This is a genomic window from Bradyrhizobium sp. CCGB12 (genome assembly GCF_024199845.1).
Lineage (GTDB): Bacteria > Pseudomonadota > Alphaproteobacteria > Rhizobiales > Xanthobacteraceae > Bradyrhizobium.
The window spans coordinates 8676612-8791954 of record NZ_JANADO010000001.1 but is presented as its reverse complement, the minus strand read 5'-3'; the positions used below and the strand labels follow the sequence as shown (position 1 = coordinate 8791954).

The 115343-nt window shown below is 60.9% G+C and carries 94 protein-coding genes and 6 pseudogenes (1 of these 100 only partly in view); 32 read left to right on the top strand and 68 right to left on the bottom strand.

Going from position 1 to position 115343, the window contains the following annotated elements:
• A protein-coding gene (locus tag NLM27_RS40390; protein ID WP_254148556.1) for an aspartate aminotransferase family protein crosses the window boundary here: on the top strand, positions 1–1243 show its 3' portion. 110 nt of this gene lie to the left of the window's left edge; only the last 1243 of its 1353 coding nucleotides appear in the window; its start codon lies beyond the left edge, outside the window; it ends in the stop codon at positions 1241–1243.
• Here NLM27_RS40390 and NLM27_RS40385 read toward each other — a convergent pair.
• The 15 genes from NLM27_RS40385 to NLM27_RS40315 form a co-directional block, all read right to left on the bottom strand.
• Complete coding sequence (locus NLM27_RS40385) at positions 1229–1492, bottom strand: hypothetical protein (protein ID WP_254148555.1); 264 nt, start codon at positions 1490–1492, stop codon at positions 1229–1231. The two genes, NLM27_RS40390 and NLM27_RS40385, sit on opposite strands and share 15 nt — an antisense overlap.
• A gap of 23 nt (positions 1493–1515) precedes the next feature.
• On the bottom strand, positions 1516–3423 hold the full coding sequence (locus NLM27_RS40380; protein WP_254148554.1) for a tyramine oxidase: 1908 nt from the start codon (positions 3421–3423) through the stop codon (positions 1516–1518).
• A 130-nt stretch (positions 3424–3553) separates the two neighbouring features.
• Positions 3554–5020, bottom strand: a complete 1467-nt coding sequence (locus NLM27_RS40375; protein WP_254148553.1) for an amidase — start codon at positions 5018–5020, stop codon at positions 3554–3556.
• Positions 5020–6036: a branched-chain amino acid ABC transporter permease gene (locus NLM27_RS40370; protein ID WP_254148552.1), complete on the bottom strand. Its 1017-nt coding sequence runs from the start codon at positions 6034–6036 to the stop codon at positions 5020–5022. Before NLM27_RS40370 ends, NLM27_RS40375 begins: the two co-directional genes overlap by 1 nt.
• A gap of 5 nt (positions 6037–6041) precedes the next feature.
• Positions 6042–6908, bottom strand: a complete 867-nt coding sequence (locus NLM27_RS40365) for a branched-chain amino acid ABC transporter permease (RefSeq protein ID WP_254148551.1) — start codon at positions 6906–6908, stop codon at positions 6042–6044.
• 19 nt (positions 6909–6927) lie between these two features.
• Positions 6928–7626, bottom strand: coding sequence for an ABC transporter ATP-binding protein (locus NLM27_RS40360; RefSeq protein ID WP_254148550.1), 699 nt, complete (start codon positions 7624–7626; stop codon positions 6928–6930).
• A complete protein-coding gene (locus tag NLM27_RS40355) occupies positions 7613–8344 on the bottom strand; it encodes an ABC transporter ATP-binding protein (protein ID WP_254148549.1) in 732 nt (243 codons plus the stop codon). The genes NLM27_RS40360 and NLM27_RS40355 overlap by 14 nt, the downstream gene beginning before the upstream one ends.
• Before the next feature lies 1 nt (position 8345).
• Positions 8346–9665 (bottom strand): ABC transporter substrate-binding protein, encoded by a 1320-nt coding sequence (locus tag NLM27_RS40350; RefSeq protein ID WP_254148548.1) that lies wholly within the window; start codon positions 9663–9665, stop codon positions 8346–8348.
• Positions 9666–9701: 36 nt separating this feature from the next.
• A complete protein-coding gene (locus tag NLM27_RS40345; protein WP_254148547.1) occupies positions 9702–10790 on the bottom strand; it encodes a GTP-binding protein in 1089 nt (362 codons plus the stop codon).
• Positions 10791–10794: 4 nt separating this feature from the next.
• The gene (locus tag NLM27_RS40340) at positions 10795–12459 is read right to left on the bottom strand and encodes an amidohydrolase (protein WP_254148546.1); all 1665 of its coding nucleotides are present in this window, start codon (positions 12457–12459) and stop codon (positions 10795–10797) included.
• A 509-nt stretch (positions 12460–12968) separates the two neighbouring features.
• Entirely contained in the window at positions 12969–13703 is a 735-nt protein-coding gene (locus NLM27_RS40335) for an ABC transporter ATP-binding protein (protein WP_309144783.1), read from the bottom strand.
• A 177-nt stretch (positions 13704–13880) separates the two neighbouring features.
• Positions 13881–14555, bottom strand: a complete 675-nt coding sequence (locus NLM27_RS40330) for a response regulator transcription factor (protein WP_254148545.1) — start codon at positions 14553–14555, stop codon at positions 13881–13883.
• 135 nt (positions 14556–14690) lie between these two features.
• Positions 14691–15377 carry a TetR/AcrR family transcriptional regulator gene (locus NLM27_RS40325; RefSeq protein ID WP_254148544.1) on the bottom strand — a complete coding sequence of 229 codons (687 nt, stop codon included), beginning with the start codon at positions 15375–15377 and terminating at the stop codon, positions 14691–14693.
• Positions 15378–15392: 15 nt separating this feature from the next.
• The gene (locus tag NLM27_RS40320; protein WP_254148543.1) at positions 15393–18503 is read right to left on the bottom strand and encodes an efflux RND transporter permease subunit; all 3111 of its coding nucleotides are present in this window, start codon (positions 18501–18503) and stop codon (positions 15393–15395) included.
• Positions 18503–19606 (bottom strand): efflux RND transporter periplasmic adaptor subunit, encoded by a 1104-nt coding sequence (locus NLM27_RS40315; protein WP_254148542.1) that lies wholly within the window; start codon positions 19604–19606, stop codon positions 18503–18505. The genes NLM27_RS40320 and NLM27_RS40315 overlap by 1 nt, the downstream gene beginning before the upstream one ends.
• Before the next feature lie 213 nt (positions 19607–19819).
• Between NLM27_RS40315 and NLM27_RS40310 the strand changes: the two genes are divergently transcribed.
• A complete protein-coding gene (locus NLM27_RS40310; protein ID WP_254148541.1) occupies positions 19820–20398 on the top strand; it encodes a TetR/AcrR family transcriptional regulator in 579 nt (192 codons plus the stop codon).
• Positions 20399–20430: 32 nt separating this feature from the next.
• Positions 20431–21282: an alpha/beta fold hydrolase gene (locus tag NLM27_RS40305; protein ID WP_254148540.1), complete on the top strand. Its 852-nt coding sequence runs from the start codon at positions 20431–20433 to the stop codon at positions 21280–21282.
• 935 nt (positions 21283–22217) lie between these two features.
• Here NLM27_RS40305 and NLM27_RS40300 read toward each other — a convergent pair.
• The 3 genes from NLM27_RS40300 to NLM27_RS40290 all read right to left on the bottom strand — a co-directional run bounded on the left by NLM27_RS40300 (position 22218) and on the right by NLM27_RS40290 (position 25655).
• The gene (locus NLM27_RS40300) at positions 22218–22751 is read right to left on the bottom strand and encodes a 2'-5' RNA ligase family protein (RefSeq protein ID WP_254148539.1); all 534 of its coding nucleotides are present in this window, start codon (positions 22749–22751) and stop codon (positions 22218–22220) included.
• A 655-nt stretch (positions 22752–23406) separates the two neighbouring features.
• On the bottom strand, positions 23407–24012 hold the full coding sequence (locus NLM27_RS40295; RefSeq protein ID WP_254148538.1) for a hypothetical protein: 606 nt from the start codon (positions 24010–24012) through the stop codon (positions 23407–23409).
• A 1139-nt stretch (positions 24013–25151) separates the two neighbouring features.
• Complete coding sequence (locus NLM27_RS40290) at positions 25152–25655, bottom strand: GNAT family N-acetyltransferase (protein WP_254148537.1); 504 nt, start codon at positions 25653–25655, stop codon at positions 25152–25154.
• A gap of 584 nt (positions 25656–26239) precedes the next feature.
• On the opposite strand from NLM27_RS40290, the gene NLM27_RS40285 reads away from it, so the two are divergent.
• The gene (locus NLM27_RS40285) at positions 26240–27355 is read left to right on the top strand and encodes an AraC family transcriptional regulator (protein ID WP_254148536.1); all 1116 of its coding nucleotides are present in this window, start codon (positions 26240–26242) and stop codon (positions 27353–27355) included.
• Between the two features lie 103 nt (positions 27356–27458).
• Positions 27459–29402 carry a serine hydrolase gene (locus tag NLM27_RS40280; protein WP_254148535.1) on the top strand — a complete coding sequence of 648 codons (1944 nt, stop codon included), beginning with the start codon at positions 27459–27461 and terminating at the stop codon, positions 29400–29402.
• A gap of 172 nt (positions 29403–29574) precedes the next feature.
• On the opposite strand, the gene NLM27_RS40275 is transcribed toward NLM27_RS40280, so the two are convergent.
• Positions 29575–29916, bottom strand: a complete 342-nt coding sequence (locus NLM27_RS40275; protein WP_254148534.1) for a hypothetical protein — start codon at positions 29914–29916, stop codon at positions 29575–29577.
• Positions 29917–30916: 1000 nt separating this feature from the next.
• Between NLM27_RS40275 and NLM27_RS40270 the strand changes: the two genes are divergently transcribed.
• Positions 30917–31183 carry a hypothetical protein gene (locus NLM27_RS40270; protein WP_254148533.1) on the top strand — a complete coding sequence of 89 codons (267 nt, stop codon included), beginning with the start codon at positions 30917–30919 and terminating at the stop codon, positions 31181–31183.
• Between the two features lie 923 nt (positions 31184–32106).
• Here the strand turns inward: NLM27_RS40270 and NLM27_RS40265 are convergent.
• The 3 genes from NLM27_RS40265 to NLM27_RS40255 all read right to left on the bottom strand — a co-directional run bounded on the left by NLM27_RS40265 (position 32107) and on the right by NLM27_RS40255 (position 35243).
• Positions 32107–33204 (bottom strand): C45 family peptidase, encoded by a 1098-nt coding sequence (locus tag NLM27_RS40265; protein WP_254142950.1) that lies wholly within the window; start codon positions 33202–33204, stop codon positions 32107–32109.
• A 229-nt stretch (positions 33205–33433) separates the two neighbouring features.
• Positions 33434–34438, bottom strand: a complete 1005-nt coding sequence (locus NLM27_RS40260) for an ABC transporter substrate-binding protein (RefSeq protein WP_254148532.1) — start codon at positions 34436–34438, stop codon at positions 33434–33436.
• Between the two features lie 289 nt (positions 34439–34727).
• On the bottom strand, positions 34728–35243 hold the full coding sequence (locus NLM27_RS40255; protein WP_309144782.1) for a GNAT family N-acetyltransferase: 516 nt from the start codon (positions 35241–35243) through the stop codon (positions 34728–34730).
• Between the two features lie 373 nt (positions 35244–35616).
• On the opposite strand from NLM27_RS40255, the gene NLM27_RS40250 reads away from it, so the two are divergent.
• Positions 35617–36969 carry a transposase gene (locus NLM27_RS40250; protein ID WP_254144035.1) on the top strand — a complete coding sequence of 451 codons (1353 nt, stop codon included), beginning with the start codon at positions 35617–35619 and terminating at the stop codon, positions 36967–36969.
• A gap of 195 nt (positions 36970–37164) precedes the next feature.
• On the opposite strand, the gene NLM27_RS40245 is transcribed toward NLM27_RS40250, so the two are convergent.
• The 3 genes and pseudogenes from NLM27_RS40245 to NLM27_RS40240 form a co-directional block, all read right to left on the bottom strand.
• Positions 37165–38733 (bottom strand): hypothetical protein, encoded by a 1569-nt coding sequence (locus NLM27_RS40245; protein ID WP_254148531.1) that lies wholly within the window; start codon positions 38731–38733, stop codon positions 37165–37167.
• A gap of 21 nt (positions 38734–38754) precedes the next feature.
• A pseudogene (locus tag NLM27_RS44220) lies at positions 38755–38898 on the bottom strand (DUF6538 domain-containing protein); the annotation flags it as partial.
• Between the two features lie 574 nt (positions 38899–39472).
• On the bottom strand, positions 39473–40162 hold the full coding sequence (locus NLM27_RS40240; protein WP_254148530.1) for an IclR family transcriptional regulator: 690 nt from the start codon (positions 40160–40162) through the stop codon (positions 39473–39475).
• A 160-nt stretch (positions 40163–40322) separates the two neighbouring features.
• Between NLM27_RS40240 and NLM27_RS40235 the strand changes: the two genes are divergently transcribed.
• Genes NLM27_RS40235 through NLM27_RS40210 form a run of 6 tightly spaced genes read left to right on the top strand, consistent with a single transcriptional unit; the run spans position 40323 to position 45928 of the window.
• Complete coding sequence (locus NLM27_RS40235) at positions 40323–41111, top strand: ABC transporter ATP-binding protein (RefSeq protein ID WP_254148529.1); 789 nt, start codon at positions 40323–40325, stop codon at positions 41109–41111.
• Positions 41095–41868: an ABC transporter permease gene (locus tag NLM27_RS40230; protein WP_254148528.1), complete on the top strand. Its 774-nt coding sequence runs from the start codon at positions 41095–41097 to the stop codon at positions 41866–41868. The genes NLM27_RS40235 and NLM27_RS40230 overlap by 17 nt, the downstream gene beginning before the upstream one ends.
• A 31-nt stretch (positions 41869–41899) precedes the next feature.
• Complete coding sequence (locus NLM27_RS40225; RefSeq protein WP_254148527.1) at positions 41900–42922, top strand: ABC transporter substrate-binding protein; 1023 nt, start codon at positions 41900–41902, stop codon at positions 42920–42922.
• 39 nt (positions 42923–42961) lie between these two features.
• A complete protein-coding gene (locus NLM27_RS40220) occupies positions 42962–44191 on the top strand; it encodes a CaiB/BaiF CoA-transferase family protein (protein ID WP_254148526.1) in 1230 nt (409 codons plus the stop codon).
• A gap of 13 nt (positions 44192–44204) precedes the next feature.
• Positions 44205–45035, top strand: a complete 831-nt coding sequence (locus NLM27_RS40215) for a citryl-CoA lyase (RefSeq protein ID WP_254148525.1) — start codon at positions 44205–44207, stop codon at positions 45033–45035.
• Positions 45035–45928, top strand: coding sequence for an SMP-30/gluconolactonase/LRE family protein (locus NLM27_RS40210; protein ID WP_254149048.1), 894 nt, complete (start codon positions 45035–45037; stop codon positions 45926–45928). The genes NLM27_RS40215 and NLM27_RS40210 overlap by 1 nt, the downstream gene beginning before the upstream one ends.
• 70 nt (positions 45929–45998) lie before the next feature.
• Here the strand turns inward: NLM27_RS40210 and NLM27_RS40205 are convergent, their stop codons facing one another.
• Positions 45999–47354 carry a M20 family metallopeptidase gene (locus NLM27_RS40205; RefSeq protein WP_254148524.1) on the bottom strand — a complete coding sequence of 452 codons (1356 nt, stop codon included), beginning with the start codon at positions 47352–47354 and terminating at the stop codon, positions 45999–46001.
• 144 nt (positions 47355–47498) lie between these two features.
• Between NLM27_RS40205 and NLM27_RS40200 the strand changes: the two genes are divergently transcribed.
• On the top strand, positions 47499–48386 hold the full coding sequence (locus NLM27_RS40200; protein ID WP_254149047.1) for a LysR substrate-binding domain-containing protein: 888 nt from the start codon (positions 47499–47501) through the stop codon (positions 48384–48386).
• Between the two features lie 50 nt (positions 48387–48436).
• Here the strand turns inward: NLM27_RS40200 and NLM27_RS40195 are convergent, their stop codons facing one another.
• The 4 genes from NLM27_RS40195 to NLM27_RS40180 form a co-directional block, all read right to left on the bottom strand.
• A complete protein-coding gene (locus NLM27_RS40195) occupies positions 48437–48676 on the bottom strand; it encodes a hypothetical protein (protein ID WP_254148523.1) in 240 nt (79 codons plus the stop codon).
• Between the two features lie 11 nt (positions 48677–48687).
• A complete protein-coding gene (locus NLM27_RS40190) occupies positions 48688–49263 on the bottom strand; it encodes a peroxidase-related enzyme (RefSeq protein WP_254148522.1) in 576 nt (191 codons plus the stop codon).
• A 194-nt stretch (positions 49264–49457) separates the two neighbouring features.
• Positions 49458–51044, bottom strand: a complete 1587-nt coding sequence (gene ggt, locus NLM27_RS40185) for a gamma-glutamyltransferase (protein WP_254148521.1) — start codon at positions 51042–51044, stop codon at positions 49458–49460.
• 336 nt (positions 51045–51380) lie between these two features.
• Positions 51381–52556: an alanine--glyoxylate aminotransferase family protein gene (locus NLM27_RS40180; RefSeq protein WP_254148520.1), complete on the bottom strand. Its 1176-nt coding sequence runs from the start codon at positions 52554–52556 to the stop codon at positions 51381–51383.
• Between the two features lie 151 nt (positions 52557–52707).
• On the opposite strand from NLM27_RS40180, the gene NLM27_RS40175 reads away from it, so the two are divergent.
• Positions 52708–53412 carry a GntR family transcriptional regulator gene (locus NLM27_RS40175; protein WP_254148519.1) on the top strand — a complete coding sequence of 235 codons (705 nt, stop codon included), beginning with the start codon at positions 52708–52710 and terminating at the stop codon, positions 53410–53412.
• A 325-nt stretch (positions 53413–53737) separates the two neighbouring features.
• Complete coding sequence (locus NLM27_RS40170) at positions 53738–56587, top strand: FAD-binding and (Fe-S)-binding domain-containing protein (protein ID WP_375142336.1); 2850 nt, start codon at positions 53738–53740, stop codon at positions 56585–56587.
• Between the two features lie 15 nt (positions 56588–56602).
• Here the strand turns inward: NLM27_RS40170 and NLM27_RS40165 are convergent, their stop codons facing one another.
• On the bottom strand, positions 56603–57103 hold the full coding sequence (locus NLM27_RS40165) for an Lrp/AsnC family transcriptional regulator (RefSeq protein ID WP_254148517.1): 501 nt from the start codon (positions 57101–57103) through the stop codon (positions 56603–56605).
• Positions 57104–57466: 363 nt separating this feature from the next.
• Here NLM27_RS40165 and NLM27_RS40160 point away from each other — a divergent pair, with 363 nt between their 5' ends.
• From NLM27_RS40160 to NLM27_RS40135, 6 genes are all read left to right on the top strand, one after another.
• A complete protein-coding gene (locus tag NLM27_RS40160) occupies positions 57467–58897 on the top strand; it encodes a M20 family metallopeptidase (RefSeq protein ID WP_254148516.1) in 1431 nt (476 codons plus the stop codon).
• 41 nt (positions 58898–58938) lie between these two features.
• A complete protein-coding gene (locus NLM27_RS40155) occupies positions 58939–60102 on the top strand; it encodes an amino acid ABC transporter substrate-binding protein (protein ID WP_254148515.1) in 1164 nt (387 codons plus the stop codon).
• Between the two features lie 94 nt (positions 60103–60196).
• Complete coding sequence (locus tag NLM27_RS40150) at positions 60197–61396, top strand: amino acid ABC transporter permease (RefSeq protein ID WP_254148514.1); 1200 nt, start codon at positions 60197–60199, stop codon at positions 61394–61396.
• 1 nt (position 61397) lies between these two features.
• Positions 61398–62537, top strand: a complete 1140-nt coding sequence (locus tag NLM27_RS40145) for an amino acid ABC transporter permease (RefSeq protein ID WP_254148513.1) — start codon at positions 61398–61400, stop codon at positions 62535–62537.
• A gap of 132 nt (positions 62538–62669) precedes the next feature.
• Positions 62670–63392 (top strand): amino acid ABC transporter ATP-binding protein, encoded by a 723-nt coding sequence (locus NLM27_RS40140; protein WP_254149046.1) that lies wholly within the window; start codon positions 62670–62672, stop codon positions 63390–63392.
• 56 nt (positions 63393–63448) lie between these two features.
• Positions 63449–63868: a hypothetical protein gene (locus tag NLM27_RS40135; RefSeq protein WP_254148512.1), complete on the top strand. Its 420-nt coding sequence runs from the start codon at positions 63449–63451 to the stop codon at positions 63866–63868.
• Positions 63869–64479: 611 nt separating this feature from the next.
• Here the strand turns inward: NLM27_RS40135 and NLM27_RS40130 are convergent.
• Positions 64480–64803, bottom strand: a pseudogene (locus NLM27_RS40130) (diaminopimelate epimerase); the annotation flags it as partial.
• A 240-nt stretch (positions 64804–65043) separates the two neighbouring features.
• On the opposite strand from NLM27_RS40130, the gene NLM27_RS40125 reads away from it, so the two are divergent.
• Together NLM27_RS40125 and NLM27_RS40120 are read left to right on the top strand one after the other, a co-directional pair.
• A complete protein-coding gene (locus NLM27_RS40125; RefSeq protein ID WP_254148511.1) occupies positions 65044–66249 on the top strand; it encodes a diaminopropionate ammonia-lyase in 1206 nt (401 codons plus the stop codon).
• Positions 66250–66803: 554 nt separating this feature from the next.
• Positions 66804–67493, top strand: a complete 690-nt coding sequence (locus NLM27_RS40120) for a LysR family substrate-binding domain-containing protein (RefSeq protein WP_254148510.1) — start codon at positions 66804–66806, stop codon at positions 67491–67493.
• Here the strand turns inward: NLM27_RS40120 and NLM27_RS40115 are convergent.
• The 18 genes from NLM27_RS40115 to NLM27_RS40030 form a co-directional block, all read right to left on the bottom strand.
• The gene (locus tag NLM27_RS40115) at positions 67481–67723 is read right to left on the bottom strand and encodes a DUF2274 domain-containing protein (protein ID WP_254148509.1); all 243 of its coding nucleotides are present in this window, start codon (positions 67721–67723) and stop codon (positions 67481–67483) included. The two genes, NLM27_RS40120 and NLM27_RS40115, sit on opposite strands and share 13 nt — an antisense overlap.
• 4 nt (positions 67724–67727) lie before the next feature.
• Positions 67728–68924, bottom strand: a complete 1197-nt coding sequence (locus NLM27_RS40110; RefSeq protein WP_254148508.1) for a TrbI/VirB10 family protein — start codon at positions 68922–68924, stop codon at positions 67728–67730.
• Entirely contained in the window at positions 68921–69955 is a 1035-nt protein-coding gene (trbG, locus tag NLM27_RS40105) for a P-type conjugative transfer protein TrbG (protein WP_254148507.1), read from the bottom strand. The genes NLM27_RS40110 and trbG overlap by 4 nt, the downstream gene beginning before the upstream one ends.
• Positions 69952–70635: a conjugal transfer protein TrbF gene (gene trbF / locus NLM27_RS40100; protein WP_254148506.1), complete on the bottom strand. Its 684-nt coding sequence runs from the start codon at positions 70633–70635 to the stop codon at positions 69952–69954. Before trbF ends, trbG begins: the two co-directional genes overlap by 4 nt.
• Positions 70636–70735: 100 nt before the next feature.
• Complete coding sequence (gene trbL / locus NLM27_RS40095) at positions 70736–71965, bottom strand: P-type conjugative transfer protein TrbL (RefSeq protein WP_254148505.1); 1230 nt, start codon at positions 71963–71965, stop codon at positions 70736–70738.
• Complete coding sequence (gene trbK-alt / locus NLM27_RS40090) at positions 71962–72333, bottom strand: putative entry exclusion protein TrbK-alt (protein WP_254148504.1); 372 nt, start codon at positions 72331–72333, stop codon at positions 71962–71964. Before trbK-alt ends, trbL begins: the two co-directional genes overlap by 4 nt.
• A complete protein-coding gene (gene trbJ, locus NLM27_RS40085; RefSeq protein ID WP_254148503.1) occupies positions 72333–73064 on the bottom strand; it encodes a P-type conjugative transfer protein TrbJ in 732 nt (243 codons plus the stop codon). The genes trbK-alt and trbJ overlap by 1 nt, the downstream gene beginning before the upstream one ends.
• The gene (gene trbE / locus NLM27_RS40080) at positions 73061–75502 is read right to left on the bottom strand and encodes a conjugal transfer protein TrbE (RefSeq protein WP_254148502.1); all 2442 of its coding nucleotides are present in this window, start codon (positions 75500–75502) and stop codon (positions 73061–73063) included. The genes trbJ and trbE overlap by 4 nt, the downstream gene beginning before the upstream one ends.
• 10 nt (positions 75503–75512) lie before the next feature.
• Positions 75513–75776 (bottom strand): VirB3 family type IV secretion system protein, encoded by a 264-nt coding sequence (locus NLM27_RS40075; protein WP_254148501.1) that lies wholly within the window; start codon positions 75774–75776, stop codon positions 75513–75515.
• Complete coding sequence (locus NLM27_RS40070) at positions 75776–76102, bottom strand: TrbC/VirB2 family protein (RefSeq protein WP_254148500.1); 327 nt, start codon at positions 76100–76102, stop codon at positions 75776–75778. Before NLM27_RS40070 ends, NLM27_RS40075 begins: the two co-directional genes overlap by 1 nt.
• Position 76103: 1 nt before the next feature.
• On the bottom strand, positions 76104–77018 hold the full coding sequence (gene trbB, locus NLM27_RS40065) for a P-type conjugative transfer ATPase TrbB (RefSeq protein WP_254149045.1): 915 nt from the start codon (positions 77016–77018) through the stop codon (positions 76104–76106).
• A 230-nt stretch (positions 77019–77248) separates the two neighbouring features.
• Entirely contained in the window at positions 77249–78559 is a 1311-nt protein-coding gene (locus tag NLM27_RS40060) for a nitrate/nitrite transporter (RefSeq protein ID WP_254148499.1), read from the bottom strand.
• 134 nt (positions 78560–78693) lie between these two features.
• Positions 78694–79119 (bottom strand): CopG family transcriptional regulator, encoded by a 426-nt coding sequence (locus NLM27_RS40055; protein ID WP_254148498.1) that lies wholly within the window; start codon positions 79117–79119, stop codon positions 78694–78696.
• 6 nt (positions 79120–79125) lie between these two features.
• Positions 79126–81111: a conjugal transfer protein TraG gene (locus tag NLM27_RS40050; RefSeq protein ID WP_254148497.1), complete on the bottom strand. Its 1986-nt coding sequence runs from the start codon at positions 81109–81111 to the stop codon at positions 79126–79128.
• A 36-nt stretch (positions 81112–81147) separates the two neighbouring features.
• Positions 81148–82911 (bottom strand): DUF3363 domain-containing protein, encoded by a 1764-nt coding sequence (locus NLM27_RS40045; protein WP_254149044.1) that lies wholly within the window; start codon positions 82909–82911, stop codon positions 81148–81150.
• Between the two features lie 385 nt (positions 82912–83296).
• On the bottom strand, positions 83297–83977 hold the full coding sequence (locus NLM27_RS40040) for a lytic transglycosylase domain-containing protein (protein ID WP_254148496.1): 681 nt from the start codon (positions 83975–83977) through the stop codon (positions 83297–83299).
• A 215-nt stretch (positions 83978–84192) separates the two neighbouring features.
• Positions 84193–84705: a S26 family signal peptidase gene (locus NLM27_RS40035; RefSeq protein WP_254148495.1), complete on the bottom strand. Its 513-nt coding sequence runs from the start codon at positions 84703–84705 to the stop codon at positions 84193–84195.
• Positions 84702–85166 carry a DUF2840 domain-containing protein gene (locus tag NLM27_RS40030; protein WP_254148494.1) on the bottom strand — a complete coding sequence of 155 codons (465 nt, stop codon included), beginning with the start codon at positions 85164–85166 and terminating at the stop codon, positions 84702–84704. The genes NLM27_RS40035 and NLM27_RS40030 overlap by 4 nt, the downstream gene beginning before the upstream one ends.
• A 278-nt stretch (positions 85167–85444) precedes the next feature.
• Here NLM27_RS40030 and NLM27_RS40025 point away from each other — a divergent pair.
• A pseudogene (locus NLM27_RS40025) lies at positions 85445–86494 on the top strand (IS110 family transposase).
• A gap of 587 nt (positions 86495–87081) precedes the next feature.
• Here NLM27_RS40025 and NLM27_RS40020 read toward each other — a convergent pair.
• The 5 genes from NLM27_RS40020 to NLM27_RS40000 all read right to left on the bottom strand — a co-directional run bounded on the left by NLM27_RS40020 (position 87082) and on the right by NLM27_RS40000 (position 89607).
• Complete coding sequence (locus tag NLM27_RS40020; protein ID WP_254148493.1) at positions 87082–87963, bottom strand: replication initiator protein A; 882 nt, start codon at positions 87961–87963, stop codon at positions 87082–87084.
• Between the two features lie 22 nt (positions 87964–87985).
• Entirely contained in the window at positions 87986–88267 is a 282-nt protein-coding gene (locus NLM27_RS40015) for an AlpA family transcriptional regulator (RefSeq protein WP_247392240.1), read from the bottom strand.
• Between the two features lie 132 nt (positions 88268–88399).
• The gene (locus NLM27_RS40010; protein WP_254148492.1) at positions 88400–88909 is read right to left on the bottom strand and encodes a DUF2285 domain-containing protein; all 510 of its coding nucleotides are present in this window, start codon (positions 88907–88909) and stop codon (positions 88400–88402) included.
• 67 nt (positions 88910–88976) lie between these two features.
• Positions 88977–89051 carry a hypothetical protein gene (locus NLM27_RS40005; protein WP_254149043.1) on the bottom strand — a complete coding sequence of 25 codons (75 nt, stop codon included), beginning with the start codon at positions 89049–89051 and terminating at the stop codon, positions 88977–88979.
• Positions 89052–89334: 283 nt separating this feature from the next.
• Positions 89335–89607 carry a DUF2285 domain-containing protein gene (locus tag NLM27_RS40000; protein ID WP_254148491.1) on the bottom strand — a complete coding sequence of 91 codons (273 nt, stop codon included), beginning with the start codon at positions 89605–89607 and terminating at the stop codon, positions 89335–89337.
• A gap of 141 nt (positions 89608–89748) precedes the next feature.
• Between NLM27_RS40000 and NLM27_RS39995 the strand changes: the two are divergent.
• Positions 89749–89959: pseudogene (locus NLM27_RS39995) on the top strand (helix-turn-helix domain-containing protein); the annotation flags it as partial.
• A gap of 140 nt (positions 89960–90099) precedes the next feature.
• Here the strand turns inward: NLM27_RS39995 and NLM27_RS39990 are convergent.
• Positions 90100–90420 carry a DUF736 domain-containing protein gene (locus tag NLM27_RS39990; RefSeq protein WP_254148490.1) on the bottom strand — a complete coding sequence of 107 codons (321 nt, stop codon included), beginning with the start codon at positions 90418–90420 and terminating at the stop codon, positions 90100–90102.
• Between the two features lie 397 nt (positions 90421–90817).
• Between NLM27_RS39990 and NLM27_RS39985 the strand changes: the two are divergent.
• Positions 90818–90962, top strand: a pseudogene (locus NLM27_RS39985) (DUF736 family protein); the annotation flags it as partial.
• Between the two features lie 13 nt (positions 90963–90975).
• Here the strand turns inward: NLM27_RS39985 and NLM27_RS39980 are convergent.
• The 8 genes from NLM27_RS39980 to NLM27_RS39945 all read right to left on the bottom strand — a co-directional run bounded on the left by NLM27_RS39980 (position 90976) and on the right by NLM27_RS39945 (position 102978).
• Positions 90976–91458, bottom strand: coding sequence for a hypothetical protein (locus NLM27_RS39980; protein ID WP_254148489.1), 483 nt, complete (start codon positions 91456–91458; stop codon positions 90976–90978).
• Between the two features lie 131 nt (positions 91459–91589).
• On the bottom strand, positions 91590–92513 hold the full coding sequence (locus tag NLM27_RS39975; protein WP_254148488.1) for a DUF2493 domain-containing protein: 924 nt from the start codon (positions 92511–92513) through the stop codon (positions 91590–91592).
• Between the two features lie 333 nt (positions 92514–92846).
• Positions 92847–93908 (bottom strand): toprim domain-containing protein, encoded by a 1062-nt coding sequence (locus tag NLM27_RS39970; protein WP_254148487.1) that lies wholly within the window; start codon positions 93906–93908, stop codon positions 92847–92849.
• Positions 93908–98230, bottom strand: a complete 4323-nt coding sequence (locus NLM27_RS39965; RefSeq protein WP_254148486.1) for a strawberry notch-like NTP hydrolase domain-containing protein — start codon at positions 98228–98230, stop codon at positions 93908–93910. Before NLM27_RS39965 ends, NLM27_RS39970 begins: the two co-directional genes overlap by 1 nt.
• A 178-nt stretch (positions 98231–98408) precedes the next feature.
• The gene (locus NLM27_RS39960; protein ID WP_254148485.1) at positions 98409–100526 is read right to left on the bottom strand and encodes a ParB/RepB/Spo0J family partition protein; all 2118 of its coding nucleotides are present in this window, start codon (positions 100524–100526) and stop codon (positions 98409–98411) included.
• A 108-nt stretch (positions 100527–100634) separates the two neighbouring features.
• A complete protein-coding gene (locus NLM27_RS39955) occupies positions 100635–101588 on the bottom strand; it encodes an ArdC family protein (protein WP_254148484.1) in 954 nt (317 codons plus the stop codon).
• Positions 101589–102127: 539 nt separating this feature from the next.
• Entirely contained in the window at positions 102128–102310 is a 183-nt protein-coding gene (locus NLM27_RS39950) for a hypothetical protein (RefSeq protein WP_247438947.1), read from the bottom strand.
• A 140-nt stretch (positions 102311–102450) separates the two neighbouring features.
• Positions 102451–102978 (bottom strand): thermonuclease family protein, encoded by a 528-nt coding sequence (locus NLM27_RS39945; protein ID WP_375142335.1) that lies wholly within the window; start codon positions 102976–102978, stop codon positions 102451–102453.
• Between the two features lie 116 nt (positions 102979–103094).
• On the opposite strand from NLM27_RS39945, the gene NLM27_RS39940 reads away from it, so the two are divergent.
• Positions 103095–104051 carry a hypothetical protein gene (locus NLM27_RS39940; RefSeq protein WP_254148483.1) on the top strand — a complete coding sequence of 319 codons (957 nt, stop codon included), beginning with the start codon at positions 103095–103097 and terminating at the stop codon, positions 104049–104051.
• Between the two features lie 42 nt (positions 104052–104093).
• On the opposite strand, the gene NLM27_RS39935 is transcribed toward NLM27_RS39940, so the two are convergent.
• From NLM27_RS39935 to NLM27_RS39925, 3 genes are all read right to left on the bottom strand, one after another.
• A complete protein-coding gene (locus tag NLM27_RS39935; protein ID WP_254148482.1) occupies positions 104094–105203 on the bottom strand; it encodes a hypothetical protein in 1110 nt (369 codons plus the stop codon).
• A 79-nt stretch (positions 105204–105282) separates the two neighbouring features.
• Entirely contained in the window at positions 105283–107061 is a 1779-nt protein-coding gene (locus NLM27_RS39930) for a 5'-methylthioadenosine/S-adenosylhomocysteine nucleosidase (RefSeq protein WP_254148481.1), read from the bottom strand.
• 8 nt (positions 107062–107069) lie between these two features.
• A complete protein-coding gene (locus NLM27_RS39925) occupies positions 107070–108173 on the bottom strand; it encodes a pyridoxal phosphate-dependent aminotransferase (protein ID WP_254148480.1) in 1104 nt (367 codons plus the stop codon).
• Positions 108174–108392: 219 nt separating this feature from the next.
• Between NLM27_RS39925 and NLM27_RS39920 the strand changes: the two are divergent.
• Positions 108393–109055 (top strand): annotated as a pseudogene (locus NLM27_RS39920) (SOS response-associated peptidase).
• Positions 109056–109364: 309 nt separating this feature from the next.
• A complete protein-coding gene (locus NLM27_RS39915) occupies positions 109365–110258 on the top strand; it encodes a 3'-5' exonuclease (protein WP_375142334.1) in 894 nt (297 codons plus the stop codon).
• Positions 110259–110391: 133 nt separating this feature from the next.
• Here NLM27_RS39915 and NLM27_RS39910 read toward each other — a convergent pair whose 3' ends face one another.
• Positions 110392–111771: a DUF5623 domain-containing protein gene (locus tag NLM27_RS39910; RefSeq protein WP_254148478.1), complete on the bottom strand. Its 1380-nt coding sequence runs from the start codon at positions 111769–111771 to the stop codon at positions 110392–110394.
• Positions 111772–112065: 294 nt separating this feature from the next.
• On the opposite strand from NLM27_RS39910, the gene NLM27_RS39905 reads away from it, so the two are divergent.
• Positions 112066–113796 carry an ATP-dependent endonuclease gene (locus tag NLM27_RS39905; RefSeq protein WP_254148477.1) on the top strand — a complete coding sequence of 577 codons (1731 nt, stop codon included), beginning with the start codon at positions 112066–112068 and terminating at the stop codon, positions 113794–113796.
• On the top strand, positions 113786–115258 hold the full coding sequence (locus NLM27_RS39900; protein WP_254148476.1) for a UvrD-helicase domain-containing protein: 1473 nt from the start codon (positions 113786–113788) through the stop codon (positions 115256–115258). The genes NLM27_RS39905 and NLM27_RS39900 overlap by 11 nt, the downstream gene beginning before the upstream one ends.
• Positions 115259–115343: the final 85 nt, after the last annotated feature.

The window sequence follows — 115343 nt, the reverse complement described above, 5'->3', positions numbered from 1 at the left end:
AGGCGTTCACGTCACCGACATCGAGGGCAAGACGGTGCTGGACGCGGTTGGCGGACTCTGGAACGTCAACCTCGGCTACAGTTGCGATCCCATCAAGAAGGCGATCGCGGACCAGCTTTCCGCGCTGCCCTACTATTCGGGCTTTCGCGGCACCTCGACCGGACCGTCGATCGAACTGGCCTACGAACTCACCGAATGGTTCAAGCCGGAAGGCATGGTCCGCACCTTCTTCACTTCCGGCGGCTCGGATTCGGTCGAAAGCGCGCTGCGGCTCGCACGGCAATACTGGAAGATCAAGGGCCAGGCCGACCGCACCAAATTCCTGGCGCTGCGCAAAGGCTATCACGGCACCCATTTCGGCGGCGCGTCCGTCAACGGCAACGCCAATTTCCGTCGCAACTACGAGCCGCTGCTGCCCGGCGTCTTCCATATCCCCGCGCCATGGACCTATCGCAATCCCTTCAACGAGACCGATCCGGCAAAGCTCGCGCAACTCTGTGCGGCGGCCATGGAGGATGAGATCGCGTTCCAGGGTGCCGACACGTTCGCCGCCTTCATCATGGAGCCGGTGCTCGGCGCCGGCGGCGTGATCGTGCCGCCCGACGATTTCATGAAGCTGGCGCGCGAGATCTGCGACCGCCACGGGATCCTGATGATCGCAGACGAGGTCGTCACCGGCTTCGGCCGTACCGGCGCCTGGTCCGGCTCGCGGTTGTGGGGCGTGAAGCCGGACATGATGACGATCGCGAAAGCGATCACGTCGGGTTATTTTCCACTCGGCGCGACAATGATCGGCGAAAGGGTTGCGGAAGCCTTCGAGGCCGACACCACCTCGTTCGGCTCGATCGGGCATGGCTACACCTATTCCGGCCATCCGGTCGGCTGCTCGGCCGGCCTGGCGGCGCTGGCCGAGACCCGGCGCCTGAAGCTCGACGAGAACGCCGCCGCGCGCGGCAAGGATCTCGCGAGCGCCCTCGCCCAACTCAAGGCCCGGCATGCGATCGTCGGCGACGTCAGGAGCAAAGGCCTGATGGCTGCCATCGAGCTGGTGGCCGATCGCGACAGCAAGAAGCCGGTGGACAAGAAGACGATGGGCAAGGTGGCAGACGCAGCCTACGAGGCCGGCGTGATGCTGCGCGTCTCCGGCAACAACATCATCCTGTCGCCGCCGCTGATCCTCACAAGCAACGACGTGACTGATATGGCTGAAGGGATCGGCGCAGGCCTGTCAGCGGCCGCTTGAGATCGCGCCCACGCAGGCGATGGCGCGCTCGAACATCGCGCCGTCGGCTCTGTCCTTGTCGAGGCAACCGGCCAGCGCGATCGGCGACATGGTCTGGTCGGTGCAGAAGATCCGCATGAAATCGGCTGCGAGCGCGATCTTGCTCGCGGCCGGTTGCCGCTCCCAATCTCCTTGACTCAGGTAGAGCAACTCACCGGGAGACGCCGCCATCGCCATCTGTCCCGCCAGCAACGGGACGCCGATGACCATGCCGAGAGCGACCGAGCGACGGATCATTTGGTGACCTCGGCCACCGGCGGCACGTCGAGCGCGGGATTGCGGTCGAAGAAGTTGAAGGGACGCAGTCGGAAGCCGTGCCACAGGCCGGGCATGACCGGCCAATCCTCGGCGCGCGGCACGTGGCGGAAGCCGACCGTGTACCACAGCACCAGATCTCGGTTCTCGATTTGACGGTTCGCCGCCGTCCATTTCGGCAGACCGTCGACTTCCTGATTCTGGTTCGGATAAAGACCCGCAGCGTATCTCTCATCCTTGGCGTAGGCCGAGGCCCACAACGTATAGGCACTGAATGCTGCGCGAAGCTGGACGGGATCGTCCTTGGCCAGCAGCGACACGTCCGAATGGCCCGGCATGAGCTGGTAGCTCGTGCGATAGCCATGTTTGTTGGTCCTGACGGCGCTCTCGATCCTGAACTGGGCGGCATTGAGCGGCGTGGTGATGGGTCCTTCGGTCGCGACCGGCCTGGTATCGACCTGCCAGAGGCTCTTCCGCGTGCCCTCACCGTTCAGCTTGCGGACGCCGAAGCGATCCTCGACCAGGCGGTTGCCGGTGCCGTCGACATCCATATCGATCCGGAAGGTCATGTAGTGATCGTGATTGACGGCAAGGAGCCGCCCGTCGACCAGCGTACCGTAGGCGGTATCCACCGCCGCGCTCGGATCGCTCAAGGTCCGGCTTGCCACGCCCTTGGTGGCGTCGATGCCGTAGGCGCCGAGCCGCACGTCGATGTCGCCGGCGCGATCGAAGACGTAGTCGACGATGTAGTCGTAATTACCGACCACCGGCGCCATCCGCACCACGAGCTCGTTGTTCGGCCGTCCCTCCGCGGTATTGTTGATCAGCTCGCTGTGTCGCCAGATCGGATCGCCGGTCGGGCGCTCGAAGATGCAGACCGCGCCTCGGGAGACCACCGGCGCGCCCTTGGTGTCCGAGATGGTCAGGTCGAGGAAGTGCGCGTTGCCGGGACAGTCCTCGCCGGGTCGCAGTTCGCTCGACAGCACGCCGAAGCCGTATTCGCCGATGTCCATATAGGCGCGAAACGACCAGGTCTGCGCCGGGTCCATGTAGGGTACGAACATCTCGCTCGCCGAAAGCTGATAGGCCACGTCGCGCCTGATACCGTGATCGTCGTAGCGGATCAGCGACAAAACTGCGCCGACACGCGGCTCGAGGCGAACGTGAAAGGACCAATTGTCCCAGCGGACCTTGCCGCCCTCCACCGTGACGTTGGAGCCTTTCGGAGCGGCGATCTCGATCGGCTTCGGCACCGCGCGGTATTTGCCGGAATCGGCATAGGCGTGAGACGGCGTCGGCGCGGGCGGCGGGACGATGCCGAGATCGTCCACCGACAACACCGTCCGCGACTTGAGATCAACCTGTGCGATCAGATTCTCGATCGGCTTGCCCCAGAGATTGTTGCCCGCGCCCGTCGTGTCGACGCAGGGAACGTTGAGCAGCCGGCGCCCCCTCATGTCGGGATCGGCCACCGGACCGACGGTCAAGGGCAGGCAGATGATGTTGCGAAAATCGGTGATGCCGCGCTTGGCCATCGCCGCGATCCAGCGTTGATCCTGCTTCGGCAGTTCGCCCGCCGACATCAGTTCGTCGATCGTCAGCGCGGCCTGCCGATCCCCGATCTCGTCGAAGCCGGCCAGACTACGGGTCGCAAGATCGATCCGTGCCTCATAAAGGCGGCCATCGGCAAGCAGCGTCGCTATTGCGCGGCGCGCGAAAGTCTGTCCCAGCTGCCACGCGCGCACCTCATCCTTGGCGTTCTCGTCGAGCGTGATCGAGACGATCCGCGCGGCGGCATCGAACTTTCCGGCACTGCGCAGCAAATCGACAGCGGCGCGAATCTCATCCGCGGTCAGCCCATCCATCGGGTGCGTGGCTGCCGCCAACGGCAAAACTCTCGTCTCCGCGAACGAAGAAGTTGCCGACGTGACCGCTCCCGCAAGCGCGAGCCCAACGATTCGGCCCCATGACTTCGAACTCATGCCGCTCTCCCTTTTACTTCGAGCGCAAGCATACTCACAAAGGCGGCAGCATGAAGCCCCCGAATTCGCGTTCGAGGAGCTGGGCGAACTTCAGCGTCGTGCGATCTTCGAGATATGGTCCGACGATCTGCAGGCCAGCCGGCAGGCCGTCGACCAGCCGACGCGTCGGGATCGCGGTGGCGGGCAGGTTCGCCACCGTCACCAGGCCGGGCCACATCAGATTGTCCATGTAGGGCGTCGCCTTGCCGTTCACGACGATGCGGCGGTCGAACTGCGCCGCCATGTCGAGCCGGGCCACGTCATGCGGGAATGCGACCGTCGGCGTGATCGGACACAGCAGCACGTCATAGCGCGTGAAGAAGTCACGCCAGACGCGGAAGAGATGCTCGCGCTGCTCGGCTGCCGCGGCGAACTCCGCGAGGCTCTGGCCGACCGCGTCGGCCACCATGCGCGGATAGCTGCCCTCGGGCGCCGTCCTGCCGCCCGCAACGATCGCCTCCCGCACCGGCGGCGGAAAGCCGGCACCGATGATGCCGAACAGGGTTTGCATATAGATGCGGAAACTCTGCGCCGGATCGATCGCCGGCCGCGCCGCAGTAACGACCCTGACGCCGAACCGTCTGAGATCCTCGACCAACGCATCGATCGTGGCCGCATAGGCGCTGTCGACCGGATAGGCCGACGCGTCGTTCCAGACCGCGACACGGAAGTCGCTGAGATTGCTGCGGCGGGCGGGCGGCAGATCGATGCGAAACGCGGTCCGCTTCAGCTCCGGCGCGGCGGTGATGATGTCGAGCATCAGTTCCAGGTCGAATGCGCTGCGCGCCAGCGGTCCGGCGACGCCGAGCTCGGGCTGCGACAGGTGACCGGGCGGCGGTGGAATGTGGCCTTCCAGCGGCACCATCCCATGGCTCGGCTTGTGGCCGTACACGCCGCAGAAGTGGGCAGGAACCCGGATCGAACCGCCGATATCGCTGCCGAGCTCGAGCGGCGTGAAGCCTGCCGCGAGCGCGGCCGCCGAGCCTCCGGACGAACCGCCGACCGTCCGCTCGACGTTCCAGGGATTGCGCGTCAGGCCGAACACGGGATTGCAGGATTGATGATCGGCGGCCGCCGGCGGCAGATTGGTCTTGCCGAAGACGATCGCGCCTGCCGCGCGCAGCCTGGCGACAGCCTCGGCATCCGCAGCCGGGCGATAATCGCGCAACTCCTCAAGGCCGCAGGTCGCGGTCATCCCGGTGACCTCGAACGTGTCCTTGATGGTCATGGACAACCCATGCAGCGGACCCAGCGCCGCATCGCGTGCGCGGGCCTCGTCGGCTGCCCGAGCCGCCTTGCGGGCGCCCTCCTCGTCGAGCGCGACCACGGCGTTGACGGCCGGATTGAACTTGCGCACCCGCGCGAGATGCTCGTCCAGCAGCTCGGATGCGCTGATCTGGCCGGCTGCCAGCATTTTCGCAAGCTCGGTTGCCGCGCGATAGGTGACGTCGGTAGCACTCATCAAGTCGTCCTTTCCGAGACGTTCTGCAGCACCACGTCGGGAGCCGGACGCGGCGACGAACGGTGGACGTCGAGCAATCGCACCCCGATCCGATCGCGTAGCACCGGCCAGATGCCACGTGGCGCCACCATCATGACGATGACGGCAATGACCCCGAGCCCGACGAGATACCAGCCCCCGGAGAGCCCGAGCGGGCCGGTCATCAGTTCACGCAGGCCGAAGAAGATCACGACGCCGAGGATCGGGCCCTCGAGCGTACCGATGCCGCCGATGATGACGATGAACATCATGTAGACGGACCAGTTGGGGTCGAACGCCGCCAGCGGCGCGATGTAGAGATTGCCCATGAAGCTGAGCGCTCCCGCAAGACCACATCCCGCCGCCGACAGCACGAAAGCGACGAAGCGGTTGTGCCGGACGTCGACTCCGACGCTCATCGCTGCCAAATCATTGTCGCGCACACTCATCAGACCGAGGCCGAAGCTCGACGTCATCAGCCGGTATAGCGCCGCGATGGTGCCGAGCGTCAGTCCGCCCGCCAGCCAGAACATGATCGGCTCGAACCAATCGAAATCGATCAGCCTGCTGGTGGCCAAGGGAAGACCCGAGGTGCCGCCGGCGAGCGGCGATTTCATCACCAGCGCGCCGATGATCTCCGCGAACACCCAGATCGCGATCGAGAAGTAGGCGTCGCGCAGTCGGAACAGCGGAAAGGCGATCACGGCGGCCACGGCCGCCGCGATCAGCGGCGCCACCGGCAACACCCAGATCGGCGTCACTTCGAGCCAGCCCGAAGTCAGGAACAGCGCATAGGCGCCGAAAGCCACAAACACCTGGTGGCCGAGCGAGACGAGACCCGCATAGCCCGCCAGCAAATTCCACATCTGCGCCATCGTGAGCAGCAGCAAGCATTCGGTCGCGAGCCGCAGAAATCCTTCGTTGAGGACAAAGGGCGCGCCGGCACCGATTGTGACGAAAACGACGGTACAGGCGGCAAGGATGGTCCGTGTCGACATCGGCATCAAGCCTTGCTCGAGACCAGACCCGACGGCCTGATCAGCAGCATGCAGAGAAAAAGCAGGTGCGCGTAGAGCAGTCCCGCATTGGGATCGATCTTCAGTCCGATCAGCTGCGCCATGCCGAGCGCAATGCCACCGAGCAGCGCGCCCCAGAACGAGCCGAGCCCGCCGAGCACGACGACCTCGAACGCGATCAATAGCCGCTCGGCGCCCGAGAACGGCGTAAAGCTCGAGCGTACCGCGAGCAGCACGCCGGCGATCGCGCCGAGCGCAAGCGACAGGCCCATGACATAGTTGTAGACGCGGTCCGGCTTGACCCCGGCCAGCCGGACAATGTCGCGGCGGTCCGCCGTGGCACGCACGATCCGCCCGAATTCCGTACGCTGCAGGATGAACTGCAGCGCCATGAACAGGATCACGGCGAGCACCAGCGTGAGCAGCGGCATGATGCCGATGTTCAGCCCGGCCACCTCCAGGCTCGCGCGCGACAGATCGCCGACCTGCAGGCTGCGCACATCGGCGCCGAACACCTCGACCATCACATTGCGCAGGATCACCGAGACGCCGAAGGTCAGCAGCAGCGGCGCCAGCGGATCGGGCGATTTGGCGACCCGATTGACGATCGCCGCCTGGTAGATCCAGCCGACCACGAATGATACGGCGATCACCGGGATCAGCATCAACAGCGGCGGCACCGACGGAAACAGCGCGGCCAGCAGCACCGCGAAGAACGCGCTCAGCACCATGAACTCGCCATGGGCGATGTTGACCACCCGCATCACGCCGAACACCAGCGCAAGCCCGATGCCGAGCAGGCCATAAAGGCCGCCGAGCATGGCCCCGTTGATCAATGTCTCAACCCAGATCATGTCCCCACCGAATCGCTTGCTAATTGCCGAAATAGGCGTGCGTCAGTTGCTCGGGCTGCATCTCGCGCGCCGGCCCCGTGAGCGACACCCGCCCCTTCAGCAGGCAGTAGACACGCTCGGACGCGGCAAGTGCGCGCTTGACGTCCTGCTCCACCAGCACGACGGCGGTTCCTTCGCCGCGGATGTCGGCGAAGGAACGATAGATCTGCTCGACCATGACAGGCGCCAGCCCGAGCGAGATCTCGTCGCACAGCAGTAGCCGTGGATTGGACATCAGCGCGCGGCCGATCGCGGCCATCTGTTGTTGGCCGCCGGAGAGCTGGCCCGGATAACTCCGCCGCCGCTCTTGCAGGATCGGAAACAGGTCGAACACCCGTCGCAGCGTCCAGTTCCCGGTGCGGCGATTGACGGTGCCCATCAGAAGATTTTCCTCGATCGAGAGCGAATCGAACAACAGCCGCCCCTCCGGCACCATGATCAGGCCGAGCCGCGACACCTGCTCGGCTGGCATACGGGAGATGTCGACGCCGTCGAAATAGATCGATCCCGTGCGTGCCTCGTTCAATCCGACCAGGGCCTTGAGAAACGTGGATTTGCCGGCGCCGTTGGCCCCGACGAGCGCAACGGCTTCACTGTCGCCGACCACGAAGTTCATATCGAACACGGCCTGGAGATCGCCGTAGAAGATCTGCAGGCCGTTCACCTCAAGCAACGCCATCGGCCTTCAGTCCCATGTAGATTTCGCGCACCACGGCGCTGTCCATGACATCCGCCGGCGGTCCCTCCAGAACCTTGCGGCCGAAATTGAGCACCAGGATACGATCCGAAACCGCGCGCAAGGCGTGCGGAATGTGCTCGATCCAGATGATCGCGTGATCAGCCTTGACCGACTGAATGATGGCAACCAGGCGCTCGACCTCGGGCTCGGTCAGGCCGGCCGCGATCTCGTCGAGCAGGATCAATGTCGGCCTGGATGCCAGCGCCTTGGCGAACTCCAGCCGCTTGCGGTCGATCAACGGCAGGGCGCCGGCGAGCTTGTCGGCCTTGGCCGCGAGCCCAGTCCGCTGCAGCACCTCCATCGTCCAGGTCGACGCAGCCTCGCCGGCGAGGCCGGCGCCGTAACAGGCGGCAACCAGCGCATTCTCATAGACCGACAGATGCGGAAACGGCTGCGGAATCTGGAACGCGCGCCCGAGGCCCTTGCGCGCGCGGCGATGCGGCGGCAAGGCGGTGATGTCCTCACCGTCGAGCACGATCGACCCACCGTCGGCCCCGACGAGGCCGACGATCAGGTTCAACAGCGAGCTCTTGCCGGCGCCGTTCGGGCCGATCACGCCGAGACACTCGCCGCGCGCCAGCTCGAAGCCGACATCGTCGGCGACGACGATCTCGCCAAAGCGCTTGCACAGTCCGCTGACGCGCAGGAGCGGTGCCATCTCAGGCGAGCTTGGAGAGCAGCGCGAGGTCGGCCTGCTTCGGGATGAACGGCGCGGTGCCGTTGTGCACGATCAGCAGCTCGTATTTCGACTTGCCACCCTTGGTCTTGCGCCATTGCCCGCCCGACAGCGAGGTCACCGCGACGTTCTTGATTGGAGTGCCCTTGAACTTGACGGGCCCGACCACGGTCTCCATGTCGAGACCCGCAATCGCATCGCGCAGCGAGTTCTTGTCCTTCGGGTCGCTCTTCTGCAGGGCGGCGAGCGCAACCTCCCACAGGGCATGGGCGTATCCGATCGGCTGGGTCCATTGCTTGCCCGTCGTGGTTTCCCATTCCGCGGCAAGCTCGCCGGCGCTCTGTCCGGTCAATGACGATTTGAAGGGATAGGCCGGCGTCCACCATACTTCCGTGGACATGCCGTCGCCGCGATCGCCGAGTGCGTTCACCGCGCTCGGGAACAGGAAGGCTGCTGCCACCGTGCATATCTGCGGCCGGAAGCCTGCCTGCGCGGCCTGATTCCACAGCGTCACCCAGTGATTGCCATAGGTAAAGCCTGAGACGATATCGATGCCGTTGTTCTTGAAGGCCGAGACCTGATTGGTGAAGTCGTCGGTCGCGATCTGGAACTTGCCGGCCGCGAATTCCTGATAGCCGCCCTGCGCGATGCCGGCCGGCAATCCGAGCTTCGGATCGGAGAAGGCCGTACCCGCCGGATTATCGATATAGAGCGTGCCGACCTTCTTGTTGGTGTCGACCGACTGCCACATGCCCATGAAATTCTTCACGACATCGTCGGCGCCCCAGAAGAAATGGAAGCTGTAGGGAAAGCCCTTGTCCGGCGTCGATTTGCGCGGAAACATCCAGCCCTGCCAGGGCACCATGGTCGAGATCGAGGGGATGCCGCGGGCGTCGGACAGTTCCTGCACCGGCGCCTGCGCGTCACCGTCCTCGACCAGGATCAGGTCGCATTTTTCGCGCAGCACCAATTCGCTGGCGACCACCGATGAGCGGTTCGGGTCCGACTGGTTGTCCTTGAAGACGAACTCGACCTGCCAGGTCTTGCCGCCAATCTTCAGGCCATCCTTGACATGCTTCTTGATCCGCTCGTGGATCCAGGTGTCGGGCTCGGCAAACGGCGCACGGACGCCGGAGAGACAGCCGACCCAACCGATCTTGATGGTGTTGCCGGCAGCGTGCGCGATGTTGGGCATCGGCATATTGAACGCCGTGGCAAGCCCGCTGGCGCCGGCGGCCTTCAGCAGACTGCGCCGATTGAACCCGCCTGCCGACGGTAGCTTCGAATTCTTGTTCTCAGTCATGTCCCTCTCCCTCAATAACCGATGAATAAATGCCGCTTACGCCGCCGAGCGTTGGATCGCGTCACGGCTGATCGACGCAAATTTGCACAGCGTGTTTTCGATGATCTCGCGCGGGATGCCGCGCACGATGAAGACGAGGCGCGAGCGGCGATCGTCCGACGGCCAGGCCGCGAGGGTGATCGGCGGATGGAAGACATGCTGCACGCCATGCACCACGACCGGCGTATTGGGCTGCTCGGCGACATGGACAATCGCCTTGAAGCGCAGCAGGTCCTCGCCCTTCAGCGCGGCGACATAATCGAGCCAGCGCGCAAAGGGATCGCGGCGGATCGGCTCGTCGATGATCAGGCTGTAGGACGACACGCCGACGTCGTACGTGTGGTGGCTATGATGCCCGCACGCTTCGCCCTCGCAGTGGTGATGCGCGTGATGATGCGGCTCGTTCGCGGCGATCGACGCCGCCTCGAACCAACCCGCCACATCGGCGGAGCGCGCCGCCGGATCGAACAGTCCGGCATCCAGTACCTTCGCAGGATCGACGATCCCGTTCCGGACCTGGCTCTTCGCCGCGACCGGATTGATCGCCACGAGCCGCGCACCGAGCCGGACCAGCGCATCATCCGGGGCAAGGTCGGTCTTGGTCAGGAGCAGCCGATCGGCGACCGCGATCTGACGCACGGCTTCCGGATGGGTATCCAGCGTGTTCAGGCCATTGACGGCATCGACGGTCGCCACGATCCCATCGATCCGGTAGCGCTCGATGATGTCGGGCACCGTCATCAGCGTGTGCAGCACCGGTACGGGGTCGGCGAGACCCGTGGTCTCGACCAGCACGCGGTGGAACGGCGGAATCGTGCCCGCGGCGCGACGCGATGCGAGGTCCGCGAGCGTCTCGACCAGGTCCTCGCGCACCGAGCAGCAGATGCAGCCATTGTCCAGCAGCGCCAGGCGATCCTCGCTGGCCTCGACCAGGAGATGGTCGAGGGCCACCTCGCCGAACTCGTTGATGATGGCGACGACGCCGTTCAGCGCGGGCTGGCGCAAGAGATGATTGAGCACCGTGGTCTTGCCGCTGCCGAGGAAGCCGGTGAGAACCGTGACCGGGATGTGATCCGCCGCGACCATCGCACTACCCCCGCTCGTACACTTTGCGGCCTTCGAAGAAAGTCATCTCGACCCGCGTATCGGCAAGCCGGTCCGGCGGAATGTCGAAGATCATCTGGTCGAGCACGATCAGGTCGGCCGACTTGCCGACCTCGATCGAACCGATGGTCTGACTGAGCCCCGCCGCGCGCGCGGCATCGATGGTGTAGATGTCGATCACGGTGGCGAGATCGAGCGCCTGCTCGGCCCAGAGCGATTTGCCGGGGAAATCGCCGGTCGGATTTTGCCGTGTCACCATGCCTTCGATGCCCTGCCAGGGATCGGGGATCGGGATCACCGGCCAGTCTGAGCCGCCGGCCATCAGCGCACCAGCGTCCTTGAGATCCTTGTTCGGCCAGAAGCGCTCGGCGCGTTCGGCTCCCATCGCGGCCTTGTGCGCCTCGAGGAAGACGGTCGGGTACCAGATGATGGGCGACAGGTCGGCGGCGACACCCAGTTCGGCGAAGCGCGGGATGTCGTCGGGAGCGATGTAGCTCGCATGCGCGATGTGATGCACCAGTTGGGTCGGACCGTTGAAGCTCCGTACCACATCGACCGCGTCGAGGGCCTGGGTCACGGAAGCGTCGCCCGCGCAGTGGATCTTGGCAGCGAGACCGAGCTTCTCGCAACGACCGATCCACGAGATGAGTTCGGGCACGTTCATCATGGTGGCACCGCGAAAGCAGCAGCCGCGTACGGGATCCGCGACGTAGGGCTCGTGAAAGGCTGCGGTCTTGGCGCCGGGTACGCCGTCGAGGAACATCTTTGCGTAGTCCGGCTTCACATGCACGCTTCGGAACTGCTCGCGCACCTCGAACAGATCCGTGCCGGCCTTGCCGAACATGAAGCCCGGCTCGACCACGGGCATTGCACAGACCGCCCAAGCGGTCAGCTCCCCGCGATCGTCGAGCCCCTTCAACGCGGCCATGATGGGCTCCATGCTGGCCGCGTCTACGAAGGCCGTCACACCATGAGCGTTCAAGACCGAGATCGAACGCGCCACCGCGGCGCGGTCCATCTCCGCGGTGTAGTGTCCGGATGCGGCGAGCGCGCGCTCCACGAGGCCGGACGCAGCCTCGATCATCAGGCCGGTGAGCCTGCCGGACTTGAGGTCGCGCCCGATCTCGCCGTCGGTCGGGTTCGGCGTGTCGTGCCCCACGCCGGCGAGCCGCAGCGCCGCTGAGCTGGCCCAGCGATTGTGATAGCTGTCGTCGCGCAAGACGACGGGGTGACCGAGGCTCGCCGCATCCAGCAGTGCGAAGGATTCCGCGGTGTTGAGATCGGCCAGCAGATTGTTGCCGAACTGGCCACCGACGATCCAGGCGCCCGGCTTCGCGGCGGAGGCGGCCTTGTGGACGGCGTTGGCGATCTTGGCAATGCTGTGGCTCGACGAGAACCTCAGCTCGTAGAGATCGGCCTGGCCGCCCATCATGATGTGATTATGAATGTCGATGATCCCGGCCATCGCCATCCGGCCGCTGAGGTCGATGATCGCCGTGCGCTCTCCAATGAAGGGCGCAATGTCATGCTCCTCGCCGACAGCAACGAAGCGGCCGGCCCTGACGGCAGCGCTCGTCGCCCAGGGCTGCCGCCGGTTCGACGTATATATCCGGCCGTTGCGAAACACCGCGTCGGCAAATGTCTTCTGCATGTCCGTCGAATTCCCGGTTGAAACAGATCGTCCGCGTGCCACGCAGGGCGCATCGCAAAACCGGACGACCTTGCCAGCACGGCGCCGAAGGGTTCGGCATGTCGCGCTCCGGAACAATCAACCATCCGGTGGATGTCCGAAGCGAGCGCCCCATTTTGGCAGGGGAACCGCGATTTCGACCAGCGCAGCTCCCGCACCGCTCGGGTGGTCATCGACGCGATCGCGCCGAGCAAGCCGCTCTGCTTGGTGAACATCGGCCGCTTCGGCGGTGCCGCCGGCGCGTCGGGACCCCAGAGCCGGAACCTCAGGTCCGCGAAGACCGAGTAGCCCTTGGTGATCGAGGCCGTATCGACGCCGGGCGGGCCTGCGGTGCCACCGGACGCGTTCGACCAAAACTCATGCGTTACCCAGGCCGATCGCGGCCGCTCTGCCGGGGCGCGGCTCCTACGCAGGTGCTCAAGGCACAGGTGGACAAGGCTGATCCCGGCGGATCGGCCCGTACTGCCCGTCTACACCTCAAGGCCGGCTACGAACGCCAGAAGGGTACAGGGTGGACGATCCGTGTCTACGGTGACGTCGAGCGCGGTGGTCGGCTCGTCCGCGATCAGGAGCGCGGGCTTGCGGACTAACGCCATCGCGATCATGACGCGCTGGCGCATACCGCCGGAGAGCTGGTGCGGATAGTCGTCGAACCGCCGCTCGGCCGCCGGCAGCTTCACCTTCCGAAGGAGTTCCACCGCGTGTTTGCGGGCCTCGCCTCGGCTCATCCTGCGATGGCGCACGAGGCTCTCCGCGATCTGGTAGCCGACGGTGAGCGCGGGATTGAGGCTCGTCATCGGATCCTGAAAAACCATCGCAAGACGGTCGCCGCGAAGCTCGCGAAGCCTGGATGCCGGAAGCGTCAGAAGATCGGAGCCCTCGAACCTCACCTTTCCCGCGGCCGTGAGCCCGCTCGGGAGTAGACCCATGAGCGCCAAGGACGTCAGCGATTTTCCGCAACCGGACTCGCCGACGACACCCAGCGTCTCGCCGGCGCGGAGACTGAAGGAGATGCCGTCGACGAGGCGATAACCCTCCTCCCCGATCCCGACCGTGAGTCCATGAACATCGAGCAGCGGAGGCGCGAGATCGGAAATTCGTCCTGGAGGACCTTCCATCCCGCCGGACGTCAGCGTCGGCTGAGCGGAATCGGCGCAAGCAAGATCCATGCGCTGCGCGTAGAGCGGTAGACCAAGACTGTACATGACATTCGCTGACAATCACCGGAAGAGGCGCCGATCTCCTTAGAGCGGCCTCAATGTCGGTGGCTTCAGCGTCTGCCAGCAATCAACCGAACGGTGGATGCCGGAGCAAAGACAAGGATTTACGCGGCAAAGCGCCGCGGCTAGGCGGTCGTTTTCGAAGCGAGTCCGTCCGCCGGGCTAATGCGGCCGTGACATCATCGCCACGACGGCCGAGCGGGTCTCGACGCCAAGCTTCTCGAAGATGTGGATCAGATGCGTCTTCACGGTCGCAAGGCCGATGTTGAGACACTCGCTGATTTCGCGGTTGGTTCGTCCGCAGCAAAGAAGTTCGATGACTTCCAGTTCTCGCGAAGTCAGGCCGTACCGTGCAGCCTCTTCCGACGGGGACGACAAACGATTGATCAGGTTGAACTCAAGATAATCGTGAATCTTTTCGGCGATATTCATCGTGCCTTCGGGAATCTTGCAACCCAGGCCCCAAAGCACGCTCATGCCGGCCACGACGCGATCGTTGCGACGGAAGAAGAATTCGATCATGTCGGAGATGCCGCATTGGCCGGCGAAATTGCGGTAGGTCGCAGCCTCTTGCGTACCGCATCGGTCGATGGCGACACTGAGCCGGGCAAAAGACTGATTGCTCGCCGCCCGCGGATGCAGCGGATCGAGCCGATTCATGCCCGCGATATACTGCTCATGGAAGCCGGACGGCACACCGCTGCTCAGCACGAAACGGTTCAGGTTCAGGTTGCCGTCGACCTCGTAGAACGCGGTCGCGGAGCCCTCGAGAATTCCCCGAGCAAACTGAATGGCCTGCGTGGTTGCCGGATCTGATCGGCCCAAAAGCGCAATCATGATCACCTCTCCCGATGTTTCCCGCCAGCGGACATCTCGCGCGTCTCGCAGCCAACGACGCTGGGACAGGCACGCGATTTAGTCAAGCAAAATGCAGGCCACGCGCCGCAGCCGTGGCTTTCCTAGCCAATTCACCTATATGACCTGCCGTCCTCCTCCACCATCCGGTTGATTGCGTGGCTTCCGGTGCGAGATAAAGTCGCGCGCCCACGGCAACAGCTTCCGGGCGGGGGACGCTGCTCGGACGATGGAAGCGTTATTTGGGAGCAAGGGACTTGGACCGGGAATGTCAGCCTGCCCGATGACAAGACCATGGATATCAGCGGAAACTTCTTGCTTATCGCAGAGAAGGACGCCTCCGATTTGCGGATCAAGGCGCACACGTGGAACGTCAACGCGCGCGAACTGAGCGCCTCCAAGATCATCAGCATCCGCTTGATGTGTGCCTGAATGATCGACCAGTTCTCCTGCGTGGCGGCGACGATCAGATCGTGCATGGGCTTTGACCAGCATCATCTTCGTGTGGTGGTGAACAGTAGGCAGCAGTTGCTCAAGCTTCTCCGTGGCGGGCGCGTCGGTGCGTGCGATCGCAAAGGCGATGTCGGCAACCTCGTTAATCAGACGCCCGCATATTGACTCGTCGATGGCAATCCTGGACGGAAAGAAGCGGTAGATATTCGCCGGGCTCATGCCGAGTTCAGCGGCGATTTCGGCCACCGACGTCCTGTGGTGGCCGACGCGGCGAAAGCGCTCTTCGGCCGCTCCAAGAATCCGCGCGCGGGCCTCGTCGGACTCTCTTCCTGTTCGGACCGGACGATTCATTGGAGCAACAGAGCCTTACTCGGCTGCCAATGCTGGTTGCAATTCCGGCTTCTCGCGCGAAGCCTCGTCCTTATTGTCTGCGGTCGGCTTGATCCGAAACCACGCGGCATAGAACGCGGGAAGGAACAGCAGAATCAGGACCGTGCCGACTGCGGTGCCGCCGATCAACGTATAGGCCATCGATCCCCAAAACACGGAATGCGTGAGCGGGATGAAGGCCAGCACGGCGGCCAATGCGGTGAGGATCACGGGCCTCGTGCGTTGCACCGTCGCCTCGATGACGGCGTGATAGTCATCAAGTCCGGCGGCAAGGTTCTCCTTGATTTGTTCGGTCAGGATCAGAGTGTTGCGCATCAGGATGCCCGCCAGTCCGATCAGGCCCAGAATCGCGTTGAATCCGAACGGCTGGTGAAAGATCAGCAACATCGGCACGACGCCGACGAGGCCAAGTGGTCCCGTCAGCACGACCATGGCCATCGTCGAGAAGGATCGCACCTGCAGCATGACGACGATCAGCATGGCGGCAATCATGGCCGGGAAGATCGTCGCCAACGCGTCATTGGCCTTGGTTGCCTCCTCGATCGATCCGCCCAGCTCGATACGATAGCCGGCCGGAAGAGATGCGATCAGGGGCTGCAGGGCCGTCTTGATCTCCTTGGAGACCTCCGGAGGTTGGGTCGCCTCATTGATATCCGAGCGTATCGTGACGACGGGGGTGCGATCGCGGCGCTTCATAATCGGCTCTTCAAGTCGGATTTCCGAATGGCCGACCTGGTCGAGCGGAATCGAACGGCCGTCCCGGCTCATCAACGAGAAATCCGCCAGACGCGCCGGATCGAGCCGCTCGCCACCGGCGCTACGTGCCACGATCGGGACATTGCGGATGTCCTCGCGAACCTGCGTCACGGCGATGCCCGTGAGGAGGAACTGGAGCTGGCGGCCCACCTCGGCCGGCGACAGGCCGATCAGGTTCAGTCGGTCCTGATCCGGGATGAAGCGAAGCACGGGCGTGCGATCGCCCCAATCCCGATTTGCCTGCCGCGCGTCATGAACGCCACGCATAACTTCGAGAGCCTTCTGGGAGATCGCGTACAATTGAGTGGGATCTCGTCCCATGACCCTGAACTCCACCGGGAACGGCGTATAGGGTCCGAACACGAGCTGGGTGACGCGCACATTGCCCTCGGGAGCAAGGCCCTGTGACACGGCCTGCCGGAGCCGGTGCTTCAAAACTTCGCGCGCTTCCGCGTCAGGTGTCAGCACGACGATCTTGGCGAAGGCCGGATCCGGCAGCTCCGGCGCCATCGCGAAGAAGAACCGCGGCGCACCCTGACCGACATAGCTCGTGATGATCTTGGCCTCGGATTGATCGTGCAGCCAGCCCTCGAGCTTCTCGACGGTGGCCGTCGTCGTCTCGATGCTGGTGCCTTCCGGCAAGCGAACCTCCACTAGCACTTCGGGGCGGTCGGAGGTCGGGAAGAACTGCTGCTTGACGCCGCCCATGCCGACGACGGAAAGCGCGAAGGCGACGGCGACGATGCTGCAGGTCAGGAACTTGTGGCGGACGGCGAAGGTGATGAGGCCTCGCAGGCGCTGATAGTTGGGCGTTCCGTAGATCGCGTGATGACCGCCTTCGACCGGCTTGATCGCGGGCAGCATCTTGACGCCAAGATAGGGCGTGAAGATCACCGCGACGATCCAGGAGACGATAAGGGCGAAGCCCACGACCCAGAAGATGTTGCCGGCATATTCGCCGGCGGTCGAGCGGGCGAAGCCCACTGGCAGGAAACCGGCGATCGTCACGAGTGTTCCGGACAGCATCGGCGCCGCAGTGTGGCTCCACGCATAGGCTGCCGCCGAGATGCGGTCCATGCCTTCTTCCATCTTCACCACCATCACCTCGATCGCGATGATGGCGTCGTCGACGAGGAGACCGAGCGCCAGGATAAGGGCGCCGAGGGTGATACGGTCGAAGAACCGGCCGGTCTCCAACATGATGAGGAACACGACGGCCAGCGTCAAAGGAACGGCAGCCGCGACAACGATGCCGACGCGCCAGCCGAGGCTGAGCAGGCTCACCAGCAGCACCACGCCGAGCGCCATCGCGAACTTCATCATGAACTCGTCGACCGCCGAGGTGATGTTGACGGCCTGATCGCTGACCTTGGCCAGGGTCATCCCGAGCGGCAGTGTCCCAGCGATGGCTGCGGACCTGTCCTCCAGCGCCTTGCCGAGCGCCAGACCGTTCCAGCCCTCCTGCATCACCGCCGCGAGCATGATGGTGGGCTCACCCTGGTGTCGGATGATATAGGTGGGTGGATCCTCGTAGCCGCGGCGGACCTCGGCAATGTCGGAAAGCTTCAGCGTTCGCCCGGCAGCGACGATGGGCGTGTCGGCAATCGCCTGGACGCTGTCATAAGCGCCATCGACCCGGATGAAGACCTGCGGCCCCTTGGTGTCGATCGAGCCTGCCGGTGTCACCGTGTTCTGCCGCTGCAAGGCGGCAACGATATCCGTTGCCGACACACCGAGGGTTGTCAGCTTGGCATAGGAAAACTCGACGAAGATTTGCTCGGGACGTTCGCCGAGGATGTTGATCTTCTTGACGCCGGGCACGTGCAGGAGGTCCTGACGGATGACCTCGGCTTGCCTGGCGAGCTCGCGCATCGGCATGCCCTTGGCCTTGAGGGCATAAAGGGCGAAGCTCACATCCGAATATTCGTCGTTGACGAAGGGGCCGAGCACGCCAGAGGGCAGCTTGCGCGCTTCATCTCCCAGCTTCTTGCGGGCCTGATAGAATTCCTCCTGCACGCTCGATGGCGGCGTGCTGTCCTTCAGCGTCACCGTCATGTAGGCATAACCGGGCCGCGTTGTCGTCTCCACCCGGTCGTACCAGGTCAGTTCCTGAATCCGCTTCTCCAGGGGTTCGGCGACCTGGTCCTGCATCTCGCGTGCCGTCGCGCCCGGCCACACGGTGGTGACCGTCAGGGTCTTGATGGTGAAGGACGGGTCCTCGGCACGCCCGAGCATGATGAAGGCGTAGGCGCCTGCGGCCGCCAGCAGGAGGATGAAGAACAGGGTGACGGCCCGCTCGCGGACGGCGAGCGCGGAAAGATTGAAGCTCATCAGTTGCTCCTGGTTTCCGACGCAGTCCGGACGCGAGCGCCCTCGTGCAGGAGATGAGCGCCGAGTGAAACAATCTGGTCACCGGAGTTCGATCCGGAGATAACGGCCGTTTCGCTGGTCACACGCAGAAGCGTGACGGGCTGCAGGCGTACGGTCGAGGTGGCGCCGTCGAAGACCCAAACGCCCGTCGTCCTGCCGTCATCGAGCACGGCTCCCAGCGGCACCTGGAGTTCGGGCTGACTATCCTGGTTTGCAAGCCGAATGGTGACCGTCGCGCCAAGTGGTGCCGCCGCGGCGTCACCATCGAGCACGTAGCGGGCCTCATAGGTGCGGGTCTGCGGATCGGCGGAATCCGACAACTGCCGAAGATGTGCGCTATGGCGGCGCCCTTCGCTCCCATAGAGGCTTGCATCGGCGAGCGAACCGATCGCCGGCCGCATCGTTTCGGGAAGCGCCACCACAGCTTCGCGAGGACCGGACTGTGCCAGCCGAACGACCGTTTGGCCGGCGGAGACCACTTGTCCCGGCTCGCCAAGTGTTTGAGCGACCGTTCCGTCCGCATCAGCCACCAGGATGGAATAGGTTGCCTGGTTCTCGGCGACCCCTGCTTCGGCTTCCGCCGCGGCAAGCTGCGCTTTGGCGGTGTCCGATGCGGCCTTCGCCTGCTCGTAGCGCTGTTTAGACGTCCATCCCTCGTTCACAAGGTTGGCGTAGCGCCGCTCGTCGGCGTCGGTCTGAACGACAACTGCACGCGCAGCGGCGACGGCGTTGCGCTTCGCTGCCACCGCCAAACGTAGGTCGGTTTCGTCGATCCGCATCAGCGCCTGGCCGGATTTGACCTGCTCACCGACATTCACGAGTCGTTCGACGATCTTCCCGGCAACGCGAAAACCGAGATTGCTTTCCACTCTCGCGCCGATGGTCCCGGTGAAACGGCGTTCGGATCCGCTGACGCGCGCGGCCGTCGCCAGACGGACCATCGGGGGCTCCTGCCTCGGGTCGATGACGGCGGAGGCCTCATGCGCGGGAATCGCAAGAGCAACGAAGGTCGCCACCCCCGCCGGCACCAAAACACCAGCGAGCACCGCAATACCCCTCTTCATGTCCGTCTCCTTTGTATTTTAGATTTCGTACGACATCTATATGCGATATAGATGTTGACCACAATCTAATTTTGCAAAATAACGGAAAGGTGATCCCGAAAAGGCGAGATCTTTCGTCGTGCGGCGGCCAAATCCAGCCGCCTCGATTGATAGATTGCATTCGAACTCTATATTGGGTATAGAAGTCGAACGAAATCCAAATGGAGATCCACGATGCGAGTCAGTCGCACTCAGGCGGCCGAGAACCGCCAAACCGTGATCAATGTGGCTAGTCGCCTCTTCAGGGAGCGCGGCTTTGATGGCATCGGGCTCAAGGATCTGATGAACGGTGCCGGGCTGACCCAAGGCGCCTTCTACAAGCAGTTCGCATCAAAAGAGGATCTGGCGGTTGAGGCGTCCAAGCGCGCATTGGAGAGCGCTTCCGGCCGATGGTCGGACGCGGCAGCGGCACATCCTGACGATCCACTCGGCGCAGTGATCTCGTTTTACCTCAGCGGCGACCATCGCGGTGAAAAGATGGACGGCTGCCCGATCGTGGCGCTCGGCTCGGATGCCGCCCGGCAAGGCCCCGAGGTGAAGGCGGAATTCGAAGCGGGAATCAAAGCGCATCTCGATGTGCTCGACCGCTTCATCGCCGGGACCGGCGACGAGGCCTCCCGCGGCAAGGCCATGGCCATTCTCGCGACGATGGTCGGCGCGGTGACGCTATCGCGCGTCGTCAACGACCCCGATCTGGCTCAGGCGCTTTTGGATGCCGCGGCCGAACAGGTTCGCGACGCAGCTGCCGCCTGAAGGCGCGCCCCCTCAAAGCACGGAGAGATCGAATGCTCAGCGTGATCGAAGCCAAACCAAGTTTGCTGAAGATATCGGATAAGCTAAGCGTACGTTTTCAGAAGACCGGCAGTGGGCCTCCGCTGCTCCTCATCCATACGATCCGGACGCAGCTCGAGTATTTCCGCGCGCTTGCGCCCCTCCTCGCCAGATCGCACACGGTCTACGCCATCGATCTCCCGGGCCACGGCCACTCCCCGATCGATTCGGGCGCGAGTTTCGACGAACCCTACTTCAGGCAAGCCGTCATTCGCTTCATCGAGAAACTCAATCTTTCGGACGTCACGATCGTCGGCGAGTCGATCGGCGGCGCATTGGCCCTCACGGTGGCGGCGTCGCTTCCACAGAGCGTGAAGCAAGTCTATGCGATCAATCCCTACGATTACGAGACCCGCTATGGAGACGGTATTCGACGCGGCAACTGGTTTTCGAATTTCATCATCGGAAGCTTGCAAATCCCGGTGCTCGGCGCGATCAATGCATCGCTCGAAAACAAGATCGTGCTCGGCAAGATCATGGGCGGCGGATATCACGATCCGCGCAAACTGCCGGCGGATCTGCTTGCCGAGTTCGGTGAAGTCGCCCGTCGCCCCGGATACAAGCGGGGCGCACGCAAGGTGCTGGCAGGCTGGCGATCCTGGAGCAAAGCACGGGATTATTATCGGCAGATCTCGGCGCCTGTGACGCTCATTTATGGCGACAGCGATTGGTCACGGCCAGATGAACGCGAACGTACGCGCTCGCTGATTCCTGCTTCGAAGATGGTGACACTCAGGAACACTGGCCACTTCTCAGCTGTCGAGAATCCGTCGGAGCTGGCTCGCGTGATTTTGGCGACGGAATGACCTCAATGGTCAACCACAGCAGTGCGCAGTGATGTTCAAGCGCTTTTGGCAGGTCATGAATGAGTGGGCCGAGGACCTCAGTTCTTCGCCACTTTTAGTTCCTCGATTCGAGAGTGGCGTACTAGGCCGCGTACTCATAAACCGTCGGCGATGTCCGCTGTCCTCCGATCCCGACCGCCCTTGTGCAACTGCAGAAAATGTCGCGATGGGCCAAGAGGCGACACTGTATGAAAGAGGTCGCCAACAGTCCATTGAGCGACTGCCCGTTCAGGGTCAAAATGACCGTTCACTGGCCTAGGTAACACTTGGCTGCCAGGATCAAACTCGTGTCACCTCGTCGCGAAGCGACCTCACCTGACGACGATACTCGTCCGAGGTTGCGTTGAGCGACAGGCCTCTCCGACGCAACCGTACGGTCGAAAAAAGTAACGAAAAAAACAAAGCGAGTAGACCTATATAGAGAATGTCCCCGGCGCCTTTCCCCATCAAGAACCCAGCTAGACTGACGCCAAGCAGAACTTGCAGAGCAGTGGTTAGAATGTACGGCAAGCGATTCACGGCGCCTTCGGCGCCTCCCATCAAAAACCCAGCTAGATTGGCGCCAAGCAGAACTTGCAGAGCAGTGGTTAGAATGTACAGCAAGCGATTCATTGAGCGGCCTGATTTTTGTGGTTGCGCAACAAATATGACACAACCTTGAGCCAAGTGTCCATCCGCGAGCTTGCGCAGCTTGTCCTCAGTTCGCAGTCCGCTATGGGTCATAAGCGGCGGGTGACGCCAGTGCGGCCTGGCGTCTGGTCTACCTCCCATAGCCGACATCTCGATGGCTTGAGTATTTATTCGGCTTAGGGCCAAGAAGCGACATCCGGATCGGCATTTGGCACCGGAAGAAGGCCTAGTACCAAGAAGCTGGGTTCGGCGCGAAGTTTTCTGGGTTATGTAGCGCTCCGAGCGCACGCCAAACTCTGCAGCACTTCGACAGGACGGAAGCTCACTAAGTCCACCCGGTCGAGAAAGCCTGTGATTGGCTCCCAATTTGGTAGGAGAGCCATGAGGGCCAGCCCCGGGTCAGGCAAGGCACCCGATAGCGTCACGTGAGGCACCCAAGCTCCCGGTCGATAATGCGCATGAGCATTAAGGTCGGGAAGTGCGGTTTGTATGGCCTGATGCCGGGCAAGCAACTCGGCCGTAACAACGGGCACCGCCCATAGAACGACGCCGCCCGCCGGAAAAGCACCTAATCCACTCAAGCGAACAGGAAGGGCCTCCCAATTTCGGCATGTATCTTTAAGCGCGGTGCGTAGCCTGTTGAGGGGTGTTTCGTCGGGGTAGATCGCCAGGGTGATATGCGGAGCGTAGCCAAGTTGGTAGCGATCGGCGTCAATTCCGTCGGCTGCCAGCTTGCGCCACATCGCTTCGATAGGGACAGCGCTGATGGGATCAAAGCGGAGTGTAATCGCGAACGGCATGGCGCGATACTAACAGTGCCTAGCCGCGCACAGCAACTCGCTCATTGCTCGTCCGACGTCTGAATCCGCCGCTCTGGGCAGCGAAGCGAGCGCAGCCTCGCGTCCGATTTTCTACAGCAGTATCGGTCGGCCTTTGATCGATCCCGAGCTGATGATCCGAATGCTCTTAGGAAGCTGCCAGAGTGCGTTGGACTTAGGGTCGGAATAGGTACGTACAAGCTTGCCAAGCCGCCAAGTTAAAGGCCAAAGACGTCACGGCCCCTGCAAATATATGCAGTCGCAACGTGCGTGAATTTCGGCTGATCCCAAACAAGGATGCAAACGACCCCGCGATCAAGCCACAAATCCATGAAGCCCAAGGCCCTATGGTTACGGCCACCAGCTCAAAATAGTTTCCATAGATTTCGTGCGACTTGATCTTAAACAAATATGTGTAACCAAGGGTGACGTCCGGATGGACTGGGCGATGAGAATACAACAGCAATCCGCTCAATATGAAGCAGAAGAAAAAGCTGCCGACGCCAAGTCCTGCGACAAATACGGCCAGTCGTTGATACCCTTTCCAGTTCAGGTTCGAACATCTCGCGTCAAGCACACCTGATTGATCCATCGCAAGGACACCCGGCGAATCAGCTACGGGGCAACAGCGGACTTCTTAGGTGATTTCCAGATTATTCAATGGCTGGCCTCGGATGAAAAGCGGCGACTTCTGCCGCAGAGCTTGAGCTCGCCACAATGTCATGAGCTCTGCAAGTTCCTCCGCAGAGATGTTGAAGCCGCCCAACATCAACCAGGGCTGTCCGGGGGTGGCCTCGTATCTCACAAAATTATTCTTTCCGCCAAGGCTCATGAATCGAACGCAATAGAACCTCGTCACATCGTGCCAATTCAGACGGACAGTGCGAAGCCGACTGCGCAGTTCAAAGCCGGTGGCATCAAGAGTCAGCACTGGGAAGCCTTTGATGGCGACGAAAGCGCAGAACGCGCTCATCAGGCTGGAGCCCCACAGAACGGTCGCACCCTGTCCAGTAACGGTCATCCGATAGCCAGCGGCCACACCAAACAGACTCCCTAAAGTGAGCGCCACAAAGCGCCACGGGGGCTGACGAAGGGCAATGGGCCCTGGATAGCGCGCTGCGATATCTGCCGCCCCTTCGGTTGGTGCCCCCCAAAATTGCCGGTTGGCCGTTAGCGGTGGTTTTAGCCACAAGCTGAAGAGGATGATTGTCGTCCCCATTAGCATCAGAATCAGACCGGTCATAGCCGCGCCCTTGCCTATGGCCTTTGTGGGTCGATCCAATCAGGAGACCGATCCTAACTTTGGTTGCAGGATTAATTTGAGCCAATCGGAGGAGGGGCATCGGTAACGAACGTGATGCCGACCAAGTGAGCCCGAGGATGGCTGCCGGTTCGTGACGGAGGTCCAAACCGCGATCTGTAAGGTTCATGTCAGCAACTGCGCTCAATATCTTCAGCGCGCTCATCTGGCCCATCAGGGCGTATCACTCATACCTTACGCCAACCTGTATCGAGGAAAGTTTAGCCAGCGATGGCCTACAGGTTTTTCTGGATATAACAGAGCCTGCAACCGAAGATGGGCTAACCGATACCTGCGATTTCAAACGCGATCTTTGTAATCTGCTTGGCCTGATATGAACGGGGCTTCCGACTAGGGCGTGTACTCATAAACCCGATCAGCCCGCGCGGAGGTAGGCCCGTGTCCGTTTAGGCTTCAAGACCGAACATCGCCAGTTCGCCCTAGCTAGTCCGCTAAGGACCACAAGCGGGCTTCTTTGGAATGCAAGGTGTGCGGACCGCAACACAGTTAGCGGTTAGTACATGACCATACAGCGTATGGTTAAAAGGAAAGGAAGCTGGGAGACCACAGCGTTGAGGATGCACACACGGATCATACCGTACTCAGTCGGCACCGGGATTGCATTTATGAAGGACTCCGTCGCGTTTCGAACACACCAGTCCCATCGAACCACCATGAAGCAATTGATGGCCAAACATGGAGCGGTCCACCCAAGCAGCAAAATCCAGAGCGGGGACCAACTAGGGCAAGCCTTTGGAGGGTCGAGCAACAGCCATGTCGCCACTGTCGATGCTAAGAGAAGCAGGGCAATCAAAGTTGCAACACGAGCCGTGTTCATTCTAAACGTTTATCTCGGCTGGTGAATGTCCGCAATGGGTCTTGGCTGTGTGAAAACGCGAAGACGCTCAATCGCGATAGAAGAAGTTATTCGTCCAAGACCGCGTTAGTCGCTCAACGCGCAAGCGAATTCAACTTAGAGATCGAACTGAAAAACATCATTCTTTGTCGAGCTTCGATTTTTGAGTTTTTACACAGCCAGGGTCAAAGGCTGAAGAACTCAGGACGAGCGCAACTGGGCTGCTTTACCCCTGCTCGCAAGCCACGCGTTGCATCCGCGTGTCTGGAATGATCACTCCTCGCTTGGTGGTCGAGCCCAAGCCAACAACTGCAAATCCATGACGGTCATAGAACTCTTCTGCTCCGAGCACAGACTTCACGACCGAAATGATCGCCCCCCTCCGCGTGGCATCCTCAACACATGCGGACAGGAGAGCCGACCCTATGCCGCGACGCTGGAAATCGGGATGCACGAAAAGCGAGAGCAATTCGTCCTCTTGCCAACAGGCATAACCGATCACCAGCCCAGCATCGTCGGCGACGAAAAAGCGTTCGCCAGCTGCCGCTGCCCGGAGATAGCCCTGAGGCGTCCGACCCGCCATCCATGCCTCTATCTGATCGCGGGTATAGCGGCCCAATAGTGTGCGTTGGAGGCAAATGCCGTGGATGGCATGAATTGCGTCAGCATCGCTCGGCGCCATGGCGCGGACTATCATTACAGTTGCCCCTGCCAAAAGTTCGTAGCTCAATAGTCTCCCTTCAAAGTAGATCGTAGTCGAATCCTAAACCGGAATACTGCAAGCAAACTTAGCACCCTTTCGGCCGCTTTGGGTCACAAGCAGCGTTGGACGCCAAGGTCGGATCGGCGTCCGGTTTGCCCCTGACAGTCGACATGACACGCGCTCAATCGACCTTCGGCTAAGGGTCAAAACCGGAAGTGGTCATTGCGGCGAAGTGAGCGAGGGCTAGTTTCAGACCTTAGATTCTGAGCCGGGTCCGGGTTCTTGGCCAGACCATCCTGGTTAGGATCGTCTGAAGAGCGCCCCAGCGAAATCATACGGTCATCATGCATGACGGCGGACTGCCTACCGAGTGTGGCGCCTGGCGACGATTTGCAGACCGTCGGCCGGACAGTCTCGGCTTTTAGGCGCGTCGGTTGGGAACACACATTATCTCTTGGTTTGCGGCGCGGCACCTCCCGTCCAGTTCGCAGCCGCTTCAAAATTATCCGCCGAGTCGACATCGGCCGTGTCAACAGCGTATGAGCAAACCCACGGCTTTTGCGTCAACAATGACATTCGGAGTATTTCCGGTCGTGGGCACCAGCGGTTTGATGTCGATCGACCTGGGGTTACGGGGCGCCGTCATCGCATTGTGCCTGCTGCTCGCAGCCATGGCGCTGCGCGATCGCCGCGACAGCACGGCCGCGCTGCTGGGCGCCGCGCTCGCGATCGGCGCTGCAGCTTCGATGATCTGCTCGGCGCCGACGTTCCCGCGGCCATTTGCGTGGTGGGGCCTCTTGCTGCTCGCGTTGTCAAGCGCGAACTCTGTCGTGTTCTGGCTATGGGCGCGTGCTGCCTTCGATGACGATTTCGTGCCACGGGCTTGGCATGGCGTCTTGTGGGTGGCCGTCGCCGTCGCACAATGGCTGGACGCCAGCGGCATCACACGATCGGCCGCGTTTGAGCGTGCCATCGAACGCACACTGCCGTTTACCTCTCTCGGCCTGGCGTTGTTGGCGGTGGCGCAGACGCTTTTCACCTGGCCCGCTGACCTGGTGCAGGGCCGACGTGGGCTCCGGCTAGTCGTCTTGATTGGAGCTTCTGCCCAAACCGTTCTCAACTATTATGTCAGCTTCTTGCAGCAGCCCTCGATTCCCACTTTTTCCATGACCAGCGTCGCCAACGCGTTCACTCTGTTGGTGTTGGTCGGCGTAAGCGCGTGGAATCTGCTGGAGGCGGGGACGCGGAAAGGCTCGATCCTGCTGCCCGCGACAAATGTCCCCTTGGACGCGCCAGCCAAGGCATCTGACGATCAGGGCAAGCCTGCCGCGATTGAACCGGCTCTCTTGCGCCGGTTAGAACAGCTGATGACCGTCGAGCGCGTCTACCGGCGTGAGGGGTTGACCATCAGATCCCTATCCGCCGAGCTTGGCGTGCCGGAATACCGGCTGCGGCAGCTCATTAATGAGGGCCTCGGCTACCGCAATTTCAATGCGTTTCTCAACCACTACCGGATCGAGGAAGCCAAGGCAGCGCTGGTGGACCCCGAACAAGTGGAAGTCCCGGTGCTGACGATTGCCATGGACACAGGTTTCCAGTCGATCGGGCCGTTCAATCGCGCCTTCAAGGCCGCGACAGATTTAACCCCAACCGAATTCCGCCGTCTCGCAATGGCGGGAAATGCAGCCCCGGGACACGACCAATCGAAGATCGGCCAGTCGAATTGAGGAATCGGCCAGCCAGATTGCAGGAATCGGCGAGAAGGAATTGAAAGCATCTGACAGATTGAGGCAATCCTTCTCGCAATAGCTGCGATAACGGGGGCTGTCCATGCGATATCAGCGGCTTGCCTTTCCATTGACCGCGCTGACGATGCTTACGCTCTGCCTGGCGGGTGCGGCGTTTGCCGACGATTTGCAGATCGTCGGCAATCCGGACATCCTCGGATTTTCGGCGCGGCGGCTGGCGCGCATGACTTCCTGGTTCGAGGCGCAGAGCCAAAAGGGCGATCCCTCAGGCTTTGTCGTTGGAATCGTAAAGGACGGCAAGCTCGCATATCTGCAGCCCACCGGCTTTGAGGACCACGACAAGAAAATTCCGATGCGGCCGGATTCGATCTTTCGCATCGGATCGATGTCCAAGCAGATCACCAGCGTCGCCACCATGATGCTGGTCGATGAAGGCAAGCTCGAGCTTGACGCTCCCGTGGCGCGATATTTGCCGGAGCTCAAGGATATGCAGGTCGTCAAGACCGATCCGGCGACCGGAGACGCGATCCTCCTTGAGCTTGAACCGGCCAAGCGGGCGATGACCATCCGGGACCTTCTGCGCAATACCTCCGGTCTGGTCTATGCGTCCCCCGACTATGCCGATCCCGGATTTGGCAATGCCGCGATTCACGTACTCTACGGCGCCAAGGCGCCGTTCCGCCGCGACAAGCCTATCGCGTCCTTTGTCGCGAGCCTCGGCACACTTCCGCTGCTGCATCAGCCGGGCGAAGTCTGGGAATATTCTGTCGGCTACGATGTTCTCGGCCGCGTCATCGAAGTCGTATCGGGCCAGAATTTCGATCAGTTTCTGCAAAGCCGCCTGTTCGCGCCGCTCCATATGGTCGACAGCGGCTTCTCGGTGCCCCCGGATAAACTCGACCGTCTCGTCGCTGTGCCGGGTGCAGAGCCCCGACTTCTTTTTTGGGATGGGGACGTCGGCAAACCGCAAACGTTCTTTTCGGGCGGCGGAGGGATCGTCTCGACGGTCCCCGATTTCCTGCGTTTCTGCCAGATGCTGCTCAATGGCGGCGAACTCGATGGCGTGCGCATTTTGAAGCCGGAAACGGTCCGGCTCATGATGACAAATTCGATGCCGCCCGATATCCACTTCGCGGGACACGAAGTCGGTGCGGCCTATGGGACGGGTTGGGGTCTGGGCTTCGCCATTCGCACCAATCCGAACTTCAGCTTAATCCCGGGCGCGGTCGGAAGCTTCAACTGGCAGGGAAGCTGGGGCACATTCTTCTCGGTAGACCCGGTACAGAAGCTGATCCTGATCATGATGATGCAGCGCCGCCAGTCCAGTGAGAACGGCTTCTATTTCAACGCCATTCGTCGCCTACCCTATGCGGCGTTGAAGGTGCCTGAAGCGCCAGCGCCGGTCGCAGCCGAGCAACGAAATGCCGGCGCCCTCACCGAATACGTTGGACGTTATGTTTTCGGTGGGTCTGCAAGCTCGCTGGACAGACAGACCTCGGTCGCTGACGGGAATAGTTGGACCGGGCTTGAATCCGTTGTCGCAGAGACCGATGGTCTCAGGGTGATCAAATTGACCGACGCCGGCCCTGCCGCGAAAGCAGGCGTCATGGCGGGGGACCTCATCACAGCGATCGACGACAAGTCGATCAAGGGCCTGACGTTGGAAGCGACCTTTCGTCGGATTTCCGGTCCGGTCAATGCCGCGATCAAGCTCAAGATCATCCGCGCGACACAGAACGATCTGATCGTGATCGCCTTTACCCGGGAGGCGGTCCCCTCGCACAGTGTCGCGCTTCAAGTCCGTGTCGCGGACGGCAAGCTCGTCGTCGAGGCAACAGGCGGTTGGTCAATCCTCGATTTCGACAAGGGCCAGACGACGCCGGTGGCAGCCCTCTCGAACGATGAATTCTACGTCAAGAATGGCGATCATACGCGGATTGCCTTCACTCGCGACGCCGCCGGCAAGGTCAACGGCGCGGTTCTCAACCTCGGACCATGGGAGCAACGCGGCGCGCTCATCCAATAGGAACCACGGACAGCTAATGAGATGGGGCCCGAATAGTAAGATGTCGACAATCACCCAATGTGAGACGGTCTCGACTTCCGCTTCGGGTCATGAGCTGACTTCAATCGCCTCCGGGCGGTATGTCCGCTCCTCAGCCAAAAGCTGAGAGCTGGACCACTTATGAGTACATGCCCTAGTTTCGGGTCCGGTTGCTGTCGGTCTGCTGGTGGCCTGAAACAATTGTCGCCAAGGCCCTTTCTGATTTTTCGAGAATTTTCTGTCTTGCTTCGGCGATCTGGTCGATAGGCGGCGTCATCTCACGCAACTGCATCTCGACGCTAAGATCGTTGAGTGCTTTCTGATCGAACACGGAGGAGTCGTCAGCCCAGCGGTTCATTTGTTCAGCCCAGAGCCTTCGAACATCGTTGTCGGATAACTGTTCGTACCGGCGGCCGCGGACAAGATAGGATTGTCGATTGTCCGACTGGCGCTTCTTAAGCAGGAGCTCGACAGCCTCTCTCGCCTGATCGCCCATGGCCTCTCGCTCTTCCCGAAGGATGGCGCTCACGTCGATTCGGGGTGCTTGCGGAGAATAAGCACTGGAACGCCTTGAAGGGAAGTTGGATCAGCGCAACCCAAGCCTCTTGAAGCCCGACGGAGTTGTCGCAGAGTGTGAGTACGGCTACGCCCCGGGTAGTCCATCGCGGCCCGCCGGCTTCCGCCGGGTGGACCCGATCAATCATAAAATACCAGGATAAGACGTGGTTTTGCCAAGACTTGAATTGCAGGACTGATGACGTTGTTATCCGTGAGCCCTGCAGTTGCGCTAAACGACACGCAGAAAGACGCCATCACCGTCCTGACAATGGCGTCGTTAGTCAGCTTCAATGACTCTTGTCCCCGATACACGGTCATGAAGGATGCGACAGACGCTGAGGCAAACGCAGCTCGGCTTGGGGAACTTTTCGACGATCCAGAGAAGTTAGCATTTGGCCGCAAGATCGAGACAGAACTACTCCGTCAATACGGTGAGGACTTGTCGCGTTTCTGTTTGGCCGCATGGGAGCGACTTGGACCCAACGGGACCTACAGACGTCAATTGCTCAAGGCAAAATGAGTAGCCTCACCCCGCGGGAGCCGCCGCACCGGCCGCGCGGGTTGTACCAAAAGCAGCACCTGCGACCGGTCACGAAGGGCTCGGTGCGCGCGAATAGGAACCGGCTCGGTTGGTCAGCGTTCAGTTTCCGCCCGCCGCGTATGCGGTGAAGCATTGATCCGGCCTCAGCATATCCCCCCGGTGCCGCTGAGGCCGTTTCCTTGTCGGAATGATCGTCGATCGTGTGAGTGCGTAAGTGGCGAAGCGTATCGACGCGGACTTACAGGCCATGCTATCTTACCGCAAAACAGTAGTTCTACGGGATTAACATGGTCGGCGGTCTGGGCTTCAATGCGGATAGATTGCAGCAATTTTCTCGCCGAATTTTTGGCGGTCATTTCAAAACCGGAACATTTCAGCATCCCTTTGAGAGGTGTCCATGCCTCGACGTCCATATTCGAACGGGCAACGTAACAACGCGGAACGCTGGACCATCGATTACGGCAACCTGGTCGTGGAATGTCGTGACGAGGCCGATGCCAAGTCGCTCTGCAAAAAGCTGAGCGAGCGCCGGAATCGTTTGGTGGCTCGATCAGTCGGGGGGCTGTTTCCAAGTCGTCGCCTTGAAGGCAGCGATTTGGAACTTTGGCTCATAAGCCCAGCATTGGAAAAACAGCCGCTGCGGAATGAGGTACAGCCGGGCTGAGAGTAGGCTAGGGCCAGGCTCGTGGCCGAAGTTCTTTCCCGAAGTCGACTACCGGATATCACTTCCGAAAGTCTGCTTCTGCGCGCGAGCTCGTTCAAGGGCCTGACCCGCAAATAGGAACAGAGGTCGCCGCATGACGTTTCTGTGTCATGCACATGGGTAGCGTCATTGAGGACTCGTTCAACATCGCTTGGGGCTTCCTTGTGAGGTCGGGCGAGCTACGAGAGGCCGAGGCGTCCACAAATTTTCTCGTTCGGTTCATCGAGGGCCAGATTCGCTCCGGCGAGCGCCGACCCATGATGATTGGTAATCGCGCTATTGCCGCCTATCGCGCGAAAGCTTTCCCGACCGCAACGGTTCGGGAGGGACGTGTCGTCTGGATTGCCTGATACGGCCACTCCCGCGCGCACGAGTAAGCGGGTATTGCCGGAGGCGTTCATTCCGCAAGGGATTAGGGCTGTACCTTCAGGACTGCGTGCTATGGATCTCGCAGGCAGATCGCGCTGTGGGTGCCTTTCATGTAGTTCACATGCCATCCATCTCTGACCATGTGTTTGCGCTCATCGAGATGCCAGCCTGGCTTGCTCAAGTGATTAACTCCGCGGCGAACGCCGTGGTTACAAGCGCATTGGGCGCCCCGGGCGGTGTGGCGCGAACAAGCATCCAGTGCGAGGTATTGAGCGTGGCTCGGAGCAAGACCTCCAAGAACGAGCGCGACAGGCAGATACTTCGAAACGACCTTCATGGCGACCCCAATCTCCTGAACCACTCGCAATGGGATAACCATACGGAAATGCGAGCCGCCAAGGAAGGCCAGTGGGCTTCTGTCCGCTCCAATAGCGGGGGCCGCTATCCAGTCAGAAGCGGACAAACCGCGGCATCTTGCAAAGGTCAGCTCAGGGCCACAACCGGACTTGAGCATCCTACTGTCTCGGTTGAACTTTGAGCTGCGGCCTCGCTCTCGGCCGCCGCGATGATGGCAAACCTAAGCCGAGTTGACCTTTGAGATGCTCTATCGGCAGATCCTCACCGGCAACCCACAGCTTGAAGTCGACGTCCATCATGTCTTCCTCAAGTGCGGCGGCATCGCCGCCAATGCCAATTAGCAGCCGTCGCTTGGGCGGCTCGGTGATGATGGTATGCAGCGTTTGGGCGTTGCCATAGTTATGGAAAGCCGGCGAGGCAGAGAAGTTCAGCGCCTTGAAGGTCTGTTCAGCGGTGAGTTCTCGTGCAGCCCAGTTTTCAAGCGGCGGCAGCCTGCCAATCGAGTGCGCGGGGCGGCGGTTCAGGCGCCTTAGTTGCGGCGACTGGAAATGATTGGTGCAGGCGAGCCAGTCGCCACGGCGAACGACTACCGCCCCAGCTCCTGCTTCCACCACGGCAGCCACACCACCAGCGTCGAGCAGGGAATAGTTGTACTTCATGGCGTGAGGCAGTCGACGCAGGAGATCGATTGCCTCCGCGGTGGTCGCGCAACTGTCGAGCACCCGCCTGACCAGCAACGTGCTGGTGAGACCGGGGAATCGCGGGAGCACCTTTACCAAATGCAAGCCGATGGTAAGCCCGTGTTCGTTCATGCCGTCCAGGCGCCCAGTTAACTGGTGACTGCCGCCGATACTGGCGTAGCTGCCGCGGACTTGCACGAGAGCAAACCGCGCCTCATACCCCCGTGGCCGGAAATCATAGTTGCGGCCATACACGCCACCGCTCATGATCGCCGAGCAACCGCCGGTCGGCATGCGCAAGCCATCGTTACCGAAACAAAGGACCGCTTGCTCCATCGGGATATTGAGCCGTTCCGCGATCCCGCCGATCTCCTCCCAGAGGTCGGGAGCATAACTTCTGAACGCACGCTCCTCGTTGCGAATCTTGAACCAAGACGGCAGCTGCACCTTCTTGCGGAGAAATGCCTTACCCTTGCGCGTCACCGCAAGGGCACCAGCCTGCGCGCGGCCGACCTCATAGGGCGTGCCGCGGCATTGCACAAAGCTGACGCGGAGCGTCTTGGCAGCGGACGGCATCTTCGTGCCTCATGGGATCGGACGCGCAGGCTATGCCTCTATCGATAGCCTTAAGCGGCCGCAAGCCGCTTGTTGAACGCAGCACACCTGCCCACAGCCGCGCGGCCGCCTTGGGTCACAAGCGGCGGTGGAGGCCACTGCTCCCTAGCGTCTGGTTTACCGCCCATAGCCGACATCTCGATAGCTTGGGCGCTGTTCGGCTTGGGGCCATAACCGGATCTTTGCTCGTTCACTCAATTATCTTATCGGCACCTGCGACGAGCGCGTGAGGTACGGAAAGCCCCAACTGCTTTGCTGTCTTGAGGTTAATGGACAACTCGAATCTGGTTACCTGGTAGATCGGGACGTCGCCGGGCTTAGCCCCTCGGAGAATTGCGTCGATGTTACTGGCGGCGCGCTTATGCAACTCGATCAGATCGAAGAAATAGGCCATTAAGCCCCCGGCCTCGACGGATTCGGTAAATGTGAAAATCGCCGGAAGTTTCGCGTCGCCGAGCAGCTTAGCGATCAAAGTGCTGTCTTGAAGAACCTGAGGCGAGTCAAGGACCATGACCGCATTTGCACCGCTGCGGGAGATGCTCTCGATCGCCGTCCGATAGTCTGCTTCGCTGGTACTAAATTCCAATAGAGACACCGAGAGAGGGAGGCCCGCCGCTTCGGCAGCTGCGCGGAAAGCGTCTGAGCCTGACCCATTCCATACTAATCGAAGCGCGAGACAGCCAAGTTTCGACATTGACGGAACCATCTCACGTAACAATGCAATTCGCTTTCCATGAATGGATAGACCGGCGTCGATGCTGGCTCCTGTGAAATTGCCGCCGGGGTGAGCCAGACTTTCGGCGAGACCTTGCTTAACGGGGTCGCCAGTTATCACTACGATCGGAATACGCGATGTTAGCTTTTTGAAAATGGCTCCGCCAGGGCCGACGACGTGGATGACATCCGGGTTGCTCCGAACGATTTCCGTCGCCAGAACTTCAGGGCCTGCCGCATTTTGCTCTCGGCCGTAACTTTCGACCTCGAGGTTCTGTCCTTCGATCCACCCTAACCGCCGAAGTTCCGCAAAAAAGGCTCGGTACTTCTTGCTTTCACTATGCTCTTGCAAGTCCGCGTTTGGCTCTGCTGGGCTGAAGATGGCAAGACGCTTGCGATTGGTGCTCTGCTGTGCCGCCCCAGCGAGCGGCCACGCGACCGCCACACCGCCAAGCAGACTGATGAAATGGCGCCGTCTCATGCAGCCCTCCAAGGAGGCTCAGGACCACGCTAAATCCAGGTCGAAATATATCACATCACGGCATGGGAGTCCGGGGTGGTAGCGGCGCAGGATGTCAGCGCGGCGATCCGCTATCTGCATTGCGACCATGACCGCTAAGGGTCAGAAGCGGCGGTGGACGCCAGCGGCCCGGCGTCTGGTCTACCTACCTCCCATAGCCGATCTTGATGGCTTGAGCGTTGTTCGGCTTGGGGCCATAACCGGTATGATGCATCGACCGTCACTCGAACGTCTGGCGCCGCGCTGTTGTCTATTGTTCCGCTATAAGAGCCATCGAGAGCGTATTCTCATAATCCCCCTCGATAAGAACGGCTTTTCGATGTAGCCCTTCCGTCTCGAAGCCAACGCTCTTGTAAAGGGCAATCGCGTTGAAGTTGACCTCTCGCACTGTCAACTCGATACGCTTAAAGCCAAAAGCAAAAGCAGCATGGAGTGCGCGCTCGATGAGCTTACGACCAATTCCATGCCCACGGTACTCCGGCAGCAAGCCCATGCCCAACGTTGCGCAATGAGCGGAGACGGTCCTCCGCAAGTTGGGAAGCACATCGCACCAACCGACTATCTGATCATCGACGATAACAACAAACTGAGGCCATCGTTCTTTGATGTTGTTCAGAACGAAGGACCGCATTTGCTCGAAAGGCGGAGCTTCCATGAACGAAAGAAATCCTCGCTCCCGAGCGACCGCATCTAACGTCGCGCGGAAACCTGAAATATGCTCCTCGGCGATTGGCTTGATTTCATAAATCATGGATGCTGACAGCACGGCTATTTGCAAAGACAGGTTGCCACAAAATAACGGCAGGTTGCCACAAATTGAAGAACAATCATCGGAGTTGCCCTCTGGGGTCAGGCGCGGCCCTTAGAAGCCTGATCGAGCCTTCCAGCCTTCGCTGACAAGCTGACCTTTTCGGAGGAGCATCGAACTTCCCCGTCGGTCCCCAAAGGGCGACATGATGCGTGTTCAGCTTAGGGGCAAACTGAGCCCCTAGTCGCGACATCGCGGCGTCCGCTCCACACCGACAAGCCGACCTGATCAGGGGACTAACGAACGTCGCATTTGGGCCGATTTTGTTGAAAAAGTCGACGCTTGCGCCGATTGATCTTCGCTGATTCAGTCGTCGCGAGAGGACTGAATCATGATGGGACATCAGCTGGGTGAGCAGGCTGCGTTGTTCTACGAGTTTTCGCTCGAGCGGCACATTCCGAGCGATCATCTGTTGCGATCAATCGACAGGTTCGTGGACCTCGATGGGCTGAGGCGAGAGCTGTCACCCTTCTACAGCACGATCGGGCGTCCCTCGATCGCCCCCGAGCTGATGATCCGGATGCTGCTGGTCGGCTACTGCTTCGGTATCCGATCGGAGCGTCGCTTGTGCGAAGAGGTCCACCTCAACCTGGCATACCGCTGGTTCTGCCGCCTTGGGCTCGATCGTGACGTGCCCGATCACTCGACCTTCTCGAAGAACCGACATGGCCGCTTCCGCGACAGTGATCTGTTGCGACAGCTGTTCGAGGCCGTATTGCGCCGCTGCATCGACGAGGGGCTGGTTGGCGGAGAAAGCTTTGCAGTCGATGCCAGCCTGATCAAGGCCGACGCGAACCGGCAGAACGGCGTCGAGGGCGAGAAGGGGTTGCCCCCACAAGCTGCAAGCCGTGCCATCGACGAGTATCTAGCCGTCTTGGACGATGCGGCTTTTGGGGCCGCGACCGAGATCGTCCCCAAGTTCATCTCACCGGCTGATCCAGCCGCACGCTGGACCGGCGCCCATGGCGGGCAGGCTTTCTTTGCCTACTCTACCAACTATCTGATCGATGTGGAGAACGCGATCATTGTCGACGTGGAGCCGACCACGGCGATACGGCAGGCGGAAGTTCTCGCTGCCAAGCGCATGATCGAGCGAACCGCGAAGAACTTCGCTCTCCACCCGTCCAGACTCCTCGGTGATAGTGCCTATGGTTCAGCCGACATGCTGGGCTGGCTGGTCGATGAACACGGCATCGAGCCGCATGTGACCGTGTTCGACAAATCGGCACGCAAGGACGGCACCTTCGCACGGGAGGACTTCAATTATGATCCAGCCGGCGACGTTTATATCTGTCCTGGCGGCAAGACACTGACCACAACAGGGACACGTGTGAATGATGGCGAGACGTTGCTTTATCGAGCGAGCAAGGCTGACTGTGACGCTTGTGCTTTGAGGCCACGCTGCTGCCCGAACACGCCTGCTCGAAGGGTGCCTCGTTCGATTCATGAGGGGGCCCGCGACATGGCGCGGGCGATTGCCAACACCTGGGAGGGGCGAACATCAAGACGACTGCGCAAGAAGGTCGAAATGTTGTTCGCTCACCTCAAACGCATTCTCAGGCTGGACCGACTGCGACTACGTGGACCGAATGGTGCCCGTGACGAGTTCCTCCTCGCAGCAGCCGCGCAGAACCTTCGGAAGCTAGCTAAGCTGGTCCCAATGCCGCAGCCAAAAGCGGCCTGAGAGATGGTCGGTTCGCGCTGCAATTTGCGACCGCCTCTGCCGCGAGACGGACTTCTTCAACGGAATCGGTCAGAAGCGGCCCTCGGCGGGCATCGCCCCGAAGGTCAGCTCCGGGCCAATTCCAGACCAGACTGGGCTTACCGTTCCAGGCCGCTTTCTGGCGCATCGAATACCATGGGTATTCTCACCGCTAGGCTACCCGTCTGAAACATTGGTCTTCGTCGAGTGGCCAAAGATCACCTTGCGGGACCGTTCGCTCAAACCTTGAACGTCGTCGATCATGCCCTTGAAGGCGTGACGGGCCGAATAGTTCGAAAGGCCGGGACGGTGGATCTTCAGCTTCTTCAGGCCATAGGTGCACGCCTTGGTCAGGACGTGGCTCCACATGATCTGCTCGGTCTTGGGGCGGACGTAAACCTTCCAATCCGGAAACAGCCATTGCTCGTAGGCCTCGTCCTTGATGACCGCGAGTTGCTCGTCCGAGAGCTTGCCGGCACCGCCGGCTTCCTTGATCTTGGCCTGGCAGTACGCGTCCACGATCGCGTCGCGATGTTCGACGATCCCCAGCTTAAGCAGCAGCCGGTGGATCGCAATCCACCGATACGCAGAGCTCGTTTTGCCCCGCGTTCCACCGGGCTGTGGATCGAAGCGCTGCTTCTCCGTCTCGTCCGGCGCAAAGGGGGCGTAGCGGAAATGCGGCTCGCCGCGGAACTCCAGGATATCGCGGCAACGCAACTGCGCGATTTCGCTCGGGCGCATGCCGCCAAGGAGCTCGATCAGATTGGCCCAGAAGAAGTAACCCTGGACGTATTGGGGTCCTTCGTTCCAGCAATGGGCAATGCTCTTGCAGCCGGTGAAGGGAGGTGCGCCGAAGAAGGTGAGGACCTCCTCTTCGTTATAAGCGTCCCGCTCTGCCGCGGGGCGGTTGAGCTTGGTGCCGAACTCGAACGACGGGACCGGTCCGTAGGCGAACGAGTGCTCGATCGCGAACTTCCAGAATGCGGTCAATCCTGGCGCATACTTGCCGTCTAAGGTCGTCTGGCTGACGCGCTTGAGCTGGACCGCTTTCTCATCGCGCTGGCGCACCCATCCGCTTTGCTTTGCCGTCGACCAGCGGAAGTAGAGGGAGCGCTCGTCCTGCCCAAAGCCCTTTGGGAGCGGGATCTCGGCAACCTCCCGCTTGATGGTGAGGAGGTGATCGCCGTTGATCTCCAGCATGACGGGATCATCGAGCAGGCTGATCACGAAATTGACGATCGGCGCGACCTCGCTCTCCACGCGACCGTCGATGCCCTGGCTCCTCTGCGTGGCCACGAACCTGGTCAACACCTCGGACATCTTCAGTCGGACATACTTGGTGGATTGCACCGTGGCGTGATGGACGGGCGCGAGCGGCGCCTCCGTTCCGAAGTGGCGGGTTGCCATCTCCGGCGGCGGCAACACCATGGCCTGGCTGGCGAGCGCATACTCCAAGCGCTTCTGCTCCAACTGCCCCTCGACAGACTTGGACTTTTCGAGCGCCTTGGATGCACGGCTGTTCTCGCGCACCAGCGTGACGAAGTGTTCGTCCCATCCGGGCACCACGTCATTCGGTTTGAGAGACAAGCCGCGCACGGTCCATTGGGCAACGAAGGCCATATCCTGAAACGCCCGGCGTTCCACGATATCAGCTTCATCACGCACGGGCTCGACCGCCAGGGCCTGCAAACGCGGCCACAACGCTTGCAGCACCTCCCTCGGATCCTCGGCCGCCTTGACGCTCATCATCCAGCTCGCAATTCGGGCTGCCCGCCGGACGGCGACCTTCTGGTCCGACGTCCGTAGGCTAATCCGAAACGCTGACTTGGATCCCGCCGCCAGGCAAGCCGGCAGGCGCGCTCTAAACAGGTATCTGCCGTCCCGGCGGGAAAGGTAAGCGTGGCGAGCCATCTTCAAGACCGTGTCCAGTGTGAGGGACACAGGTCGCGCCGCCGCGATAAAATACGGCTTAATACATTGAAAAAACTGAAGAATTTCGGGAGTTGGTAGCTACCCTAATTGTGGTAGCGGGAGACCGCTACCGTCTTTCCCCACACGACGCAAATCTGCGATATTTCCTCCGATCGTCCGCCTGAACTCAGAAACCTGTCGCACGGTAGGCTCAAACCGGGGACCTGCAACCATCTCAAATTACTCTTCGAGGCGGCGGCTTAAGGCCAACGTCGCAGATGGCGCTCCTTAGGGAATCGAAGCCTGTTTCAGCCTTGAGAGGGCCAACAATGTAGCCGTCTCCGTTCGCAAACGTTAATAACTTCAATAGCTTGAATGTCGAAAATACGGTATTGTTCGCCGACATTCATCACCGGATACCCACGCGTTAGCTCAGCTGGATAAAGCGTCGCCCTATCCGAAGGCGATGGCCACACGTTCGAATGGTGTCGGGTGTGCAGCGCCCTTATCGGCAAGTTCGGATGTTGCTAAAGCGGGGCCACAGAGAAGGCATAGTTGAAACGACACACCGCGGTCACGCATCGCTCGCAGGCAGCAAGCCGGCGAGCGCCTGCGCCTCCGATTTGAGGGACTTCAGTGCGAGCTTTTGCGCCTGCGTGTCGAAGCGACTTCGGATCGCCGACACGGATAATGCGCCGCGCAATTTGCCTTGACCATCGAGAACGGGAACCGCTGCGGCTGCAACCTCCGGATCGCGCTCGCCGAGCGAAACGTAATATCCCTGCGCCAGCACCTTCTTCCGGCTCGCTGCAACGTCTTGGTCATAAGCGGCGAGCACATGCCCTGCCGCGCCGCGATCGAGCGGCAGCCGCTGCCCCTCGTCGAGATGATGCCTGACGGCGCGCGGCGAGTTCATGCGGTACAGACAGATGCGCTGGTTGCCGTCACGAATATAGAACGACGCCGTCTCACCGGTGGCCTCGACCAGCCGGTGCAAGGTCGGCCGCACGAGATCGCCAAGATCCAGGCTCTGGCGATACAGCGCCCCGAGGCGCCAGAGCTCCGGGCCCGGGCGGTACAGCCGGTCATTCCCGCGCGTCAGGAAGCCGCACTCCTCGAGCGACGCGGCGAGGCGGAGCACGGTGCTCTTGTAGAGATCGGTCGCCGTCGCAAGCTCGGTTAGCGTCAGTTCGCGACGATCGGGCCCGAACGCTTTGAGAATTGCGAGCGCACGCGTTACGGCATCGACACCAATTTTGGTCATCTTGATCCTGTTCTATTCTATAGAACCAATAGTAGCCGATTGCCGGATTGACAAGAAAAACTGTAGCCGAACGTTCTTCTGTACAGAACCGCTTGACTCGGCACCGTCAAAGGTGATTTGAGAGTTTCGCATAATAGAATAAGTTCTATGGAGCGAAACAATGGAAGGGCATGCGGCAGCCGTTGATTTGCGTGACGTGATGATCCGCTTCGGCGATTTCACCGCCGTCAAAAGCATGAACCTGACGGTCGGCGAGACCGAGTTCGTCGCTGTGGTCGGCCCAACCGGCTGCGGCAAGTCCACCATCCTCAACAGCGTTACCGGGCTATTGAAGCCCGCCGCCGGCGACGTCCGCATCTTCGGCAAGCCACTCGCCGGACTGAACGATCAATCCGGCTACATGCTGCAGCAGGAGGGACTGCTGCCTTGGAAAACAGCGCAGGACAACGTCGGCCTTGGCTTGGTGTTTCAAGGCAAGTCGGTCGAACAGGCGCGCGAGCGAGCGCGGCCATGGCTCGCCAAGGTCGGCCTCAAGGGATTCGAGGAACGCTATCCGCACCAGCTTTCGGGTGGCCAGCGCAAGCGCGTGGCGATGGCCCAGACGCTGATCATGGAGCCGCGCATCGTGCTGATGGACGAGCCCTTCTCGGCGCTCGACGTACATACCAGGCGGCTGATGCACCGCATCCTGCTCGATCTCTGGCAGGCCGACCGCCGCTCACTGATCTTCATCACGCACGATCTCGACGAGGCGATCACGCTCGCCGACCGCGTCGCCGTGATGTCGGCAGGGCCTGCGAGCCGCATGGTCGGCGACGTCAGGATCACCCTGCCCCGGCCGCGCGACGTCTCGGCACTACAGACCACCGACGAATTCGTCGCCCTCTACCGCGAGATCTGGTCGCTGCTCGGCGCCGAAGTGGAGAAGAGCTATGCAACGCAGAAGTAAGGTCGTTCTCACCCAGGTCGCGATCGTGCTCTCGCTCCTGCTCGCGTGGGAGCTCGGCGCACGGGCCGGCCTGATCGATTCCTTTTTCTTCCCGGCACCATCGGCCCTGACCGCGCGGATCAAGGAGTGGATGTCGACGGCCGACTTCTGGACTGACGTCGGGATCACGCTGCTGGAGACCGTGCTGTCCTTCGTGGCCGGCGTCGGGATCGGCACGGCGCTCGGCATCTGGCTTGGCCTCAGCCCATTCGCCGCCGAGGTGGTGCAACCTTTCATCAAGATGTTCAATGCGATCCCGCGCATCCTGCTTGGACCGATCTTTGTGATCTGGTTCGGCCTCGGGCTGACGTCGAAGGTCGCGCTCGGCGTCACGCTGGTTCTGTTCGTGGCCTTCTTCAACACCTTCCAGGGCGTGCGCGAGGTCAACCCGGTGGTGCTCGCCAACGCCAGGCTGTTGCGGGCGTCGAAATCCTCACTCCTGCGCCACGTCTATTTGCCTTCGGCCACGACCTGGATCCTGTCCAGTCTGCGGGTCTCGGTCGGCATGGCGGTGATGGGCGCGGTGGTGGCCGAATATCTCGGCTCGTCAGCCGGCCTCGGGCATCTGATCGCGCAGGCCGAAGGCGTGCTCGACGCCACCGGCGTGTTCGCGGGCATCGTCGTGCTCTCGGTCTTCGTCATCGCGCTCGACGCCATAGTGGATCGCGTTGAAAGGCGCCTGCTGGTCTGGCGGCCGGCTCCCGCTCACGAAACCTGATTTGCAAAACAGCTTCACTGGAGGAACCACAATGCGTGCACTCACCCGAATGTTGCTTAGTGTCGCAGTCGCCGGTCTCGCGATCGCATCTGCCACGGCGGCGGAGCCCGAAAAGACTGCGCTGAAGATCGCGGTCGGGTCCCAGATCCTCAACTACATGCCGCTCGAGCTCGGCGTGAAGCTCGGCAACTTCAAACAAGAAAAGCTCGACGTCACCGTCGAGAACTTCCAGGCGGGCGGCTCGAAGGCGCTCCAGGCACTGATCGGCGACTCGGTCGACGGCACCGTCGGGTTCTACGACCACACCATCCAGATGCAGGCCCAGGGCAAGGCGATCTCCTGCGTGTTCCTGCTCAACGACACTCCGGGCGTGCTGATCGGCGTGCGTAGCGACCTCGCCCACAAGGTCAAGTCCGGCGCCGACCTGAAGGGGCTGAAGCTCGGCATCACGGCGCCGGGCTCATCGACCGATACCATGGCGCGCTACTACATCAAGAAGGCCGGTCTTGGCCCGCGCGACGTCAACATCATCGCGGTCGGCAGCGGCGCGCCGGGTATGGTCGCGTTGGAGGCCAAGAACATCGACGCGCTCGTTTATTTCGACCCGGTCGCCACGATGCTTGCGCGCAAGAAAGCGGCGGTGCCGCTGTTCGACGCACGGACCCATGACGGCTCGAAGCTGGCGTTCGGCGGCGTCTATCCGACCGCCTGCCTCTATTTGCAGCAATCCTTCATCGAAAAGAATCCGGAGACGGTGCAGCGGCTCGTCAACGGATTGCTGAGGACTCACCGCTGGATCAACTCGGTGCCGACCGAGCAGTTGGTCGAGGCGATCCCCGCCGGCTACAAAACCGACAACGCCGAGATCAACATCGAGATCCTCAAGGCATCAAAGGACCTATTCTCGCAGACCGGACTGATGGACCCGGAGTCCGCCAAGGTGCCGCTCGCGGTGCTCAGCGATTACGACCCGAAAATTGCCGCGGCGAAGATCGACCTCTCCAAAACCTTCACCAACAGGTTCGTCGAGCAGGCGGCACAGCAATTGAAGTGAAGACGCCCTGCGCTTGTCTCAGCTTCCGGAGTTGATCAAATGTCCCTGCCGTTGTCCGGCATTCGTATCCTCGACCTGTCGAACGTGCTGGCCGGCCCGTTTTGCGGCTATCATCTCGCCCGCCTCGGCGCCGAAGTGATCAAGGTCGAGAATCCCAAGGGCGGCGACTTGGCGCGCCGGCTCGGCGCCGACCCGAAAATGTCCAAGCGGCTGCAGGGGCTGTCCTTCGTCGCGGTCAATGCCGGCAAGCAGTCGGTTGCGATCGACTTTAAATCGACGGATGGCAAGAAGATTTTCCTGCGCCTGGCCGCCACCGCCGATGTCGTCTTGGAGAATTTCCGGCCCAGGGTGATGGAGCGGCTCGGGCTTGGCTACGAGACGCTGGTGAAGCACAATCCGCGCCTCATCTATTGCGCGATTTCCGGCTTCGGGCAAACCGGGCCATGGGCGGGACGCCCCGCCTACGACCAGATCGTGCAGGGCCTGTCCGGTGCGATGAGCGTGACGGGCGATGCGCGCTCTGCGCCGTTGCGCACCGGCTTTCCGATCTCCGACACCATCGCGGGTCTCACCGCGGCCTTCGCGATCGCCTCGGCGTTGGTCGAGCAGCGCCAGACTGGCCGCGGTCGGTTCATCGATGTCTCCCTGCTGGAAGCTACCATCGCGGCGATGGGATGGGTCGTCTCGAACTATCTCAACGCCGGCATCGACCCGCAGCCGATGGGAAACGAGAACTTCACCGCGGCGCCGTCCGGCACGTTCTCGACCGCAACAGGGCCGCTCAATATCGCCGCCAACGAGCAGAAGCAATATGAGACGCTTTGCGACCTGATCGGGCAGCCGGACCTCAAATCCGATCCGCGCTTCGCCGACCGTCAGGCCAGGAAGGTGAACCGCGGCGCGCTCGGCGACGAACTCAATCGCGCGCTCGCGGCAAAGTCCGCCGAGCAATGGGAAGCGCAGTTCAATGCGGCTGGCGTGCCAGCCGGATGCGTGCTCAAGGTCGCCGACGTGCTCAACGAAGCGCACATCGTTGGTCGGCATTTTATCGAAACGCTGCCGGCAAAGCGCAGCGACGGCGAGGCGTTGCGCGTGACGCGACCGGGCTTTCGGCTGGACGATGAGTTTCCGTCACCGCCTGCACCCGCCGCGCTAGGCGCCGATACTGCGCACTGGATGACAAGGCTCGGCTATTCGCAAGAGGACACCGACCGGCTCGTGGCGAACGGGGCGATCGGCCTGCCGGCGGTCGCGCCGGCAAACCCGTGAAGAGGATCGATCGATGACGGATGCAACGACGCTGGAACAGGCGGCCGCACAATGGTGGCGGACCTCGATCTGCGACATCGCTCCGGGGCGCATCGCCTATCGCGGTTATCCGATCGAGGAACTGATCGGCCGCATCTCGTTCCCGGCGATGATCTGGCTGATGCTGCGTGGCGAATTGCCGACGCCGCAGCAGGAGAAGCTGCTGCAGGCGGCGCTCGTCGCATCCGTCGACCACGGTCCGCACGCACCGTCAATTGCGATCGCGCAGATGGCGGTGAGCTGCGGCCTGCCGCTGAACGGCGCGATGGCATCAGCGATCAACACGCTTGACGACGTGCATGGCGGCGCCGGCGAGCAGGCGATCGAGCTCTATGAGGACGTGCTCCGCCGCTGCCAGGGTCAGGAGATTGACGCGGCCGCGGCAGCCGCCATCGACCACTTCACCGCGACGCGCGGCAAATATCTGCCCGGATTCGGTCATCGCTTCCATCCGGTCGATCCGCGCGCGGCGCCGCTTCTGGCGCTAGTGGATGCGGCCGTCGCAGACGACAGCGTTGGCGGCCGCTTTGCCAAGGCGGCGCGCGCGATCGAACGCGTGATGCAGCAACGCAAGGGCAGGCTCATTCCGATGAACATCGACGGCGCCACCGCGGTCATCTATGGCGAGCTAGGTTTCGCAGCGCCCCTAGCCCGCGGCATCTTCTGCCTGTCGCGCGCCGTCGGTATCCTGTCCCATGCCTGGGAGCAGACCGGCCGCAAAGACCGCAACAAGGGGCCGATGCCCAAGCTGTTCGGCTACAAGTATGAGGGCCAGCAGCGCCGCCATCTGGACATCGCGCCGTGATGTATCTGGAGCAGCCACCGAAGCTCGTCCCGACACGGCTGTTCTCGGCCATGCCGGAGGACTTCCGTCGCCATGGCGTGCGCTCCGCCTGGGCGGATGCCAACAAGGGCGGCGCACCAGTCGACTGCTTCATCGAGGGGCCGGCGTTTGATCGCGACAGCAATCTCTACATCGTCGATATCCCATTCGGGCGGATCTTCCGGATTTCGTCCGACGGGAGCTGGTCCCTCGTCGTCGAATATGAGGGCTGGCCCAACGGCCTAAAGATGGCACGCGACGGCCGCATCCTAGTCGCCGATTACATGAACGGGTTGATGGAGGTCGACCCGCAAGCGGGCGCGATTCGGCCGCTATTGCAGCATCGCAATTCGGAATCGTTCAAGGGATGCAACGATCTCCATATCGCATCGAACGGAGACATCTACTTCACCGACCAGGGACAGACCGGGCTGCATGATCCCACCGGCCGTGTCTATCGCCTGCGCCCGAACGGCCGACTGGATTGCCTGATCGCAAACGGGCCAAGCCCCAGCGGTCTCGTGCTCGATCGCGAAGAGTCGGTCCTCTTCGTGGCGATGACACGCGACAATAGTGTCTGGCGCGTCCCACTGACGAAGGACGGCGGGGTCGCGAAAGTGGGACGCTTCTGTTCGTTCTTCGGAACGAGCGGCCCTGACGGATTGGCAATGGGCTCCGATGGTCGCCTGTTCGTGGCCCATGCCTCGCTGGGTCACGTATTTCTAATGCAGGCCAACGGCGAATGCGTTGCCCGCGTGAAATCCTGCACGGGTCCTACCTGTACCAACGTTGCATGGAATGCCGCCAGCGATACATTGGTGATAACCGATTCATCGACGGGTTCGGTTCTGATCGCCGATCTAGCGGACGCTTGATTTCGTGGAAGGGAGCTTCAGTTTCGTTGTCGTTGCGAGCCTTTTTGGCGCAGGCTCGGTTCTCCGTCTCTTACGGCTGGCGTGCCGGCTTCGGAGCGCTCCCAGATCTGGCCATATACGCCAACGTGCTGCCCACGAGTGCGCGTACGCCAATACGCATCGCCCCTTCATCAATGGTGAACTCCGGCGCATGGTTGGGCGCTCCGGCGCGATCTGCAAAGGGTGAGGCGTTCAATATCCAGAACACCACTGGAATATTCCTTCCAAAGGACCCGAAATCTTCAGAGCCCATCGTGGGACGGATCTCCTTGATCTTGCCGGGACCGGTTGCGACTTCGAGTGCCTGGATCACAGCTTCGGTCGCGGCAGGATCGCTCACGAGAACCTCGTAACCGGAGCTGCTGTCGATGGTCGTCTCGGCAGTTACACTGTAACTCTCGGCAATCCCTTTGGCCTTGGTCCGCACACTCTCTTGCGCGATCTTCCGATTATCTTTCGAAAGCGACCGGATCGTGCCGGCAATCTCCGCGGTCTCCGGCAGGATGTTGAAGCGAGTCCCGGCCTGCAGCTGGCCCACGGTCACTACGATTGGGCCGTCGAGCGGGTTGGTCTGATTGCTGGCGATGTTCTGCAAGGCCAGCGTGATCTCGGCAGCGGCCAGTGTCGGATCCTTGGAGAGCCATGGCATTGCGCCATGCCCACCTTTGCCTTTGAGGGAAATCCTGAAGATGTCGATGCTCGCCATGAGGCTACCCCGCCGATAGCCGATCGTGCCCGAGGGCGAGGCGGCGCCGATGTGCTGTCCCATGACGACATCGACCTTAGGATTGTCGAGCACGCCGGCCTCGACCATGGCGGATGCCCCGCTGAGCAAAGGCCCGGGTCCCAGTTCTTCAGCCGGCTGGAAAAGAAAGACGACCGCGCCCGCTAGTTCTGCCCGCAGCGTGGACAAGGCCTGAGCCGCACCCAGCAACATCGCGACGTGTGTATCATGTCCGCAAACATGGGCGATCGATGTCGGCTTGCCGAGGTATTCGCCTTTGGCGGTGGACTTGAACGGTAGATCGTTGTGTTCTTCGACCGGCAGCGCATCCATATCGGCGCGCAGGGCGACCACCGGACCCGGCTTGCCGCCTCGCAGCACGGCCTTGATGCCCGTCTTCGCGATCCCCGTCTGTATATCGATACCCGGCATCTTCGCGAGAGCCGCCGCGATGTAAGCGGCTGTCTGCACCTCCTGGTACGAAAGCTCGGCGTGCTCATGAATATAGCGTCGCCACTGGACCACCTGGGCCTCGGAGGCATCGGCAAGGGCGAGCGCCCGCCGTGTCAGCGCGGAAGTGACCGAGGACGCCTCCTGGCTCGCAGCACTGCGCGCGAGCAGGCAGGCCGTAGCGAGTGCGAAAAGTCGATACCGAAGTTTCATGGATGCTCAATCGGTTCAGAAGTGCAAATCTCCGGTCCGTACCCTAGGGGGAGGCCAATATAAGAAAAGACAAACCTCGGCCGACCTGTATAAATTTCCTTTATCGCCTGGTTTGCGCCTTGCAGGAGCCGCGCCGTGAAAGAGATGAGCCTTCGCCAGCTGCGGGCGTTCAAGACCGTGGCCGAAGCTGGCGGCATCCGCGAAGCGGCACGCCGCCTACAGCTGACACAACCGGCCGTAACCCATGCGGTGCGCGAGCTCGAACGCGGACTAGGTGCAACGCTGTTCATCCGCAGCAGCGCGGGCGTGCAACTGACGGAAATAGGTGCTGCACTGCTCCAACGCGCTCACCTTGTTCTCTCCGAAGTTCAGCGGACGCATGACGAGATCACGCAACTACGTGACGGCACGGGAGGCCAATTATGCGTTGCGGTCAGCTCTGCAGCAGCGACTTATGCGTTGGCGCCGGCGGTGAGTGCCTTCCGGAAATTGCGGCCGGGCGTTGCGATCGAGCTTCACGAGTTGACATGGGCTGCGACGGATGAACGCTGGAGGAACGGCTTCTTCGACTTTGCCGTGGTCAGCGAAGTCGGAGATGCCGCCGACGAATGGGAACGCGAACTTTTGTTTCAGATGCCGCTGGCTATTGTCGTACGCGCCAAGCATCCGCTTGTTCGAACGCGCTCGATCCACCGCCTCGCCGACAGCATGTGGGCCGTTCCCACCTACGGCCCCGAAGTGCTGAGACGTATCTTTGAAGCCAACCAAGCAGCACCGCCGCGGGACATTATGGTCTGCCAGACCCTGGCCGTGCTGTTGCCGCTGGTGCGACAGATCGATGCCGTCGGAATCGTATCGGGTTGGCTGTTCCGTAACCGCGCCGCGGCGCAAGGGCTGATTCCGCTCGGATATGCCCATCTGTTGCCAAAGGCTCGCGTATCGATCGTAATGCGCGACTCCTCATCGCTGACGCCCGCAGCACGCTTGTTCAGGGAGTGCCTGAAGGAATCCGCTGGGTCCATCGGGACCTGACCTGCCCGCGACAAGGCCCGATCTATCCCTGTCAGCGTTGGGCCTCGACGTCACGTAGGCTGTCGCGGGTCTGCGGCAATTTCCAGGCCCAGCACCTTGCTCGCGACGAGCGTGAGCAGCACCTGGGCCGTGCCGCCGCCCATGAAGCGCTCGGCTTTCAGCGCCTCGACGACGTCCCAGGGATATTCACGCGACTGATCGATCTCGGCGCCGCGTTTGCGCAAGAGCCCTTTCAAGAAGGCGGCGGCTCTTTCCTTCAGGCCAATTGCCGGATGAGAGCTCCATGGCATCTTTCGTTCTCTCAGCCACGGCCCATGGAATAGAACTCGGCATTCGGGCGCATGCTGGTCACGTTGGCGAGCCGGTTCGACAGGCCGAAGAAGGCTGATATCGCCGCGATGTCCCAGATGTCTTCTTCGGTGAACCCATGGGCCTTCAGCGCCGCGAAGTCGCTTTCAGACACCTTTTGCGCCTCGATGGAGACGCGAACGGCGAAGTCCAGCATCGCCTTCTGACGATCGGTGATGTCGGCCTTGCGGTAATTGACCGCGACCTGATCCGCGATCAGCGGGTCCTTGGCACGGATGCGCAGGATCGCGCCATGCGCGACTACGCAGTACTGGCACTGATTGAGGTTACTGGTCGCAACCACAATCATCTCGCGCTCGGCCTTGGTCAGGTTGCCGGGCTTGTCCATCAGCGCATCGTGATAGGCAAAGAACGCGCGAAACTCGTCCGGCCGGTGGGCGAGCACGAGAAAGACATTCGGAATGAAGCCGGACTTTTCCTGCACCGCCAGGATGCGGCTGCGGATATCTTCCGGCATGTCGGCGAGATCGGGGACAGGGAAGCGGCTGACGGCGAGTGCTTCGATCATGAGTTGGGCTCCCGGGTTATTATTCGTTAGAGATTGGCACGATCATACGGCTTCGCCGCCACAGCCTTCAACGACGTGCGGAACGCGCGCCTCACGGCAGTTGGCGGACGATCGGATGAAGCAGGGGAGCCTCCTTCAGCCAGACTTTCGCGCCGTCTTGGCTTGCAGTGGATGAGAATTTTCGAGATCTGATCTCAATAACCAAGGGCGATGCCGTCCCGACGAGGATCAGCCCCGCCTCTCAGAAGTCCACGTTTTCGGTCGATCCATATCGCCTGCACGGTTCCCAGTGGATTTGGCGCCGGCTTAGGGAGATGCCCCAAGGCAAGAAGTCCCTCGATAACTGCAACCGGAACGGTCCCTTCGATCTCCAGCACATCGCCGCGAGCGAATATCCTCGGTTGGTCGATCGCTTCCTGCACTGACATTTTGTGATCGAGCAGGTTCGACAGGATTTGGATCTGTCCAATCGGCTGGAAATGCCCCCCTGTCACGCCGAACGACAGCACGCATTCGCCGCCCCGCGTCAACATGGCAGGCAGGATGGTGTGCATCGGTCGCTTGCCGCCAGCGAGCACGTTGGGATGACCCGGCTCAAGGACAAAGCCGAAGCCGCGGTTATGCAGCAGGACTCCGCATTCCGGAGCCACGATGCCGCTGCCGAAATCGTCGAAGATGGAGTTGATGAACGAAACCGCGGTGCGATCTTTATCAACGACTGACAGGAACACCGTGTCTTTGTGTTCCGGCATTGTGATCGGCGTGATGTCGGTCAGCCGCTTGCTCAAGGATATCCGGTGAGAGAGGATGTCGGCACGGGCGGACGAAGTCATGCGTTCAACCGGCACATGCCCGGTATCGGGATCGCCAATGAAGACATCGCGCTCCGCATAACCAATGCGGGCGATCTCGGCCAGGAGATGATAACGCTCCGCCGATACCGGAGCAAAGTCGGCGACATTATAGCGGTCGAGCAGACTTGCCATGGCTAGAGCGGCAACGCCTGAGCCATTCGGTGGACATTCCCAAAGTTCAAAACCACGATAGGACGCTGATATCGGCGTCTCGTACCGCGGCCGGAACGCGGCGAAATCCTCGACGGTGTGAAAACCACCGAGCGAGCGAAGCACCTTTACGATGCTCTCCGCAATCCATCCCTCGTAAAACACGTCGGCCCCCTGAGCGGCGACATCCCGAAGGGTGCGAGCCAGCATCGGTTGGGTATGCAAATCGCCGGGAGCCGGCGCTTCGCCGCGGGGGAGAAAGACCGAATTCGTAGCAGTCAGGCGAGAGAGCTTCGGTATCTGCCTCGCCCAGTCCCTCGCCAGCCGCTCTGTGACGGAATAACCATTTTCAGCGGCGGCGATCGCAGGTGCAAAAAGTCGCGCGAGATCAAGCGTTCCGTGATCAGCGACCAGCCGGGCCCACGTTCGCACGGCACCTGGAACAGTAACTGTGTGCGCACTCTCGGGGGCGAGAGTCGTAACGCCAGCTTCTGTAAGCCGTTCGACACTCGTGGCTGACGGCGCCGCTCCGGACCCGTTGAGGGCGATGATCGGCTGCGCTTCTCGCTTCAGCAGAACGAAACAGTCCCCACCCACGCCGGTCTGGGTTGGCTCAACGACGGCAAGCATCGCTCCGGCCGCCACGGCTGCATCTATGGCGTTGCCGCCTTCACGCAGCACGTCGATTGCCGCCAGCGTGGCGAGCGGATGCGTGGTCGCGGCCATTCCGTTGACGCCGAATGCTTCGGAACGTCCGGGCGATTCGAACTCTCTCATGTCCGCCAGGCTGTCAAGATGTGTCGGGACACCAATTGGCTCACATCCAAAAGAGCCGGGGCACGAGCCCCGGCAAGTTTGGGAGGTAAGGAGTCAAACGCAGTTTCCCAAGAAACTGCAGTCAGAGCCTACCCCTAGCGCGTTTGACGGTCAGAAACGCGTCTAAGTGCCCTCGCATTTTGCAAGAATGTTGCAGAATGGGTCCGCAAGTCACAAAGCCGCCTTGGAAGAAGATCTCCGCATGTGCGCGAGTGCGTCGGCATTCGGCGCCGCGTTCGCGGCTTCAGGCGATCGACGACCGACAGATTTCCTCTGCCTGTCGGTCATCGTCGATCGCTATGCGCGATTCAGTTGCTGCTTGTCCTCGAAAACCGCCATAGCAGCGTCTACGCCGCCCCCTCGATGAGGAACGCCGGCGGCCGTGAGGCCCATCTCGACTCCGGAGAGCCCTCCGAGCAGGCTGAGTTCGTTGCACTCGCCGAGATGACCGATGCGGAAGACCTTGCCGGCGACCTTGCCCAAGCCAGAACCGAGCGAGACGTTGTACTTCTCAAGTGTGATCTTGCGGAAGCGATCGGCGTCATGGCCCGGAGGCATCAAGACCCCAGTCAGAACGGGCGACTGTTCAGCCGGATTTTGACAGAGCACCTCGAGTCCCCACGCTTCAACCGCGGCTCGACACGCTTTCGCGAGACGCTTGTGTCGGGTGAAGACGTTGTCGAGCCCCTCCTCCTTCAGCATCTCGATCGCTTCTTTCAGCCCGTAGAGCAAGTTGGTGGCGGGAGTGTACGGAAAGAAGCCGGTGCTGTTGTTTTTCAACATCTCCTGCCAGTCCCAGTAGGACCGGGGCATCTTGTTGTTCTTCGACGCAATCAACGCCTTTTCGGAGATCGCGTTGAAGCCCAATCCAGGAGGAAGCATCAATCCCTTCTGAGATCCGGAGACAGTCACGTCGACCCTCCATTCGTCGTGACGGTAGTCGACCGATGCGAGCGAGGAGATGGTGTCGACCATGAACAATGCCGGATGCTGCGCAGCATCGATCGACTTGCGGATCTCGGCGATCCGGCTGGTCGCTCCCGTGGAGGTCTCGTTATGGACGACCATCACCGCTTTGATGCTGTGCGATTTGTCCTCCAGCAATTTCGCTTCGATTGCTGCTGGATCGGCTCCATGGCGCCAGTCGCCGGGAACGAAGTCGACGCCAACGCCGAAGCGCGTAGCGATCTGCTTCCAAAGCGTTGCGAAATGTCCCGTCTCGACCATCAGAACCTTGTCGCCGGGAGACAAGGTGTTGACGATGGCAGCTTCCCAGGCGCCCGTACCAGATGAGGGGAAAACAATGACGGGCTGTTTCGTCTTGAACACGACCTTGCAGCCCTCGAGCACCTGAAGCCCCAAATCGGCGAATTCAGTGCTCCGATGATCGATGATGGGCATCGCGATCGCGCGCAGGATACGGTCCGGTATCGGACTAGGTCCGGGAATCTGCAGAAAATGGCGACCCTGCATGCTTGATCTCCTCCAAACGGGGCAAAACGCTAACCGGCGGCGCGTTGCCGGCCTTTTTGCATTCATTTTTTATGAAGTCAATCTTATTTTGGTATGCATAACTTGGGAGCGCGATCTCGACAGCTCCACCCGATGGGCCTACGGATAGGAAATGACCGACACAACGCTGGAGCCGCGCGAAGATCACGCAAGCCTAGTCGCCCAAGGGGACGACAAGAGCCCCGGCTCGTTGCACGATGAACTACTTGGCAAGCTTCGAGATTTCATCGTCGAAGGCAATCTCGCCGACGGAGCGCGCGTTCCCGAACGAGCTCTGTGCGAGCAGTTCAATATTTCACGGACTCCCCTGCGCGAGGCCCTGAAGGTATTGGCTGCTGAAGGCCTGATCGAACTGCTTCCTAATCGCGGCGCGCGCATCCGCGCCTTGAGCCCTGACGACATCAGAGACCTCTTCGATCTCATGGGAGGCCTCGAGGCGCTGGCAGGCCGACTGGCCTGTGAGCGCATATCGGATGAAGAAATCAGCGAAATCGAGCAAATTCACCACGACATGTACCGCCATTACCTTCGGCGGGACATGCACGAGTACTTCCGGAGCAATCAGGCGATCCACCAAAAGATCCTGGCGGCGGCTCGAAATCCCAGCCTGACGGCGACCTACGCCAACCTGTCCGGCCGGATCCGCCGGGTGCGCTATACGGCCAATCTGGCCAGAGGTCGCGATCGCTGGGGTGAGGCCATGCGGGAACATGAGACCATCCTGGACGCGCTCCGCCGCCGGTCCGGAGGCGAACTAGCCAACATTCTTTTCGCCCACCTCAGAAACAAGCGGAAGGCGGCCCAAGGCCAAGTATAGAGCGACCCGCCCCCTCGTCGGGCGCTCGGCTCACCGACATTATGTCGGCATATTTCTCAAACCTCACTTCAATATTGCATGCAAAATTCTTTCGCTCTAGTGTCCTGCCGATGCGCCAATTGATCTTCGGCTGGCGCTGTATCGAACCCAACGATGGACGGACAGGGTACCGGGACGGGACGGAGGCCAGATAGGCCATTCCCACCGGTGATCAGCCATTCCTTCGTCTCTGGGCGCTCCATGATGAAGGCACGACATGAACCAGACCGCACCTGCAGGCCCCGACCGGCACGATGTCGCCTTCGAGAGGCGGCTCTCTCAAGCAATGGAGGGCGAAGTCTGCTTCGATGCATTCACCCGCGGTCGGTATGCAACGGACGCCTCGATCTACCAGATCATGCCCCAAGGTGTTGCTTTCCCAAAAACCGAGACCGACATCGCCGCGGCACTGACGATTGCAGCCGAACACGGCGTCCCCGTGATCGCACGTGGCGGCGGCACTTCTCAAAATGGCCAACCGATCGGCAATGGCCTCGTGCTCGACTTGAGCCGCTATTTTAATGCGATCCGCGAGTACAATCCCGCAGCCCGGTCGATCTCAGTCGCTCCGGGCATCGTTCTCGAGGCGCTCAACACGTTCGTCAAGAAGGACGGCCTGTTCTTCCCCGTCGAGCCGTCGACGGCAAGCCGCTGCACGATCGGCGGGATGACAGGCAATAATTCTTCCGGAGCGCGCTCACTCAGATACGGCAAGACCGTCGACAACGTCATCGCACTTAAGGCCATGTTCAACGACGGCGAGTCTTTCACGCTCAGTGACCGACCGATCGGGGACAACTCATCTCCGCGCGCTCGCGATTTGATGAACCGGATGCTGGCACTGGCCGAGCACCATCGATCCGAGATCGAGACAATCTTTCCGAAGGTTCAGCGTCGCGTCGGCGGCTATAACCTCGATGAATTGCTCGCGGTGAGGCCCAACATCTCCCACCTGCTCGTCGGCTCGGAAGGCACTCTTGCGATCACGACGGAAGCAACACTGCTTCTCTCGCCACTGCCCCGGCATCGCGTAATGGGCGTATGCCATTTCCCGAACTTTCGTGCTGCCATGGAGACGACCCAGCATCTCGTCGCATTGAATCCCGTGGCAGTCGAGCTTGTCGACAACAACGTTCTGGTTCTCGGCGCCGACATCCCGCTGTTCATCCGCACTCTCAACGATATCACCAGAGGAAAACCGAACTGCCTGCTCTTGGTCGAGTTCGCTGGAGATGATCTCTCAGAACTGAGAAAGGAACTGAAACGACTGGATCAATGCATGGCCGATTACGGCTTTGCAGATGCGGTAGTCGAGGTTGTCGAGCCAGAGCGGCAGAAGCGAGTTTGGGAAGTCCGAGAAGCCTGCCTGAACATTATGATGTCGATGAAAGGGGACGGAAAGCCTGTTTCATTCATCGAAGATTGTGCCGTTCCTCTGGAGCACCTGGCCGATTACACAGATGCGGTGACGACCCTTTTTGAGAAGCACGGCACACGCGGAACTTGGTATGCCCACGCGTCGGTCGGCTGCCTCCATGTCCGTCCTATCCTGAACATGAAGACCGAAGAGGGCGTCAAGGCTATGCGAGCGATCGCCGAAGAAGCTTGCGACCTCGTACGACGATTCAAAGGTTCGTTTTCAGGCGAACATGGGGACGGCATCTCGCGCTCAGATTTCATCGAGCCGATGTTCGGCGGCACGCTCACGCGCGCCTTCGCAGAGGTCAAAGACGCGTTCGACCCAGGAAACCGGCTCAACCCGGGCAAGATCGTCAGGCCGTATCACATGGACGATCGCAGCCTGATGCGTTTTCCGCCGGGCTATCGCACCTCTGCCCCCGCGAAGACCGCTCTAGACTGGTCCGAGTGGGGCGGCTTCGGCGGCGCCGTCGAGATGTGCAACAACAACGGTACATGCCGGAAGATGGCCGGCGGCACCATGTGCCCGTCCTGGCGCGTCACAAGGCAAGAGCAACACCTCACCCGAGGTCGGGCAAATACGTTGCGGCTGGCGATATCGGGACAACTTGGCCCGGAAGCCCTGACCTCTCCAGAGATGAAGGAAACGCTCGACCTTTGCGTCTCCTGCAAGGGTTGCAAGCGTGACTGCCCCACGGGCGTCGACATGGCGCGGATGAAGATCGAATTCCTGCACCACTACCATACTCGGCACGGTCTCCCATTAAAGGAACGGCTGATCGCTTACCTGCCGCGTTATGCACCGCTCGCCGCCAAGCTCGCCCCACTGATGAACCTTCGCGACCGTATACCCGGCTTGGCATGGCTAACAGAGCGTTGGCTCGGCTTTTCGGCGCGACGTACATTGCCTGTCTGGCGTAGCGCCTGGCGCGACAAGCGTCGTCAAGCCTCCCCATCTGACGTCGTGGGAGACGGGCGCGACGTCGTGCTCTTCGCCGATACCTTCAACCGTTACTTCGAGCGCGAAAACTTGGAGGCGGCTAAAAAGGTACTTCAGGCCGGCGGATACCGGATGCATCATGTCACGGCGAAGGATGGCGGCCGGCCACTGTGCTGCGGACGAACGTTCCTTTCGGCAGGCCTTGTAGAGGAGGCCCGCATCGAAGCGAGACGGACTGCGGAAGCGCTGGCGCCCTTCGTTTCGAAAGGGGCGCGGATCGTCGGGCTCGAACCCTCCTGTCTCATGACGTTCCGAGACGAGTTTGCTGCCCTCCTGCCGAAAAAAGAAGTGGCGCCATTGGCCAAGTCAGCACGGCTGATCGAGGAATTGCTCGCCGACGACCTAGCCACTGGCGCGACCACCTTGATTTTCCGGGACCAACAGAGGCGGACCGTGCATTTGCATGGTCATTGTCATCAAAAGGCGTTCGACGCGATGGGAGCGGTGGAGAAGACGTTGCGAGCCGTCCCGGGACTCGTCATCAAGCCTATCGAATCCAGTTGTTGCGGCATGTCCGGAGCATTCGGGTACGCAGCGGCCACGATCGACATCTCGATGGCCATGGGCGAATTGTCGCTTTTCCCCGCCGTCCGCCAAGCAGGTCCTGAAGATCTCGTTGTCGCGGACGGAACAAGTTGTCGCCATCAAATCTGGGACGGAGCCGCTCGGGAAGCCGTTCACGTCGCGCGCGTCCTCGCGATGGCGCTAGACGATTGATCGAAGTGGGAGACTCTACTTAGTTGTCTTCTCGGTGGGCAGCTTTAGTCCCATCGACGCTTTGACGCGATCCATGACCACCATCGTCTTGAAATGCTTGACATTGTGATTCTCAAAAAACAAACGCTTGGTAAGCTCTTCGTAATCTCTCATCGAAGCAATGGTGATCACCAACAAGAAATCCATGTCGCCAGTAATGTAATAGCATTGCTGGACTTCCGGGGTTGCGATGAACGCCTTCTTGGCAGCCTCTAGTAGATCAAGACGCTCGCTCTCGATGTGGACCTCCACGAGGATCGTGATGGGTAAACCCACGGTCTCCGGATCGAGTATAGCGACGTTGCTTTCGATGACGCCACCCTTCTGAAGCCTGCTGATCCGGCGCTGAACGGCCGCAGCGGAGAGATTGACCATCTCTCCGACGGTGCGCTGCGGAGTCGTGTTGTCGCGCTGAAGAATTTCGAGGATCGCTAGATCATATTGATCGAGGTCATGCACCCCGAGCTTCTTCGGCATCAACGCCTCCATCGTCCAGTAAACCTCTCAAGCTAAAAGCTTTTTTGAGCTCGGGCGCAATATATTTTCGACGAGAATCCCATGCACTCAGCCTCCTCGCCGCTAACTTTTCCCCGACGACTCCCGGCCTGGCACCCCTCGAAATAACGCTCCGAGCGGTTCGAGTGAACCGCCACAATTCGTTCAGCCAATGCCGAGAAAACGAGGGAAGATTGCATTCGGCACCGTGAATCCGAGCGCACAACTCGGCCGCGCCGCAATACTGATCATATCCGAATATGCACATTCTTAAGGCACAAGAACCGCGACAAGGGAGCGGCAATCTGTGCTCGCAGTCGGCAATTTTTCCTTTCCGGAGTTCTGATGTCTGACGTTGCCCAACCGGCCACGAGGGAAGCTGCGATTGCCGCCGCGCGAAGCTATGTCGCGAACGGCGACTTTGCGGCCGAGATGGCTCCTCGTATTGCAATCCGCAGCGAAAGCCCTCGAGCGGACAGCCGCGACGATCACCTTCACTACTTGAACAACGAAATGCGTCCGCTCCTGGAGCGGATGGGTTTTTCATGCCAGATCATCGAAAACCCGGTCGAGCGGCGTCTACCGGTTATGTATGCCGAGCGGATCGAAGACCCGGGTCGTCCTACCATTCTGATCTACGGACATGGCGACGTCTTGTGGGGCATGAGTGGCGATTGGAAGGACGGCCGCGACCCCTGGATATTGGATGAAGCTGACGGTCGCATCTACGGCCGGGGCACGGCGGATAACAAGGGACAGCACTCCATCAACTTGGCTGCCTTACGCGTCGTGTTGGAAAGACGCGGCCATCTGGGATTCAACACCAAAGTGCTGATCGAGATGGGCGAGGAGACCGGCTCCCTCGGGCTGGCCGAACTAGCTAGAAATCATCGCGATCTGCTCAGATCGGACTGTCTCATCGCGTCCGATGGTCCCCGCCTGGCAGCAGGTGCTCCGACATTGTTTCTTGGCGGTCGCGGCAGCGTCGGCTTTCGTCTCACCTGCGAGATCCGCGAAGGAGCATATCACTCAGGAAACTGGGGTGGCCTGCTCGTCAATCCTGGCATCAGGCTCGCCCATGCGATTGCCACCATTACCGATCCGACCGGCCGCATCGCGATTCCGGAATGGACTCCGGACCGCATGCCGCCTGAGGTCCGCACAGCCCTGAAAAAGATTGCCCTCGAAACAGGCCCCAATGACCCGGAGATCGACCACAACTGGGGTGAACCGGGATTGGCGGGCGCGGAACAGGTTTATGGCTGGTGCAATTTCGAGATCCTTGCCTTCATCTGCGGCCGGCCCGACGCCCCGGTCAACGCCGTGCCGGGCACCGCTAACGCGACCTGCCAATTGCGCTACGTGGTTGGCGTCGATCCGGAGAAGGTTCTTCCCGCCTTGCGCGCCCATTTGGACGTGCGAGGTTTCTCCGACGTGACGATCGAGGAAATCAAGGAAGACTTCTACCTTGCGACGCGGACGAACCTCGATAACGGTTGGGTTCAATTCGCTCTTTCGTCTATGGAAACGACGCTCGGGCGAGAGGCATCCTTGCTGCCCAACTTTGGTGGATCGCTGCCAAACGACGTCTTTGCCGAGATCATCGGTATGCCGACCCTCTGGATCCCGCACTCTTATCCTTCCTGCTCTCAGCATGCACCTGACGAGCACATGCTCGTCACCGTGGCGGAGGAAGGAATGCAGATTATGACGGGCCTGTTCTGGGATCTCGGAGAGGCAGCGATCCGGGATAGGCAACCAGTCGCGACTGCCTGACTCCAGCCGCTCCACGCTCGGCTTTCGTAGAAGAAACGGTGATGCCCTCACGCGCGCCCAAGAAAAACAAACGCATCGCTTTCAACAGGGAAGGAACAACCATGGTGACTTTAGGATACGCCCAAACGCGCACAGGCAAGGCGCACTCAAAACCGGCGTCAGCGCTTTGCGCTGCGGCGCTGGTAGCAGCGATGACAATCGCCCCGCTAAGCGCCCAAGCCCAAACCCAGAGCGGACCGAGCGCCTCCCCTTCAGACAAGGTCGACACCCTGGGAGCCATCAAGGCTCGTGGATACTTCATCTGCGGCGTGGCAGGCGATCGACCCGGCTTCAGCTTCCCGGACAGCAAAGGCGTAATGCAAGGACTGGATGCGGACATCTGCCGTTCGGTCGCCGCCGCGATCTTCGGCGATCCGGAGAAGATCCGCTTCACCTCGCTCACCAGTTTGACGCGCTTCCCTGCACTCCAATCCGGCGAAGTCGACATGCTGGCCCGTTTCACCACGTGGACCCTCACTCGCGAAGCCAGCCTCGGTTTGGACGTGGCCTCGGTCTATTTCTATGACGGCCAAGGATTCATGGTGAAGAAAAGCCTCGGTGTCAAAAGTGCGCTGGAGCTCGACGGTGCTACTGTTTGTGTGAACCAGGGCTCGACCGGTGAGGCAAACATGGTCGACTTCTTCCGATCGCACAATCTTGGACTCAAGCCGGTCGTGATCGAGAAGATCGAGCAGATCCGCGATGCACTGGCGAGCAACCGGTGCGACGCCTATACGAACGATGCCTCACAACTCGGCTCTCTGAAGCTCTCGATGGGACCTGCGGGCGACGAATACGATCTTCTTCCCGAAATCATCTCAAAGGAACCGCTCGGAACGTTCGTCCGGAAGGGCGATCAACGCTTCTTCGACATTGTGCGCTGGACTTACATCGCCATGCTGACCGCCGAGGAGCTCGGCATCACCAAAAGCAATATCGACACATTCCGCAAGACGCGCGATCCGCAAAATCAGCGCTTCATGGGCGAGACCGGCGATCTAGGCGCAGCCCTTGGGCTCGATGCGCAATGGGCTGCCAATGTGATCAAGGCTGTCGGCAACACCGCCGAGCTGTGGGACCGTAGCGTCGCCGGCCTGGGCATTAAGCGTGGCGTGAATCGCCTCCTGAAGGATGGCGGTATTCAATACGCTCCCCCGATGCGTTAGCTCGTGAGGGAAGGCGAGCGGGACCGCCGCTCGCCTTCCCCTAGGAGACGCATCCTCGATTTGACTCACTTATCCCAGTTCGTGGCAGAGCGACATGACGGCACTCAACGACGGCATACAAGCGCACAATCGCCGGAGAACAACGCTGGGTACATTTGTTTCCAACGTTGCCGTTCGTAGATTTGCTTGGCAAGCGCTCGCAGCGGTGGCCTTGTTTGGAGGCGTCTTCTGGCTCGCCAGCAACCTCCAGCACAACCTCGCTGCGCGCAACATCTCCTCGGGTTTCGGGTTCCTTACTCGTGAAGCGGGTTTGCCTATTGCAGAACACTTGATCGCTTATACGCCAGCCGATAGCTATTTCCGTGCGCTTCTTGTAGGGACGCTCAATACGCTGTGGGTGGCGTTCTGGAGTATCATTCTCGCGACCATTCTTGGCACCGCGATCGGCGTCGCGCGCATTTCGAAAAACTGGCTGCTCGCCAAGCTGGCTTCCATTTACGTCGATCTATTCCGAGACGTCCCGCTCCTGCTTCAGCTCTTTCTTTGGTACACCATCCTTCAGAAACTGCCACCAGTGCGGCAGGCCCTAAATCCCATCGCGGGTGTTTTTCTGTCGAATCGTGGATTGAGCTTTCCCGTTGTGGATTGGCAAGCCGCGCATAGTTGGATACTACTCGCCTTTGTTATCGGCCTGCTGGCAACGACGCTGTACGCCAAGAGAGCGTCGCGCAAGCAGCTGGAGGACGGGCGAGCAAGATCGTTCTGGCCAGTAGTCATCACGCTCTTGGTCATCATCCCGCTCGTCGTCGGATTATCGCTCGGCGCATCCGTAATCATCGATATTCCTCAGCCGAAGGGCTTCAATATTCGGGGCGGGATCACCGTGTCTCCCGAATTCTTCGCGCTTCTTGTAGGCCTCGTCGTTTACAATGCCGCGTTCATCGCCGAAATCGTCCGATCGGGTCTCGTATCCGTGGGCCGCGGACAGCAGGAAGCGGCGCGCGCCCTCGGGCTCCATCCAAAAAGCATTCTGACATGGATCGTGTTCCCGCAGGCCTTGCGTGTCATTGTGCCTCCGTTGACAAGCCAGTATCTCAACGTGACTAAAGGATCCTCGCTCGCCGTCGCGATCGGTTACCAAGATATTGTGTCTATCGCTACGACTTCGATGAATCAAACAGGTCAGTCCATCGAGCTGGTGGGCATCATCATGGCTGTCTACCTGACGATCAGCCTTTCGATCAGCCTTATGATGAACGTCTACAACGCCCGCGTGGCATTGGTGGAGCGCTGACATGGCCGCCTTCGTCGAACACGTCGTCAACCCAACACTGATCGAAGCACGCGAACGTCCGGAATTGATTGGTGGCGGCTTCTTCGCTTGGGCGCGAGAGAACCTCTTCTACTCCTGGCTTTCCTCGCTCACTACCTTGATCTTGCTGGCGGTCATGGCGAAGGCCGGCATCTCGCTGTTCAATTGGGCAGTTGTGAACGCTGTCTGGACCGTTCCGGCCGGTCCACAGGGGCCCATCACCGATAGCTGCAGAGCGTTAGGAAGTGGGGCTTGCTGGGCAGTCATCGGGGAGAAGTACCGCTTCATCCTTTTCGGCACATATCCCTTCGAGCAGCAATGGCGACCAGCCATCGTTGCCGCGCTCTTCGTCGGATTGTTCGTCGTTTCTGCGATGAAACAGTTCTGGCGTATCGAACTCGCGGCACTGTGGGTAGCTACGCTCCTACTGATTGGACTGCTCATGTGGGGAGGCGTTTTCGGGCTTACATTCGTTTCTCAAGCTAACTGGGGCGGTCTGGCACTCACTCTTATCATTGCGACTATCGGGGTCGCGATCGCATTTCCGTTGTCAGTTTTCGTAGCGCTCGGCCGTCGCTCGGACCTCCCATTCATCAAATGGCTCTGCGTGGCCTATGTCGAAGTCGTTCGCGGCGTCCCTCTGATCACCCTCCTTTTCATGGCAAGCGTAATGTTCCCGATGCTGATGCCCGAAGGCGTCAATCTCGACAAGCTTCTTCGGGCCCAGATCGCCATCATCCTTTTCTTCGCTGCATATCTCGCGGAAGTCGTGCGCGCCGGCCTACAAGCGCTTCCGAAAGGGCAGTATGAGGCTGCCTACGTATTGGGCCTTTCCTATTGGCAGACTTCGAAACGGATTGTACTTCCGCAGGCCTTGCGAACCGTCATTCCGCCGCTCGTGAACAACTTCATCGGATTCTTCAAGGACACCTCACTGGTCCTGATCATCGGTCTCTACGACCTTTTGCATTCGGCGCAGGTCGCCGTCGCCGAACCAGCCTGGCAGGGATTCGGTGTCGAGACCTACGTCTTTGCCGGTCTGATCTACTTCGTCTTCTGCTTCGCCATGTCGAGATACAGCCAATGGCTGGAAATCGGCCTCAACATACATAGACACCGCTAATCGTTGATCACCCCGGGCGCGCCTTGAACCGCCCCCTCCTGCGAGAGACGGCAGATGAATCGAAAGGGACTTAGAGTGATCGAGCCAGCTATCGCCGAGACGAGTTCGCCGCCGAGAGCGACTGCCGTTTCGATGCAAAATGTTAACAAGTGGTACGGTAGCTTGCACGTACTACGCGACGTTAATCTGGACGTGACGACCGGCGAACGAGTCGTTATCTGTGGGCCTTCTGGCTCGGGGAAGTCCACACTTATCCGCTGTATCAACAATCTAGAAGAACATCAGCAAGGAAAGATCCTGGTCGACGGCATACAGGTCGACAATGATGTCGCTCATCTGGATGCCATTCGCCGGGAGGTTGGGATGGTGTTTCAAAGTTTCAATTTGTTCCCGCATCTGACTGTTCTCGAGAACTGCACGCTCGCACCTATGCTCGTGCGCGGGATAGCTCGCGCTGATGCGGAGGCACAAGCCAGAGCTTATCTGGAGCGTGTTCGCATTCCCGACCAAGCTCAGAAGTTTCCAGGTCAATTGTCGGGTGGCCAACAGCAGAGAGTTGCCATCGCCCGCGCGCTTTGTATGAAGCCGAAGATCATGCTGTTCGATGAACCGACGTCGGCTCTCGATCCAGAGATGGTCAAAGAAGTTCTGGATACAATGGTATCGCTCGCCAAGGATGGCATGACGATGATCTGCGTCACCCACGAAATGGGGTTTGCACGCGAGGTAGCCGATCGCGTCGTGTTCATGGATCACGGCCAGATCGTGGAATCAGGAAGCCCTCAATCGGTCTTTGGCCAACCGAAAAGCGATCGGCTAAAACTATTCTTGGGACAGGTTCTTAGAGAGCACTAGGGCGTGTACTCATAAAGACGCAGTTGTCTGATCATATGGCCACGGAGGAGCGCGCTATGTCCAGCAAGTCGACGCCGAGTCGGTCCATCGTGGACGGCAAGGACCGAACAATCCAGCCAGATCTTCAACGTTTCGTCGCCGAACACATGGACGCGGCCATCTTCAAGACCGACAACGGCCGTGTCATCCTGTCCCAACCCGACTCCGTACTCGATGCGATTGGCACGGCTGCAAATGGCGTCCAATCGGCGGAACCTATGCACACCTATAGTGCCATCGTTAATGTGCTCACTGCGACGGAGATGCATGCACAAGCCGGGTTAAACTGGCTGAGTGCTCAACCGCCAGATCTGGAACAAGTCCGGCAAGCTCTCGATGCCATCGTCAACGTCAGTAAGCGGACAGGCGAAATCGTCGTTCGACTTCGACCGTCAATGAGAGAGGCCCCTGGAGCAGATGGCGCTCTTGATCCTTGAGCCGTATCTCTTAGGTGGCCGGCGCAGTTTGACCGACTTTGGACCTCCGGAGATACCCGCTTTGGCCGGCTTCAGGGCAAAGCAGAAATCAAACGCACCCTGATCCGCAGTGTCCCGCTTTATGAGTACACGCCCTAATCTTCTGATAAACCAGCTCGGAGATAGTCAAACAGTCGGACTTGAGTGTCACAACGGGTCGCCGTCGCTTGCTGAGGCGAGCCCGGGTTCGGCTTCCATAGATAGTGGCACCCCCCGGTTGCGATAGATTCGGTCCGTATAGTAGGTCGCCTCAAGGAATTGGCGCAACCGGTCGCCCAGACGCTGAATGAGTAAGGCTGCGAAGGACTGGTCAACGAAGGCTATCGGGCCGAACGTTTGGCTCGGCTCGAACCAGCGAAAAGCCTGACATTGTCAGCCCATGACATCTGGCGCGGGTCGCGACCGCAAATGATGGTCGCGCGTTGCGCCAGCGACGATAATCGTACCCTCAAGTAGCAGGACTCTCATAAGCCCGCTTGGCTCCACAGCCAAGAGTGAGCTGATCGCCCGCGCCAAATCCTTCTCGATGTCGCGCGGAAGCTGAAGGCTCGATGCTTAGTGGAACTTCGAGCTCACACGATGGGAGCGAACAAAGTCGATCGAAGGTGCCTTCATACTCGAACGTCGCCGTGCCCGTCATCAGAATGCGATCATCTCTTTCGCGCCACTCGATGTCGAGCTCGCCGCCGGGCAGCGTGATCTCGACAGTACGGCTAGTCCGTTTCAGTCGCGCAGCGGCGACAGCGGTTGCACAGGCGCCGGAGCCGCAAGCCTTGGTCACGCCGACGCCGCGCTCCCAGGTGCGAAACGAGATCTGGTCGCGATCGACGATATTGGCCAGCGTGATGTTGGCGCGCGGCGAAGATTGGATGTTTTTCCAGGAGCGGACCAAACCGCCATGATTGGCGAGCGCGCTCAGGGCAGCCCCCTGCTCCAACCTCTCATTGATGAGCCTTCTCCAGGCAATTGTCCGTGCTTTTTCCTGGCTGATCCTGGCTGCAGGTTCTTCCGAACGCGAAACTCTCATTTGCGAGGGTGTGCGAGAGAGAAATCTGCGATATCAGGGCGAAATTGTAGCGCAGTGATCACGTTGAGGGCGGTATCTATCTTGAACTTGGTCAACAGAAGATGGCGCCATGTTGCTCCGCAATACCCTCAGTGATTACCGTGTAGCCCTCGACCCTTCCGATGCCGACGCTCTCGGTATTGAAGCCGCTCAGGCGGTGGAGCGCTTCCTCCACCATCGAGACGGGGCGATCCCGACCCCGCTAGTTTCGCTTCCTGCACTTGCGCGTCGTCTGGGTGTCCAATCAATCTACATCAAGGACGAGGGACAACGACTTGGTCTCGGTAGCTTCAAAGCGCTCGGAGGAGCCTATGCTGTCATCCAACTCGTTCTCGATCTAGCGTCGCAACAACTCGACCGTCGGGTGGACGTCTCCGAGTGGCGCTCGCCCGAGGTCGCCGCAGTCGCAGAGGGAATAACGGTGACGTGTGCTACCGACGGCAACCACGGCCGATCTGTTGCACAAGGCGCTCAACTGGTTGGCGCACACTGCGTCATCTTTGTCCATGCGGGCGTCAGCGAGGAGCGATGCCGGGCGATCGCGCGCTATGGTGCTCATATCGAGCGCGTTGAGGGCAATTACGATGATTCCGTTGCGACGGCTTCGAGTGTCGCCAGCGAACGGGGCTGGATCGTGGTCTCCGACACATCGTGGCCTGGTTACGAACGCATCCCGCATCTTGTCATGCAGGGCTACATAGCGCTGCTGCGCGAGGCGCTCGTCGCACTGCCGAAGCCCCCAACCCATGTGTTTATACAGGCTGGTGTCGGCGGGATCGCGGCGGCGGTCGCCGCTCATTTTGCGCTTGTGTTCGGGGATGACAGGCCTTTCCTCACTGTGGTGGACCCGGCGCGCGCCGCCTGCCTTCTGGAGAGTGCCAAGGCCGGCCATATCGTGAAGGTGCCACATGACAAGCCGACCGTCATGGCAATGCTCGAATGCTACGAGCCATCGCTTGTTGCCTGGCGCATTCTCTCTCGAGTCGCCGATGCCTTCATGACCGTTGAGGACGACGAGGCGGTCGCCATGATGAAGGATCTCGCTTATCCCCTAGACGGCGATCCGGCGATCGTCGCCGGCGAAAGTGGTGGCGTCGGTCTCGCTGGATTGGCAAAGGTGGCGGGTGACCCAGCGCTGCGTTCCGAGATCGGGCTCGGCCCAGATTCATCTGTCTTCCTGATCAATACTGAAGGCGCGACTGATCCAGTCCTCTATGAAAGGCTCGTGGGGGTTCGTCCCGGGGACGTGACGGCAAGAGTTCTGAGCAAGACTTAAGTGATATCGCAGGGAGGCTAATCGCAGAGGAGCGTAGGATTGGTACTTTGCGGATCGGCGATCCGCACGTCGGAAATCGAGTTCGGCGGACAGTAGCCGTTGCACCTCGTCGTCGCGGAATCAAAACGCGCGTGCGACGTTCGCATGGCATAGAAGGCTCCAATTACGTGAGCACCCCCTCGGCAGGGCCGCGGCGCCCTAATGGTGGGCTGTTAGGACGGGATAGGTCGTTGCGGATCCCGCAGGGTCGCGGATCCCGACTATTCGATAGCCGATCATTCCAGTATGCTCGTCATGGTACCAATATAATGAAAGATCGACACCCCACCGTTTTTCGTGAACCGGGCCGCAGCTTGGTCGTTACACTGCATCACCTTCAACACGCTATAGCGGCGGCAGACTAAGGAAGCTCCCGGCAGGCCGCGGAAGCGCTAACGATTAAGCAATCAACTCTAGCCGTTCAGTTCATTGCTCGAACAAAGATTCGGCGCGCTCCTGTTCGAACGATCGAGCGGTGGCGTGCGAGCAACGCCGGCTGGCCGTCACTTTTGCGGATGGCGCGCTCGATACTTGAACAGCTAGATGCTCTTTCCACAGTCACGAGGGCTAACGGACGAGGCGAGGCCGGACGGCTTGCCGTCGGCTTCTGCACGTCGCTCAGTGTGGGCAATTTGAGAGCATCGTTGCTGGAATTCCGCCAACAGTTTCCTCAAGTCGAAGTTGCCACAGTCGAGCGGCGGCGTACACGATTGGCAACCGCGCTTCGAAATGGTGTGCTGGATGTCCTGATCGTAACGGGAGGCATTCCGCTGCTGAGCAGCAATATCAAGCCTCTCTGGAGCGAGCGGGTGTTCGTTGTCCTCCCCGGAGAACATCAGCTTGCGGGACGAGAGATCGTCTATTGGACTGACCTGCGCGGAGAGACAGTTATCTTGAGCCAATACGATCCCGGGCGCGAGATCGAAGATCTACTGGTTTCGAAGCTGGTTTCCTCGAAGGATCGCCCGAAGATCGAACGCCACGATATCAGCCATAGCGTGGTAAAAAGCTTGGTTACAATGAAATTCGGTATCAGCCTCGTTCTGGAATCGGATGTTGGCGCCAATCTTTGGGGGATAGTGTATCGCGAATTGCAAGACGGTACTGAGCCGAGCTTTTTGGGCTATTCGGCATATTGGCAGGACGACAACGACAATCCCTTAGAGCGCTTTCTACGATTACTTTCGGAGCGTTACCCCTCGTGATCCTTGGCAACTTGATGAAGGCGGCGAAGCTTCGCAAAGGCTCGATCAGTCGCCATGAAGCGCGCTAACATGGGAGCGATCAACTTCGCTGGATCGCTGATCGGTTGTCCGTTTTCCCTGGCCAGCGCGTCGGCATAAGCGACAAGGTCTCGGTGAACGGTTGCAGGCAGCTCATGCGTAACCTTAACTGGCCTATCGTCAGCGAGAGCTCCGATCTTGAGTTTGCCCATGCTTCTATCCTTTATACGGTTCGAGAACGAGATCCCGGTTGACGATCACCCTTACCGGAAAGCCCGGCCGGATAGTTAATGTCGGTTGTATATTGAGGTTGCGCCGAACAAGCTGTTGTCCGACTTGATTCGTGGAATCTCCCGCTCCACGCCGTAGCGCCTGGATAAGTGCGCCATTTGTGCTGTTGACGTCGCTACCCGAATTCACCTCGGTCCCAACAGCGAGGAGAGTTGAGAGCGCCGCCGCGCCTAGCAATTCCTTCCAGTGGTTGTCGACCTCGTCCTGAAGGCCGGAATATCCGGCCGCATCGGCTCCTGGCTGTCGTTCCAGTACGATCGATCGGCCATTTGGCATGATCAGCCTAGTCCAGACTAGGAGCACCCGCGACTGTCCGAATGCGACCTGGCTATCGTAAGTTCCAATTAGTCTGGCTCCCTGTGGCACCAGCAAGAACCGTCCCGTGGGACTATCGTATACATTCTCGGTGACCTGCGCTGTGATTTGACCTGGAAGGTCCGATCGGATCCCGGTGATCAGGGCACCTGGAACGACAGTGCCGGCCTGCACGAGATACGGTGAAGCCGGCTTGGCGACGCGGTCAGGACTTACCGTGCGACGATCGACGGATGCGTTCACAAACGCGAGCTTCCCGTCCTGACCATTCTGCGCATATCCGTCATCGCTCGTGCTCGTTGGGTTCGGTGGCACGATGCGGTCGCTCCCCAGAACCGCAGCGGCAGGCGGATGCAATTCCCTTCCGCTGCTCGAAGCGAACAAATGGCTGATACGGGCTGCTTCGGTCTCTTGGTCCCGTCGCTGCTGGTCCGCATCAACGCCGATGGTCGATGGCTGACCCTGAGCAGCAAGGATCGGTCGACCCAAGTCTCCCGGAAGTGGCGGACCCAGTTGTGGAACGCCGGCGTAGTCCTTCGGCAGCGTCGTAATGCCGTCGGCAACATTGTGATGGTCGGTGCTGTAAAGCTCATCGGCCGCTTGGTTTCGCGAACGATTGCTCTGCAGCGACCACAACACGGCTCCGCCGATAACAAGTAGAGCAACAGCGGTCCCCCCAGCCAGGACCTTCCGTGACAACCGCGTCACGCGCGGGTGCTCCGCTCTCAACCGAAAGCTTTTGGACTGCTCGTCCTGTGCTTGCGGCGAGATCGCCGGCTCGCGATCGTTTCCGTTCTGGGTATTCATGACGACGGCCTCCCGTCAGTCCTGACGATCCTGACTTTTTGCTGGTGCTCACCGCCGAGCCGGAGTTCTGCGGCCGCAAACAGTCGATCCACAATCAACACGTTGCCGTAGGCGCGATAGTTGACGAGTTCGGTCTTGCCGTCGGGACCTATGACGAAGAGCGGAGGCATCTCACCCTGCACGATCCCCTGTGGGAATTCGACATAGACCTTGCGGCCGTCGTCATATACCGCAAGCGGCCGCCAGGGTGGGCTGTCCCCTTCGATCGCATAGCGAGAGATACGCTGCGCCGGATCCGGAAGAACGGGCCTCAGAGCGACTGCACGTGCTCGTTCACGGACCGTTTCCGGATAGTACCAGGAAACGGATGGCATGTATGGCCGCTCTCGAGAGCGGAGCTCGATCAGGTAGGTGCGTCGGTCGGTATTGACGACCAGATTGGTCTCGATCGATGCGCGGGTCGGCTTGACCAGGATATGGACGCGCCGCGTGTCACCGCTCCCACTCTCAGTATCGCCCACGACCCAGCGCACGGTGTCGCCGGCCGCGATCGGTCCTGATCCCGTCAACTGCTCGCCTTCCTCAAGCGCGATATCCGTAATCTGCCCAGGTGCGGCATAAATCTGGTAGAGCGCGCCGGGACTATAAGCGTAGATTTGCGCTGCATTGAAATACCCCCGCTTGCGCGGTTCGACCCGGGCAGCGCTGTTTGCGATCTCAACCCGGCTCACGGGTTCAGAATCTTCCTTCCCTCCCGACTTGCCGCCGAGAGCCGGCTTCCAGAGGGGTGGTACGTGAAGCGGTCGCGTTCTGTCGTCGAGAGCCAGGGGCGTCGCCGGTAACGGAGGAACTTCAGCGTCATAGCTGGTCTGGGGCGGAATGGAGGTCGCGCACCCACCGAGCGCAGACGAACAAAGCAGAAGAGCGGACAGAAATGCACGCTTCGAGCTCAAGCACTCGGGCCAGGCCGAATTGAGCCTGCTTTGGTGGTGGGAACGTTTCGAACGAAGGTCAGCCGGCGTCTTGGTCACTGACTCAACTCCTTTGACCAGTTGATGGCGCGCACGTAGACGCCAAGGGGGTTCTTGCGCAGGTGTTCGGCATCGCGGGGTGTCTCGATCACGATCGAGAGAATTGCAGTCCAGCGCTCGGTCGAGCTTAGCGAGCCGTTGTCGTAGACGCGCTGGGTCCACGCGACGCGAAAGCTCTCCGACGACGCGCGAATGACGCTCGATACGTCGACGGAGATCTGCGCCTTGCCTAGCTTTGCGAAGGGGTCATTGTTGCGCGCATAGTCGTTGAGTGCGGCCGCACCGCGGTCGGTCGTAAAATCATAGGCGCGAAGCCAATTCTGGCGCAGAACGATGCCGTCGGCAGGTAGCCCTCTGACATCCTCGATGAAGCGCGCCAGATGGTAGGCGATCTGCGCGTCTGTGGGTTGATAGTCGAAGGTGGCTGGCGCGACCCTCTGGGCTTGGCCGAGATGATCGACCTCCACCACCCAGGGCGTGATCGAGCCTCGGCTCGACTGCCAGACAAGGCCCGTGGCAAGGCCGGCGGAGAGCATGAGGCAGCCGAACGCCATCAGGCGCCAGTTCTTAGCTTGCACGCGCGCTGATCCAATACGTTCGTCCCAAACCTGCGCAGCCTTTTGATAAGGCGTAACGGGCTCGGGCATGCGCCCGTACTGAACGGAAGGTCGTTTGAACATCGATAATGTCCCCTGAGATCAAATGATCAGCTTCAAGTCGTGCGGTAACCAGATTTTCGGTGCGGTCCGTGACGCGTGACGAACGCGCATTGGCCGCGTGTCAGCGCTCTCCTTCAGACAAATCGACAGAAGAGCCGCTGCCGCCGTGATCGCCTGAGCGAACCGCCTGTCCGGCTGCCGACGCACCGTGCCGAATAGTCTCGGCACGCTTCATGCGCCGCGCCCAATCGGGCTGCCCTTCGGTCGAAGTGCTCGCGGCCTGCTCGCCTCCTTGCCCACCACCGCTGAGCGCAGCCCCAGCTCGACGCAACGGGCTCATGGCAGCCGGACCACCAGCCTCCGCGACGCCGGCAAGGCCGCCACTTCGATAGGCCGCAGATACGCCGCTCACGACGGCACCGCCACCACGCGCGGCGCCTGCAATCGTGCTACCGGCGAGACCAGCACCGCCAGCGGCGAGACCTGCGCCGGCCGCAACAACACCGCCAGCAGCAAGGCCTGTTCCAATCGCGGCGCCGGCGCCGAGCTGCGGCCCGCCGGACACCAAGCCGTTTGCGATTCCGGGACCAAAGATACCGAGGCCCAATAGCGAGAGCGCCGCGAGCACCAGGGTCATCGCGTCTTCAATGGTCGGCTGTGCGCCGCCGAAGCCAGCGGTGAACTGCGAGAATAAGGTCGATCCGATGCCGACGATGACAGCCAGGACCAGGACCTTGATGCCGGAGGATATGACGTTGCCCAAGACCCGCTCGGCCGCAAAGGCGGTCTTGCCAAACAAGCCAAAGGGAATCAGCACGAAGCCCGCCAGCGTCGTGAGCTTGAACTCGATCAGGGTGACGAATAGCTGGATCGCCAGAATGAAGAAGGCGAGCAGCACCACGACCCAGGCGAACAGGAGGACGACGATCTGGACGAAATTCTCGAAAAAACTGATGTAGCCCATCAGGTTCGAGATCGAATCGAGCAACGGCCGGCCGGCATCGAGGCCGACTTGAGCGATCTTTCCCGGTCGCAGGAAATCCGATGCGGAGAGGCTTGCACCGGAAGCTTTCAGCCCAAGAACGGCGAAGCTTTCGAAAACGATGCGCGCCAGGCTATTCCAGTTGCCGATGAGGTAAGCAAAGACGCCGACGAAGAGCGTCTTCTTGACGAGGCGCGCGATGATGTCCTCGTCCGGCCCCCAACTCCAGAACAACGCGGCGAGTGTGATGTCGATCGCCGCAAGCGTCGTTGCGAGATATCCGACATCGCTACCCAGCAGCCCGAAGCCGTTGTCGATATAGCGCGTGAACGTTTCAAGGAACTGGTCGATGATTCCGGTGCCGGTCATGGCTTGCTCGCGTCCGGTGTCGCCAGGGGCGGATATCCTTGCGGCATCCGACTCTGATCCTTTGGGGCGGGCACCAAGCCTGCGGCGGAATCATCGCGGCCAGGAACCGCTGGACCGTCTTTCTTGCCAAAGAAGCGACGCCGGTTTTCGTCCCAAACCCGCTTGCAAAGTTGATAGCCTGCCGCGTCCTCCGGAGTGACGCTGCGGCAGCGTGCGAGGTCTGAGCTCGTTGCACCTGTCGTCTGCTCAGCCTTGGGCGGCGGCGGAGATACCTCTCCACCACGAAGCTGAATCGTGCAGGCAGCGACGGCGAATACGCCGATTGTCGTAAGCAGCGACACCGCCTTGAACGCTCTTACATCGGTCATCAGTGGAACATCCGCACGTCTTGGGACTGATAGCCCTGCCCGGGGGTCAGGAACCGCCTGAGCTGTTCTCGCCCCTGATCCTGGGCCGAGGCGCGCTGAGCTGCTTCAAGGCTCTGCGCCCTGCCCTGCGCCGCCACGGCAGCCGTGAGATCGGCGAGTTGTTGCGCTTGAAGCGCGAGGATCTGATTGCCGGCCTGGGTTGCTTGCAGGGCGCCACTGGCACCCTGACTTGATGTTACGAGCGCTGACGTTTGGATGCGGTTCGTTTCGAGGTTGCCGACGATTCCGGCCTGGACACGGAGTGAATCCTGCAAAGCAGCGACAGAATTCTGCCACCGCGATTGAGCGTTGGTGATAAAAACCTGGTTGGACTGGCTGCCGGTGACCGGCGCATAGGTGGTCGAGAACGCGCGATCGATCTGCTGGACGTCGTAGGCGATGCGCTGTGCCTGGGCCAGCAATTGCTGGGTCCGTTGGATCGATGATTGCAGTTGCTGCAGCGACGAATACGGCAGGTTTGCCAGATTCTTGGCCTGATTGATCAGCATCTGTGCCTCGTTCTGCAACGAGGTGATCTGGTTGCTGATTTGCTGGAGCTCCCGCGCGGCGGTCAGGACATTCTGGACGTAATTGTTGGGATCAAACACGATCCACTGCGCCCGTGCGGGCACCGTGACGCCAAGCACCAGCGCGACTGTGCCAGCGGCCGCCAATAGGCCAAGTCGCCTCATTGCGATTTCTCCAGATTGACGAGATTGGGGATCAGATCTGTGGCCCAGTCGACGCCACGGTGCTGGAGCCAGGCGGGCACGAAGCCATCGGGTCCATATTCGCTGAGGAGCTGCGCGATGGCAGCCTGGTCGGTCTTGGAAGAGGCTGCGGTGAATGCGAGTGCAATCTCGCCAAGGCCAAGTTCAAACATCCGGTTGCCCCGGCGGGACTGGCAGTAGTAGTCGCGCTTCGGCGTGGCCCGGCTCAGGAGCTCGATTTGGCGGTCATTGAGGCCGAAGCGGCGATAAATCGCGGTAATTTGCGGTTCAATCGCCCGTTCGTTCGGCAGTAGCAGGCGCGTTGGGCAGCTTTCGATGATCGCCGGAGCGATCGCGGAGCCATCGATGTCCGAAAGCGACTGGGTGGCGAAGATAACGGACGCATTCTTCTTCCGAAGCGTCTTCAGCCATTCGCGAAGCTGGCCAGCAAAGTCCTCATCGTCGAGGGCAAGCCAACCTTCATCGACAATCAGCAGGGTCGGCCGGCCGTCGAGGCGATCCCCGATACGATGGAAGAGATACGCCAGCACGGCGGGCGCTGCGCTCGTCCCAATCAGACCTTCTGTCTCAAACGTCTGGACCGAGGCCTCGCCAAGGCGTTCGAATTCGGCATCGAGCAGGCGCCCCGAGGGACCGCCCAGGCAATAGGGTTGCAGGGCGCGTTTCAGGGAGTTCGATTGCAGCAGGACCGACAGGCCGGTTAGAGTACGCTCCTGCATCGCCGCCGAGGCAAGAGACGTCAACGCCGACCACAGATGATCCTTGACCTCCGGAGTGATCTCGACCTTTTCCCGTGCCAGGATCGCGCCAATCCACTCCGTGGCCCATCCACGCTCGGAAGGATCGTCGATCCAGGCCAGCGGTTGTAGCGCGACGGACTGGTCGCCTCCATCAGTCAACGCACCGCCGAGGTCGTGCCAGTCTCCGCCCATGGCGAGCGCAGCCGCCCGGATCGAGCCGCCAAAATCGAACGCGAAGACCTGAGCATTCGGGTAGCGGCGGAATTGCAGCGCCATTAAGGCCAGGAGCACCGACTTTCCCGCGCCTGTCGGTCCGACCACCAGGGTATGGCCGACGTCGCCAACGTGAAGCGAGAACCGGAACGGTGTCGATCCCTCGGTCTTCCCGAACAGGAGGGGTGGCCCCTTGAAATGCAGATCCCTCGCCTCGCCCGCCCACACGGCCGACATCGGAATCATGTGGGTGAGATTGAGGGTCGAAACCGGTGGCTGCCGCACGTTGGCGTAGACGTGCCCTGGCAGACTGCCGAGCCAGGCTTCAACGGCGTTCACCGTCTCGATCATGCAGGTGAAATCGCGGCTCTGAATGACCTTTTCGACCAGGCGGAGCTTTTCATCGGCTGCACCGGGATCCCCGTCCCAGACGGTGATGGTCGCCGTGACAAAAGCTTGTCCGATCTGATCCGACCCCAGCTCTTGCAGCGCCGCGTCGGCGTCCATCGCCTTGTTGTGAGCGTCGGTGTCAAGGAGCGTCGACGCCTCGTTGGTCATGACCTCCTTGAGAATGGTGCCAATCGACTTTCGCTTGGCAAACCACTGCCGGCGAATCTTAGTCAGGAGCTTGGAGGCATCAGTCTTGTCGAGCATAATCGCGCGGGTCGACCAGCGATAGGAGAATGCCAGACGATTCAGATCGTCCAGAATTCCCGGCGTCGTCGCGCCGGGAAAGCCGACAATCGTCAGAACCCGGACGTTGGCTGAGCCCAGCATCGGCTCGAGCCCGCCGGTCAGCGGCTGGTCTGCCAACAGCGCATCGATGTACATGGGAATTTCGGGCACGCGAACGCGGTGACGCTTGGTCGAGATCGTCGAGTGCAGATAGGTCAGCGTGTCCTGATCATCCAGCCAGGCGCATTCGGGCATGAACCCTTCAACGAGTTGCAGTACACGGCTGGTTTGATCGATAAACCCGCGCAGCACCTCGCGCGCGTCGGCTCCAACGGTGCGATCGCGGCCCTCATAGAGCAATCGCTCTGCCTTGGCCGCCCCCTCTTCCGGCGGCAGATAGAGGAACGTCAGATAATAGCTGGACTCATAATGGGCGCCCGCTTCCTCGAATTGAGCCCGGCGCTCGGCGTCAACCAGTGCGGATGCGACATCCGGAAAGGTGTTCGGCGGGTATGCGCCCGCAAAATGACGCTGCGCCTCGACAAACACGGCCCATCCGGATCCCAGGCGACGCAAGGCGTTGTTCAAACGGCCGGCGACGCCGACAAGCTCAGCCGGCACCGCGCTATCGAGGTCGGGTCCCCGGAACTTTGCTGTCCGCTGGAACGAGCCATCCTTGTTCAGGATGATTCCCTCGTCGACGAGAGCAGCCCAAGGCAGGAAGTCAGCGAGACGCGCGTTGGAATGGCGGTATTCGGCAAGGTTCATCATGACCGTGAGCTCAGGTGTTGAGATGGCCGGGAATGCGCAGATGCCGGCGCACCACGTCGACGAAGTCAGGGTCGCGTTTTGCGGCCCAGACGGCGGCCATGTGACCAATGAACCAGAGCACGAGACCCGTGATCCACAGCCGCAGTCCAAGTCCAAGGGCTGCTGCCAGCGTGCCGTTAACGATCGCGACTGACCGCGGCGCGCCGCCCATTAGGATTGGCTCAGTGAGCGCTCGATGAACGGGGACGACAAAGCCTGTGACCTGCTCATGCATCAGATCACCACGCCGCCGCCGAACGAAAAGAACGACAGAAAGAAGCTCGACGCCGCAAACGCGATCGACAGGCCGAACACGATCTGGATCAGCCTGCGGAACCCACCGGACGAATCGCCGAACGCGAGCGTCAGCCCGGTCACGACGATGATGATGACGGCGATGATCTTCGCGACGGGGCCTTCGACCGACTGCAGGATCTGATTGAGTGGCTGCTCCCACGGCATGTTCGACCCAGCCGCCCATGCAGGCGCTGCCGCCAAAACAAGGGTACCGAAGGCGGTCAGTGAAGCCGCATTTCGAAGAAGGCATATTTGCTGACGCATGTCAGTCTCCTGCTGATGAAAGGCCGTAGTCGCCAGCGGGCCCGAGCCCTGAGACGAGGGTGAGCTCCGCGAGACGACGATCGACGCCGCGGCCGACAAGCACGGCGACAACGTTGATGGTTTCGGCGATCAGGGCGCGCGGAACCGTGACGACGGCTTCCTGGATAAGTTGCTCGAGCCGTCGCAGCGCGCCGAGCGCGGTGCCCGCATGAATAGTGCCGATGCCACCGGGATGGCCGGTGCCCCAAGCCTTGAGCAAGTCGAGCGCTTCGGCACCGCGGACCTCGCCAACGGGGATGCGATCAGGGCGTAGTCGGAGCGAGGAGCGGACAAGGTCCGACAGCGTGGCAACGCCGTCCTTGGTCCGCAGCGCCACAAGATTGGGCGCCTTGCACTGAAGTTCGCGGGTATCTTCGATCAGAACGACCCGATCGGAGCTCTTTGCCACCTCGGCCAGGAGCGCATTCGCCAACGTCGTCTTGCCGGTCGATGTCCCACCGGCGACGAGGATGTTCTTGCGCGCGGCAACCGCGCTCTTCAGGATCTCGGCCTGCTCCAAGGTCATGATCCCCTTGGCGACATAGTCGTCGAGCGTAAACACGGCGACCGCGGGCTTGCGGATCGCGAAAGCAGGAGCTGCAACGACCGGCGGCAAGAGACCTTCGAAGCGCTCGCCGGTTCCAGGCAGTTCAGCCGAAACCCGCGGCGCGCCGGCATGCACCTCTGCGCCTACGTGATGAGCCACCAGGCGAACAATGCGCTCACCATCCGCTGCGGATAGAGTTTCGCCTGTGTCCATCAGGCCATTCGACAACCGATCGATCCACAGCCGCCCATCCGGGTTGAGCATGACCTCGATAATCGCTTCATCTTCGAGGTAGCCGGCAATCGCTGCGCCAAGCGCGCTGCGCAGCATTCGCGCGCCGCGCGAATTCGCTTCCGATTGAAGGGAATGGATTGCCACCGTCGCCCCACCGAATGAGGGCATCCACACACGGCCCTCAGATAGGGATAATTAGAAGAGGCACTTATCGATTTGCTGCAACAAGCACTTTCAATGGTCGTAGGCTGGCGTAGAAAAAGAAAGGTCTCGAACAGCTATTTGACGCCCACTCGGCCGTATCGATTCGTTGCAGGTCGCGCAGTTCACCATTCTGCATCGTCATCGATTTGCTCACAGAAAATGCTTGCTCCGATCGCGTCGAAAGCACTGACCGGTATGATGGAAGGAATTGAACCTATTCGTGACGTGGAGGATTTGAGCCAAGGTACCGCGAACCAGACCAACGCCCAGACCTGGATTAGGACGTTAAGACCGAACGCGACTTGATAGGCCACAACGGATCTATGACCATCCTCTGTGGGCCACTGCTCCAGGATCAGGCCCGTCGCGTATTGGGCCAGAAATGCCCAACCAAAGTGCAGGACGTTCAAGGCGCCGTTCGCCCGACCGGCAAGTTCCGGCGGAAAGTAGTCCGCCATCACCGCGAAGCTGACCGCGGTTGCCGTTCCGACGATTGCGACAACGGACCAGGGCAAGACGGACGGCAGAGGCGCTTGCAGAATTAGAGCTAGCTCTGCTGCAATAAGCAACACTGCAACCGTCGCTAAAATCGTCTCCGGCCCGATTTCTCTCCGTTTGAGGTAATGGACCGTCGTACCTAACAACCAGGCGCCGCCGCTAAGTGCGATCGACATTATGAGCAGCTGTCTGACGAGACTTGCGCGATCAAACCCCTCTACGTCGGTCAGCCACGGCGATGCCCACAATCCCTGCAAGGACCAGGACGATCCAACGCAAGTCGCCGACAAGGGGGCCATTCGCCAGAAGCGCCGATCGCCGAAAACGGAGCTAAGGGTGGCGGACGCTGTTGACGGGATAAGGCCTCGCTCAGGCACCATGACGTAGATGAGAATGGCCGTCGCACCGGTAGCCGCCGCCAGGATCTCGAAGAGCTGCCGCCAGCCCATCCAGGTGAGTAAGTGTTCGGCAGGAGCCGTGGCGGTCACCGCTCCGAGCGAGCCCAACATGATCATGTAGCCGTTGAGCAGGGCAACTCGTTCCCTGGGAAACCAGATGATGATGGACTTGAGTCCTGCCGTCAGCGCCGCCGACACACCGAGCCCAATCATTGCGCGCGCGATCAAGAGTAACAGGAAGCTGGTCGACGCTGCGAATAAGCCGGCGCCCGCAGCGGCGATCAAAAGCAGAGCACTCTGGACGCGACGGGGACCAAAGCGGTCCAGCAAGATGCCGACGGGGATCTGAGCTGCTGCGAATACCAGGAAATAGACTGACGTGAGCAATCCGAGGTCGGCAGTCCCAAGCCCGGCATCCGAGCTGAGATGGCCGGCGATCACAGCGTTAATCGTTCGAAACAAATACGAAAGATAGTATCCAGCGGCAAAAGGGAGAAAAACGCTCGCGATTCGACGCCATGCTGTTGAGATTTGCATGCTGGCCCCTTTTGCTCTCAGCTTGTGTGAGCCGATAGCGCGACCAGCTTTTCGTTAGTTCGGCTAAGTTGCTGGGGTCGTAGGCTGGCGTAGAAAAAGAAGGGACGGCGCGATAGTAAATCCAGGACGCTCAGTCAGGTCTCCTCGATAGGTTCCTCGTGGCGGATATCTTCAGGAATCTCGCGGAGAAAGCTTTGCCCCTTTTGCAAGCGCCGCCCGAGTGCCTGGACAAATCCTTCAAAACGTTCCCGGCCTTTTGCCTGCGCAGCAGGCTGCGCGTCGTTGGGTAGCGACGGCGTGATCGTCAGCCAGAAACGGATGAAGAGGGCCAAGGTCTCCGCCGTCAAACCAACGTCGCGCTCCAGCCTCTGCATCTGGCGCGACAGCCGATCAAGACGACGGGTAAACGCCGCCTCCCGCCTGTCCGCTCCATCCGGTGACAAAAACGAAGTAACGGCTGCCTCCACGATCGCAGACCGGGAAAGATTCTTGCGATCGGCAAGCTCCGAGACCTGTTTCAGAAGTTCCGGCGGGAAATAGACGTTCATCCGGTCGCGCATGTTACCTCAGAGCTCCATGCCGTCATTCGGATCCATGGCGACCTGACGGGCGACACCACGCATCTGCTGGCGAATGAGCCGGGACTGACGGACCGCATCCTCGTCGTCGTCAAGAACGACGGCAAATTCCTCGACCGGCGTCGGTTCGGTTGTTTCTTTGACGATCGCGATGTGATCGGGGAGCTCGGGCTCGCGGCGAAGGCCGCTGTTCGCCGTGTCTTCCTCTCCTTGCCCCCTGTTGGTTGGAAGTAGCGCCGGCTTTAGCGTTCCAAGCGTTGACCATCCGTCCGTTCGCGATGATCGGCCGGCCCTCGACGGATCGGGTGGTGGCAGAAGTCGCTCAGTGAACCGCCGATCCTCGTAGTAGCGGACTTTCTTCGCTCGGATTGGCGGCGTGCCCGCCACCATGACGATCTCGTCCATCGACGGAAGCTGCATGACCTCGCCTGGGGTCAAGAGCGGCCTCGCCGTCTCCTGTCGTGAGACCATGAGGTGCCCCAGCCAGGGGTTCAACCTGTGCCCGGCATAGTTCTTCATGGCTCTCATTTCGGTAGCCGTGCCCAGCGCGTCGGACACCCGCTTCGCGGTCCGCTCGTCGTTGGTCGCGAAGCTGACGCGGACGTGGCAGTTGTCGAGAATGGCGTTGTTGGGCCCGTAAGCTTTTTCGATCTGATTGAGCGACTGCGCGATCAAGAAACTCTTGATGCCGTACCCCGCCATGAAGGCGAGTGCGGACTCGAAGAAATCTAGCCGCCCCAGCGCCGGGAACTCGTCGAGCATCATCAGAATGCGATGCCGACTATCGCGGGCGTGCAAGTCCTCGGTTAGGCGCCGGCCGATCTGGTTCAGCACCAGGCGGATGAGGGGCTTGGTCCGCGAAATATCGGAGGGAGGCACCACCAGGTAGAGCGTCGTTGGGCGGCTATCGGCGATCAGATCCGCGATCCGCCAGTCGCATCGGCAGGTCACCTTGGCCACGACGGGATCGCGGTACAGCCCCAGGAAAGACATCGCCGTGGACAGGACGCCGGAGCGTTCATTCTCGGATTTGTTGAGAAGCTCGCGCGCGGTCGAGGCGACCACGGGATGAGCCCCCTGCTCACCCAGGTGCCGCGTGGTCATCATCGCCTTCAACGTCGCTTCAATCGGCCGCTTCGGATCGGACAGGAATGCGGCCACGCCAGCCAAGGTCTTGTCTGCCTCGGCATAGAGGACATGGAGGATGGCGCCGACCAGGAGCGAATGACTGGTCTTCTCCCAATGGTTCCGCTTGTCGAGTGAACCTTCAGGGTCGACCAGGACATCGGCGACATTCTGGACGTCGCGAACCTCCCATTCCCCACGCCGGACCTCAAGGAGCGGATTGTAGGCCGAAGACTTCGGGTTGGTCGGGTCGAATAGCAGGACGCGGCCATGTCGCGAGCGGAAGCCGGCGGTCAGTTGCCAGTTCTCACCCTTGATGTCGTGAACGATGGCCGATCCGGACCAAGCCAGCAACGAAGGAACGACGAGGCCGACACCTTTGCCCGACCGGGTGGGCGCAAAACACAACACGTGCTCCGGTCCGTCATGGCGGAGGTAGTCATGGTCGAGCCTCCCCAGCACCACACCATCCGGACCGAGAAGTCCGGCCGCTCGAACCTCTTCCGCATCAGCCCAGCGCGCCGAGCCATAGGTCTCGACGTTCTTGGCCTCGCGCGCTCGCCAGACCGACATGCCGATCGCTGCCGCGATCGACACGAAAGTCCCTGACGCCGCGATGAAGGCCCCCTCGACGAAGACCTGAGGCGCATAGGCATCGTAGACGAACCACCACCAAAAGAAGACCGGCGGGTAATATACCTTGAATCCGAACAGTTCGAACCAGGGCCGTCCAAGCTCTGGTTGCCAGGCGAGCCGCCAAGCCGTCCATTCGGTTGCTCCCCAGATGGCGAGCAAAACAATCAGGCCGACGACGATCACCTGTCCCCAGAGGATTTTGGTTCCGGACATCCCGAACGTCCTTCCGCAACTGAATCGGAGAGATTGCTAGAGCCCGAGGTCGCGCTTGCGGCCAAAGCCCCATTCGATGCCGCCGCCATCCTTCACGACGCCGCTGACGTGTTGCCCGAGCCTCTTTTCGAGATCGCGCGACCAGGGTACGAGCTGAAAGCCAAGTCCGTTGTCGATCATCGCAAAACGCCCGGAGGTGAGCGTCAGCCGCTGGCGATACGTGCCCGTCACATGCTCCCCGGAGCCGGCGTTCACGTGAGGCAGGCCGGTGTCGGCCGAGACCTTTGCTGCGACTTCGTCGAGTTCGCGTCGTCGCAACGTATTCAGGAGGTCGCGCTGCAGGATGATGCGCTGGCCCTGCCGCTCCGCCAGGCCCTTCTGGATCAGATGCTCGGTACGGGCTTCCATGGCGTCGCGGGTCTCGCGGCCGAAACCGCCCATGGCGAGCGGCATAGGGTCGCGTTCGACCAGCCGGTGGTCGAGCCAGGTCGCCCCCTTGGCGGTGACCTGCGCACCAAGATCGAAATCGGAACGGGACGCGAGCACCATGGTGGGGCTCGGGTCCCCCGTATGACCGAAGCGCCGAACTTCGACAATGCCACCAACTGGCGGAGCATGCTCGAAGGCCTCGATCCCTCGGAAGCGCACGTGATGCGCGCGTCCGTCCGTTCCGTCGATCAGGGCGTAGGCCTCGCCACTCAGTTCGTCATGCAATCCACGGTCGACCAGCCGTCCGATGATCTGGGACGACGGCTGTCCACTTTCGATGACGTAACCGGCGACTCCGCGCGCATCTCCCCGCTCGACAAAAGCGCGTTGCATGGTCTTGATGATGTCGCCGCGCATACCGAGGTCGCGCAAGCTACGCTCGGCCTCGAGCCCAACCATCCATTCCCCTGGCGCGGCGGATGCCGCAAGTCCCATCTTCTCCAGGTGCTGTAGGCGGCCAACCATCAAGCGTCGGATTTCAGGATCGAAAGTCCCGGGATTCTCGGGGCGTAGGTCGATGGTGCCGGTTTCATCGGCTGCCAGCCGAATCTCCTGATCAAGCCGGGTCCATCGTTCCGCGGTGACTTCCCTCTCCAGCGAATTGCGGATTTCATGCTCAGGTTTTGGACCCAGTTCGATGGCGACCAGTTCCTCGGCACGTGATCGCAGGCCTCGACTGATGTAGTCGCGGGAGATCACGAGATCGCCCCGTTCTTCGTCGACTCCCCGAACGAGAAGATGGACATGAGGGTTGTCCGTGTTCCAGTGATCGACGGCGACCCAATCGAGCCGCGTGCCGAGGTCGATTTCCATTTGCTTGGCAAGGTCGCGGGTGAAGGCTTTGAGGTCGGTCATCTCGCCAGCGTCCCCAGGCGAGACGATGAAGCGGAAATGATGCCGGTCGTCCTTGCAGCGTTCTGCGAAAGCCGCGCTATCGGCGCGGTCGCTACCGGCATCGAACATCTCGGCCCGCTCGCCGCTTCGGGTGACGCCATCGCGCTTCAGATATGAAAGATGTGCTGTCAATGGTGCCGAGCGGAAGGCGCGCGCTTTGTGGCGAACCACGCGCGCCTTGACCACAACACGTCGCGTCGGGCTGAACAATCGGGCGCGACTAAAGGACAGCCGGCCGCGGCCAAACGTCGAGCGCCCGTAGGTTACAGAACGCCTGCCAACTGCAGCGACACCCGAGGTGTGTCCGGCTTTCTTCGCGGCGCGCAGCACCTGGTCGACAAAGCTCTTCTGCTTCGGTGCGCGTGTACTGCGGATGCGTCCAGGCCGAATACGCAGATCGCTGTCGCCTGTGCTCATGGCCGGGTCTCCCAACGATCAAAAGCGCACATGGTGCCGAAAACGCCTTTGATTGCATTCGTCAATCTGCAAGGCGCGGCACGCGCCCCGACCGACCGGCACGCCGGAACCCAAGCCATGTCAATGGCTTGCGGTTCGACCGGCGAGCCCCTTTTATCTCGCCGTCCTGCCGTCGTGGTCTCCCAGTCGCCGGATCCCGAAAGAGCCGCCGCGAACTGGCAGTTGACTTGGGAAGCAACCAGTGCCTGCGAGCGCTTGCGATAGCGATCGTTACCCGAAGGGCCGAGACACCCGAAGGGTGGCTCGGTGAGGAGCGAAGCGACGAGTAGAGCGCGGGCCGAAGGCATCGCCCAAACGCCATCAGCTTGCGAACCCGCACACTTGGTCATTGCGATGCTCCCGAATCCGATCGAGCGACGAACACGCCAATTGGCCGAGGAACCATATGCGAAACATCGGGAGCCGAGATTGCGGTCGTGACACCACTCCAAGGCACGAGCGTCAGCGACCGATCGCGCGTTTTCATGAGATCGGATCGCGTGACGAATAGCGTCGCAGCTGCTGACGACCGTCCGCTGGACATCCACGTCGGCGGTAGTTCGATGGCAAGCAGATTTGCAAGCTTTGCGACGTATGCTCGCGTCACGTCTGGCAAAGAGCCGCCTGCGAGATGCCCTTCATAGCGAGATGGTCCCGCGTTGTACGCGGCAAACACGCCGGGCGAGTCATACCGATCGAGCAGTTCGCGCAAGTAAGCCGTGCCTGCCAGAATGTTGTCGCGCGGGTCGTAGGGATCGCTGCCGAGATTATAGCGCTCGCGAAGTTCCGCCCGGGTCGCCGGCATGATTTGCATCAGGCTCATTGCGCCTTTTGGCGATCGGGCGTGCATGTCGCCAGCACTCTCGATGCTGATGACTGATCGGATCCAGTTCGGCGCAATCGCAAAGCGTTGTGAGGCTTCATTGATGAAGCCGGCAAATGAGTGACTGGTCTGACTGATCGCCGGCTGGGCGGCTGATCGGCTCTGGGCCAAAGCGGCACTGTCGAACGCAGTCAGCAGAAGCATCAGGGGCACAACAGCGCAAACGCGCGTGCCCAACCGAGCCAAGCATGCCGGCGTGCTCACGCCGGTCCAGGGTAAAGCTGCTTCGCGCCGGCCGGGCGGCCGCCCTGGGCGGGCGCTGCGCGCGTCGGCCATGCAGACATTGGTCGGAACGGAGGAATGATCCCGCAATAGATCGAACAGAGGAATGGCGGAGCGAACACATGGAAGACGCACGATCACTCCTCCCACGTCCACACCGGAAGCGCACGGCCGATCACGGCCGACGCTGGAAGAAATCCAAAATATCGGCCGTCAAGAGAGTCGTCCGACTGCCAATTCATGAGAAAGAGCTCGCCGTCGCCGACGACGCGGCAGCCCTGCCAGTTCGGCAGCGGACGACCGTGTCGGTCGCGATACTTCGCCTCGCCCACCGCGATATCATCGACCGAAATCGTGAGCTCGCTTCTGCAGACCGTCTGCCCGGGTAGCGCCAAGACTCGCTTGAGCATGGGAACGCCGATTGGCAGATAGCCGTTAAGATCGAGAAAGGTCGCAAGCGGCTCGGGCGGCTGCACGGTGACCAACTCAGTGACATAGAAATGTTCCGCCGGTCGCAGGCGATAGAGGCCAATCGGCACGCTTGCCGATGCATTCCAGATATAGAGCGGAAGTGGCTCCAGGACGATTGTTGCAGCGAGCGCAGCAGCAGCGCCAAACGTCACTGTCAGCATCTTCAGGCGACTGCTCATCGCATCATTCTCTGGCGGTGAAGCCAGGCCTGATGGCGTGCCTTGGTGTAGGGACGCGGGTTTTCGTTGACGGACAGGCGGTTATGAACGTGATGCCAATGATCAGGCGCGACGTCGGCGGGATCGATGCCGAGTGCTTCCACGGCATCGACCATCTGCAGCACCCGTTCGACCTTTTGCCAGCCGGAAAGCCGCAGCAGGATTTCTCCACCAGGCTTCACATAAGGGACGGTCAAGCAGCGCTGTCCCGGCGCGACCGCGCGCAAGATGTCGATCCGCGAAACGATTGTGCCGAAGTCGTTGGAGGTCCAACGGACGAAGGCAAAGATGCTGCCGGGTGCAAATGACAGGACACGCCGGTGACGATCAAGCTTCCGTTCCTTGACGACCCGACCGAACCGAATGCGGTTTTCGATACGCTTCTCGAGCCACAGCACTTCCACCTCGGTCAGGTCGCTCATGCCGTCGCTCCCGGATGCTGGAACAGGCAACCGTGGGCTTGAGGCTCCGAGGAGTTCGCGTGCGGCTTGCCAAGGCAAGCAGGACTGACGGCACCCTGTTGCCGGAAGCCTCTAATGCGGCTTTCGGCTTGGTCCGTTAGAAGAAATCCGAAGGATTTCTGGTTAGCCGGGGTACTGACTTGTGCCCCCTCGCCGGCCGCGTTGCAGCGACGATGCTGCGCAACGATTCGCGAACGGAGCGCGCTGTGCGGTCCGGCGGTCGGCGGTGGAGGCGAATGATGGACGTCTATGCTGGGCTTGACGTGTCGCTGGAGGCGACGAACATTTGCGTGGTGGACGGCGATGGCAGCGTTGTTCGGGAGGCGAAACTCGACACCGATCCCGACGCGATCGAGCTGTTCTTGGCGGAATGGGGCATCGACCTGAAGCGCGTTGGGCTGGAAGCGTTCTCGTGCAGCGCGTGGCTGTTCACAGCGCTCGCCGAAAAAGGCCTGCCCGTGATCTGCATCGAGACCCGGCATGCCAAGGCGGCGCTGAGCGCGATGCTGAACAAGATCGACCGGAACGACGCCAGGGGCATCGCGCAGATGATGCGAACCGGCTGATTCCGTGCGGTCCATGTAAAATCGGAGGGCGCACAAATGCTGCGCGCGCTGCTGGTCGGACGCAAGGCGCTGCTCGGCAAGGTGCTCGACATGGAGAACATGATCCGCGGCCTGTTGCGCCCGTTTGGCCTGAAGGTCGGCGAGATCTCCATGGGCCGTTTTGACGCCCGGGTGCGCGAGATCATCGCCGGGAAGAAAGAATTGGAGGTCATCCTTACGCCGCTCTTGGACGCCCGCAATGCCATGCGGCTGCAGCTGGCAAAGCTGCAGCGCCTGGCTCTGGCGGCAGCGCGCAGCGACAGCGCGGTGCGGCGGATGATGACCGTGCCCGGTGTCGGCGCGCTGGTGGCGCTGACATTCCGCGCCACTGTCGACGACCCGGCCCGCTTCAGGAAGTCGACCAATGTCGGGGCGCATTTTGGCCTGACGCCACGGCGCTACCAATCCGGACAAACCGACCGCATCGGCGGCATCTCCAAATTCGGCGACGAGCTGACGCGGGCGATGCTGTATGAGGCCGCGATCGCGATCCTCACCCGCATTCCAAAGACCTTCAAGCTGCGGCTGTGGGGCCTGCGGCTCGCCAGGAAGAAGGATCTGAAGCGAGCGGCGACAGCCGTTGGGCGCGCGCTCGCCGTGCTGCTGCACAAGTTCTGGATCGATGGCACCACGTTCCGGTTTGGCGCCGGCGGCAAGCGCGGCCGGGTCGCTGCGGCGGCTTAAAAGCCTCTGTGACCCGGCCGCTTCCACGCGCGCCTTTTCCTTCCGCCACGGCGGAGCGGCGTCTCCCGAGGAGACGGGGATTTGGGCGAGATCGCAACTTTTCTTGCCGGCGGCTTCATGCAGACCGTTGAAGCCATCAAGCACGGCGCTGGTTAGCCTGACCGCCCATTCCTCAGATTCCGGCTTGTGGTGGCCATCGTGCCAACCACGGATGTTAGCGAGTTCTCCTCGACGAGCGAGCGGCTGCAAGAGGACCTGACGCGCACCAGGCGATGATGTCGACGTTAGCAATCGCGCGGATTTGCGCGTGATCTCGTCGACGCGCGTGCATTGGCGACAAGACTCGCATTGCAGCGAACCTTTGCGCGTGCGAGAGTGGCTGCACGAGGCATGCTCGTTGCACGCGCGGCCGACTTGTTCACAACGTACTGATTCACAACAAGAAGTTAGTGTCAGTATGTTAGTAAAGTTAGAGCGGCTGGAAGGCTCAGAAAAACAGGCACTTAAGCTGGATTTCGGTCCCCGATAGCACGAGGATCGGGTCCCCGATAGCACGAGGATTACGGTCCCCGATAGCACGAGCTGATTCACAGGTTGTCCTCCGAATTTGGAATGAGACCGCGTCGGCGCAGGCGTGCCGTTAACGGAGCAACAGACGTAGGCGCGAAGTTCAGCCGCTCGGTGCCGTCTGGATCGCGCGTGAGCGCGAGCTGATAGCCGGGCAATGTCTGGCACTGGACGATCTGACGCACGTCGTACGCAAAATGCTTGAGCGGCGAGAGGATGCCGGACTTGGCATGGAGGTGCACAAGATCAAAACTCCAGCCGCCGTCCTGCCGGCCGCCATGCTTGCGCACAAGACGATAAAGCCAGCGCTCAAGTCCGCCCGTCAGATCGAAATAAGCGCGGTCGATCGTCAGCACGAGCGCGTCATCGATGACACCGGCGTAGAACCAATCCGGCAGGATCAGTTCGAGCCCGAATGGACGGCCATTTGCATCGGCCGTCTCTTTCCACTCGTTGATCCAGGAGAAGCGATGCCGCCGCCGCTCTGCCGGCTGGCGGATCGAGGTCAGCACCGTCGTTGACTGCAACCTGTCAAGACCGGCCTTCAGCCGGTCATAGTCGCGTGCGCTAGTGCCGCGGCCGACAAACGTCAAAATCTCGTACGGCGTTGCAGCCAGCAGGCGCGAGGTCTTCAAGCCGGCGTCACGGGCTTCGACGATCTGCGAAGCGGCCCAGATCAGAACGTCTGCATCCCAGATAGTCGCGATGCCGTGTTCCGGCACGGCTTCGACACGAATAGCGATTGTACCAGCGCGGAAATCGATCGGCACAACCCGCTTGGTCTTCGCCAGAGAGAAGAACGGATATGCCATCAGATCCTGCGCATCGCGCGGTGCGAGATCCCCGGGTAGCGCTCGAAAGAGCTCCAGCTGGTCGCGCTCGGAATGGGGTTTACGCCGCATGGTCACTGTTCTCACGCGGCGGTCAGCGACGTTCCTGGCCTGCATACGGGCGCAAGACCGGATGCTTCTTGGCCGGCAGCACGGTCCCCTTTCCGGGGTCGGACGTTGACGTTTTGGCGCCGAGGTCGGCCCAAGCTTTCAGGTCATCCAGGGCGTAGACGACACGTCCGCCGATCTTCCGATACGTCGGCCCGGTGCCATACGTGCGGTGCTTCTCGAGCGTGCGACCGGAGAGGCCAAGGTAACGCGCAGCCTCCGGTGTCCGCAGGAAGCGCGGAGGTAAACCGGCCGTCGAATCGGGCATTTGAGAACTCCAAGGTGACAGCGCACCGCGCATGGCGGCGTCGGCGCGTGTGCGGTCATCATGGAGAAGCGCGATCTCGGAGGGGGATGCTGAATATTGAGGGTATGATTTTCGATACCCTTGGCCGAGAGGCTAATCGTCCCTGCGGCCGGGCCGCAGAAGTTTGCGGTAACCTGCGCGTACCAACGCGAGGCCGCCTTTCACCAGGCGGACCGTTCGATTGCGGAAATCGTGCGTCTTCCAGGCGCGATCAGGGATGCGCTTTTTGCCGAACAGCGCTTCGGCGACAGTGCGATAGTTACCGCCGGCGCTGCGAGCATCGAGCGCCGGGATCGCGGCGCTCAGTCGTTCGCGCCGCTGTTGGGATAGTTTGTAAAATGCAGGACCCGGCGCGCGTCCATTCATCGCGCGCCAAAACTGTCGGGCTGCATACGCGCGAGCTTCCAAATCGCCGTCAAACGGCAATTTGGCTGCGTATGACGCGCCGAGCACCGGCGGTTCTTTGGACCAGACACGGTAATCCACCGCGCCGATGCGCAGCACGGCGTGCCAGCCATCGGCGGCACGGCGCAACTGACCGGCTGCAAGGTCGAGCAATGGCAAAGACGCCGAACTGCGATCGGCAGCCGAGGCAACCGTCACTGGAACGACCGTCGCCAGAACCTCAGGCGCCCAAAAGATCGTCTGTTCGTCGAAGGACCTCTGCGGGTCATGGGCGAAAGCAAATGCCCCACCTCCTCCTGAATTCCTCGGTCACCTCGCCGTCCGGACTGTCGGCGATCATCGCTTCGTAGGCACGTCGATAGTCCGCGTTTCGGCGAAGACATTCCTAGGCGATGTCGGTGATTTCCGCGTCTTGTAGGGTCTTGTAGGATTCCGGCGACCGCCAGTCGTATTGAGGCATTTCTTCCGCCCCATTGCATGCAGCTAACAAAGATGCGGCGCAATAGGTATGAACGAGGCGGTTGGAGGAAGCCCCTAGTTTGGCACCACGTGGTGCATGAAAATGACCACGAATTAGCGATAGAAGATAATTCGCTCAGCAAAACTTGGCGCGACAATATTCTTTATTTGGAGCCATCTCCACGCAATAGACGGCCCTTCTCGGTCAGCCACTTAGCGCGCGCCAGGTGGCTCTGGTATGCGCGGCGCGCACGATCCGGTTCGCGCTCCGGATCCATATGCAGCACTACCCGAGCGACTTCTGTCCAGTCAGCCCCTTCGCTCTCAGCCTGCAGAAGGCGCATATAGGTCACCACGTGCTGCTCATCATAGACCGTCAGAATCTGATCGGTGGGAGCAGCGTCGGCGACATTGGGATCGAGTGGCGGCTTCCTCATAGAACTCCACGCCTTAGATCAGACAACTTCTAACACGCAGGCCGGAAGAGGCAGAAGCGCTAAAATCTTGTCACGGGACCCGACCTGATCGTCGAGAATACTCCGTGGTGAGATACTCTTCAAAGAAATGCCCTCTCGCGTATGGACATACGCGAGATACTTGCAATCAATTTGCGGAAGCTCCGACAAGCCCGCGGCTTGTCGCAGGAGGAAATCGGCTCACTGAGCGAAAATTGACCGCACCTATATCAGCGCACTAGAGCGAAGCGTCTATGCGGCGGGCATCGATGTTGTCGATCGGCTGGCTCGAAGCCTGGGTGTCGAGGCAGCTGACCTTCTCACTCGGCCGCCCACAACAAGCGCCAAGCGCAAACTCGAGGGAGACCGAATAGTTGATGCGACCGGCTCGGTCCAGCGGCGACGGCTTCGCGCCCCGACGGCCCTAAGAAAGAGAGCCCCGCCCGGCGAACCGGACGGGGCTTGGCGGAGCGTCTACTCGCCGCTCTTCCGCGGCCGCGACCACAGGAGCGTGTAGCCCTCGCCGCCCTCGTCCTCGAACAGGTTCGCATAGATCGGCGCGTTGAACGAGGGATCATCGAGCTTGAGAGAGAGGTAATCGCGGCCTTCTTCGGAGCGCTTTGACCAGGCTGCGCCGATCTCGGCGCGGCGCACGTAGATCCGGTGGCTGGGAGCGTTCTCGTTGGATCGGCTGGTCTCGGCGACGATCCGGACGCCCTTGGCCTGCAGGCTCAGGGTGACGATTTCGCCCTGGAACTCGTTGCCGACCTTCTTGAAAGAACCGATGTTAGCCATGTCACTTCTCCTGTTGTGTTTCGAGCCCGCGACCACCGCGGCCTCGATGGCGATCTAGAGGCCGAGGACGATCGGCGACGCACCCGCTCGCGGGCCGGAGCGCAGCGGAGGACGCCGTTGTTGCGACTTTCTTGCCTCGCGAGGAATGGGCGCAAGCCCAGGGGAAGAAAGTCGCATCAACGGCGTTGCGGCTCAGGCGATCGAGGCGCAGCCGGTCTTCGGCCAGATCAAGCCATCAAAGAGGCCACGTGCGTCCGCGTGCTGAACCGCAAATCTTAAGGAGAAGACTTGGCGAATCTCGGTTGAGCTGCACAAGAGGTTGGTACGGTTCGGCGCAGAAAGAGAAACAATCTGCCGCAAAGGGCGGTATCGTCCGGAAGGAATGATCGAGCGCGGCGCGCCGCTCTCCCGCAGCAATGTGGACCAGGCGGAGATTGGGGGCTTGGTCAAAGCGCTACGAGGAAGAGCGGCGTTACCTCTCTCTCAAGCTCGATGATCCCTCGTTCAACGTGGCGCCCTGCGCGACCTTGCTCGATCGATGATGGCGATGAAGCGTCATCGCTTATGCGTCGCTGCTGTGAGCACCGGTCGAGGCATATTCTCCGCCACCTCGGCCGACTCCAACGGGCGGGTCTCCGCGAAAACGGTCAAGCGCGTCCATGCCGTGCCGCCGATGCAAACCGCACCTAGGCAAGCGAAGGCCTCGCGCCAAGCCAGCGAAGGCACCCCGATCTGCGACAGGGCGAACATCACATGATAGCCAGCGATAGCCGCAGGGACGGCGAATGCGGCTGCGATCGCGATGCGCAAGGTCCGGACCCGACTGACCGCGACGCCGACCTGACCGGCAGCAAGCGTCGATGCGCCGGAGGCCAATCCGATAAGCAGCGCCCCGACGACACCGGCCCCGCCATGGAATGCCAACATCCCGACGCTGAGTGCGACGAAAAACGGCAGCGCATAGACCGCCAGCGCAAAGATCAGCCAGCAGAACAACCCGATGCCGAATGTGTTGAGGACAAGCCCAAGGGCAAGCATGGCGGTGGCTCCATTGCATAGATGTACTGGTTGCGCCTTCCACCACCACCGCGGCGCGGCTTCGGACGTAGTATGGAAACGAGGCGGAGTTGCGGCATGCAACTCCGTCCTGGAGGCGAGCAAGACGGCGCTCACGCGCCGCCGAACTTCCAGACGGGAATGCAGAGTCGCTTCGCCTTGTCGGCGAGGTTGTCCTGAATTCCCGTGCCTGGGAAGTGCATGACGCCGATCGGCATGAGTTCGAGCATGGCATCGTTGCGCTTGAATGGAGCTGCCTTGGCGTGTTTCGTCCAATCGGGCTTGAAGGCAATTTGCGGTACCTTGCGATTGATCGCCCATTTGGAGGCAATGAGTTCGGCGCCTTTCGGTGAGCCGCCATGGAGCAGGACCATGTCGGGATGCTTGGTGTGAACCTTGTCGAGGCGATCCCAGATGAGGTGGTGGTCGTTAAAGTCGAGCCCGCCGGTGAGTGCGATCTTGGGGCCAGGCGGCACCAGGACCTCGGTCTCGGCGCGGCGTTTCGCTGCGATGAAGTCGCGGGAGTCGATCATCGCCGCGGTGAGCGTGCGGTGGTTGACCAGTGACCCCGACCGAGGACGCCAGGTCGAGCCGGTGTGGACCTCAAATCGCTCGATGGCCTGGTCGCGGAAGAGCTCCAGGCAGTTGCGGCGCTCGATCAGCGTGATGCCTTCAGCCGTAAGGCGCTCGAGTTCGACCGATCGTACTTCGGAACCGTTCTGCTCGCGCTGGCTCTTGTGCTGCGCCTGCTCGTTGTCGTCGAGCTGGCGCTCGATGCGATCGACGGCACGATGGAACAAGTTGACGGTCGACCAGAGCAGATCGTCCAGGTCCGGCTCGAGCCGCGTGTCGTTCAGGGTCGCAACCAGGGCGTCGAAGATATCGGCCACGGCACCGGCGATCATCTTGCCTTCGGGAAGCGGTCTCGGATCAGGCTGGTCGTCGAAGGGACGGTAACCGAAGAGCTGAAGTTCGGTGAGGACGTGGTCGGTCGGAGAAGAGGCGTGCAGCGGCTCGACGTCGTCATGGTCGGTCATGGAAGGAGGTCCTTTGCCGGGTTTGGCCGCGCCCTTCGCGGCCTTCGTGGCGATCACTCAGACGGCGGGCGGAACAGGCCAGAACCCGAAGGGCCGAAGCGGCAGCGGAGGATGGCGGAGGCCGGCTATTTTGCTTCGCGATGCAAAGCGCGCTGGCTAGACATATGATGTGTGTTTCAATTGCCGGCGCGCGGCGGAAAATAGCCGGACGCAGCCATTGCCGGCCCGGGCCGCTTGCCGTCCGATCGCCCTCTAGAAGGCCGAGGTCGCGCCCTCTTCCGGTATTGGCCTCGCCCATGACCGACCTGTCACGGTCGATCGAACCGTCGTGACCTATTCCGCGGGCACCGTCGACGAATGCAAGAAGCTGACGACGTCCTCTGGCACGAGTTGAATCGGCAACGCTGCTCGGAGGGCTCCGATACCAAAGATGTGCAGGTCTTCGTTGAAGTCGCCCAGCCGAGGCGATAGCGTGATCGCTTCAATGCCGGCGTCTGCTGCGCGCTGGGTCAGAATGGTCTGCGCCATATCTCCCGCGGCATCGGCGTCGCGGGCGATATAGAGCCGACGCAAGCCCGGCGGTAGCACCATCGCTGAGAGATGATTGGCCGACAGTGCAGCGGCCATCGGCATGGTCGGCAGCACGCAGCGCAGCGACAGCATGGTCTCGATACCCTCCCCGGCAGCAAGCACGTCGTCCGACATTCCAAACCGAACCGCGTTGCCAAGTAGGTTGCCCATGGCCCGTCGTGGCGTGTCGATCGGCGCCTTGCCGAGTCTAATGCGATCAAAGCCGTGCGGATCGAGCCAGGTGCGGTGCACGCCGGTAATCCTGCCATCGAGATCCGTGACGCGAGCGATCATCGCCGGCCAGGTTTCAGTGGGTGAATGCTCGTCTGGCCGATAGTAGCAGCGCGGATGGAAGCGCAAGCTGCCGCCATGGTGGATGTGGACTATTCCGCGACGCCGTAAATGCGTTTCAACGACAGTCCCCTCGATCGGGCCAGATATCGCAAAGAGCCGACGGGCGGCCTCTTGCGATCCGGCCGGTGCTGCCGGACCGACAGGCTTTGAGATGATCTCCGGTTCAGCGCGAGGTAGTTTCAAGAAGCGTCTTGCCTCATCGGCAACCTCGCGGAAGTCGCGAAATCCCGTGCTTTCACGGATGACGTCGAGGAGATCGCCATGCTCGCCAGTCGCAGCGTCCGTCCATTTGCCGGCAGCCCCCTTCGGCGATTCCTGGAGCCGCACGAACAGCGAGCGCCCCGGGGTGTTGTGGACGTCTCCGACCACCCAGTACCGCCCCGCCCGCTTGCCATTGGAGAGATAGTATCGGCACACCGCCTCGGCCTCGCGCGCGAGGCGGCGTGTCAGTTCGGTGGCGTCGCGGGGCATCAGGCGGCCTCCCGCTCGCTGATGCGCGCGATCGGATACTGCTCGAGCACCTTTGACAGGATCTCGACACCGCTCGCGTCCGTGGGCACGAACATGCGCAGCTTCCAGGAGATGATCTCTCCGAAGAGGCCGTAGGCGCGCAGCCGATCGCGCATCGTGTCGTTGAACCCAGACAGTTCGATACGGTATGCGCCCATCACCCGGGCACGGCGAAGCTGGAGCCCTTCCGAAAGCTCGAAGACGGTCCGCCCCTCCATCAGCGCTGCAAAGCCAGCCTCCGACGTTAGCGCCGGCGCGTCAGCCGCAAGGAAGCTCGCGACCCAGGTCGCCGAGACCTTGCGCCCGATGACGCGCTCGCCCGCATATGTCTGAAGCCTATAGACGCGCGTCGACTCGTTCGGCAACCGCTTCCAGATGGGCAGCAGCAAGCCGGCCACGACGTGGATAGTGCTTTCCGTGAACTCGGGGACCTCGGCAAGCTCCGCGAGCCAAGCTGCAGCAAAACGCTTACGGTCCGCTTCAGCCCAATGGCTTTCCGCCATCATCTTCAAGGGAACGCTATGCAGCTCCATCGGCCGGATCAGGCGCACGCGCTGCTCGATCTCGCCGTCGTCAAGCATGAAGCTCGGGGCTGCGACTTGCACTGCCGCACGTCCCGAGCGCTCATTGATCAATAGGACAGCGCGGCGATCCGAAAGACGACCAAGAGCGTCATCGAGGCTCACGGGATGATTGCGTTGGCGCTGCGTGATCGTGAGAAGCCGGGTTTCGGCACCAGTGCCGGGATGGACATAAATGGTCCGCCGGTCGCTGACGATGAAGCTTTCGGCGCGAAGCGTTTCCAGCCCGACATCGTAGGTGCCCGAGGCAACCGCGCCCTCGATCCGAGCGGTCAATAGCCGCTCGAAGACGGTGAACAGAATGTTCTGAAGGTCGATCGTGAGCGCCAGCAACCTGTTCAGGAAGGTCGTAATCGGCGGCAGCTCATCCCTGAGCCCATTGGCATCGGTCAACTTCAGACCGGTCGCATCCTCGAATCTCTCGAGCGAGCACCTCTGGACCGTGCCGCGTGCTAGCAGCGTGTAGAGTTGGCGCAACGCGTCGCGGCCGTACTGGCTTTCGAGATTATCCTCGGGCCGGAACAGGCCCTGCCCGCCGGTCTGGCGCTGGCCGCGCGTGATCGCTCCCAACGTATCGAGCCGGCGGGCGATGGTGCTCAAGAAGCGCTTTTCGGCCTTCACGTCGGTCGCGATCGGACGAAACAGCGGCGGCTGCGCCTGGTTGGTGCGGTTGGTCCGGCCGAGCCCCTGGATTGCGGCATCAGCCTTCCAGCCGGGCTCGAGCAAATAGTGGACCCGCAGACGGCGATTCCGCGCCGAGAGTTCGGCATGGTAGCTCCTCCCAGTGCCGCCCGCGTCGGAGAACACGAGGATCCGCTTGACGTCGTCCATGAAGGCCGATGTCTCCGCGAGGTTAGCCGAAGCGGCCCGGTTTTCGACGACCAGCCGTTCGCGCTTGCGAACGATGCGGCGTGAGCGGCCGGTGACTTCGGCGACCACGTCGGTGCCGAAGCGCTGGATCACCTGATCCAGCGCACCCGGGACCGGCGGCAGCGAGGCGAGTTTCTCGATCAGTCGGTCGCGGCGCGCGACGGCGTCCCGGCTCTCGACCGGCTGGCCGTCACGATAGACGGGCCGGGAGCAGAGATTGCCCTCTGAGTCGGTGAATGGCTCATAGAGCTGGACCGGGAAGGAATGGGCGAGATAGTCGAGGACATATTCGCGCGGGGTGATGTCGACCCGGACGTCGCCCCACTCCTCGGTCGGGATCTCGGCGAGCCGGCGCTCCATCAGCGCCTCGCCCGTCGAAACGATTTGGATGACGGCGGCGTGGCCGGCGTCGAGATCGCGCTCGATCGATCTGATCAGCGATGGCGTCTTCATCGAGGTCAGGAGGTGGCCAAAGAAACGCTGCTTGGCGCTTTCAAAGGCCGATCGTGCCGCCGATTTGGCCTGCCCGTTCAGCGTTCCGGTCTCGCCAGTGATATTCGCGGCCCGCATCGCGGCATCGAGGTTGTTATGGATCACGCTGAACGCGCCGGCGTAGGCGTCGTAGATGCGTACCTGCTCTGGTGTGAGCTGGTGCTCGATGAGCTCGTACTCGACGCCCTCGTAAGAGAGTGAGCGAGCCGAGTAGAGACCGAGCGCCTTGAGGTCGCGGGCCAGCACTTCCATCGCCGCGACGCCGCCCTCCTCGATCGCTTCGACGAACTCGGCGCGGGTGGCAAACGGAAAATCGGCGCCGCCCCACAGGCCAAGGCGTTGGGCATAAGCAAGATTGTGAATCGTAGTGGCGCCCGTTGCCGACACATAGACCACACGCGCATTCGGCAAGGCGTGCTGGAGCCTGAGGCCCGCACGCCCCTGCTGAGAGGCCGCCTGGTCGCCGCGCTCGCCCTTCTGGCCTGCCGCGTTCTGCATCGCGTGGCTCTCGTCGAAGACGATCACTCCATCGAAGTCGGAGCCCAACCATTCGACGATCTGCCGCACACGCGAAAGCTTTTCGCCACGCTCGTCGGTCCGTAGCGTAGCGTAGGTGGTAAATAGGACGCCTTCCGAGAGCCTGACCGGCGTGCCCTGGCGGAAACGCGAGAGCGGCGTCACAAGCAGCCGCTCCATGCCGAGTGCCGACCAATCGCGCTGTGCATCCTCGATCAGCTTGTCGGATTTACTGATCCAGACCGCGCGGCGGCGACCCTTGAGCCAGTTGTCGAGCAGGATACCGGCGACCTGCCGCCCTTTGCCCGCGCCGGTGCCATCGCCCAAGAACCAGCCGCGACGAAAGCGGAGGGCATTCTCTGCGTCGTCGCGCGCGGCCACGACAACGTCAAAAGTCGCATCGACCGTCCAGGAGCCTGCGAGAAATTCGGAATGCGCCTCGCCGGCGTAAATGACGCTCTCAAGCTGGGCGTCCGACAGGATGCCATCTGCCACGAGGCTGGCTGGCAGATGCGGCCGATAGGATGGCCTTGGAGGCGCGACAGACGCCATTGCAGCCGACTGCACGAGCTTGGTCGGATGCGCGTGCGCGCCCGGAATACGGATCGACTGCAATCCGTATTCCTCGTAAAGCGCATCGGTAAGCCTGGCGCCTTCCAGCGGTAACCACTCGACCGTCTCGTACGAAAGTTCGACGTCTTCTGGCGCGGCGCCGCCGGAAGTAGAGGACGGACATGGTGCAGAGGCGCCGAGGAATCCTGACATCGGAGGGCGCCTGGTGACGTTGATCACGTCTGGGGCGGCAACAGCCAGCCTCGAAGGCACATGCTCGGTCACCCAACCGAGTAAGGTAGCGACATCGCCCGCAATGCCGAGCGGAGGCGGAAAAACGTTCGGGTCTGCCGCGTGCTGCTTGTCGATGACGAGCAGCCGTGTGTCGATGCGTGTTCCGTGTTTCGCGTAGACGGCGCCGTCGACCGCGGCAGAGAAAACAACTCGCCCGCGTTCCTGAAGGCGAACGAAGGCGTCTCGCCATGCCGGATTGTCCGGCCCGAAGCTTGCACCGGTGATGGCGACCAGACGCCCACCGTCGCAAAGGCGCGCTAAGGCCGAAGCGATGTGCCGGAGCGCCGCGTCCGCCATCCGACGATCGACGTTGGTCAGCGCAGAGAATGGCGGGTTCATCAGGACAACGCTCGGGACAACACTCACTTCGAGGTGATCATCGATCTGGGCGGCGTCGAACCGCGTGACGTTGACGTCGGCGAACAGATGATTGAGCAGCGACGCGCGGGACTCGGCCAATTCGTTAAGCACGAGAGTGCCGCCGGCGAGCTCGGCAAAGACCGCAAGCAAGCCGGTGCCCGCTGAGGGCTCCAGAACGCGGTCGGCCGGCGTGATGCCGGCTGCGGTACATGCGGCCAGCCCCAGCGGGATCGGCGTCGAGAATTGTTGAAGCAGCTGGCTGTCCTCGGAACGCCGCGTGTGGGTCGGCAGGAGACTGGCGACTCTCGCGAGCATCGGCAGCGTCGCGGCCGTTGAGCCAGCCTTGGTCCGGATGGCCGGACCGAACTTGCGAAGGAATAGAACGGTGGCCGCCTCGCAGGTGTCGTAGGCGGTCTTCCAATTCCAGGCACCGGCCGCGTCCGAGGCGCCGAAAGCAGCCTCCATGGCTCCACGCAGGACTGCGGCATCGATGCGCTGGCCGCGTTCGAGATTGGTCAAGAGCTGTCGCGCAGCCCTGACCGCAGCGGAGGTGATCGTGGCAGCGGCACGCATCGAGAGCGGTGCAGCGGCAGCGCCGCCAGCGAGAGATTCGGTCATGGGGATTTCTTTCGGAGAGCAGGAACGGATCGAACCGCCCGGCGCTCTCACGACCACGGCGATTCAAACCCTTCACGGCCCCACTCTTCCTCTCAGCCCTTCCCAATAAAAATGGGACCGCTGCTGGGCACCGGTCCCCCAAGCAAGTGCAGGACAGCCGGAGCCGACCCTTATGCTGTCACTCAGCCGCGTCGAGCTGTTGCGGATGCTCGTCGCTACCGTTCTCCAGATCCTCCTCGCCAGCGAGGAATTCTGGCAGCGGGCCCGCTTCACCTACCGGCTCCGCCGAAGACGGCCTGGAATCGGCGAGACGCAGCGGCTCCGGCAACCAGCCCGAGCCATCCAGGAGACGCTCGGCCTCCTTGGCCATGTCGGCCTTCTTCAGATGGTCGATCAGTTGCACCGACGACTCGCCCTTGGCTTCCCGCACCGCGTCCAGAATGCGAGGCTTGGTGACTCGGCCGAGATAGTTGTCGACGGTCGGTCTCCAGCCAGCCTGCACCATGTCAAGTCCGGCAGCGCGCGCTAGCACGTTGGCCTGGTCGAGACGCGTGCGGACGCCGTGGGCTGAGACGCGACCCTGATTGTAACGATTGGCCGGCTCATAGACGGCGTTGACCGCAAAGGACGCGCAGTGGGCGAACAGCGAGGCCTTTGCACCACCATCGAGAGCAGTCAGCGCAGCCCAGAGATCGTTCTCGCGCTTCGGCAACCGTGCCTTCCCGGCCTCATGCCGCGCCTCGACAGCCTTAGCCGAGACGCTTTCCCTCAGCCCCGGAGCTTGAGCGGGAAAGGTTGGCGTGCGGAGCCCGATTTCCAGGCAGCTTCCGGACGAAGCAAATCGGTAAAAGGCCGTCAGCACGAAGTTGTGCAGCACCGCCTGGAACGCGACCGCAGGATTTTCGGCCAGCGCATCTCGCAATGCCAGCGTACGGTGCGCCGTGAGCTCGATGATAAGCCGATCCGGCAAGGGCCTTGCCGGGTCTTCATCATCCTCCTCCGGCTCGCTCGTTGCGCCGGCGACCGAGATCGCCGTGCGCTGTACGGAAGCACCAGCTTCCTGCCCTTCAGTCGGTGACGTATCGGCGTCCCGCTCGACATCGAGACCGGCCACAGGTGCCTCGTCCTCCGGCCTGACATAGCCCCGATCGACGCAAAGCCGCCCTTCGGAATCGATGCTGACGAAGACGCCGGCCCGGGTAATCTCCGCCGGATCGTAGGTTTTCGGCCGGTTTTCGAGCGCCAGCAGCGCCGCCTCGATCGCGCCGAGACGCTGGTCGATCTCTTCGGGCAGCTCATCCGCGTCCTGATATTCGGCTTCAAGCTTCGCCTGCTCGGTGTTGAGAGCGTCGATGGTGGCCCGTTCTTCGGAGGTGAGATCGACAGGTTGCCCTTCCAGCTCGCGCAGTCGTGTGGTGTGGCCGTAGGGGAAGTCAATGGCGACTGAGATCCATTTCCATCCCTCCGAACCAATTGCTTCCGCCTCGGCTTTGAGCCTCTCCGTGACAAGACGGTCGAGCAGAGCGACGTCTTGAAGCCAGCCGCCATCATCGTGCTCGAACAGGTCGCGCAAAATGCCGCCGCCTGCCTGCTGGTAATCATCGAGCCCAATGAACTGCACGCGGCGATCGGACGCCCGCACGGTATTTTCCGTCAGCATCCGCCGGATTTGATATGGTTCATCGTAGCCCGAACGGCTGACATTCTCCCAGACTTGTTCCTGCCGAGCCTGATCCCCGGTGACGGAAAACGCCATGAGCTGCTCGAGGGTCACGCCGTCTTCGGCATAGACGTCGTGCAGCTTCGGCGACACGGACGCCAGCCGGAGGCGTTGCTTCACAACGGCCGGTGTCACGAAGTGCCGAGCCGCGATATCCTCCTCGGACATGCCGGCGCCGCTCAAGGTCTGGAAAGCCCGGAACTGATCAAGCGGATGAAGGCCTACCCGCTCGTTGTTCTCCGCAAGCGAATCGTCTTCGGCAATGCCCCCCTCGCGCACCACACAAGGAACGGCCTGCGCCTTCGCCATGCGCTTCTGCCTGACAAGAAGTTCCAGTGCGCGATAGCGCCGGCCGCCCGCCGGCACCTCGAACATACCGGTCTCATTGCCTTCCGCATCTACAACCGCCCGCACATTGAGACTTTGCAGGAGCGTCCGCTGGGCGATGCTTTCCGCGAGTTGCTCGATCGAAACGCCCGCCTTCACGCGCCGGACGTTGGACTGGCTGAGTACCAGCTTGTTGAACGGAATGTCCCGCGAGGGCGACAGGGTGATCTTTTGGACAGCCTTCGTCATGTCGATTCTCCACGACGGGCGGCCGGGAGCCTCTCTCTCGACCTCCAACCCGTCGCGAAAGCAGCCACTCCCCTCTCACTCTCTTATTCGAGGCGACTGGCGAGAGCTTCACGCGGCCTCCTGCTCCGCTCTCTCAGTCATCTTGTCGACAACGGGCTCCGGCAAGAATCCAAGGAGATAATCCGCAACCTTGCTGGCTTGTGAGGCAGCTCGCACGATCGCGCGATTGTCCTCGCGCAGCACCTCGAGCCAGGAGCCGATATAGTCGGCATGTCGCACCGTCGGTACGATACCAAGCGACGCGCAACTGAATGCAGCCGATATTTCTGCGATGAGTTCCTCGAAGGCGTACTTCCTGGTGCCGTAACCGCCAGACAAGTCGCGGCTGAGACGTGACCGATGGCCGCTGGCATGCGCCAGTTCATGCAAGGCGGTTCGATGCCAATTGATCGGCTCAAAATAGGCTTGTGGTGGCGGCACCTGCACATAGTCTTCTGCCGGCGCATAGAATGCGCGGTTGCCGCCAATGCGGAAGTTGATGCCGGTCGCCTTGATGAGATTTTCGACCTGCGGCTCAATCAGGCCTGGTGGCGGAGGCGGCGCCGTCGTCGCGATCTCCGAAGGCAGGTCGTCGCATTGATCAGTATTAAAGACAGTGAAGCGCTTGAGGAACGGGATGGCCTGCGCTTCATCGCTCGTTTCGCTCGCGCGCCGTTTTTCCTCAACCGGTACAAATCGATCGGCATAGACAACGGTCGTCCCGCGCTCGCCCTTGCGGACGTGACCACCGAGCGACAGCGCTTGGCGGAACGTAAGCCAACTCTGACCCGTGAATGAGTGTTCGGTGGCAGCACCCCAGAGGATCAGAACGTTGATGCCGCTGTATTGTCGACCGGTCGCCGCGCTTTTCGGCATGGCCAAAGACGCCTTCGCCGCGGTGCCCCAAGGCTGCACCCACGGCACTCGGCCAGCCTCAAGTTCACCGATGATCTTGTTGGTGATGTCGTCATAAAGGCTTGCCCGATCCGCACCGGCACGCTCTCGAGGATAGTGTCTGGACATCGCGGGTCTCCGCGACAGGCGCCGCGAGCCTCTCTCGCAGCCTGTAACCCGTCACGGCAAACCCCATTCAGCACTCTTGCTCTCAGCCTGTTGCGCGGAAGCGGCGACGCGTGACGCCCCGCCGCCCGCTCGCAAGTGAGAGAACGGGATAATCTGCGGATCGACCACCTTAGGTCCCATTTCTTCATGGGATGTGGCCTCGACTGCTTAGGGCCGCAGGCCCTGACCAGGCGTGCGCGCAGCGCATCGCCCCACTGAAATGGCACCCGGAGAGCGTGAGCATAGCGACCCGAAGGGGCACGCGGGTCTGAGTGCAGCGACGAGACCGGTTAACAGCGGCACCCGGGAACGGGGCAGTGATAGCGATCGCCGAAGGCGAGCCCCTTTCCCGAGTGCCCCCGGCGAGGAGCTCCGCAGTTTCTGCGCGAGGGATCGAAGCCGGATGGCCGAGACGCGAAGCGGCTCGGTTCACGAGAGCCCGGTGCGGCGAAGCCGCACGCGCGCAAGCGGAAGAATTCCGCCAAAAAGTTGAGAAGGACCTAAATTTCCTCGCGCGCATGCGTCTGCGCGTCATAGATCCTGATCTGAAGCATCGGAAAACGCTTCTTCAGTTCTTCTCCACCTGCCCTGGCGCCGTCTCTAGTTGCAAATTCGGCCTTGAGTCGGCCGTCCACTTCAAGCGCGTAACCAGAGGCCGGCAATTCACGGGTAGCAGCAACCATTTCATTCTCATTCTGCAGCGAGGTGGTGGGAATGATGAAGTAGCGTGAGTCGCCTAAACCGCGCTAGACTAGAGCCGCCCGCAAAAGTGCGGTGATCGTCCATCACACGTTGTCGATTGACGCCCTCGTGGAGGATCCCATCAAGGATGGGCATTTGCATCGTCCGAACAGGCAGACGGCTTTCCACCAGCGCGGATGCATGCACGATAGAGCCACGGCTCGACGTAGCTACCCTTCCAAAGTCCTTGGCCCACGCGCTCAGCCTCGCGCTGGGCTTCATGGTGTCTGCCCTTCGAGTATTGGGGCCACTCCAGCGCGAGACCGTTGCGCACAAGCCATTCCCCGAGATCCCCGCCTGCGACCGAACAGGTCGCGACCGTGCGGCCATATTGGTCGAGGCTGACCGGGACACAGTTTACGGGACGCTGGGTAATAAAGGCATCGAGTTCGTTCGCAGCCTTCGAACCACAGCGGTACTGTAAACTGTCCTCACCGCGACACAGCTGAGTGCTTTCCGGAGCATCCACACCCCAAAGGCGGATCCGCGTTCCGTGAACTTCCAGGGTGTCGCCGTCAATGACGCTGGCCTGGCCGACAAAGCTGTCGGCAAGGGCCGCGCATACCGTCTCTACCCAGGCACTCGGCGATTTCGACGGGCCCCGCCAAATAGGAGCGCGGCATTGCGGTTGCGACGCGCGCTCTCGAGGCCTATCACAATTTTTCGTTGAATTGTGTGTCCCTCCGTGATGAGCTACGCGAATATTACGATGGCCCGGGGGCCAATATGGATTTCACCATCACTTTATCTAATGACGACTGGGACCGCTCCAAGGGCGGATGGCGATGTCCGGCTCTGCAGATCCCCACAGTCAAGGTCAAAAACGTCTACGTCGATGGCACCGCAGTTGACGAGAAGCTTTACGATGTAAACACTGCCTTGCTCCTTATTAGATGGAGTCAACCGACCCACCCCCGCCAGGCTGCCGTCCATTTGCAGGTCGACAAAGCTCTTTCCACGGAGGAGCTAACTCAGCGGTGGAAGAAGCTGGCGATCGTCCTACCTGTGCTCGGCAGCGTCGCCGCGGCACTGATCACCGCCGTCTTCAAGGATACGCCGAAAACGCCGTCTGCTTCGCCCACGACAGGCAAGAAAGACATCGCCAAAATCTTCGAGCGGTCGAACGATTTTCTGGCGACCGGCGATAGGCAACAATTTCCTTCGCTTCTCAAGCAGGCCAAGAGAGAAGCGTGGTTTGTCGGCACGACCTTCTATATCTCCGTCGACCAATATCATGACGTGATCTTGAGCAAACTGGCTGCCGGAGTCGATCTCAATTTCCTCGTCCTGAGTCCGAACGGCGACGCAATCAGCAAAGTGGCACATCTATTAGGTGTCGCGGAAAAGGAGCTCGCCTCCGATTGTCTCACCGGCATCAGGATCTTAGGCAGAACAGTGGAAGAAGCGAAGGCGGCCCACTATCCCGGCACGCTACAAGTGAGGATCATCGACGAACCGGTGCAGACGCGTCTCTACTTCTTCGATCCTAAGGCGGATGAAGGCTACGTCTATTTTATTCCCCAGATGAATGGAACGAATTCGCAAACCCTACCGGGTTTCCTTGTTGAGAACTCGGTCGCGGATTATCACTCCACCTACTTTACAGGAGTATTGAGAATGTGGAACGACTCCGGCACGAAGTCACTGGAAGCTTGGACCGCGGCGCATCCAGAGCTGAAGTAGGTCGTTGCTTCTAATCTCGTCGAATCGACGCAGCGCTCGTCTCTAGATCTGCGAAGCGGCGATGACAAAGTTATTGAAGTTAGCGTGACCCACCTCGGTCCAACGCGGATCTTGCACACGATCGATGAGCATCCTCCGTAGAACTTTCCTCATGTAAGGCAAACCCCATCGATACTGCTCGGTGCGGCTCTGAGTCTTCAATTCACGAACCCGTCGCACCGCGCGCCGAACCAGGAATTCGACTGAACCCCGTCTTCCCGGTTGGAAGGGAGCGGCCCACGAGGGCGAAAGCTTAGCCCAATGCGAAAGGAGGTTCGGTAATCCGGGAAGTCCCGCGTGAAAGCTACCCAAGCCCAGATATTGCTCCAGAGTGACCACTTTATGAGTGAGGTTGGCCGGAATGAACATGGTTTGCCCCGGCCCGATGAATATCCAGCATGAAGATTTCATCGCGAGGAAGGCGTCCATATCGAAGGCCGCGCGATTGTACACCGCGCATCGCTCGACGTCTTCGAGACCGTGCTCGAAGCCTTCGAGCGTATCCCAAAGCAGCCATAGCTTAGTGCCAACAAAACTGTGGTTGCTTCCACTGTGATCGTCCGAGTGCGAGTCGGTAAACCCGCCGGCTGTGCTGATGACGAGAGAATCCTGAGACTCGTACCCATCGGTTCCGCGTGGAAGAAGATTGAAGTCGTTGAGACCCGACGTATCTATGCGCCGATCAAATCGTGTGCCGATGTAATGGAGGTCCGTGACTCCGAACCGAGACCGGGCTTTTCTCCATCTGTCGAGCACTATCGGGATCGGCGCATAGTTCACGGATTCGGACGTCCTGACGCGGGCGCGAGTGGAATTTGGGAAACCCGCTCGAAGCTCCCGCAGAAGACCGTCCGTACTCAGGCGACCGTGGTTGAAATAAGGACGTATCGCAAAATTTGAAAACAGAATCGGTTCGTTTGACGCCATCTTGTCAAAGAGCTTGGAGCGCGCAAACGTCGTTGGTCGAACGCGTTTTTCAGCCAAACGAACAAACGAGCGCGCCTCTATTCTAAGGGTGCGATCAAAACAAGCCGCACTTTTCCATACCCGATCGATCTCCAACGCTGCAAGATGGCTCTTTGCCGATAGACTGCCATAGTCGAAATGTTCCATCGTTTCCTCTGATCAAATGACCTGAAACGCGATATCTTAGACTTTCAACTTGCTGACGCGAGATCGACAAGCGCCGTGATCACCAGCGCTCGCTAAGTCGTACCGCAACCTTCACCGCGAGCCGGGCTGCCAGTTTTGCGACACCTCGTTGCTCGTTGTTCTCGACCGTTGTGTCCTGCTTCTGCTTCGCCTTGTCGCCTTCGGCGCGGTCCGAAATGCCTCGAATGTTGAGGTACGGTACGTGATGGCTCAGGCACACAATCCCCATGGCGTAACCCTCTTCTTCCACGGCAAGCCCGCCGGGAAATTCGTCAAGTATCCTTTTCTTCTCGGCCGCCGAGTCCTTGATACCGGTACCGCTCACTATCATGCCTTCGTAGAAGTATCTGAGTTCGTCCTTCATTTCGTTGGCTGCCTCGTGAGCAAGCCGGAATAGTTCAGGATCCGTCGGGATGACCATCCAAGTATCCCCATCAAACGGGACCTTGGCGTTTTCAATCTCCTCCCTCACTTTGTCGCGTATATGAAAGGGGGCCATGGACGTCGCGACGACCAGATCGCCCTTGTCAGGTCCTTTGAACTGCGCACCATCTCCTTTCTTTGCAGTCGATTTTCCGAGCGACCCGGCGACGCCGGACATGATGATCCATTTCGCGTTATGTTTTTCAATTAGAGTGCTGGTGGCGGTGGTCGCGGCGTTCAAGGACTTACCGACACAGATCGCGGCCCTGAATTTCTTGTGTTTGACGATCGTCGTCCCGCCCTTTTTCTCGATCGTGGCTCCGACGCTCTTCAATGCATCCTCAATCGCTTCGACCTCATGGTCGATCGCCACAATGAAACCGACGGTGTTGTTTCTTGCGTAACTAGCAAGGAGAGCGTCGATCATTCTGGCGATGTCAGCCTTCTCCTCCGCCTTCAAATGTGGCCAGAGGGCATCGAGCACATTCAGAGATCCCTTGACGACGTCGCCCATTAAGCCGTAGCCCAAAGGCCGACTGAGGGTCTGGGCCTTGTAGAGCAGCGTTAGTGCGTTCTCAATTGTGTCGGACTTATCGGCGGCGTAGGCCCCCTGCAGCACGCGGGCCAGGACGAATACGCGCTCGTCGTCTTCCATCGCATCTTTCGACCATGAAAAATCGGTCAGCCTCTCGACCTGCTCCTTCGCCTCTACGGGGAACAGAGCGACGACCTGGCCGTAGTGCCAAAGCAATTGCCGGGCGGGAATCTCGCGACCGCGATACTTCCCATCAACGACGGTCTCCAAGGCCTGCGCCTTTAGTTGCGCGAGAAGTTGTTGCATGCCACGCGTGTCGTCAGGACCCTTTCCTAGGACCCTGTACGCAAGTGCCGCCGTCGCAGGCCCATACCACTCGCGATCCGGATTGCCCACCGATAGGCCGCCAAGCGTACGTTTCTTTACGGCCTCGTGGAACGAGTCCATTTCGCGCGCGGCAGCCCGTTCCGCGCTCGGGGACGCGGAACGCACCTCCATGAACGCGTTGACGACCGACGCCCAGTCCCAATAGTCATCGCCGTAAAACGGCACACTTGGCTGACGTCCATTCAGAAGCTGGCGACAGGTCTCCTCGATATGAGGCTTCAGACGTTCGAGAACATCTGGCCGGTTCACATGTGGATCCGTCAAGCAGCGGTGAACTAACCGGATCGCGTGCGCATTCACGACATGCCAGAATCTAGCTGGCAGCTTCGGCGCCGAATGAAGATATTCGATTGCATCAAGGAGGCAGCGCCCAGCGAGCCCCTTGGGTGACTCCTCAGTGAACCAGTTTGTATCGGGGTCTTGTTGATCTTTGAGATTCGAAATCAGAACAAGGTCGGACTTTCGGGCAAACATGGCTGCACCTAATTCACTTTTTCTAATCGGTCGCGGATTACGTTTTCCAATCGCTCGAGACCCAGCTCGAGCGAGCTGGTTTCAGTGCCGTAGCCGAGGCGGAACCAAGCCGAGGATAGGCTCGGGCCAAAGCAACGGCCTCCGGGCGCAATAAGGATGCCCGCATCCAAAGAGGCCTTGAAAAGCATTTCCTCCGAGATCGGGCCATCTACCGCCACGCAGACGGTCGTGCCGCCCGATGGGGCTGAAATAGAAACCAATCCGCGCAATCTTCGCGCCCAATCGATGACTAGTCTTCGATTGGTTCTGACGAGCCCGGCTCGATCGAATCTGGCAAGGTCCTCGAAGACCGAACAACCGATTGCTACAGAAAAGGAATTCAAGGTCAGTGAAAGATATTGTTGCAGAGTCCTGTATCGCGCGAGGCGTTCTGGCCGTGCGGCGATCCAGCCGAGCCGCAATCCCGGTAGTCCGTGCGTCTTGGAAAGGCTTCCGAGGACCACCACGTCGCATCGAAGTTCGATTGCCGAAGGCATCTCGTCGGGAAATCGGAACACTTCGTCAACGATAAGGACTGCGCCGCGGGACGCGAGTATCTCGGCAATTCGCTCGAGATGCTCGTTGCAGATGACGTAGCCGCTTGGATTGTGAGGATTGTTCAGAATGAATGCGCTGCACTCGCTCGCAAGAGCGCACATATCATCAAGATCCGGTTGCCAATCATCGCCCGGTCGATAGTCATATTGCTTTGTCTTTATGCCGAGCAGTGAAGCCAGTCCCCGAAACGCCCCGTAACTCGGCGAGGGAAGCGCGAGCAGGCATTCCGGCGGGGAACACGATTTTGCAATTTCATGGATCGCGAGAGCGATGGCCTCGGCGGCACCTGACGTAGGCAGCAATCCGATACCAGCTGGCGGGGCGAGAGCGCGTTCGAGCGAGCCTAGCAGTCGCTTTGGGTTGGGATAGCCGAGCGAGCCGCCTGCGAGCTCGGCCAATACCTCCTTATCCAGTGCCGATGCGCTCCACGGTGCAGCGTCGCTGGAAGCTAGGTTTATAAGGCCTGTTTGATGTTCGTACTCGTCGAAGAAATCCTCAAGCTCGAAGCGGAGCATGACCCATTACCTTCGCGCGAAATCCAATTAACGTGCAGCAATTTTCTTTCACAACGGAAAATTGTACTCCGCGCGGTGGGCGTTTACAATGGCGGGGCTTCATGACTTAGCGTCGCCGTCATCGCTCGCCATGGGACCGGGAGTGGTTTAATTCACCTTGTAGTCCCGACGCCTACACGCAGGGGCGCTTTCGAACCTACACGGGATAGGCGGCGCTGAATGTGCAATCTCTATTCGATCACGACCAACCAGGCGGCGATCGCCGGTCTGTTCAGGCGCATGAACCAGTATGTCGGTAATCTCGCGCCAATGCCCGGTGTGTTTCCGGACTATCCCGCACCGGTGATCCGCAATGCCGGCGACGCCGAAGAGATGGTGCTGATGCGCTGGGCATGCCCCCCCGCCACCCAAGACCGGGGGGCCGTCGGTCACCAACATCCGCAATTCGTCCTCGCCGCATTGGCACGGCTGGCTGAAGCCGGAGAACCGCAGCCTCGTGCCGGCGAACAGCTTCGCCGAATACGCCCCAGAGCCAAATCCGGAGACCAAGAAGAAGGACGTCAGTTGGTTTGCGCTCGAGGAAAGCCGGCCGCTGTTCTGTTTCGCGGGGATCCGGACCGAGTTCAGGGGCGACCGCAGCACCAAGTCCAAGCCGATCCCCGGCCCCACCTCGTCTACGGCTTCCTGACGACCTCGCCCAATGCGGTCGTCGAGCCGATCCATCGGAAAGCGATGCCGGTGATCCTGACCACCGAGGAGGAGCGCGACATCTGGATGCGCGCTCCCTGGAATGAAGCGAAGGCGCCGCAGCGCCCCTTGCCTGACGACGCGTTGAAGATCGTCATGCGCGGCATGGACAAGGAAGACAAGATCGCCGCGTAGACGGCTTTTGCACAGGGCGGCGGAACAGGCGGAAAAAGCGCCTGCACCGGCGATTTTCCCCCGCCTGAAGGCTGCTTCCTCGTTCTCCTAACGTGATTCCTTAGACCTGCGCTCTTTCCTCGAGCGCCCCAGCCGGCTATCTCGCAGGTTCCTCCTTGGTGACCGGTTATTTCGACCCAGCTGTCAGTTGCGAGACGTACCCCAGCGAAGAGCTATCCACAGGCACCGATGCCTCGCCCGATCGGATCCGATAGAGTTCAACCAAGTGCGTACTGAGCGCGGCTTCATTTTCTAATCATGAACATGACCATGACTACCCCCCTAGCTCTGGCCGAAATGGCGGCCGCGCTCGAGCAATCGCCCGATTATCGGGTCTTGCGCCGGCTCGTTCCGCGGTCAGAATTCGCCGCGAGCAACGGCGAAGCAGCCAAGACTGCTCTCCTGCTGGATGTCGAGACGACTGGCCTCAATCCGACCTGCGATCAGATCATCGAGCTCGGAATGGTCAAGTTCGCCTATCTCCCGGACGGCCGGGTCACCCGAGTCCTCGATACCTTCGGCTGCTTCAACCAGCCATCGGTGCCCATCCCCGCGGAGGTTACGGCTCTCACCGGGATTACCGACGAGATGGTCGATGGGCACAGCCTTGACCCGGGTCGCGTTGCGGCCTTCGCGGCAGACGCCGTTGTCGTCATTGCCCACAATGCCGCTTTCGATCGCAAGTTCATGGAGCGTTACTGTCCGTCGTTTGAACATCAAGCGTGGGCGTGTTCGGTCAGTGAGATTGAATGGCGCAATCACGGCTTCGAAGGCTCGCGACTGCCGTATCTGCTGATGAAGGCGGGCCTGTTTCATGAGGCTCATCGCGCCGTCGATGACTGCCTCGCGCTCCTCGAGATCCTGGCCTTGCAGCTCCCCCATCACAATCGGACTGTTCTTTCCGCTCTGCTGGAGCGCGCGCGGCGCAAGACCATCAGGATCTGGGCCGAACAGTCGCCGTTCGAGCTGAAGGATGAACTCAAGCGACGCGGATATCGCTGGAGTGACGGTACCGATGGACGGCCGAAGTCCTGGTACATCGATGTCGACGAAAGCGATCAAGACGCGGAAATCGAGTTCTTGCAAAAGTTGATCTATCAGCGGGAACTGGAACTGCGCATTCAGAGCTTGACTGCATTCAACCGCTTTTCCGTCAGGGTCTAGAAGAGCGCGGTGCGCCCGCTGCAAAAATCTCGGCGAAATCTGCAGCAGGGCAGTTGAAGATGACCGGGGACAAAACGCCGGATCAAACACCTGCGCTTTGCCATTTCATCCAAAGGCGACGCTCGTTGTTCGGTCAGAGGCGCCCACCATCGTCGGGATCCCGATTTCGATGGATGTCCGAACGATCCACTCTTCGTGTATGTGTTGGGGCGACATTCCAAGTGCGAAGAGATCTGATCGCCAAATCGGCTTTCTTCAACAATTGGCGCAGCGGTGGGCACTCGGGATAGTATCGGACGAGTGTAGCCTTAACCTCATCAAGGTTCACAATGTGCCGATCCCAGCTTGGGGGTACCGCAGCGAGTGCGTCCTCTTCAGGAAGCTCGTGATAGTAGAGATCGAAAAACACGTCGTCCGAAAGCTCATCGCGTTTATATTCGCACTGGACCCAGTTATCGAGCTCGCAGCGGATCGCGTCGACGCGTCGGTGAACGCCAGCGCGTGCCCTTGTCCCGATCAGGATCGACTTGAGCAGTCGTCCGACCAATTTGTGTCCCTCAATCGGCATGCGGGACTTCGGCCGGCGCCGCGCGCCCGAAAGAACCATGCTATATGCAACAGAGTTGTTGGAGCCGCGCCGCTCGCCAGCCATCTTGACCTCGGGCACCTTTGCCTCGATCTCCGCCAACTGACCCGGACTGACAAAAGCGGGCACGATCGGCCTCGACTCTCCATCCCAGGCCGACGCCACGATGGGAGCCGGTGCCTCCGCCAACCGCGAGATCATTTGCTCCAGCAAATACCCCTTGGACATATCGGCCAAAAGAAAGAGCGATGTCCCGCCGTCAGGCCGATACATTCCCTTCCAAGGCGAAACCGCGACCGCCCAACCAAGTCGCTCAGCCCATGCATGCTGCTCGGGACTAACGCTGCTGCGGGCGTAAGGCTCATTTGTGCGGATAAAGGTCTTTGCTGCGGGATCGAACCACGCTGCGTCGTGGTCCGAGCCCGGCATCCGATTCTGGAATTGCCCTCGCGGGAAAGATCGCTTCGCTTTTGACGGAACGAGTCTGGTCGCCTCAATAAACTGAATGGTCCTGGCAGCCTCGCACGCGGCCTCCCGCGCCGCCTTCTGCGACGACGCTGTGTACGTGTCTCCAAGATGATCAGGACCTTCGCGGCGCATCGTACCCAGCCCCCGCGATGCCTTGTATTGCGCCGGCTTAAGAAGCGCGTCGAGGATCTTGCCGAGGGGCATTTTCAGGATCTCGCAGCCCGTTGCCTTGGTCATACGATCCCGCCAAGAAACGGATATGTACAGCACGGGCGATGCCCCAGGGGCTGCAAGGCCGCCCGCAAGCTTGCGCAGCGCATGCTTATAGTTTTCGAAGCCGGCCGCCTTTGATGCCTTGTCCAAGGCGACGGCATGCTGAATGCCATCAGACTTCTTGAATCGCTTGGCGAGTTGTTTGATGCCCTCGATAGAGGACGGACGAATATGATCGTTCGACACGTCAGGTCTCCCGGCCCTTAGCGAAGCGTCGCCCGTCAACCACTTCTCGAGCCCGACATGACATGGCGGGAACGATTGATCTGGACAGCGCCTCAACGGCTTCGCTACGACGGGCGGCAGGCTCCTGCCGGGAGCCGACTCGAAACATACCACGACCGAGACGTTCGCGAAAGGATACCGCAGGATACGGGGAAACTTCGGGTTGCCGCTACTTTATTACCTCTTTGGAGTGACCCGAGATCGTGGCAGTGTCGAACCAATGGGCAGGTTGTGCAGCATGGCCTGGGGGAATGAATGCGCATCGTCTACTTGGAAGTAGAAAATTTCCGCGGCATCAAAACGTTGAAATGGGCACCCTCCCCCGGCATGAATTGTCTCATTGGCCCCGGGGATTCGACCAAGACCACCGTGCTGGACGCGATCGAGCTGTGCCTCAATCCCAGGTCCTACATTTTTGCCGACGACTGCGATTTCTTCGATCTCGACATTAAGGCGCCGATCCGGATCACCGTAACACTTTCTGACCTGCCACCGCAGCTCAAGGCCGAAGATCGATATGGGCTCCACCTCCGCGGCTGGGATGTCTCGGCCAAAAAAATCATCGATGAGCCGGGACCAGGCTTGGAGGAAGTGCTCTCGATCAACGTCGTCATCGATCAGACCCTAGAGGCTCGGTGGTCGATACATAATGACAGGATCGACGCGCTCGACAGCGATCCGCCGACGATCCGGTTCAAGGACGCCAAGCAGCTTGCGACGAACCGCCTCGGCCCCTACGCGGAGAGACATCTGGGTTGGGGGCGGACCTCCGTGCTGACTCGCATCGGCGAGGTGGGCGATGGCTTCAGCCTGCAACTCGCTGAAGCGGCCCGCGCCGCCCGTTCCTCGTTCAAAGCCGGCGACCGAAATGTCTTCAAGAGCGCAGTCGATCGAGCGGAGGAGCTGAGCAAGCTCTTCGCAGTGCCTGTGCGGGGCAAGTTTACGGCGGAGCTCGACGTACAGGGTGTCAGCATCACTTCAGGCGGCATCTCACTTCATGATGGCGATCTGCCATTGCGCAGGCTCGGCACAGGCTCCGCACGTCTTCTTGTGTCGGCTCTCCAGCACGACGCCGGTCCCCCGCATGTTGCGATCATTGATGAGATCGAGCACGGCCTCGAGCCGCATCGTATCGCTCGCCTACTAAGATATCTCAAGGCGCCCAAAGCCGCCGCCGACGCGGCTCAGCCGCAGATATTTGCAACCACACATTCCCCGGTCGTGATCCGCGAGCTTACTGCGGCCGATATCTTTTCAGTCCGGTCAGATGTCGGCATCATCACCGTCAAGTCCATCTCTGCTCTTGCAAGGGACTCCGACACTGCACAACGCCATCTCAGAGGAAACCCCGAGGCCTTTCTCGCCCGGAAAATACTGGTTGGGGAAGGCCGCACCGAACAGGGGCTTGCCCGCGGCCTGGACGAATGGTGGCAGACGTCCGGCAATGACTCATTTGCCTTGCAAGCTACTGTCGCAATCGACGGGGGAGGTAAGGACAAAGCACCCCTTATCGCCGAACATTTACGTGACCTTGGCTATGAGGTCTGGCTTCTCCTGGATTCCGACGAAGAACCGAATCAGACAGATCTGGAGCGCGCCAAGGGGAAAGGCGCAGTTGTTCACCAATGGCCTGACAAGTGCTCGACGGAAGAACGCCTGTTTCTCGACCTCCCCTGGGCTTGTATACGCTCGATGATCGCACTCGCCATTGAATTCAGCAGCGTCGAGAGCGTCAGGGCCGTGATTGACAACGCTCTGTCGGCAGTTGGGCTCCCCACTGCCACGGCAGCTAAACTCGGCAATGACCGCGATACCGTGCAAGTCCGACGTATCCTCGGCAAGCTCGCGAACGACAAGAAGTGGTTCAAAACAATCGAGCGCGGCGAACGGCTGGCCGCGCTCATCGGACCTCATCTTAGCGCTGTTCCCGACAAACCTCTCAGCGCAGGTGTTGCCGCCATGAGGAAGTGGATCGATGGCAAATGATGACGATATTGCCCGGCTCGCTGTTAGCATCCGCCGTGGCAGCATTGTCGCCGCAGCCGGGTGCGGAAAAACGGAACAGATCGCACTTGCAGTCGGAATCTCCGATGGGCGCCGGCTGATCCTCACGCACACACATGCCGGCGTCGATGCCTTGACCAGACGCCTGCGTAAGCACCGAGTTCCGACCGCAAAGTACCGCATCGACACCATCGCCGGATGGTGTTTGCGATTTGCGGCATCCTTTCCACAACGCTCGGGGTTCGCTGGGGTTGTTCCGACAACCAGCGCCCACTGGGACGATGTCTATCATGCCGGCGCGCGCCTGCTCGATAGCGGCGCTGTCGATGGCGTCCTGCTCGCATCCTATAGAGGATGCTTCGTCGACGAATATCAAGACTGCACCAAACAGCAGCATCAAGTTGTCTCACGGCTCGCCAAACTTCTGCCGACTTGCGTGTTCGGCGATCCATTACAAGCGATCTTCGATTTCGGAGATCAGCAACCGGTCGACTGGGATAGCGATGTATTTCCCCTGTTTGAACGTTCGGCCGAGCTTCTGACGCCGTGGCGCTGGAAGAACGCAGAAAATCTGGAATTGGCCGAGTGGCTGCAGGGCGTCCGTATCGCGCTTGAGAACGGCAATGATCTCGACCTGGGATCAAGACCACGATGTGTAACTTGGACCTCCCTGCCCTTGCCACCTCAACACCGTCAGAGAACCATCGTCGGGGAATGCCTCGCTTCCATGCGCGACCCCGTGCAAGGCAGCCTGATCGTCATTGGCGACAGCACAAGCGAGAACCGGCGTGCCGCACTGGCACAAAAACTTGCCAAGCAGGGTTTTGGCAGCGTCGAAGCAATCGGTTGCAAGACCCTCTATGCCGCCGCCAAGAGGATCGATCGGGCGACCGGGTTGGCACGAGCAAGAGAAATCGTCGACTTCGCGTCAAAATGCCTGACCGGCCTCGAAAGAGCGGAGCTCCTCAAAGCGCTCGGAGCCCGTCAGCAGGGTCGACGCCTGGGACTGGCCAAGTTCGGTTCGCTCTTCCCGCTCACCGACGCCGTGATCTACAGCGGTTCGGAATCGAGTATTCTCGCCCTTCTACAAGCTCTCCACGACAGACCCGGCGTCTACTTGTATCGTCGTGAGATGTTCTATGCGATGCGATCCGCCCTGCAATTGAAGGCGACACGTCAACTTGACACGCTGAGCGTTTCGATCTGGGAAGTTCAAAATCGGATGCGGCATGCGGGACGCCGCCTCGGCAACCGAAGCATCGGCAGCACGCTGCTGGTGAAGGGCCTAGAGTTCGAACGCGCGATCATCATCGCAGAGGACACGATGACGAGAAAGGATTGGTACGTCGCACTGACCCGGGCGACAATGAACATTCGGATCACATCCCCGACGGAGCGATTCTTGCCGTTACGGGACCAAATCGAACATGGCCGCGCTCTATAACCAAGTCGGCGACCGAGGAATATCTATCGATGTGCGTTTTGCAGGTAGGTTGAGCCTCGTCCCGTACGCGCTTAGCGATGGCAGA

What these genes read in the sequence shown, in the direction of transcription:
- NLM27_RS40385 (WP_254148555.1), bottom strand. Translation starts at nt 1,492, where the DNA reads ATGGTCATCGGCGTCCCGTTGCTGGCGGGACAGATGGCGATGGCGGCG.
- NLM27_RS40375 (WP_254148553.1), bottom strand. Translation starts at nt 5,020, where the DNA reads ATGAGTGCTACCGACGTCACCTATCGCGCGGCAACCGAGCTTGCGAAA.
- NLM27_RS40370 (WP_254148552.1), bottom strand. Translation starts at nt 6,036, where the DNA reads ATGTCGACACGGACCATCCTTGCCGCCTGTACCGTCGTTTTCGTCACA.
- NLM27_RS40365 (WP_254148551.1), bottom strand. Translation starts at nt 6,908, where the DNA reads ATGATCTGGGTTGAGACATTGATCAACGGGGCCATGCTCGGCGGCCTT.
- NLM27_RS40360 (WP_254148550.1), bottom strand. Translation starts at nt 7,626, where the DNA reads ATGGCGTTGCTTGAGGTGAACGGCCTGCAGATCTTCTACGGCGATCTC.
- NLM27_RS40355 (WP_254148549.1), bottom strand. Translation starts at nt 8,344, where the DNA reads ATGGCACCGCTCCTGCGCGTCAGCGGACTGTGCAAGCGCTTTGGCGAG.
- NLM27_RS40350 (WP_254148548.1), bottom strand. Translation starts at nt 9,665, where the DNA reads ATGACTGAGAACAAGAATTCGAAGCTACCGTCGGCAGGCGGGTTCAAT.
- NLM27_RS40345 (WP_254148547.1), bottom strand. Translation starts at nt 10,790, where the DNA reads ATGGTCGCGGCGGATCACATCCCGGTCACGGTTCTCACCGGCTTCCTC.
- NLM27_RS40340 (WP_254148546.1), bottom strand. Translation starts at nt 12,459, where the DNA reads ATGCAGAAGACATTTGCCGACGCGGTGTTTCGCAACGGCCGGATATAT.
- NLM27_RS40335 (WP_309144783.1), bottom strand. Translation starts at nt 13,703, where the DNA reads ATGTACAGTCTTGGTCTACCGCTCTACGCGCAGCGCATGGATCTTGCT.
- NLM27_RS40330 (WP_254148545.1), bottom strand. Translation starts at nt 14,555, where the DNA reads ATGATTGCGCTTTTGGGCCGATCAGATCCGGCAACCACGCAGGCCATT.
- NLM27_RS40325 (WP_254148544.1), bottom strand. Translation starts at nt 15,377, where the DNA reads ATGAATCGTCCGGTCCGAACAGGAAGAGAGTCCGACGAGGCCCGCGCG.
- NLM27_RS40320 (WP_254148543.1), bottom strand. Translation starts at nt 18,503, where the DNA reads ATGAGCTTCAATCTTTCCGCGCTCGCCGTCCGCGAGCGGGCCGTCACC.
- NLM27_RS40315 (WP_254148542.1), bottom strand. Translation starts at nt 19,606, where the DNA reads ATGAAGAGGGGTATTGCGGTGCTCGCTGGTGTTTTGGTGCCGGCGGGG.
- NLM27_RS40310 (WP_254148541.1), top strand. Translation starts at nt 19,820, where the DNA reads ATGCGAGTCAGTCGCACTCAGGCGGCCGAGAACCGCCAAACCGTGATC.
- NLM27_RS40305 (WP_254148540.1), top strand. Translation starts at nt 20,431, where the DNA reads ATGCTCAGCGTGATCGAAGCCAAACCAAGTTTGCTGAAGATATCGGAT.
- NLM27_RS40300 (WP_254148539.1), bottom strand. Translation starts at nt 22,751, where the DNA reads ATGCCGTTCGCGATTACACTCCGCTTTGATCCCATCAGCGCTGTCCCT.
- NLM27_RS40295 (WP_254148538.1), bottom strand. Translation starts at nt 24,012, where the DNA reads ATGACCGGTCTGATTCTGATGCTAATGGGGACGACAATCATCCTCTTC.
- NLM27_RS40285 (WP_254148536.1), top strand. Translation starts at nt 26,240, where the DNA reads ATGTCGATCGACCTGGGGTTACGGGGCGCCGTCATCGCATTGTGCCTG.
- NLM27_RS40280 (WP_254148535.1), top strand. Translation starts at nt 27,459, where the DNA reads ATGCGATATCAGCGGCTTGCCTTTCCATTGACCGCGCTGACGATGCTT.
- NLM27_RS40275 (WP_254148534.1), bottom strand. Translation starts at nt 29,916, where the DNA reads ATGGGCGATCAGGCGAGAGAGGCTGTCGAGCTCCTGCTTAAGAAGCGC.
- NLM27_RS40270 (WP_254148533.1), top strand. Translation starts at nt 30,917, where the DNA reads ATGCCTCGACGTCCATATTCGAACGGGCAACGTAACAACGCGGAACGC.
- NLM27_RS40265 (WP_254142950.1), bottom strand. Translation starts at nt 33,204, where the DNA reads ATGCCGTCCGCTGCCAAGACGCTCCGCGTCAGCTTTGTGCAATGCCGC.
- NLM27_RS40260 (WP_254148532.1), bottom strand. Translation starts at nt 34,438, where the DNA reads ATGAGACGGCGCCATTTCATCAGTCTGCTTGGCGGTGTGGCGGTCGCG.
- NLM27_RS40250 (WP_254144035.1), top strand. Translation starts at nt 35,617, where the DNA reads ATGATGGGACATCAGCTGGGTGAGCAGGCTGCGTTGTTCTACGAGTTT.
- NLM27_RS40245 (WP_254148531.1), bottom strand. Translation starts at nt 38,733, where the DNA reads ATGAGCGTCAAGGCGGCCGAGGATCCGAGGGAGGTGCTGCAAGCGTTG.
- NLM27_RS40240 (WP_254148530.1), bottom strand. Translation starts at nt 40,162, where the DNA reads ATGACCAAAATTGGTGTCGATGCCGTAACGCGTGCGCTCGCAATTCTC.
- NLM27_RS40235 (WP_254148529.1), top strand. Translation starts at nt 40,323, where the DNA reads ATGGAAGGGCATGCGGCAGCCGTTGATTTGCGTGACGTGATGATCCGC.
- NLM27_RS40230 (WP_254148528.1), top strand. Translation starts at nt 41,095, where the DNA reads ATGCAACGCAGAAGTAAGGTCGTTCTCACCCAGGTCGCGATCGTGCTC.
- NLM27_RS40225 (WP_254148527.1), top strand. Translation starts at nt 41,900, where the DNA reads ATGCGTGCACTCACCCGAATGTTGCTTAGTGTCGCAGTCGCCGGTCTC.
- NLM27_RS40220 (WP_254148526.1), top strand. Translation starts at nt 42,962, where the DNA reads ATGTCCCTGCCGTTGTCCGGCATTCGTATCCTCGACCTGTCGAACGTG.
- NLM27_RS40215 (WP_254148525.1), top strand. Translation starts at nt 44,205, where the DNA reads ATGACGGATGCAACGACGCTGGAACAGGCGGCCGCACAATGGTGGCGG.
- NLM27_RS40210 (WP_254149048.1), top strand. Translation starts at nt 45,035, where the DNA reads ATGTATCTGGAGCAGCCACCGAAGCTCGTCCCGACACGGCTGTTCTCG.
- NLM27_RS40205 (WP_254148524.1), bottom strand. Translation starts at nt 47,354, where the DNA reads ATGAAACTTCGGTATCGACTTTTCGCACTCGCTACGGCCTGCCTGCTC.
- NLM27_RS40200 (WP_254149047.1), top strand. Translation starts at nt 47,499, where the DNA reads ATGAGCCTTCGCCAGCTGCGGGCGTTCAAGACCGTGGCCGAAGCTGGC.
- NLM27_RS40195 (WP_254148523.1), bottom strand. Translation starts at nt 48,676, where the DNA reads ATGCCATGGAGCTCTCATCCGGCAATTGGCCTGAAGGAAAGAGCCGCC.
- NLM27_RS40190 (WP_254148522.1), bottom strand. Translation starts at nt 49,263, where the DNA reads ATGATCGAAGCACTCGCCGTCAGCCGCTTCCCTGTCCCCGATCTCGCC.
- ggt (WP_254148521.1), bottom strand. Translation starts at nt 51,044, where the DNA reads ATGAGAGAGTTCGAATCGCCCGGACGTTCCGAAGCATTCGGCGTCAAC.
- NLM27_RS40180 (WP_254148520.1), bottom strand. Translation starts at nt 52,556, where the DNA reads ATGCAGGGTCGCCATTTTCTGCAGATTCCCGGACCTAGTCCGATACCG.
- NLM27_RS40175 (WP_254148519.1), top strand. Translation starts at nt 52,708, where the DNA reads ATGACCGACACAACGCTGGAGCCGCGCGAAGATCACGCAAGCCTAGTC.
- NLM27_RS40170 (WP_375142336.1), top strand. Translation starts at nt 53,738, where the DNA reads ATGGAGGGCGAAGTCTGCTTCGATGCATTCACCCGCGGTCGGTATGCA.
- NLM27_RS40165 (WP_254148517.1), bottom strand. Translation starts at nt 57,103, where the DNA reads ATGCCGAAGAAGCTCGGGGTGCATGACCTCGATCAATATGATCTAGCG.
- NLM27_RS40160 (WP_254148516.1), top strand. Translation starts at nt 57,467, where the DNA reads ATGTCTGACGTTGCCCAACCGGCCACGAGGGAAGCTGCGATTGCCGCC.
- NLM27_RS40155 (WP_254148515.1), top strand. Translation starts at nt 58,939, where the DNA reads ATGCCCTCACGCGCGCCCAAGAAAAACAAACGCATCGCTTTCAACAGG.
- NLM27_RS40150 (WP_254148514.1), top strand. Translation starts at nt 60,197, where the DNA reads ATGACGGCACTCAACGACGGCATACAAGCGCACAATCGCCGGAGAACA.
- NLM27_RS40145 (WP_254148513.1), top strand. Translation starts at nt 61,398, where the DNA reads ATGGCCGCCTTCGTCGAACACGTCGTCAACCCAACACTGATCGAAGCA.
- NLM27_RS40140 (WP_254149046.1), top strand. Translation starts at nt 62,670, where the DNA reads ATGCAAAATGTTAACAAGTGGTACGGTAGCTTGCACGTACTACGCGAC.
- NLM27_RS40135 (WP_254148512.1), top strand. Translation starts at nt 63,449, where the DNA reads ATGTCCAGCAAGTCGACGCCGAGTCGGTCCATCGTGGACGGCAAGGAC.
- NLM27_RS40125 (WP_254148511.1), top strand. Translation starts at nt 65,044, where the DNA reads ATGTTGCTCCGCAATACCCTCAGTGATTACCGTGTAGCCCTCGACCCT.
- NLM27_RS40120 (WP_254148510.1), top strand. Translation starts at nt 66,804, where the DNA reads ATGGCGCGCTCGATACTTGAACAGCTAGATGCTCTTTCCACAGTCACG.
- NLM27_RS40115 (WP_254148509.1), bottom strand. Translation starts at nt 67,723, where the DNA reads ATGGGCAAACTCAAGATCGGAGCTCTCGCTGACGATAGGCCAGTTAAG.
- NLM27_RS40110 (WP_254148508.1), bottom strand. Translation starts at nt 68,924, where the DNA reads ATGAATACCCAGAACGGAAACGATCGCGAGCCGGCGATCTCGCCGCAA.
- trbF (WP_254148506.1), bottom strand. Translation starts at nt 70,635, where the DNA reads ATGTTCAAACGACCTTCCGTTCAGTACGGGCGCATGCCCGAGCCCGTT.
- trbL (WP_254148505.1), bottom strand. Translation starts at nt 71,965, where the DNA reads ATGACCGGCACCGGAATCATCGACCAGTTCCTTGAAACGTTCACGCGC.
- trbK-alt (WP_254148504.1), bottom strand. Translation starts at nt 72,333, where the DNA reads ATGACCGATGTAAGAGCGTTCAAGGCGGTGTCGCTGCTTACGACAATC.
- trbJ (WP_254148503.1), bottom strand. Translation starts at nt 73,064, where the DNA reads ATGAGGCGACTTGGCCTATTGGCGGCCGCTGGCACAGTCGCGCTGGTG.
- trbE (WP_254148502.1), bottom strand. Translation starts at nt 75,502, where the DNA reads ATGATGAACCTTGCCGAATACCGCCATTCCAACGCGCGTCTCGCTGAC.
- NLM27_RS40075 (WP_254148501.1), bottom strand. Translation starts at nt 75,776, where the DNA reads ATGCATGAGCAGGTCACAGGCTTTGTCGTCCCCGTTCATCGAGCGCTC.
- NLM27_RS40070 (WP_254148500.1), bottom strand. Translation starts at nt 76,102, where the DNA reads ATGCGTCAGCAAATATGCCTTCTTCGAAATGCGGCTTCACTGACCGCC.
- trbB (WP_254149045.1), bottom strand. Translation starts at nt 77,018, where the DNA reads ATGCTGCGCAGCGCGCTTGGCGCAGCGATTGCCGGCTACCTCGAAGAT.
- NLM27_RS40060 (WP_254148499.1), bottom strand. Translation starts at nt 78,559, where the DNA reads ATGCAAATCTCAACAGCATGGCGTCGAATCGCGAGCGTTTTTCTCCCT.
- NLM27_RS40055 (WP_254148498.1), bottom strand. Translation starts at nt 79,119, where the DNA reads ATGCGCGACCGGATGAACGTCTATTTCCCGCCGGAACTTCTGAAACAG.
- NLM27_RS40050 (WP_254148497.1), bottom strand. Translation starts at nt 81,111, where the DNA reads ATGTCCGGAACCAAAATCCTCTGGGGACAGGTGATCGTCGTCGGCCTG.
- NLM27_RS40045 (WP_254149044.1), bottom strand. Translation starts at nt 82,911, where the DNA reads ATGAGCACAGGCGACAGCGATCTGCGTATTCGGCCTGGACGCATCCGC.
- NLM27_RS40040 (WP_254148496.1), bottom strand. Translation starts at nt 83,977, where the DNA reads ATGCTTCTGCTGACTGCGTTCGACAGTGCCGCTTTGGCCCAGAGCCGA.
- NLM27_RS40035 (WP_254148495.1), bottom strand. Translation starts at nt 84,705, where the DNA reads ATGAGCAGTCGCCTGAAGATGCTGACAGTGACGTTTGGCGCTGCTGCT.
- NLM27_RS40030 (WP_254148494.1), bottom strand. Translation starts at nt 85,166, where the DNA reads ATGAGCGACCTGACCGAGGTGGAAGTGCTGTGGCTCGAGAAGCGTATC.
- NLM27_RS40020 (WP_254148493.1), bottom strand. Translation starts at nt 87,963, where the DNA reads ATGCGGCGTAAACCCCATTCCGAGCGCGACCAGCTGGAGCTCTTTCGA.
- NLM27_RS40015 (WP_247392240.1), bottom strand. Translation starts at nt 88,267, where the DNA reads ATGCCCGATTCGACGGCCGGTTTACCTCCGCGCTTCCTGCGGACACCG.
- NLM27_RS40000 (WP_254148491.1), bottom strand. Translation starts at nt 89,607, where the DNA reads ATGAGGAAGCCGCCACTCGATCCCAATGTCGCCGACGCTGCTCCCACC.
- NLM27_RS39990 (WP_254148490.1), bottom strand. Translation starts at nt 90,420, where the DNA reads ATGGCTAACATCGGTTCTTTCAAGAAGGTCGGCAACGAGTTCCAGGGC.
- NLM27_RS39980 (WP_254148489.1), bottom strand. Translation starts at nt 91,458, where the DNA reads ATGCTTGCCCTTGGGCTTGTCCTCAACACATTCGGCATCGGGTTGTTC.
- NLM27_RS39975 (WP_254148488.1), bottom strand. Translation starts at nt 92,513, where the DNA reads ATGACCGACCATGACGACGTCGAGCCGCTGCACGCCTCTTCTCCGACC.
- NLM27_RS39970 (WP_254148487.1), bottom strand. Translation starts at nt 93,908, where the DNA reads ATGCCCCGCGACGCCACCGAACTGACACGCCGCCTCGCGCGCGAGGCC.
- NLM27_RS39965 (WP_254148486.1), bottom strand. Translation starts at nt 98,230, where the DNA reads ATGACCGAATCTCTCGCTGGCGGCGCTGCCGCTGCACCGCTCTCGATG.
- NLM27_RS39960 (WP_254148485.1), bottom strand. Translation starts at nt 100,526, where the DNA reads ATGACGAAGGCTGTCCAAAAGATCACCCTGTCGCCCTCGCGGGACATT.
- NLM27_RS39955 (WP_254148484.1), bottom strand. Translation starts at nt 101,588, where the DNA reads ATGTCCAGACACTATCCTCGAGAGCGTGCCGGTGCGGATCGGGCAAGC.
- NLM27_RS39950 (WP_247438947.1), bottom strand. Translation starts at nt 102,310, where the DNA reads ATGGTTGCTGCTACCCGTGAATTGCCGGCCTCTGGTTACGCGCTTGAA.
- NLM27_RS39940 (WP_254148483.1), top strand. Translation starts at nt 103,095, where the DNA reads ATGGATTTCACCATCACTTTATCTAATGACGACTGGGACCGCTCCAAG.
- NLM27_RS39935 (WP_254148482.1), bottom strand. Translation starts at nt 105,203, where the DNA reads ATGGAACATTTCGACTATGGCAGTCTATCGGCAAAGAGCCATCTTGCA.
- NLM27_RS39930 (WP_254148481.1), bottom strand. Translation starts at nt 107,061, where the DNA reads ATGTTTGCCCGAAAGTCCGACCTTGTTCTGATTTCGAATCTCAAAGAT.
- NLM27_RS39925 (WP_254148480.1), bottom strand. Translation starts at nt 108,173, where the DNA reads ATGCTCCGCTTCGAGCTTGAGGATTTCTTCGACGAGTACGAACATCAA.
- NLM27_RS39915 (WP_375142334.1), top strand. Translation starts at nt 109,365, where the DNA reads ATGACTACCCCCCTAGCTCTGGCCGAAATGGCGGCCGCGCTCGAGCAA.
- NLM27_RS39905 (WP_254148477.1), top strand. Translation starts at nt 112,066, where the DNA reads ATGCGCATCGTCTACTTGGAAGTAGAAAATTTCCGCGGCATCAAAACG.
- NLM27_RS39900 (WP_254148476.1), top strand. Translation starts at nt 113,786, where the DNA reads ATGGCAAATGATGACGATATTGCCCGGCTCGCTGTTAGCATCCGCCGT.